General features: G+C 27.2%; 111 protein-coding genes, 2 pseudogenes and 3 riboswitches (1 of these 116 running past the window's edge). Of the genes and pseudogenes, 84 read left to right on the top strand and 29 right to left on the bottom strand.

What is annotated here, in order from left to right:
- A protein-coding gene (locus tag QOZ84_RS11950) for a GNAT family N-acetyltransferase (protein WP_284133193.1) crosses the window boundary here: on the bottom strand, positions 1-154 show its 5' end (the start). The gene continues 290 nt to the left of window position 1, outside the view; the window shows 154 of its 444 coding nt (coding positions 1-154); the start codon lies at positions 152-154; the stop codon falls past the left edge of the window.
- Between the two features lie 511 nt (positions 155-665).
- On the opposite strand from QOZ84_RS11950, the gene QOZ84_RS11945 reads away from it, so the two are divergent.
- The 4 genes from QOZ84_RS11945 to QOZ84_RS11930 all read left to right on the top strand — a co-directional run bounded on the left by QOZ84_RS11945 (position 666) and on the right by QOZ84_RS11930 (position 2,616).
- Positions 666-1,226, top strand: coding sequence for a helix-turn-helix domain-containing protein (locus tag QOZ84_RS11945; RefSeq protein WP_284133192.1), 561 nt, complete (start codon positions 666-668; stop codon positions 1,224-1,226).
- 307 nt (positions 1,227-1,533) lie between these two features.
- Positions 1,534-1,932: a hypothetical protein gene (locus QOZ84_RS11940; RefSeq protein WP_284133191.1), complete on the top strand. Its 399-nt coding sequence runs from the start codon at positions 1,534-1,536 to the stop codon at positions 1,930-1,932.
- Positions 1,933-2,010: 78 nt separating this feature from the next.
- A complete protein-coding gene (locus QOZ84_RS11935; RefSeq protein ID WP_284133190.1) occupies positions 2,011-2,199 on the top strand; it encodes a hypothetical protein in 189 nt (62 codons plus the stop codon).
- A gap of 69 nt (positions 2,200-2,268) precedes the next feature.
- Positions 2,269-2,616 (top strand): hypothetical protein, encoded by a 348-nt coding sequence (locus QOZ84_RS11930; RefSeq protein WP_284133189.1) that lies wholly within the window; start codon positions 2,269-2,271, stop codon positions 2,614-2,616.
- 137 nt (positions 2,617-2,753) lie between these two features.
- Here QOZ84_RS11930 and QOZ84_RS11925 read toward each other — a convergent pair whose 3' ends face one another.
- The 5 genes from QOZ84_RS11925 to QOZ84_RS11905 are packed head-to-tail and all read right to left on the bottom strand — an operon-like array spanning position 2,754 to position 7,051.
- Positions 2,754-4,103 (bottom strand): sensor histidine kinase, encoded by a 1,350-nt coding sequence (locus QOZ84_RS11925; RefSeq protein ID WP_284133188.1) that lies wholly within the window; start codon positions 4,101-4,103, stop codon positions 2,754-2,756.
- Positions 4,094-4,762 (bottom strand): response regulator transcription factor, encoded by a 669-nt coding sequence (locus QOZ84_RS11920; RefSeq protein WP_284133187.1) that lies wholly within the window; start codon positions 4,760-4,762, stop codon positions 4,094-4,096. The genes QOZ84_RS11925 and QOZ84_RS11920 overlap by 10 nt, the downstream gene beginning before the upstream one ends.
- Before the next feature lie 21 nt (positions 4,763-4,783).
- Positions 4,784-5,569 (bottom strand): lantibiotic immunity ABC transporter MutG family permease subunit, encoded by a 786-nt coding sequence (locus QOZ84_RS11915; RefSeq protein WP_284133186.1) that lies wholly within the window; start codon positions 5,567-5,569, stop codon positions 4,784-4,786.
- Position 5,570: 1 nt separating this feature from the next.
- Positions 5,571-6,329, bottom strand: coding sequence for a lantibiotic immunity ABC transporter MutE/EpiE family permease subunit (locus QOZ84_RS11910; RefSeq protein ID WP_284133185.1), 759 nt, complete (start codon positions 6,327-6,329; stop codon positions 5,571-5,573).
- Between the two features lie 17 nt (positions 6,330-6,346).
- Positions 6,347-7,051, bottom strand: coding sequence for a lantibiotic protection ABC transporter ATP-binding protein (locus QOZ84_RS11905; protein ID WP_284133184.1), 705 nt, complete (start codon positions 7,049-7,051; stop codon positions 6,347-6,349).
- 310 nt (positions 7,052-7,361) lie between these two features.
- A riboswitch (guanidine-I (ykkC/yxkD leader) is annotated at positions 7,362-7,457 on the top strand.
- Positions 7,458-7,510: 53 nt separating this feature from the next.
- Between QOZ84_RS11905 and QOZ84_RS11900 the strand changes: the two genes are divergently transcribed.
- The gene (locus tag QOZ84_RS11900) at positions 7,511-8,218 is read left to right on the top strand and encodes a B3/B4 domain-containing protein (RefSeq protein WP_284133183.1); all 708 of its coding nucleotides are present in this window, start codon (positions 7,511-7,513) and stop codon (positions 8,216-8,218) included.
- An 18-nt stretch (positions 8,219-8,236) separates the two neighbouring features.
- Positions 8,237-8,926, top strand: a complete 690-nt coding sequence (locus QOZ84_RS11895) for a radical SAM protein (protein WP_284133182.1) — start codon at positions 8,237-8,239, stop codon at positions 8,924-8,926.
- A gap of 109 nt (positions 8,927-9,035) precedes the next feature.
- Here QOZ84_RS11895 and QOZ84_RS11890 read toward each other — a convergent pair whose 3' ends face one another.
- Positions 9,036-9,437 (bottom strand): hypothetical protein, encoded by a 402-nt coding sequence (locus QOZ84_RS11890; protein ID WP_284133181.1) that lies wholly within the window; start codon positions 9,435-9,437, stop codon positions 9,036-9,038.
- A gap of 338 nt (positions 9,438-9,775) precedes the next feature.
- Between QOZ84_RS11890 and QOZ84_RS11885 the strand changes: the two genes are divergently transcribed.
- From QOZ84_RS11885 to QOZ84_RS11870, 4 genes are all read left to right on the top strand, one after another.
- Positions 9,776-10,099, top strand: coding sequence for a PadR family transcriptional regulator (locus tag QOZ84_RS11885; RefSeq protein WP_284133180.1), 324 nt, complete (start codon positions 9,776-9,778; stop codon positions 10,097-10,099).
- A gap of 3 nt (positions 10,100-10,102) precedes the next feature.
- Entirely contained in the window at positions 10,103-10,660 is a 558-nt protein-coding gene (locus QOZ84_RS11880) for a DUF2812 domain-containing protein (protein WP_284133179.1), read from the top strand.
- An 850-nt stretch (positions 10,661-11,510) separates the two neighbouring features.
- Entirely contained in the window at positions 11,511-11,804 is a 294-nt protein-coding gene (locus tag QOZ84_RS11875; RefSeq protein WP_284133178.1) for a YciI family protein, read from the top strand.
- A 141-nt stretch (positions 11,805-11,945) separates the two neighbouring features.
- On the top strand, positions 11,946-12,209 hold the full coding sequence (locus QOZ84_RS11870) for a Mor transcription activator family protein (RefSeq protein WP_284133177.1): 264 nt from the start codon (positions 11,946-11,948) through the stop codon (positions 12,207-12,209).
- Between the two features lie 170 nt (positions 12,210-12,379).
- On the opposite strand, the gene QOZ84_RS11865 is transcribed toward QOZ84_RS11870, so the two are convergent.
- The 7 genes from QOZ84_RS11865 to QOZ84_RS11835 all read right to left on the bottom strand — a co-directional run bounded on the left by QOZ84_RS11865 (position 12,380) and on the right by QOZ84_RS11835 (position 18,073).
- Entirely contained in the window at positions 12,380-12,535 is a 156-nt protein-coding gene (locus QOZ84_RS11865; RefSeq protein ID WP_069203140.1) for a YvrJ family protein, read from the bottom strand.
- Positions 12,536-12,618: 83 nt separating this feature from the next.
- Positions 12,619-12,852 (bottom strand): DUF2922 domain-containing protein, encoded by a 234-nt coding sequence (locus QOZ84_RS11860; protein ID WP_284133176.1) that lies wholly within the window; start codon positions 12,850-12,852, stop codon positions 12,619-12,621.
- A 1,038-nt stretch (positions 12,853-13,890) separates the two neighbouring features.
- Entirely contained in the window at positions 13,891-14,625 is a 735-nt protein-coding gene (locus tag QOZ84_RS11855; RefSeq protein WP_284133175.1) for an ABC transporter permease, read from the bottom strand.
- A gap of 3 nt (positions 14,626-14,628) precedes the next feature.
- Positions 14,629-15,378, bottom strand: a complete 750-nt coding sequence (locus tag QOZ84_RS11850; protein ID WP_334305503.1) for an ABC transporter permease — start codon at positions 15,376-15,378, stop codon at positions 14,629-14,631.
- On the bottom strand, positions 15,362-16,285 hold the full coding sequence (locus tag QOZ84_RS11845; protein ID WP_284133173.1) for an ABC transporter ATP-binding protein: 924 nt from the start codon (positions 16,283-16,285) through the stop codon (positions 15,362-15,364). Before QOZ84_RS11845 ends, QOZ84_RS11850 begins: the two co-directional genes overlap by 17 nt.
- Positions 16,286-16,441: 156 nt before the next feature.
- Positions 16,442-17,359: a sensor histidine kinase gene (locus QOZ84_RS11840; RefSeq protein ID WP_284133172.1), complete on the bottom strand. Its 918-nt coding sequence runs from the start codon at positions 17,357-17,359 to the stop codon at positions 16,442-16,444.
- Between the two features lie 6 nt (positions 17,360-17,365).
- Positions 17,366-18,073, bottom strand: coding sequence for a response regulator transcription factor (locus QOZ84_RS11835; RefSeq protein WP_284133171.1), 708 nt, complete (start codon positions 18,071-18,073; stop codon positions 17,366-17,368).
- 447 nt (positions 18,074-18,520) lie between these two features.
- Here QOZ84_RS11835 and QOZ84_RS11830 point away from each other — a divergent pair, with 447 nt between their 5' ends.
- From QOZ84_RS11830 to QOZ84_RS11815, 4 genes are all read left to right on the top strand, one after another.
- Entirely contained in the window at positions 18,521-19,207 is a 687-nt protein-coding gene (locus QOZ84_RS11830) for a response regulator transcription factor (protein WP_284133170.1), read from the top strand.
- A gap of 8 nt (positions 19,208-19,215) precedes the next feature.
- Complete coding sequence (locus QOZ84_RS11825) at positions 19,216-20,253, top strand: sensor histidine kinase (protein ID WP_284133169.1); 1,038 nt, start codon at positions 19,216-19,218, stop codon at positions 20,251-20,253.
- A 72-nt stretch (positions 20,254-20,325) separates the two neighbouring features.
- Complete coding sequence (locus QOZ84_RS11820) at positions 20,326-21,003, top strand: ABC transporter ATP-binding protein (RefSeq protein WP_284133168.1); 678 nt, start codon at positions 20,326-20,328, stop codon at positions 21,001-21,003.
- Positions 21,004-21,005: 2 nt separating this feature from the next.
- Complete coding sequence (locus tag QOZ84_RS11815; RefSeq protein ID WP_284133167.1) at positions 21,006-22,811, top strand: ABC transporter permease; 1,806 nt, start codon at positions 21,006-21,008, stop codon at positions 22,809-22,811.
- Positions 22,812-23,006: 195 nt separating this feature from the next.
- Here QOZ84_RS11815 and QOZ84_RS11810 read toward each other — a convergent pair.
- The 3 genes from QOZ84_RS11810 to QOZ84_RS16680 form a co-directional block, all read right to left on the bottom strand.
- Positions 23,007-24,130 (bottom strand): IS3 family transposase gene (locus tag QOZ84_RS11810; protein ID WP_284133166.1). Its coding sequence is split into 2 segments (ribosomal slippage): positions 23,007-23,896 and positions 23,896-24,130, totalling 1,125 coding nucleotides; the frame shifts between segments, so codons are not numbered across the junction.
- Between the two features lie 56 nt (positions 24,131-24,186).
- A complete protein-coding gene (locus QOZ84_RS11805; RefSeq protein WP_284133165.1) occupies positions 24,187-24,690 on the bottom strand; it encodes an IS3 family transposase in 504 nt (167 codons plus the stop codon).
- Positions 24,687-24,806, bottom strand: a complete 120-nt coding sequence (locus tag QOZ84_RS16680) for a hypothetical protein (RefSeq protein WP_416390352.1) — start codon at positions 24,804-24,806, stop codon at positions 24,687-24,689. The genes QOZ84_RS11805 and QOZ84_RS16680 overlap by 4 nt, the downstream gene beginning before the upstream one ends.
- Before the next feature lie 130 nt (positions 24,807-24,936).
- Between QOZ84_RS16680 and QOZ84_RS11800 the strand changes: the two genes are divergently transcribed.
- The 14 genes and pseudogenes from QOZ84_RS11800 to QOZ84_RS11735 all read left to right on the top strand — a co-directional run bounded on the left by QOZ84_RS11800 (position 24,937) and on the right by QOZ84_RS11735 (position 41,671).
- Entirely contained in the window at positions 24,937-26,379 is a 1,443-nt protein-coding gene (locus tag QOZ84_RS11800) for a S8 family peptidase (RefSeq protein WP_284133164.1), read from the top strand.
- Positions 26,380-26,596: 217 nt separating this feature from the next.
- The gene (locus QOZ84_RS11795; RefSeq protein WP_284133163.1) at positions 26,597-26,746 is read left to right on the top strand and encodes a gallidermin/nisin family lantibiotic; all 150 of its coding nucleotides are present in this window, start codon (positions 26,597-26,599) and stop codon (positions 26,744-26,746) included.
- A 197-nt stretch (positions 26,747-26,943) separates the two neighbouring features.
- Entirely contained in the window at positions 26,944-30,102 is a 3,159-nt protein-coding gene (locus QOZ84_RS11790; RefSeq protein WP_284133162.1) for a lantibiotic dehydratase, read from the top strand.
- A gap of 10 nt (positions 30,103-30,112) precedes the next feature.
- A complete protein-coding gene (locus QOZ84_RS11785) occupies positions 30,113-31,921 on the top strand; it encodes an ABC transporter ATP-binding protein (RefSeq protein WP_284133161.1) in 1,809 nt (602 codons plus the stop codon).
- A gap of 11 nt (positions 31,922-31,932) precedes the next feature.
- Positions 31,933-33,273: a lanthionine synthetase C family protein gene (locus QOZ84_RS11780; protein WP_284133160.1), complete on the top strand. Its 1,341-nt coding sequence runs from the start codon at positions 31,933-31,935 to the stop codon at positions 33,271-33,273.
- Between the two features lie 75 nt (positions 33,274-33,348).
- Positions 33,349-34,104, top strand: a complete 756-nt coding sequence (locus tag QOZ84_RS11775) for a response regulator transcription factor (protein ID WP_331496575.1) — start codon at positions 33,349-33,351, stop codon at positions 34,102-34,104.
- A complete protein-coding gene (locus tag QOZ84_RS11770) occupies positions 34,094-35,515 on the top strand; it encodes a HAMP domain-containing sensor histidine kinase (protein WP_284133159.1) in 1,422 nt (473 codons plus the stop codon). Before QOZ84_RS11775 ends, QOZ84_RS11770 begins: the two co-directional genes overlap by 11 nt.
- A gap of 127 nt (positions 35,516-35,642) precedes the next feature.
- Positions 35,643-36,332 carry a lantibiotic protection ABC transporter ATP-binding protein gene (locus tag QOZ84_RS11765; RefSeq protein WP_284133158.1) on the top strand — a complete coding sequence of 230 codons (690 nt, stop codon included), beginning with the start codon at positions 35,643-35,645 and terminating at the stop codon, positions 36,330-36,332.
- 19 nt (positions 36,333-36,351) lie between these two features.
- Positions 36,352-37,077, top strand: a complete 726-nt coding sequence (locus QOZ84_RS11760; protein WP_284133157.1) for a lantibiotic immunity ABC transporter MutE/EpiE family permease subunit — start codon at positions 36,352-36,354, stop codon at positions 37,075-37,077.
- A 5-nt stretch (positions 37,078-37,082) separates the two neighbouring features.
- Positions 37,083-37,874 (top strand): lantibiotic immunity ABC transporter MutG family permease subunit, encoded by a 792-nt coding sequence (locus tag QOZ84_RS11755; RefSeq protein ID WP_284133156.1) that lies wholly within the window; start codon positions 37,083-37,085, stop codon positions 37,872-37,874.
- Between the two features lie 486 nt (positions 37,875-38,360).
- A complete protein-coding gene (locus QOZ84_RS11750) occupies positions 38,361-38,471 on the top strand; it encodes a gallidermin/nisin family lantibiotic (protein WP_284133155.1) in 111 nt (36 codons plus the stop codon).
- A 194-nt stretch (positions 38,472-38,665) separates the two neighbouring features.
- Positions 38,666-38,914, top strand: a pseudogene (locus QOZ84_RS11745) (transposase); the annotation flags it as partial.
- Positions 38,915-39,375: 461 nt separating this feature from the next.
- Positions 39,376-40,668 carry a helix-turn-helix domain-containing protein gene (locus QOZ84_RS11740; RefSeq protein WP_284133154.1) on the top strand — a complete coding sequence of 431 codons (1,293 nt, stop codon included), beginning with the start codon at positions 39,376-39,378 and terminating at the stop codon, positions 40,666-40,668.
- A 319-nt stretch (positions 40,669-40,987) separates the two neighbouring features.
- Complete coding sequence (locus QOZ84_RS11735) at positions 40,988-41,671, top strand: hypothetical protein (RefSeq protein ID WP_284133153.1); 684 nt, start codon at positions 40,988-40,990, stop codon at positions 41,669-41,671.
- A 281-nt stretch (positions 41,672-41,952) separates the two neighbouring features.
- Here the strand turns inward: QOZ84_RS11735 and QOZ84_RS11730 are convergent, their stop codons facing one another.
- The 3 genes from QOZ84_RS11730 to QOZ84_RS11720 all read right to left on the bottom strand — a co-directional run bounded on the left by QOZ84_RS11730 (position 41,953) and on the right by QOZ84_RS11720 (position 43,841).
- Entirely contained in the window at positions 41,953-42,108 is a 156-nt protein-coding gene (locus QOZ84_RS11730; protein WP_069203140.1) for a YvrJ family protein, read from the bottom strand.
- Positions 42,109-42,192: 84 nt separating this feature from the next.
- Positions 42,193-42,399 (bottom strand): DUF2922 domain-containing protein, encoded by a 207-nt coding sequence (locus QOZ84_RS11725; RefSeq protein ID WP_284133152.1) that lies wholly within the window; start codon positions 42,397-42,399, stop codon positions 42,193-42,195.
- 116 nt (positions 42,400-42,515) lie between these two features.
- Positions 42,516-43,841 carry a S41 family peptidase gene (locus tag QOZ84_RS11720; protein ID WP_284133151.1) on the bottom strand — a complete coding sequence of 442 codons (1,326 nt, stop codon included), beginning with the start codon at positions 43,839-43,841 and terminating at the stop codon, positions 42,516-42,518.
- A gap of 511 nt (positions 43,842-44,352) precedes the next feature.
- Between QOZ84_RS11720 and QOZ84_RS11715 the strand changes: the two genes are divergently transcribed.
- Complete coding sequence (locus QOZ84_RS11715; RefSeq protein WP_284133150.1) at positions 44,353-44,538, top strand: hypothetical protein; 186 nt, start codon at positions 44,353-44,355, stop codon at positions 44,536-44,538.
- A 117-nt stretch (positions 44,539-44,655) separates the two neighbouring features.
- Here the strand turns inward: QOZ84_RS11715 and QOZ84_RS11710 are convergent, their stop codons facing one another.
- Together QOZ84_RS11710 and QOZ84_RS11705 are read right to left on the bottom strand one after the other, a co-directional pair.
- Entirely contained in the window at positions 44,656-44,865 is a 210-nt protein-coding gene (locus QOZ84_RS11710; RefSeq protein WP_284133149.1) for a DUF2442 domain-containing protein, read from the bottom strand.
- Between the two features lie 229 nt (positions 44,866-45,094).
- The gene (locus QOZ84_RS11705) at positions 45,095-45,802 is read right to left on the bottom strand and encodes a Fic family protein (RefSeq protein WP_284133148.1); all 708 of its coding nucleotides are present in this window, start codon (positions 45,800-45,802) and stop codon (positions 45,095-45,097) included.
- Positions 45,803-46,305: 503 nt separating this feature from the next.
- Between QOZ84_RS11705 and QOZ84_RS11700 the strand changes: the two genes are divergently transcribed.
- The 34 genes from QOZ84_RS11700 to QOZ84_RS11535 all read left to right on the top strand — a co-directional run bounded on the left by QOZ84_RS11700 (position 46,306) and on the right by QOZ84_RS11535 (position 86,406).
- Positions 46,306-47,574, top strand: a complete 1,269-nt coding sequence (locus QOZ84_RS11700) for a RidA family protein (RefSeq protein WP_284133147.1) — start codon at positions 46,306-46,308, stop codon at positions 47,572-47,574.
- Positions 47,575-47,798: 224 nt separating this feature from the next.
- A complete protein-coding gene (locus QOZ84_RS11695) occupies positions 47,799-48,605 on the top strand; it encodes a ParA family protein (protein WP_284133146.1) in 807 nt (268 codons plus the stop codon).
- Positions 48,606-48,983 carry a hypothetical protein gene (locus tag QOZ84_RS11690; protein ID WP_284133145.1) on the top strand — a complete coding sequence of 126 codons (378 nt, stop codon included), beginning with the start codon at positions 48,606-48,608 and terminating at the stop codon, positions 48,981-48,983. It begins immediately after the preceding gene.
- Between the two features lie 310 nt (positions 48,984-49,293).
- Positions 49,294-49,470, top strand: a riboswitch (Lysine riboswitch).
- Between the two features lie 130 nt (positions 49,471-49,600).
- On the top strand, positions 49,601-50,896 hold the full coding sequence (gene lysA, locus QOZ84_RS11685; RefSeq protein WP_284133144.1) for a diaminopimelate decarboxylase: 1,296 nt from the start codon (positions 49,601-49,603) through the stop codon (positions 50,894-50,896).
- Between the two features lie 22 nt (positions 50,897-50,918).
- Positions 50,919-51,095: riboswitch (Lysine riboswitch) on the top strand.
- 106 nt (positions 51,096-51,201) lie between these two features.
- Positions 51,202-52,407: an aspartate kinase gene (locus tag QOZ84_RS11680; protein WP_284133143.1), complete on the top strand. Its 1,206-nt coding sequence runs from the start codon at positions 51,202-51,204 to the stop codon at positions 52,405-52,407.
- 24 nt (positions 52,408-52,431) lie between these two features.
- On the top strand, positions 52,432-53,424 hold the full coding sequence (gene asd, locus QOZ84_RS11675) for an aspartate-semialdehyde dehydrogenase (RefSeq protein ID WP_284133142.1): 993 nt from the start codon (positions 52,432-52,434) through the stop codon (positions 53,422-53,424).
- Positions 53,425-53,441: 17 nt separating this feature from the next.
- Positions 53,442-54,332, top strand: a complete 891-nt coding sequence (gene dapA, locus QOZ84_RS11670) for a 4-hydroxy-tetrahydrodipicolinate synthase (RefSeq protein ID WP_284133141.1) — start codon at positions 53,442-53,444, stop codon at positions 54,330-54,332.
- A 1-nt stretch (position 54,333) separates the two neighbouring features.
- Entirely contained in the window at positions 54,334-55,095 is a 762-nt protein-coding gene (dapB, locus tag QOZ84_RS11665) for a 4-hydroxy-tetrahydrodipicolinate reductase (protein WP_284133140.1), read from the top strand.
- Between the two features lie 14 nt (positions 55,096-55,109).
- A complete protein-coding gene (gene dapD / locus QOZ84_RS11660) occupies positions 55,110-55,841 on the top strand; it encodes a 2,3,4,5-tetrahydropyridine-2,6-dicarboxylate N-acetyltransferase (RefSeq protein WP_284133139.1) in 732 nt (243 codons plus the stop codon).
- Positions 55,842-55,903: 62 nt separating this feature from the next.
- Complete coding sequence (locus QOZ84_RS11655; protein ID WP_284133138.1) at positions 55,904-57,088, top strand: aspartate aminotransferase family protein; 1,185 nt, start codon at positions 55,904-55,906, stop codon at positions 57,086-57,088.
- The gene (gene dapF, locus QOZ84_RS11650; protein WP_284133137.1) at positions 57,089-57,928 is read left to right on the top strand and encodes a diaminopimelate epimerase; all 840 of its coding nucleotides are present in this window, start codon (positions 57,089-57,091) and stop codon (positions 57,926-57,928) included.
- A 388-nt stretch (positions 57,929-58,316) separates the two neighbouring features.
- Positions 58,317-59,351 (top strand): L-threonylcarbamoyladenylate synthase, encoded by a 1,035-nt coding sequence (locus tag QOZ84_RS11645; protein ID WP_284133136.1) that lies wholly within the window; start codon positions 58,317-58,319, stop codon positions 59,349-59,351.
- A 346-nt stretch (positions 59,352-59,697) separates the two neighbouring features.
- The gene (locus QOZ84_RS11640; protein ID WP_284133135.1) at positions 59,698-62,262 is read left to right on the top strand and encodes an ABC transporter permease; all 2,565 of its coding nucleotides are present in this window, start codon (positions 59,698-59,700) and stop codon (positions 62,260-62,262) included.
- A gap of 179 nt (positions 62,263-62,441) precedes the next feature.
- Positions 62,442-65,000, top strand: a complete 2,559-nt coding sequence (locus QOZ84_RS11635) for an ABC transporter permease (RefSeq protein WP_284133134.1) — start codon at positions 62,442-62,444, stop codon at positions 64,998-65,000.
- 24 nt (positions 65,001-65,024) lie between these two features.
- Positions 65,025-65,729 carry an ABC transporter ATP-binding protein gene (locus QOZ84_RS11630; RefSeq protein WP_284133133.1) on the top strand — a complete coding sequence of 235 codons (705 nt, stop codon included), beginning with the start codon at positions 65,025-65,027 and terminating at the stop codon, positions 65,727-65,729.
- Positions 65,730-66,264: 535 nt separating this feature from the next.
- On the top strand, positions 66,265-66,483 hold the full coding sequence (locus QOZ84_RS11625; RefSeq protein WP_284133132.1) for a hypothetical protein: 219 nt from the start codon (positions 66,265-66,267) through the stop codon (positions 66,481-66,483).
- A 133-nt stretch (positions 66,484-66,616) separates the two neighbouring features.
- Positions 66,617-67,372 carry an ABC transporter ATP-binding protein gene (locus tag QOZ84_RS11620; RefSeq protein ID WP_284133131.1) on the top strand — a complete coding sequence of 252 codons (756 nt, stop codon included), beginning with the start codon at positions 66,617-66,619 and terminating at the stop codon, positions 67,370-67,372.
- Positions 67,373-67,991: 619 nt separating this feature from the next.
- The gene (locus QOZ84_RS11615) at positions 67,992-68,792 is read left to right on the top strand and encodes a hypothetical protein (protein WP_284133130.1); all 801 of its coding nucleotides are present in this window, start codon (positions 67,992-67,994) and stop codon (positions 68,790-68,792) included.
- A 44-nt stretch (positions 68,793-68,836) separates the two neighbouring features.
- Complete coding sequence (locus QOZ84_RS11610) at positions 68,837-69,733, top strand: PqqD family protein (protein ID WP_284133129.1); 897 nt, start codon at positions 68,837-68,839, stop codon at positions 69,731-69,733.
- A complete protein-coding gene (locus QOZ84_RS11605; RefSeq protein WP_284133128.1) occupies positions 69,730-70,014 on the top strand; it encodes a hypothetical protein in 285 nt (94 codons plus the stop codon). The genes QOZ84_RS11610 and QOZ84_RS11605 overlap by 4 nt, the downstream gene beginning before the upstream one ends.
- A gap of 52 nt (positions 70,015-70,066) precedes the next feature.
- Complete coding sequence (locus QOZ84_RS11600) at positions 70,067-70,579, top strand: thioredoxin domain-containing protein (protein WP_284133127.1); 513 nt, start codon at positions 70,067-70,069, stop codon at positions 70,577-70,579.
- Positions 70,580-70,625: 46 nt separating this feature from the next.
- Positions 70,626-71,240 (top strand): DUF3267 domain-containing protein, encoded by a 615-nt coding sequence (locus tag QOZ84_RS11595; RefSeq protein WP_284133126.1) that lies wholly within the window; start codon positions 70,626-70,628, stop codon positions 71,238-71,240.
- Positions 71,241-71,404: 164 nt separating this feature from the next.
- On the top strand, positions 71,405-71,818 hold the full coding sequence (locus QOZ84_RS11590; RefSeq protein WP_284133125.1) for a GNAT family N-acetyltransferase: 414 nt from the start codon (positions 71,405-71,407) through the stop codon (positions 71,816-71,818).
- Positions 71,819-71,943: 125 nt separating this feature from the next.
- The gene (locus QOZ84_RS11585; RefSeq protein ID WP_284133124.1) at positions 71,944-72,255 is read left to right on the top strand and encodes a hypothetical protein; all 312 of its coding nucleotides are present in this window, start codon (positions 71,944-71,946) and stop codon (positions 72,253-72,255) included.
- Positions 72,256-73,020: 765 nt separating this feature from the next.
- Positions 73,021-74,190: a replication initiation protein gene (locus QOZ84_RS11580; RefSeq protein ID WP_284133123.1), complete on the top strand. Its 1,170-nt coding sequence runs from the start codon at positions 73,021-73,023 to the stop codon at positions 74,188-74,190.
- A gap of 352 nt (positions 74,191-74,542) precedes the next feature.
- Positions 74,543-75,238 carry a response regulator transcription factor gene (locus QOZ84_RS11575; protein ID WP_284133122.1) on the top strand — a complete coding sequence of 232 codons (696 nt, stop codon included), beginning with the start codon at positions 74,543-74,545 and terminating at the stop codon, positions 75,236-75,238.
- 18 nt (positions 75,239-75,256) lie between these two features.
- A complete protein-coding gene (locus tag QOZ84_RS11570) occupies positions 75,257-77,281 on the top strand; it encodes a HAMP domain-containing sensor histidine kinase (RefSeq protein ID WP_284133121.1) in 2,025 nt (674 codons plus the stop codon).
- Between the two features lie 260 nt (positions 77,282-77,541).
- Positions 77,542-78,102, top strand: a complete 561-nt coding sequence (locus QOZ84_RS11565; protein ID WP_284133120.1) for a TetR-like C-terminal domain-containing protein — start codon at positions 77,542-77,544, stop codon at positions 78,100-78,102.
- 212 nt (positions 78,103-78,314) lie between these two features.
- Positions 78,315-80,084: an oleate hydratase gene (locus tag QOZ84_RS11560; protein WP_284133119.1), complete on the top strand. Its 1,770-nt coding sequence runs from the start codon at positions 78,315-78,317 to the stop codon at positions 80,082-80,084.
- Between the two features lie 600 nt (positions 80,085-80,684).
- Positions 80,685-82,217 carry a M4 family metallopeptidase gene (locus QOZ84_RS11555; RefSeq protein ID WP_284133118.1) on the top strand — a complete coding sequence of 511 codons (1,533 nt, stop codon included), beginning with the start codon at positions 80,685-80,687 and terminating at the stop codon, positions 82,215-82,217.
- A gap of 744 nt (positions 82,218-82,961) precedes the next feature.
- A complete protein-coding gene (locus tag QOZ84_RS11550) occupies positions 82,962-83,411 on the top strand; it encodes a LytTR family DNA-binding domain-containing protein (protein WP_284133117.1) in 450 nt (149 codons plus the stop codon).
- 1 nt (position 83,412) lies between these two features.
- Complete coding sequence (locus QOZ84_RS11545; protein WP_284133116.1) at positions 83,413-83,841, top strand: DUF3021 domain-containing protein; 429 nt, start codon at positions 83,413-83,415, stop codon at positions 83,839-83,841.
- Between the two features lie 189 nt (positions 83,842-84,030).
- The gene (murJ, locus tag QOZ84_RS11540; RefSeq protein WP_284133115.1) at positions 84,031-85,557 is read left to right on the top strand and encodes a murein biosynthesis integral membrane protein MurJ; all 1,527 of its coding nucleotides are present in this window, start codon (positions 84,031-84,033) and stop codon (positions 85,555-85,557) included.
- Positions 85,558-85,767: 210 nt separating this feature from the next.
- The gene (locus QOZ84_RS11535; RefSeq protein WP_284133114.1) at positions 85,768-86,406 is read left to right on the top strand and encodes a nitroreductase family protein; all 639 of its coding nucleotides are present in this window, start codon (positions 85,768-85,770) and stop codon (positions 86,404-86,406) included.
- Positions 86,407-86,459: 53 nt separating this feature from the next.
- Here the strand turns inward: QOZ84_RS11535 and QOZ84_RS11530 are convergent, their stop codons facing one another.
- On the bottom strand, positions 86,460-86,900 hold the full coding sequence (locus QOZ84_RS11530) for a MarR family winged helix-turn-helix transcriptional regulator (RefSeq protein ID WP_284133113.1): 441 nt from the start codon (positions 86,898-86,900) through the stop codon (positions 86,460-86,462).
- 283 nt (positions 86,901-87,183) lie between these two features.
- Here QOZ84_RS11530 and QOZ84_RS11525 point away from each other — a divergent pair, with 283 nt between their 5' ends.
- From QOZ84_RS11525 to QOZ84_RS11500, 6 genes are all read left to right on the top strand, one after another.
- Positions 87,184-87,462: a response regulator gene (locus tag QOZ84_RS11525; protein ID WP_284133112.1), complete on the top strand. Its 279-nt coding sequence runs from the start codon at positions 87,184-87,186 to the stop codon at positions 87,460-87,462.
- A 9-nt stretch (positions 87,463-87,471) separates the two neighbouring features.
- A complete protein-coding gene (locus QOZ84_RS11520; protein WP_284133111.1) occupies positions 87,472-87,897 on the top strand; it encodes a LytR/AlgR family response regulator transcription factor in 426 nt (141 codons plus the stop codon).
- A gap of 557 nt (positions 87,898-88,454) precedes the next feature.
- Positions 88,455-89,312 (top strand): ATP-binding protein, encoded by an 858-nt coding sequence (locus QOZ84_RS11515; protein ID WP_284133110.1) that lies wholly within the window; start codon positions 88,455-88,457, stop codon positions 89,310-89,312.
- 171 nt (positions 89,313-89,483) lie between these two features.
- Entirely contained in the window at positions 89,484-90,140 is a 657-nt protein-coding gene (locus QOZ84_RS11510; protein ID WP_284133109.1) for a hypothetical protein, read from the top strand.
- A gap of 83 nt (positions 90,141-90,223) precedes the next feature.
- Entirely contained in the window at positions 90,224-90,604 is a 381-nt protein-coding gene (locus tag QOZ84_RS11505; RefSeq protein ID WP_284133108.1) for a DUF3139 domain-containing protein, read from the top strand.
- A 25-nt stretch (positions 90,605-90,629) separates the two neighbouring features.
- The gene (locus QOZ84_RS11500; protein ID WP_284133107.1) at positions 90,630-93,182 is read left to right on the top strand and encodes an ABC transporter permease; all 2,553 of its coding nucleotides are present in this window, start codon (positions 90,630-90,632) and stop codon (positions 93,180-93,182) included.
- 170 nt (positions 93,183-93,352) lie between these two features.
- Here QOZ84_RS11500 and QOZ84_RS11495 read toward each other — a convergent pair whose 3' ends face one another.
- Positions 93,353-94,741, bottom strand: coding sequence for a bifunctional metallophosphatase/5'-nucleotidase (locus QOZ84_RS11495; protein WP_284133106.1), 1,389 nt, complete (start codon positions 94,739-94,741; stop codon positions 93,353-93,355).
- A gap of 967 nt (positions 94,742-95,708) precedes the next feature.
- Between QOZ84_RS11495 and QOZ84_RS11490 the strand changes: the two genes are divergently transcribed.
- From QOZ84_RS11490 to QOZ84_RS11465, 6 genes are all read left to right on the top strand, one after another.
- Positions 95,709-96,545, top strand: a complete 837-nt coding sequence (locus QOZ84_RS11490) for a pentapeptide repeat-containing protein (protein ID WP_284133105.1) — start codon at positions 95,709-95,711, stop codon at positions 96,543-96,545.
- A 57-nt stretch (positions 96,546-96,602) separates the two neighbouring features.
- Entirely contained in the window at positions 96,603-96,803 is a 201-nt protein-coding gene (locus QOZ84_RS11485) for a hypothetical protein (protein WP_284133104.1), read from the top strand.
- A gap of 537 nt (positions 96,804-97,340) precedes the next feature.
- Positions 97,341-98,006 carry a response regulator transcription factor gene (locus QOZ84_RS11480; protein ID WP_284133103.1) on the top strand — a complete coding sequence of 222 codons (666 nt, stop codon included), beginning with the start codon at positions 97,341-97,343 and terminating at the stop codon, positions 98,004-98,006.
- Positions 98,007-98,013: 7 nt separating this feature from the next.
- Positions 98,014-99,216, top strand: coding sequence for a sensor histidine kinase (locus tag QOZ84_RS11475; protein ID WP_284133102.1), 1,203 nt, complete (start codon positions 98,014-98,016; stop codon positions 99,214-99,216).
- A 117-nt stretch (positions 99,217-99,333) separates the two neighbouring features.
- Entirely contained in the window at positions 99,334-100,014 is a 681-nt protein-coding gene (locus tag QOZ84_RS11470) for an ABC transporter ATP-binding protein (RefSeq protein WP_284133101.1), read from the top strand.
- Entirely contained in the window at positions 100,014-102,650 is a 2,637-nt protein-coding gene (locus QOZ84_RS11465; RefSeq protein WP_284133100.1) for an ABC transporter permease, read from the top strand. Before QOZ84_RS11470 ends, QOZ84_RS11465 begins: the two co-directional genes overlap by 1 nt.
- Positions 102,651-102,719: 69 nt before the next feature.
- Here the strand turns inward: QOZ84_RS11465 and helD are convergent, their stop codons facing one another.
- From helD to QOZ84_RS11450, 3 genes are all read right to left on the bottom strand, one after another.
- Positions 102,720-104,972, bottom strand: coding sequence for an RNA polymerase recycling motor HelD (gene helD, locus QOZ84_RS11460; protein ID WP_284133099.1), 2,253 nt, complete (start codon positions 104,970-104,972; stop codon positions 102,720-102,722).
- Positions 104,973-105,213: 241 nt separating this feature from the next.
- Positions 105,214-106,074: an alpha/beta fold hydrolase gene (locus QOZ84_RS11455; protein WP_284133098.1), complete on the bottom strand. Its 861-nt coding sequence runs from the start codon at positions 106,072-106,074 to the stop codon at positions 105,214-105,216.
- A gap of 758 nt (positions 106,075-106,832) precedes the next feature.
- Complete coding sequence (locus QOZ84_RS11450) at positions 106,833-106,997, bottom strand: hypothetical protein (RefSeq protein ID WP_284133097.1); 165 nt, start codon at positions 106,995-106,997, stop codon at positions 106,833-106,835.
- Positions 106,998-107,249: 252 nt separating this feature from the next.
- Here QOZ84_RS11450 and QOZ84_RS11445 point away from each other — a divergent pair, with 252 nt between their 5' ends.
- From QOZ84_RS11445 to QOZ84_RS11430, 4 genes are all read left to right on the top strand, one after another.
- A complete protein-coding gene (locus tag QOZ84_RS11445; RefSeq protein WP_284133096.1) occupies positions 107,250-107,807 on the top strand; it encodes a recombinase family protein in 558 nt (185 codons plus the stop codon).
- 724 nt (positions 107,808-108,531) lie between these two features.
- Entirely contained in the window at positions 108,532-109,824 is a 1,293-nt protein-coding gene (locus QOZ84_RS11440) for a response regulator transcription factor (protein WP_284133095.1), read from the top strand.
- Positions 109,825-109,835: 11 nt separating this feature from the next.
- Complete coding sequence (locus QOZ84_RS11435) at positions 109,836-109,973, top strand: hypothetical protein (protein WP_284133094.1); 138 nt, start codon at positions 109,836-109,838, stop codon at positions 109,971-109,973.
- Positions 109,974-110,281: 308 nt separating this feature from the next.
- Positions 110,282-110,476 carry a hypothetical protein gene (locus QOZ84_RS11430; protein WP_284133093.1) on the top strand — a complete coding sequence of 65 codons (195 nt, stop codon included), beginning with the start codon at positions 110,282-110,284 and terminating at the stop codon, positions 110,474-110,476.
- A 496-nt stretch (positions 110,477-110,972) separates the two neighbouring features.
- On the opposite strand, the gene bla is transcribed toward QOZ84_RS11430, so the two are convergent.
- On the bottom strand, positions 110,973-111,905 hold the full coding sequence (gene bla, locus QOZ84_RS11425) for a class A beta-lactamase (RefSeq protein WP_284133092.1): 933 nt from the start codon (positions 111,903-111,905) through the stop codon (positions 110,973-110,975).
- 666 nt (positions 111,906-112,571) lie between these two features.
- Between bla and QOZ84_RS11420 the strand changes: the two genes are divergently transcribed.
- The 3 genes from QOZ84_RS11420 to QOZ84_RS11405 all read left to right on the top strand — a co-directional run bounded on the left by QOZ84_RS11420 (position 112,572) and on the right by QOZ84_RS11405 (position 113,754).
- Positions 112,572-112,892 carry a cupin domain-containing protein gene (locus QOZ84_RS11420; RefSeq protein ID WP_284133091.1) on the top strand — a complete coding sequence of 107 codons (321 nt, stop codon included), beginning with the start codon at positions 112,572-112,574 and terminating at the stop codon, positions 112,890-112,892.
- Positions 112,893-112,922: 30 nt separating this feature from the next.
- Positions 112,923-113,111 carry a ferredoxin gene (locus QOZ84_RS11415; protein ID WP_284133090.1) on the top strand — a complete coding sequence of 63 codons (189 nt, stop codon included), beginning with the start codon at positions 112,923-112,925 and terminating at the stop codon, positions 113,109-113,111.
- Positions 113,112-113,460: 349 nt separating this feature from the next.
- Positions 113,461-113,754 (top strand): nitrous oxide-stimulated promoter family protein, encoded by a 294-nt coding sequence (locus QOZ84_RS11405; protein ID WP_284133089.1) that lies wholly within the window; start codon positions 113,461-113,463, stop codon positions 113,752-113,754.
- Positions 113,755-113,795: 41 nt separating this feature from the next.
- On the opposite strand, the gene QOZ84_RS11400 is transcribed toward QOZ84_RS11405, so the two are convergent.
- Positions 113,796-114,191, bottom strand: a complete 396-nt coding sequence (locus QOZ84_RS11400; RefSeq protein WP_284133088.1) for an RrF2 family transcriptional regulator — start codon at positions 114,189-114,191, stop codon at positions 113,796-113,798.
- A 233-nt stretch (positions 114,192-114,424) separates the two neighbouring features.
- Here QOZ84_RS11400 and QOZ84_RS11395 point away from each other — a divergent pair, with 233 nt between their 5' ends.
- Positions 114,425-115,063, top strand: coding sequence for a hypothetical protein (locus QOZ84_RS11395; RefSeq protein ID WP_284133087.1), 639 nt, complete (start codon positions 114,425-114,427; stop codon positions 115,061-115,063).
- A gap of 106 nt (positions 115,064-115,169) precedes the next feature.
- Positions 115,170-115,343, top strand: a pseudogene (locus QOZ84_RS16630) (hydroxylamine reductase); the annotation flags it as partial.

The raw sequence follows: 115,343 nt of genomic DNA, 5'->3' as shown, positions 1-115,343 counted from the left end.
TTTCAGTAAATAAATGATATGAATTTTTATCTTTACTATCACAGTCTAGATATGCACACTCTTGCTCTACAATAAATACCTCATTTCTTAATTCTAATATTTTATATACTTCTTCACCATTTAATTCTTTAAATTTTTTAATGCTCCAATTCATTTGATTACCTCCTTTTTAGTTTTAAGAATAAATTTAAATAATACTAATTCCCCGTAATAAACATAAAAGCACTGAATCTCATCCCTCCTTTAAAAAAGGCCCTAGTGGAATAAGATTCAGTGCTTCTTAATATTCTTACCCGGGGATAAGAATAAGCATCGTATTATTTAGTTATTGAAAATAATATCATGAAAGTAATGTTTATGCAATATTAAAAATAAGTTTCTAAATTTTACCTTATAGGCTTTTTATGCATTTTAAAGTTTTTTTACTAAAGATATTTAAATATATTTTTAAAGAACAGTATCTTTTATTAAATGTCCTCAAAATCAGCTCTATCACTACGCTTGTAAAATATATTTACTAAAGTTTTTTAGATTAATTCTAATAATTCTCTTATAATTAAACTATGTAAAGAAATTTATTCATATAAAATAGCTTAATGTAAAAGAGTTTGAATAGAACTATCATCTCAAACTGAATATGATTGATTTATAGAAAGGGGAATTTTATGAATATTAGTAAGCAACTTAAAAATTATCGGAAAAAATTTAATTTATCTCAAGAAGATCTTGCAGATATAATTCATGTATCCAGACCAACAATATCTAATTGGGAAAATGGTAAAAGTTACCCAGACTTACAAAATTTATTGTTGCTTAGTGATTATTTTAAAATTTCATTAGATGAATTAGTCAAAGGAGATGTAGTGAATATGAAAAATGAATTAGTAAACAAGGAAATGGATAAAGCAACCTGTAAAATGTTAGGATTTCTATTTTTAACACTTCTAACGACTCCACTTGCAAAATATATTGGCTGGTATTTTTTTATCCCGTTTGGTATCTTCTGGGCTATATCAATGTGGTATGGATCTAAAGTTGAAAAATTAAAAAAATCTAATAATTTAAAGACTTTCCAAGAAATTTTAGCATACATGGAAAACAAAGAAATACCTCATATGGATGAAGATAAAAGAAGAAAGAAAGAATCTTCAGAAAAAATTATTTGTGTTTTTGTATCATCGATCGTTGCTTTAATTTTGTGCTTGCTCCTATTGATAATATTTTAAGACTTATATTGAACTAAACGTGTTGATACACGTAGGTCTGTGTTGCTTTATATGTACTAAAAAGTAATTTTATGTTACAATTTACCTATAATAATCGGATAATAAAAAAGCTAGGACCACGTCGGCAAACAGAAATCCTAGCTTTTAACAAGAACCCTAAAAAGATAAGAGAATCTTAATAGAGAGTTTTTATATAGTTTTGTTTTATATAGCTATTTTATCACATGGCTAAAGAACTGACAATATATATAAATAACTTCTCTTATCTTTTTTGGGTGTATTATCGGAAATAGGGGGAGTTTTTTTAATGCAAGCATTTAAATTAAAGGAAAATGATGAAATTAACATAGATGAATCAAGGAAACATTTAACAAATTTACATAAAGACAGTGAAGGATATATAACTATTGCAAGTAAAAATCCTAATTATAGCCAATGGCACTATAAAAAAGATGATTTACTACAAAGAAGTGATGAAATTATAAGCAATATAAATACTTATGTATCTCAAAATACATTTTATAGACCACAAAGAAGAATTGAAAATGGATTAACTAAAAGAGAGCAAGATAGATTAGATAAGATTAATGCAGTAAAAGAGCTATCTGAAAAAGGATATAAGCAAGTACAAATAGTTAAAGAATTAGGATTAACAAAGGGAAGAGTATCTCAAATTATAAAAGAAATTAAAGCTAAAAAAGTTTAATGAAACGTCCTCTTAGTATTGGGGGACTTTAGTCCTGTTTCGCTTTTAGATTTTAGATACTGTACTTAGGAGGTTTTTATGGATGGAGTTCATACTTATTTGGACAAGCAGAGTTTACAAAGAGTTGTTGTAGATGCTACAATGATGGACAAAGCTAAAATTGCATTTATAGAAAGATTAGAAAAGAGAAGAGCTAATGAAAAACCTGTCAAAGAAGAACATAAGATATTAGCTCCTATCATTGATTTTTCGAAGTATATGAAATAAAGATGCAATTAAATAGGATTTATTAGATTGTGATAAATAAAAGATTAAACTATATTAGGAGGATTCATCATGGGAAAATTAAAAGGACAGACATTATCAGATAGTTTAGATTCATTAAAATCATTTCATGAAATTCATGATTTTGAATGTAGCGAATTTGATGTAGGTATAAAAGTTATCTCAAAATTAAATAATAAAATTATACTTGATAAACATGTTCCAGTACGTGTCGTATTTGATAAAGATAGACAATACATAACTATAATATGGGAAGATGCGGGAGTAAAGAATTATAGAAGTAAGCAACTTTTTGAAAGATATAATCCTAACTTCAATGAAATGATTCTTGATGAAAATAGTGATTCTTTAGAAATTAATTCTGACGATTCAGATAAAATACTAATTATCAATTACTAGAAACTAAAGAGAATAAAAAAATAATATTTGTAGAATATCTAATTATTTCTTTTATGTGCTTGAGCACACAAAAGAAATAATTTTAAAGTTTTATGAAATAGCATATTTCCTATGATTATATTTGTAATCAATCCATTCTACTTGGGAATTTTTATAACAACTTTACCATGATGTGCTTCGGTATTATATAAATTAATTTCACCATTATGTAGCCGAATCACTTTTTCAGCAAAAGTTAATCCTAAACCATAATGTGTTTTATAAGCGCTTGATCTACTATGATTTTCTGTATAAAATAGCTTAAATCCATTTTTTAAAGATTCTTCATTAAAACCATTTCCTTGATCAGTAATAATGAATTCATAATTTTCTTTTCCTTGATTTAACTGAATGATTACTTGCCCACCACTTGGAGTACGTTCTAATCCATTAAATAAAATATTAGTTAAAGCTCTAATAACTAATCTGATATCGATAACAATAATATCTTTATTATTAATATTATTATTAATAATTACTTGCTTAGCATTAGTACTTTTGACAATATTCTCATTTAGTTTAATTAAAAAATCTTGAATTGTTAATGGTTCTTTAATTAAAATCATTTCTTTTTTATTTAAGTTTATATTAATTACTTCTGAAACATAGTATTCAATCTGTTTAATTGCAGTCGTTACATCCTGAAAGCATTCTAATTCAATAGTTGTTTTCTCTAATTGCATTAGTTCAATATTTCCTTTAATCACTGTCAATGGAATTTTAATGTCATGAACTAAATAACTAATTTGTTCTTCTTTAGATTGATTACTTTCAATTTCATTTTTGATAGATTGGTTTAAAGCAGATGCCAAACTTTCCATTGCCTCCATTACAACGGCATACTCTAAAAAGTCAACACTTGGGGTAACCAAGTTTAGATCCTTTGATTTAATTTGATTCGCAACTTCAATCAGTTTTTGATTTTCTCTAACAATAACTTTATTAAATCTTCTGATATTAAATATAATAAAAAAGATATATATTAATAACATTAAAATAGTTATCCATATTCCTGGATTATATATTATTTTTCTTAAATCTATATCAGCAAAATGAACCTTTAAATTAAAGTAAATGAGTAATATTTCTTCTTTACTTTGATACTTTAAAAATGAATTTGAATTTGCTTTTCTTGTAATTTCGTTATTTGCTTTTGACAAAAGAGTTTTCTTTAAATTAGATTCTACTAATTTATGAGTATTCTTATTATATATTGCATAATCCAAACTTTTAGGAATTTGTTTAGAATTAATTGTTGTTGATTTTTCAACTAGTGCTGAAACTTCATCTGACCTCTGTATAGGCTCATTTGCTGGTACTAAAAAACCATTTTTTAATCCTAATATTGTAATATTAATATAAATAATAGCAATGATTACTCCAACTACAGCTATTTGTAACATCAATTTAAAAAATAAAAATGATAAAGTTTTCCTCTTCATTCCCATATATATCCCACACCCCAAATTGTATTAATAGGAGATAAATTAAACTTTGAAAATTTTTTTCTAATAGCGCTAATATGTTCAGTAACTGTAGAAATTTGTGAATCACTATCCATGGAATATACTTTGTCATATATATAATCCTTTGAAAAAACTTTTCCTTTATTTAAAAGCAATAACTCACAGATACTATATTGTTTTTTAGTAAGTATCAGATTAGTACCACGAGCAGTTATTTTTTTTGCCTCTAGATCAATAAAAATATCTCCATCTATGATGATCTTTGTACTATTTCTTTTAGGACGGCTCTCCCTTCTTAGGTGTGCCTCAACACGGGCATTTAATTCATGAATACTAAAAGGCTTTAAAATATAGTCATCACCTCCAACTGACAGTCCATGGACAATGGAGTTTTCGTCACTTTTGGCAGTCATAAAAATAATTGGACTATCAACTAAATGTCTAATTCTTTTACATATTTCAAAGCCATTTTCATCAGGCATCATTACATCTAAAATAATCAAATTAAAGGAGTTCATTTCTTCTATATTTATAGACGAAACTGAGGGAAGAGCTATAACTTCATGATTATTTAATTCCAAAGCTTTTTTTATAAGCCTTAAAATCGCCAATTCATCATCTACTACTAGAATTTTAGCCACTATAATCACCCCCGTTTTAATTTACTCATTTGTACTTTTTCCATACCAGTTTTGGAACCAAATTAAATCAATTATTACTATACTAATCGATGAAATAATTAAAACACAGAAACCAGTTATCGCAGTATTATATTCTGAATAAGCAAAATAGCCATTGGACTGTATCCCTACTTTATTCCAAAAAAAATACATAGGTATTCGAATTGGCCAAGACCATGGTAAAAATGGCCATACTTTATCAACTAACATGGTTGGAGATAGGGCAGCTATAATTAACCCTGCAAGACCTATTACACTATTTAGTCCCATCCCAAAACGATAGGAAATTAACATACTTAATCCATATTGAAAGCTACAACTAATTGTAAAGACTACTCCCATAGTTAGGTAAAATCCAAGATCAACGATATTAATACCTATTAAGTATTTCAATGCTACTACATATATTATTATACTAAAAAAAGTTGAGAATAAAAAACAAAATATCAACATAGTTAACTGACTTAAAAAAGTTATTACCTTAGTCTCAGTTCTAACTAACATATTTTGAAAATTTCCTGCTTCTTTTTCTGATTCAGCTGATAATCCACATATAATAACTATAATAAGTGGCGCACCAATCGATAGTAATTCAAAAAAAGTAACAAAAATACTTCGATCATTTATTAGTTGAGTATCCTTTCTCAAAAATACATAACTACTTAAAACAACTGAAAATAAAATGGGAATTAATACATGTAATAGTAAAAATAGACTACGTTTTCTCTTTTTAAATTCTGCAAAAACACTCCTTAAATAATTATTCAATTTACTTCACCTCGAGTTTCGAAAATGAATAAGCATCAAAAAAACTTAGAAGCAAAAATAAAAGGATACTCAAAATAAATAAAATAAAAAATACTGGACTAGAATTTATTAAGACACTGTTATTAGATAGTGGAAGTCCATTTGGGTGAAGATGTGTGAAAGGAGTTTGAACCCTTAAAGTCCATGCCCAAGGGACATAGTACATCTGAGATGTAGGTGCAAAAATTGACCCAATATTCAATGCCAACATGCTATTAACTAAAAAAGCTGCATAAACATTAGTCTTCCTTGAAAGCCATAAGCAAAATGGAATTTGCCAAATTGATGTAAGTAAAGTTAAAAAGATAGCAATTATAATGTCTACGGATGAAATATTCTGTGGAACAAGAAATGTAAATTTAGCAAACAGCACCAATACTATAAGCACCAAAGATGCAATAAAACTCAAATAAAGAACTAGGGCGATACGGCTGTATTCCTTTAGTTTTAGATTAATCGGCAATCCTAAAATTGTTATATACTTAGTGGATTTTTTTTCGAGTTTATCTAGCAAACCAGCTGACAATGAAATAAAAACTGCTAACCATATTAAACCCCAATGGTTTACAGTTGTTGAGATAGCATATTGAAAAGTTTCTTTACCTCCAAGACAATTAAACGTGACTGCTAAAAAAATACTTATTAGTGGAATAAATACAGTTAACTTTCTTATACTTATTCTCTTAGTTTTTATTACTTCAGATTTAATATAATTAAACATTTGATCCTCCTAATTACTTAATTTAATTTGTTTTCTTTAACCACTTCTGTGAATAACTTTTCTAGATCATCAACGTTGTTATACGCTCCTTCATATACTAAAGTACCATTACTAATTATGCCTATATAATCTGCTAAATGCTCTACTTCTGAAAGCATATGGCTAGAAAGCAATACCGTAACCCCATTTTTAGGAAAGTTAAGTATCAGCTCTCTTAATTCCTGAATTGCCAGTGGATCAAGTCCATTTGTAGGTTCATCTAAAATAAGTAAATCCGGATTGTTTAATATCGCTTGAGCTATACCCAGTCGTTGTTTCATTCCCATTGAAAAATTTTTTACTTGTTTTGAACCAGTATCCTGTAACCCGACGATTTCTAAAACCTCGTCTATTCTAGTTTTAGGAATCCCTAACATTGTCGTTAATACATCTAGATTCTCTTTTGATGTTAGATTTCCATATAAAGGAGCATTTTCAATTAAAGAACCAGTATAATTTAAATCTTTTCTAGTCCATGGATGTCCATTAAACTCAATAAATCCACTGCTTGGTCTTAATAAACCGGTAATTATTTTTAGTGTAGTTGATTTTCCAGCACCATTTGGACCAAGCAGACAATAGATTGTATTTTTGCGTATATGTAAATCAATATTGTCTATAGCTGTAGCTTTCTTAAATTTTTTACTTATTCCTTTTAGCTGTAAGATATGTTTATAATTCATTTTAATCATCTCCTTTTCTCATAAATTAAGCATAACAATCAAATATCAAGATTTTCTCAATTTTGATGATATTACTAAGTAAACTTTATTGGTATAAATATACTGATTATGTCATTAATTTTATTATTAAATATAATATTTAAAATCAGATGATCAAAAATTTCGAGAAAAACACAGTTAGGCCAATAGTAAAAACTAGAATAGAAAAAGGTATTAGAGAAATAGGATATATATAACATTCTGTTTGATTTAATTTTAATGCTATGATAAAATTAGTTATTATTAAAACTTGTAAATTATAATTTAATTATGATAAGTTTTCTAGGGTTCCGTAGTTTGTAACTAGCTGGTCCGAGAGAAAACGCGCAGTTTACTGTGAACACGGAAGGATAAAAGCCTGGGAGATATGTATAATATTTCTAGGCTTTTTTTATTTATATTTTTAGGAGGTATGTTTTAATGAAAAAATTTATTATTGAAGATGATTTTTGGGAAATATTCCCAAATTCGAAAATTGGTATTGTTACTTGTTACGATATAGACAACTCTATAAAAAATAAAGACAGATATGAAAATATGATTTCTAATTCAGAAAAGGAAGTTTCAAAACACTTACAAAATGAGGAATTTAGCAGTAATGAAGTTATAAAAGTATGGAGAGATGCATTTAAAAAATTTAAAACAAAAAAAGGTGCAAGATCATCAATTGAAGCATTATTAAAGCGAGTTTCTAGCGGAAAAAATTTAGGAACAATTAATCCTTTAGTTGATATTTATAATTCTATATCATTAAGATATGCACTACCATGTGGTGGTGAAGATATTGATACATTTGTTGGAGACATAAAATTGACTAAAGCAGTTGGGGATGAAAGTTTTATTACTTTAGGAACTGATAAAAGTGAGCCACCATATGAGGGTGAAATAGTATATAAAGATGATGATGGAGCTATTTGTAGATGTTGGAATTGGCGTGAATCAGTAAGAACAATGTTAACTGAAGATACAAAAAATGCTTTTTTATGTATTGAATTAGTTGATGAAAAAAGAGTAGAAGCGTTTGAGAATGCTTTGAAAGATTTATCTAATTTAGTACAAGAAAATCTAGGTGGAACATGCAGCATATCAATACTTGATATTAACAATAAAGAGTTATTAATAAAATAATTTTAAGGAGTATGATTTATGAGTAATTTTAGTTATAAAGACATTTATATTGAAGATGGAAAAACGGTGCTAGAAATTAATATACTACCAGAGAAATATTGTAATTTTGATTGTATATTTTGTCCTATAGGAAGGTCAAAATATAAGATAGATACTCAAAAATCATTTGATGAAGTAGAGAGCTCATTAATTGAACTAGAAAAAAAGATAGAAGATACAAAACCAGAGTTAATATTTATTAATTCAAAAGGAGAGGCTCTAGTACATGATAAAATCGAAGAGATCATAGATTTTATAAAGTCTAAAGGACTATCTGTAAGACTACTTTCTAATGGGTACTTATTATCTAAAAATGAATATATAAAAATTGCTAATAAATGCGATGAAGTTATTGGAGAAATAAAAGTAATTACAGAGGAACATTTCCAAAAAGTTCAACGACCAATTGAAGGTTATACTCTGGAAGAATATATTTCAAACATGGCTTACTTTAACAAACAATATAAAGGTAAATTTATATTTGAAATCACTATTGTTAAAGGATATAACGATGATAATAAATCAGTTAAAAAGATAAAAGATGTTATTAAAGAAATATCTCCTGATAAGGTAATTGTTGTAAGAATGGATGATGAAATCTTTAAGAAAAAACTTGGAGTAAGTGATGAAAGATTTGAAAAAATTTCAAAGGAATTACTAAATCTATAAATAACTAGTTGTTAAATTGCAGTTTAGGAACTAGTTATTTATTTACAATAAAGTTTATGCCCTTAGAATCCAAATAAATGGATTCTAAGGGCATTTTTACTAGAGGTATTTACTTATTTAAATTTCGTTTTTTATTTATAATTTCAATAACTGCATATCCTATCATTACTAAAGGTGTAGCATACATAATAGTATTATGTATTAAAGGATATATTTCAAAGATTTTGTTTTCAGGAATTCGGTATATAAAATAAATAGTTTGATTCTTATTATTTTTATCAGTTGAGTATATACCACCAATATACTCTTTACCTTCTCTCCACTTTCCATATTCAAAAACTTTATCTGATGATTTATTAGAAAAATTATTAGCCTTTTCTTCATTTGAATAAAGTCTTAAAAATAAAATATCTTTTGATTCAATTAATTTATCTATATCTGTTTTATAGCTATCTATATCATTTATATCCTTATCTTTTATTATGAGACTTAACTCTTTACTAATTTCCACCCCTTCATGAGACCAATAGTACCATCTTTTGTAACCGATGTTTTCGTTTGAATTAGTTAAGGTTGCTACTAAAAATAAAACAACAAATAATACACATATAATTCTAGATATTTTTATAAGTTTACTTAATACTTTAGAATCATTTTAATTTTTTTAGAACAATTAGTAAATATTTAATTCTTTAATAAGTACAGAATTTACTATTAACTTTTAGTTTTATGAAAATTTATACTTTTATAACGTTGACAGATATATCGCCTTCCGATATACTATTTATATCGCCTTCCGATATACTATTTATATCGGAAGGCGATATAAAAAACAAAGGAGGGTTTTTATTGAGTAAAGAACAAATTGCACTTACAGAAGCAGTATATTATATACTTCTTTCTCTATACGAACCTCTACATGGCTATGGTATTATGCAAAATGTAGAAGAGTTATCTGATAAAAGAGTAAAACTTGCTCCAGGAACATTGTATGGAGCACTAAATACACTGTTAGAAAAGAATTGGATAGATAGCTTACCTGGGGAGAAAAACAAAAGAAAAAAAGAATATCTTATAACTACTTTAGGTAAAACAATAGTTGATAACGAGATAATACGATTAAAAGAATTGGTAAAAAACGGTACAAAAATAACTAAAATAAAAAGGGGATAACAAGTGAAAAAGATAGTTTATAAATGGTTTTGGTCTTGGCATTTAGAGAAAGAAGAACAATGGTTAAATGATATGTCAAAACAAGGTTGGCAATTAGAAAATGTTTCATTATTTAAATATACTTTTAAAAAAGATTCTCAAAATGAATATCTATATAGGATTGAAATGTTAGATACAGCTTTAAAAGATAACGATAGACAAGAATATATAGAACTTGTTGAAGAAACTGGAGCACAAAAGATTGCAAACTTAGGTAGTTGGATTTATTTTAGAAAAAAAGCTGAATTAGGAGATTTTAATTTGTTTTCAGATATTGATTCTGTAATTAAACACTTAGATCGTATTTCAATATTAATGGCAATATTTATACCATGTACAGTTTTATCTTTTGTAAATCTATTAGTGATAAATAAAAATACTATCAAAGTATTGAATATAGAAATCGCAATTAATATTTTCATAATAGTACAATTAATTATCGGGGGACTATTAATTTTTGGATTATATCAAATTTTTAACAAGAAAAAAAAGCTAGAAAAAGAAAGACAATTGCATGAATAGTTATAACTATCCTAAAATCATTACAATTAGCTGATAAAATTAGATTAAATTTGTAACTCTAACTATTTACTAAATTTCACTTTAGGGACTCGTTATGTATTATGAGTAGTAAAATATAAGTATTAGTAAGTTAACAATACAAGAAAGGGTGATCTAGGATGAGTATTAGAATTAAAAGATACTTTTTTTCAGTTATATTAATTTGTGTTTGGGTAATTGCACAGGCTTATTACTTAATGTAATTTTATATTTTGGAAAGTTTCAAAAATATAAAATTTACTACTTAACTCAAACTCATTTTAGTCCGATTTTAAAGCTTTTTTAATTTACATGTTAAAATAGATTTGAGTTTATTAAATATATAAGGGGTGAAAATGATGAAAAATCATAATGTTTATATTTCTCTAGGACTATTACTTAACTCAAGTTATTTTTTTCTAAATAACTTTAGCTCAGTGCCTGATTTTTTAATGGGGTTACTTTTCGGGTCCGGTATTGGCTTAATGATAATAGGAGTCTATTCTAAGAATCACGATTTATCAAAATTCAAAAACTTTAAGCATAACTTATTCAATAAGGTGTTTGGGCAATAGAAATTATATAATATGTAACTATCACTTAAATTGATATTTAGGGGTTAGTTATAAAAAAACTAGTGTTTTCAATGCTTGTAATATATACATAAAGATAGGGTAGACTTAGTTTTGTTAAGTTCGCCCTTTTTTAATTTTATTAATGTATAAAGCTATATTTTAAATTTTTGAGGTAGGCCGAGATATATAGTTGACATTAATATCAAAAAGAACTAGATTGATTGTATTAAAAGTATCTTATTAAAGGGGATGTAGATATGGTAATAGTAAACATAACTTATACAGTTGAATTAAAGGAAATTGAACAAAAATTAAATGAGCATATAGAATTTTTAAATAAATATTATGCTAATAGTAAATTTATATGTTCAGGAAGAAAGAATCCTAGAGATGGTGGAATAATTTTATGTAATGCTAAGAAAGAAGAAGTTAGTGAAATCATAAAAGAAGACCCATTTTATATTAATAAATTAGGTAATTATGAAATCATTGAATTTGGAGCATCAAAAATTAATCATGAATTAATAATTAATGAATTAGAAAAGTTGTAGATAGTTTCTTTTATAGTAATAATTTTTGAGATAGTACATAAAAGTAATGTTTTTAGTAGGGATTTACGTTGTTTTGTAGAATACCAAATATAAAGTGATTTGACCATTAGGTGGTTCAAATGAGTATAGGAGGTGTTTTATATGAAATTAAAACTAAGTGACTTACCTCCACAATTTGAAAATATAGCTGAGAAGATAGGTCTTGATAGAGCTAAGATGCTATTTGAAGAATTTGGAGGGACATCTGTGTATTTTCCTACAGAAAAGATGATATATAAAGGGGTTCGTGACAGAGAAATTATGGCTGAGTACAATGGTTTTAACCATAAAGAATTAGCTACTAAATACAATATGTCTGAAAGTTATATAAGATCTATTATAAATAAACAAAAGAAAAGTGCTTAAATTTTGAGCAACGGATGCATCTGAAGCGATAGCAAAGATATATCGTTGGCGACATGAGCGAAGCGAATTTTTGATTGACAAAGGTTGACTTAAAAAGGTATTATGGTTTTTCAGTGAGTTCTAGTTTTTTAAATAAAAAGCCGCTTATCCAATTATGGGTAGGCGGCTTTTTACTTTTTATTATTTAATTCATTAATATTTGAGCTTAAAGAGTTGATACTTGAACTTAGGCCGTCTAGTTTCCCTTCGATACGTACCAATAGATACATTGTAACTATTGCGGGAAAGCCTAAATTTGCCACCAGTTGCATTAAATCTAGTTCCATTGACTTATTCTCCTATTAATCTATAAATATGCTAAGAAAGCCCCTCCGGCGCTTAGAGGGACATTTCTTAAGTGTTCCATGTGTTATGCAACTGCAAGGTCATATTCTGTAGTTTCTGTTTGAACTAGTTTTGCTTCTATTGGAGTTTTTAAATCTTCTCCGCCTGGTGCAAATATATTCTTTTGAACTATTATATCCATTGCAGCTTTTATTTCTGCTTCTGTTAAATCTTGTCTTGGATCTGTTACAAATAAGCTGACCTTTTTTACAAAGTCTGTTGAGAATGTCATTAAAAGTTTAGTTTCTAAGTTTTCCATTTTTTATTCCTCCTTTATTTTTTTATAAAGCTAATTCTGTGTTATCTTGTTTCATTACTGATATTTTGTCGTGTTTTTGAAGTGATATTAAAGTTTCGGCTACGTTGAATACATCAAGTGGTGTGTGTTAAGTCCTAAAAGATAGTTGAGTATTATTTTTGTAGAATATTTTTTAGAAAAAATTAAGGATGTTAATATGTTTAGAGTTTTAAAAGATAGAAAGGTTGATAGTTGACGAAGTAGCAAAGAGCGCTCCTACCTCAACTATCTTTATTTATGTGCTGGGGTCAAAAGCTTTGGGGTCTAGTCTGACCTCACAGATAATAGCTGGGAAGCGCTATAAACTGTGAGGCCAGACTAAAGACCTGGTGCATTGGTTATTTATAAGTTTTTTGATTAGATTTAGAGTTTGGATGTGATATACTTTTGTATTTAATAATAATTTTCTTATATAATTTAATTCGTTGATGCTATAGCTATTATAGTTGCTATACCTAACATTGATACTTTGAGAGTTTGGCTTCGCCAACGAGCTTTTCGTTACAATCTCTAACTCAAAACCATTTTGTATATAAATTTTTATGTTAAATTATAATCTATATTTTCTATTTAGTCTTATTGGTTATCTAAAAGATTGGCCTTTGGCCAGGCCCCTCTGACTAATCCTCAACTCACTCACACTACTCACTACTAAAATACTTCGCAAACATCATATTTTATATCAAGTCTACTTCGTATATTATCCGCTCGCACGTGTTCGTAGCTTTTAAGAAAGTATTTCATCAGAAGAATTTGATTTATTTAAAACATCTAAATGTCACGTAAACGTGACATTATTGTTTTTGATTAAGCTTTAATTTATCACGCTTGCGGGAAAATAAAAATGGATTTATTTTGTTTTGTAGAATATATAAAGCATAGAAGGTTTAAGGGGTAAATGTTATGGCAAGTGGGAGTTTCAAAGGGTTGTATACAATTTTTTTTTCATAAATATTTACCTTTATGTCATTGTTTTTTGCCATACGTCTAAGCGTATGGCTAATTTTTTTCACTATATTTGAAACCTTTGAGTATAAAAACAGAAAGGCAACCACATAGTAACAAGATTATAATACTTCCTATCCGATTTTGGGCAGTAGCTTCATAGTAACCGGAAACCCCAAATACTGCCGTAATCGGATAGAATGTTTTTAGAGTATTTGACATACTCATGAATATTCCCGCAAAAGAGTACATTTCAGTTAATACTAATGCAATCCAATAGCCTTTTTTCATATATGATACCAAGGCAATAATGGGCGAGATAACAAGGAATATTCCAACACCTTTAAGAAAATATATTCTCAGAAAATCTAAAACCATTCCTGCTGATAAATCGGAAAGATGTAATATTGCCTCAGTCAAAAATGCTATTGCAAAGAGCAGCAAATAAATGAAAATACTGAATAAAAAAGTAATAATCATTTTTACAAAGATTAGTTTTGCTTCATTTACGGGAATAAGTAGCAAAGATTTTATAGTATCCTCATCTTCTTCACGACAAATCATATAACTTCCCAAAAGAGAAATGACTGCGGGAAGAACAAAAATTGTTGCCAAAGGCTGAGCCATAGTCATATACCATCCTGCACTGTCTATATCCCGTGAACCATTATACGTAAACCATCCCTGCATAAAAACACTAACAGCTACCATAACTGTTGCAAAAACTGCAATCCAAACAATATTTGAACGGCGAATCTTTTGGAGTTCAGCCCAAAGTAAATTTCGCATTCTTCACACCTCACTTCTTTTCAATGCGATATTTGCAAGGAATACTGCAATAATATCCCAAACGCAAATAGAAAGAAACGCTAACGGAACGTTAATTCCTTGTGGCCAAACAATGCCCGGAATATCGTTGTTTCGATTGATTATAACTAACATACTGGATAAGGGGTGTATATACATATCTATTCCTCCTATTATAAAAAATAAAAATGCATAAACCAATGTAATACAAATCGGGAGAATGTATCCCTTTTGCGATGCGGCTATTGCCAAAATCGGCAACATTACAAAAGCAGTAATAACACCACTCTCTAAACATTTTTTCAGCAAATAAAATACGCTTCCCCATTCAAATACAACATATCCCGAAAGCACACTAAACATAACGGAAGCTACGAATGTAATTAGCATGAAACAAATGGAGTAAACCAAAACCACAAAAAATTTACTAAAAAAGTATCCTATTTTACTGATAGGAACAATCCAAAGTTGTTTTAACATATCATACTGATTTTCTTCGTGCATAAGCATTGTACAAAATATTCCCAAAATAACAGGTAAGATAATGAAAATAGTAAAACTGAGTGCAGACATTTTATAAAACTCTCTCGGGTCAACACCTTTATCCCCAAAATAATTAAAATATAATAGTGCGAAAAACGGCATAATGAGAGCGGTTAACAACATGAGCCAAATAAGCTTATTGCGGCGTAGTTTAAGAAATTCTGTTTGAATAAGGTTAAGCAATGCCTTCACCTCCTGTAATTTTTTTGAAGTAGTCCTCTAAGGTATCATGACAAAGCACCGAACTAATAACAGTTATATTCTGCATTACAAGGGATTTATTGATTTTACCTATATCCACAGTAGTGTCATAAAGTCGTAGGGTTTGATCATTTTGAACAGAATAATCTTTCAAGTTGAATTCTCGTTCTAAAATCAGTGAAGCTTTTGGAACATCTGAAACTTTAAGCATGATATAGCTGCGGTTTTTCTTTTCCAGTTCGTCCATGCTACTTTCGTCTAAAAGAACACCGTGGTCAATAACTCCAATATCATCAGCCAATAATGAGATTTCCGAAAGAATATGACTGGAAATAAGAATTGTCTTTCCTCGTTCAACACTCAAATGTTTGATAAAATCTCTTATTTCTGCAATGCCAATAGGGTCAAGACCGTTTGTAGGTTCGTCTAAAATCAGTAGTTCGGGGTCGTGCATAATAGCGTTAGCAATCCCAAGACGTTGCTTCATTCCGAGCGAATACTTACCGAACAACTTTTTGTCTTTATAAGGTAATCCCACTACTTTCAATGCATTTTCAACTGCATTGGGAGCAGATGTGCCACGCAGTTTCGCAAAAATCTCTAAGTTTTCCGTTCCTGTTAAGTTTGGATAAAAACCCGGTGTTTCAATCATAGCACCGATACGGGGATATACTCGTTTTTCTCGACCTTTGATATTCTGTCCGAATACATCCACTTCGCCAGAAGTGATTGGAGTCAACCCTAAAATCATTTTCATAAGAGTGGTTTTTCCTGCTCCGTTGCGTCCTAACAATCCATAAATCCCACCTTTTTTTACATGTAGGTTGACTGAATTAACTGCTGTCTGCTCTCCATAATTCTTTGTCAGTTGTTTCGTTTCAATTATAAAATCATTCATATAAAATCTCCTCACTTTTAATACCTTTGCTTTGGCAATGTGATAACCGATATGGCGGTAGAAATAATCACAATTAAATTATAATACATTAACCTTGCCATAACCTTGTTGAAATCTTGTTTTTATCTTGTTTTACAGTAAGAAAGCCCTGTGCTGTCACAGGGCTTTCGGAAATAAAATCGTAAATGTTGTTCCGAAACCGAGAGTGCTATCGGTAGTTATAGTTCCCTTGTGAACGCTTACAAGTTCCTTGGCAATAGCCAAACCTAAGCCACTTCCTTTTGCACCTCGTGAATTGTCACATTTGTACAGTCTTTCAAAAATGTGTGGAAGATTATCAGGGGATATTCCTTTCCCATTGTCTGATATTGCAATTTTGACTTGCTGTCCATTTTCAAAAATACGCAGTGCCATATTATTGCCCTCACTGTGGGTAATGATATTTTGTAGTAGATTATTGAGAATACGGGTATATGCGTTTGCATCTATGCGTATTGGATACTCTGTTGTAGGAATATCAAACTCATATTCAAAATGATTTTTCTCTAAAATAGGAACCCAATCAGCTACAATATTACGAGATAACTCGTTTAAATCCAAAAGCTCGAAACGAAAAGCCTGTTCCCCCGAGTTTAATTTTACCCAGTCAAACAGATTTTCTACGAAATATTTTAAGTGTTGGGCTTTATCAAATGCGACCTTGATATATTCGTCCTTTTCTTCACCTACAACAATTTTACTTTGGATTGCTTCTAAATAACCAACCAAAGAAGCAAGCGGAGTTTTTACATCGTGGGAAAGACTTGTCATTAACCTTTTGTATGCTTGATCTGATTGTTTTTGCTGAATAAATCGTGCTTGGTTGTTAATTGCAATTTCATTTATATCATAACAAATTTTCCTTGTCATATCGCTTTCTCTTGCTAAAACACGTCGATTAAGATTTCCGTTTTTTATATCTTCTAAAGCATCTTTTATAAGGGTAAGTTGCGTTTGGACACGCCATAAGACAGAAACAAGGTATACTATGATAAGCAGGGTAATAACTAATGCAAAAATCAGATAAACATTCATATTTTATCAAGCCTCCTTATTAAAACGATAGCCGACACCTCTAACTGTCAAAATATAAGATGGATGGTCGGAATCCGGCTCAATCTTTTTTCTAAGTTTACTGATAAAAGACATAATATTGCTATCGTCAAAAGCATATTCATCTTCCCACACTTGCGTGTAAATATGTTTTTTGGTAAACACCCGTCCTTTATTTGAAGCCAAAAATGAAAGTAAATCAAATTCTTTACCTGTGAGTTCAACTAAAATATCATTGACAGAAACAATGCGGTTTGCTTTATCAATCACCATACCTTGTAATTCTATGCAATCTGTTTCCGTTGCAAAAGTAGGGTTTAAAGTAGTATAACGGCGAATCAGAGAATTTACACGAGCCATAAGCTCGCTAATACTGAACGGCTTTGTTAGATAATCGTCAGCACCTAAGCGTAGTCCGGAAACTTTATCGTCCTCGTCGCTTTTAGCAGTAAGCATAAGCACAGGGATATTGCTTGTTTCTCTAATTATTTTAAGAACTTGAAAACCATTTATATCCGGCATCATTATATCCAAAATTACGAGAGAAAGAGAGCCACTACTTTTATTTTCATCAACCAAACGAATCCCCTCCATACCACCATGTGCAATAATAGCAGATAAATTCTCTTTCTCTACACATTTTTTCATAAGAGTACAAAGCTCTTTATCATCGTCTATAATCAAAACACTATTCATTTCGAAACTCCTTTCTTCGCCCGTCAACAGGCTTTTTCGCGTCTTTGAGAAATATTTCAAATTTTGGAGGCTTGTTTTGTTGTCATATAGTCCATTTTATTTCCTCCAACAGCATTCTATATTTATATTATATTCTTTTATGGAAATAAATCCAAAGACATTTATATAAAGTAAAACACTACATTATCATAGTGGTTTGCTTTATAAAAATACCATGATTTTAGAGGTTGATATATCATAGTACTCACAGTTTGCTTATTGTACTTACTGGGTTGACTGTATATAATAATATCGTATAGATTTTTGAAAGACGGGTATAAAATCTATGACACAAAATCGTATACCGGATGTGGTGAAGTTTAGCCGTATGCAACCGATATCAAAGGTCGCGGAGAAGCCTGTTGAAATTATGGTATACTGGCAAAAAATAAAGGACGGTGAAAGCAAATGAAACGTATTTTCTTTGTTGAAGATGATTTAAATTTAATCAATGGTTTATCTTTTGCTATCAAAAAGCAAGGATATGAGATAGATATTGCCCGTACAAGTATTGAAGCGGAAACATTATGGATAAATGGAAAATATGATTTAGTAATTTTAGATGTATCACTTCCCGACGGCTCAGGATACGATTTATGTAAAAAAATTCGTAAAATATCAAAGGTACCGATTATGTTTCTTACTGCTGCTGATGAGGAAACTGATATTATAATGGGACTTGATATCGGAGGCGATGATTATATTACAAAGCCTTTCAAGTTGGCAGTGTTTCTATCAAGAATAAATGCGTTGCTTCGTAGAACCGATAATTTTAATCAATTAGATACTGAATTAAACTCTAATGATATAAAAGTACAATTACTAAAAAGAGAAGTCTATAAAAAAGGAGAACAACTTGATTTAACAGCAAGCGAGTATAAATTATTATGCCTTTTTATGGAAAATCTAAATAATGTTCTTTCGCCAGAACAAATTTTAGGAAAGCTATGGGATTGCAACGAAAATTATATAGATAGCAATACCCTTACTGTATATATACGTAGACTGCGTACAAAAATTGAAGATAAGCCAGGTGAACCACGAAACATAGTGACGGTCCGAGGTATGGGATATAAATGGAAGACTATAAATTGAGGTACAATATGAAAATATTAGTAAACAGAAAAACTAAATTACTTTTTTACTTAGTACTGCTATTCATAATAGTGTTTACCCTTATTTCAGTTGCTTTCATAGGCTTTAAATTAGAAAACGCAGCATTATATATACTTTTATCTTCTTTGTGTATGGATATCTTTATATTGGCAATTGGGTATTGGTACTTTAAGGAACAAAATAAAATTATGGAGAATGCCACAACACAAATTAGGGAATATATTTCTGGAAATCAAAATTCACGTATTGAATGTAATGATGAGGGCGAGCTGTATAGACTATTTCATGAAGTAAATTCCTTAGTTTCTATTTTGAGCGCCAACGCTAAAAACAAAGAGAAATCAAAAAAATTCTTAAAAGATACCATATCTGATATTTCGCACCAATTGAAAACCCCACTTACGAATCTTAACATATATAACGGTATTATGCAGGAAGAAGTAAATGATTTACCGGTAATAAAGGAATTTACTTATCTTTCAGAGCAGGAACTTGATAGAATAGAAATACTTGTACAAAACCTCTTAAAAATTACAAAATTTGATGCAGGAACAATCGTAATAGAAAAATCTATAGAAAGTGTATCTGAAATGATAGGCTATATTGAAAGACACTTTACCTATCGTAACGAGCAGGAGGGAAAGAAACTATATTTTTCTGGAGATGATACTATTACTTTATTATGTGACCGTAATTGGCTAATTGAAGCAATTAGCAACATTGTTAAAAACGCTTTTGACCATACTAAAGAAGGTAATACTATATGTATAGAATGGAAACAATTCGCTTCTATTATTCAAATTATTATAAAAGATAACGGAAGTGGTATTCATATAGAGGATTTACATCATATTTTTAAAAGATTTTATCGCAGCCGTTTTTCTAAAGATACACAAGGTATTGGACTTGGCTTGCCCCTTGCAAAGCTTATTATAGAAGCACATAGCGCAACAATAGAAGTTGACAGCGAATTAGGTATTGGTACAACATTTACAATCAATTTTTTAATTCCTACACAATTGTAGGATTAGTGTAATTTTACAGTAAGATTGACATGATAAACTTTTTATATCAATACAGAAAGAGGTGTTTAGACTATGAATTTATTAGAAGTTAAATCAATTTCTAAAACATATGGCAGTGGTGAGGCTGCCGTACATGCATTAAAAGACGCCAAAATTTCCGTCCCAAAAGGCGAGTTTGTGGCAGTCATCGGAGAGTCAGGATCTGGTAAAAGTACACTTTTGAATATGGTAGGTGGACTTGATACTCCTACTTCTGGAAAGGTATTTATTGATGGAAATGATATTTTCGAAATGAAAGATAGTAGCTTAACAATATTTCGTCGTAGGAATATTGGATTTATTTTTCAGAGTTTTAATTTAATTCCAGAACTAACAGTTGAACAAAATATTATATTTCCTGTATTACTTGATTACCAGAAACCAGACAAAAAATATCTGGAAGAATTACTTGCAGTACTTAATTTGAAAGAACGTCGCAACCATTTACCAAGTCAATTATCTGGTGGGCAACAGCAGCGTGTAGCAATAGGGCGTGCTCTGATTACACGACCATCGATTATACTTGCCGACGAGCCAACTGGTAATTTGGATACGCAAAACAGTAGCGAAGTAATTGCATTACTAAAAGAGGCTGCAAAAAAGTATGAACAGACCATTATTCTGATTACACATAGCCGAAGTATTGCTCAGACAGCGGACAGAATACTGCAAGTTTCAGACGGGGTACTGACTGATTTTGGGAGGTGCTAAGAATGAAAAGCTATCTTAGCCTAATTCCGATTTCTGCAAAAGTACACAGACGTCACAATCGTATGACGCTTCTATGTATCATCTTTGCTGTATTTTTGGTAACAGCTGTGTTTAGTATGGCAGACATGGGCGTTAGAATGGAGAAAATAAAATTACTGAATAAGCATGGTAGTATGGCACTTCAAGGATTAAGCAGCAGTCAAACGGCACGTACACTATATTCTACTGCTATAGTATTGTTTGTTCTGATACTTATTTCAGGAGTACTGATGATTTCAAGCAGTATAAACAGTATTGTTGATCAAAGGACAAAGTTCTTCGGAATGATGAGATGTATTGGAATGAGTAGACAACAAATTATCCGTTTTGTAAGACTGGAATCTCTTAACTGGTGTAAAACTGCAGTTCCTATAGGTGTTATACTTGGAATTATAATCACATGGGGGTTATGTGCTACATTACGCTTTGTCGTCGTAGAAGAATACTCTGATATGCCCGTTTTTGGAATCAGCTTAATTGGTATTATTAGTGGAATTGTTGTTGGTGCTGTTACGGTTGTCATTGCTGCGAGCGTTCCGGCTAAACGAGCTGCTAAAGTATCTTCTATAACAGCAGTATCAGGTAATTCACAAAATACAAAAAATATGACTTATGGTGTGAATACACGTTTTTCAAAAATTGAAATTGCACTTGGTATTCATCATGCAGTATCGGCAAAGAAAAATTTAATACTTATGACAAGCTCGTTTGCACTTAGTATTATACTTTTTTTGAGTTTTTCTGTTTTAATAGAATTCGTTGGTTGTCTTATGCCTCAGCTATCCAATGTTTCTGAAATCAACATTCTAAGTAATTCAAATTCCATAAACAGTGAACTACTTTATAAGATTAGTAACATGGAAGGTGTAGAACATGTTTTTGGTCGTAGGAACTATCTTGATGTTCCAGCAGAATTAAACAAAGCTAATACGTCGTCAAATACGATTGATATTATATCCTATGATGAATTTGATTTAGATTGCATTACGAAGGATAAGCAGCTTAAAAAAGGTAGCGATATTTCAAAGGTATATGGTGACAGCAAATATGTACTTGCAACAGGGGATAAAGAAAGTACATTAGAAATTGGTGATAAACTAAGAGTAGGCAGTAAGGAACTTGAAATTGCAGGTTTATTAAAATTTGACCCATTCAGCAGTGATGGCAATACAAATGGAAAAATAACTATCATTACTTCTGGAGAAACCTTTAGGAATCTGACTGGTGTAAATGATTATTCACTTGTTATGATACAAACTACAAAAAATGTGACGGATAAGAATGTAGAAGCAATTCATAATGTAGTTGGTGGAGAGTATAAATTTAGTGACCAACGTGACCAGCAGACTACTAGCACATATACGGCATTTTTATTCTTTGTATACGGATTTTTAGCAATTATTGCTTTAGTTACGGTATTAAATATTATGAATAGTATTTCTATGAGTGTGTCTGCAAGAATAAATCAGTATGGAGCAATGCGTGCTATCGGTATGGACGAACATCAAATAACAAAGATGATAGCTTCTGAAGCATTTACCTATGCTTTATCTGGCTGTGCTGTTGGTTGTATAGTTGGTCTATTGATTAGTAAATTGTTATATGACAATCTTATTACATCTCATTTTAACTACGCTACTTGGAGTCTGCCTATTATACCTTTATTAATTATAATTCTATTTGTTTTTATTGCAGCTATTGCAGCAGTTTATGCTCCATCAAAACGAATTCGAAACATATCTGTAACAGAAATGATAAATGAATTGTAATTATATTATTTATGAAGTTGGTAAAGAAGATTAAATCTAGCTCTATTTAATATTGCAGCGGCTTTGAATAATCAAGGCTGCTGCTTTTTTATATGTGCCCGGCATGTGCAACAACTTGACGGTGGAATCTGAAGGAATCCTACGGCAAATGGATCTGGATCTATGTCAATATTTTAGACACAAATAATTGAATTTTTAACTTGCTCTAGCTATTTTTTCGCATTCATCCGGCGATATAAAACCAATACTCCCATGAATTCTTTTTCTATTGTACCAACCTTCTATATATTCAAATAACCTTAGTTTTGCATACTCAAAATCAAAATACTTAACCCTATAAACTTCTTCTTTCTTTAAAATGGCATGGAAAGACTCTATACAGGCATTATCATAAGGACATCCTTTTTTACTAAAGGACTGAATCATTTTATTTTTTGATGTATAGTTACTGAAATCAAAACTGGTATATTGCGATCCTAAATCAGAATGAAATATAAGGCCCTCATCGCGATTTTGAACTATAACTGCATTATCTAAAGCTCTTATTATCAAATCAGTTGTCATATTCTTATCAAAGGCATAGCCTACTATCTTCTTTGTATGTAAATCCATGACTGACGCTAAATAGCACCAGCCATCCTTTATTGTGTGTATGTAGGTAATATCTCCAACCCATTTTTCATTTATTGTATCTGTTGTAAAATCTTGATTTAAAACATTATCCTTATCTTCTATTTTTACTTTGGTAGTATGGTGTTTAAACTTTTTTATTATCACTGATTTTAATCCTAATTCACTCATAATTCTCTGTACTCTTTTTATACTTACATCAAATTTTTTAGATAATATTTTATGAATTTTTGGTGCACCATAAATACCGTTACTAGCATCATAAATAGATTGGATTTCTTGTTTTAAAATTTCTCTTTCAATGGCTGTTTTACTAGGTTTTTTGTACCTAAAAGAATAGTACGTACTTCTTGGAATACCTAACACTTTACACAATAATGCAACTTTATGTTCTTCTTTTAATTCATCAATCAGGTTAACAATAGATTCTACTTCTTTGCAAGTATGGCCATAGCCTTTTTTAATATTTCATTCTCTTCTTTGATTTGAGATAATTCTCTTTTAAGAGATCTCAATTCTTTCAATGTCATCTCATCATCTGAGTTTGAAGATACTGGAGAGTTATCTTTTATCCATGTAGATATTGTTGATTTTGGTATGCCATACTCGCTGTGTAATACTGCTAATGATTTTCCTGATTTATATAATTCTATAATTGTATTTTTAAATTCTTCTGTATATCTTGCCATCTTTAGACACGCCCTTTCTAATCTACCTATATTATAATTGGTTCGATTAATTGTGTCTATGCAATTATACTAACATCACTTTTTTCATTATAAAATTTTATATAATTATCTATTGCTAATTTTAATTCCTCAAATGTATGAAACTTATTCAAATAATACATCTCTGATTTAATAATTCCCCAAAAACCTTCCATAGGACCATTATCTATACACCTTGGCACCCTGGACATACTTTGAACAGGTTCTTGCTTATCTAACTTAGCTTTAAAAGCTTTATGTGTATATTGAAATCCTCTATCACTATGAAATAATGGTTTTACAGTAGGATTATTAGATATTGCTAAATCTTTTTTCTTTTTCTTACGGATTACCGCATGTAGATTTGATGTTTTCATTAATCTGTAGACTCTCTTAAGATTGATCGTTTTATTTAACCATTTATAATATGAACTCGTTGCAATACCTGCAAATTTACATAGTGTAAATATCGGATATCCTTCTTGATTTAATTCCTTTATTGCAATATATATAGTTTCTTTTTTTATGCTATGAAGTATCATCTCCTCTCCATTTTTTTTAACTTTTTCACCCATGTATAAATTTGATTATATGATACATTATATTTATCTGAAGTTAGCTCATAATTAAAATTATTTGCTATACAAAATCCCACAATTTCAATTCTTTCGTCTAGTGTTGTTTTTCTTGCTTTTATTTTAAAAATGACATTAATGCAAGCAAGTATACAATATATTACAAAAATGTTATATTATATTTAAAAATTGCTTTATAAAGGGGAGATTTATATGAACAAAGGGTTAGGATTTAAAAAAATTTATTTAGTATTATTTTCAATTTTTATATTTACTGTTGCATTTAATGACAGTAAAGTACAAGCTCTAGAATTAGATAAAAGTAATAATACTAAAATGATTGTATTATTCAATGAAAACAATATTGATACTAATGTTAAGGACTTAATAGAAAATGATGGAGGAAAAGTAATAAGTACATTACCTGAAATTGGGGGTATAGAGGTTGAATGCAATACTAATATTATACCTAAAATCAAATCTTATAATTCTGTAAAATCAATATCGCCAAATCATAATATTCTAATTCCAAAAGAAAAAACAATAAAATTTAGAGAAAATTTAATTAGAAAATCAAGATCACAAGTAACTGGTGAAGATGGAGACTTATATGATTTATATCAATGGGATATTAAAAGAGTTACAAATGATGGAAATAGTTTTCAATTAGAAACTGGAAATCATGATGTAGTAATAGGGATTTTAGATTCGGGAATAGATGAAAAACATCCAGATTTAAAGAATAATCTTTTAGGTGGAGAAAATTTTATTCCAAAAAATTTTAACGGCGATGAAACGGAGAATGGAGAACCAAAAGATATAAATGATAGATTAGGACATGGAACGTATGTTTCAGGAAGCATTGCGGGAAATGGAAGAATTAAAGGTGTAGCTCCTAATATAGGTTTTAAGAGTTATCGTGTATTTGACTCAAAAGGTAACACTAATGCTACTATAATGTCTTCTGCAATAATAAAAGCGACTGACGATGGAGCAAATGTTATAAATTTAAGTATGTCAGGATATGATTTAAAAGGTAAATGTTATTGGGTTGATCCTAATACTGGAATTAAACAGGACTTAGGTGATGATATGGCTGAATATGCATTATATAAAAGAGCAATTGAATATGCATTAAATAAAAATGTTACAGTAGTTACTTCCGCAGGTAATGATGGAATTGATTGCTCTGATGGTCAAAATATAACAAAATTTCTTAATAATAGAGATAAAGAAGAGGGATTCATTTATGAAGGGGTCGCTTATCAGATACCTGGAAGTATTGAGGGAGTTATAAATGTTTCGGGGACAGGAAGAGAAGACACTATAGCATCTTATTCAAATTATGGTAAATATTTTGTTCACATAGCAGCTCCTGGAGGAGATTATTCTAAAACAGAATCTATGAATGTTAATGATTTTTGCTTAAGCACATCAATTGGTGGACAGTATATGTTTGAAGTAGGAACATCAATAGCAGCTCCAAAGGTATCAGCAATAGCAGGACTTCTTTTATGTCAAAATAAAAACCTTACTCCAAAAGAAGTTGCACAAAAAATTTATGAAACATCTGATAAATTAGACAATGATAAATCAAAACAATATTATGGAGAAGGAATGGCTAATGCATATAATGCATTAGAGGAAAATAAATAAATTTTTACAAAAAAGTAAAAAAATTAAAGTAATAAATCATTAAAAGGAAAAATATATAAAAAAATTATAAAAACATTATAAAAACATTAGAATTGAGTTGTAAGATAATAATTGTAGCAGAGAGCTATAAAATTATTTAGCAAATAATAATTTTGTTAAGGCGTCCAACTAAATGTATTGGTTGCTAAAAATTAAAATTTAACAGGGGGAAAATACAATGGGAAAAACAAATGATTTCGATTTAGACTTAAAAGTTAAAGAAGGTACTAAAAACGGTGTAAAACCTGCAATAACAAGTATATCTTTATGTACAGCTGGATGTATTACTGGTGTAATTATGACTTGCATGAGTAATGGTTGCAAATAATTAGTAAATATATAATATAAAAAAAATATATTTTATAAATAAAAGATAGTAAGGAATTAGAAGTGATTCTTTACTATTTTTTATCTTAAAATACAAAAATTAAATATAATTAATGCTAATAAAACTTTATATATAATTGATAAGTTTTATTAGCATTATTAAAATATTAAACAAATAATAGAGAGCGAGTTTAAATAATGAAAAATAATTTATACAAAAATATAGATACATTTATGATTAGAACGCCAACTTTTTCAGTAGATAAATTTTTTGAATTTTTTAATGAAGAGTGTGATAATAAAAAGAATATAGACTATATAAGATCTTTATGTAAAAATCGTGTATTTAGAGAATGTATTTTAATAAGTAGTAAAAGTCTTTATAGTACGTTAATAGATTTTTCTGAAGGAAAAGATATAAAAAAGTTAGATTATTTTTTACAGTCTATTTATAAATATCTAACTAGAATAAGTACAAGACCAACACCTTTTGGATTATTTTCGGGAGTTGATTTTGGAAATTATACTAATGATAAAACAACATTAAAATACTCAGATAATAAATATAAAAAATATGTTCGCCCAGATATAGAGTGGTTAATTAAATTAGTTAAACACATAGAAGATATAGAATATATGAATTTAAATTATAGAAAAAATGATAGTATTTTAATAAAAGGAGAAAGAGTATTCTTATTATATTCAACTGAAAAAAATGAAGAGATTAATGAAAATGCCAACGACTCCAATATAGAAGAAATTAGTATAAAATTAACAGGTTCATTAGAACTTATATTACAATTAACACAAAATACAATATCATATAAAGATTTACTTCAAAAACTAATAGACAATTATGGAAGTGAGTATGAACAAACAATAGAAGCGTATTTAAAAAATTTAATAAAAAATGAATATTTAATATCTAATTTGATGCCACCATTAACAGTAGATGATCAATTAGATTATATTATTAATGAAATTGATAGATTAAATATTATTAATGGTTTAAAAAATCAATTAATAGAAATTAAAAATTTAATAAAAGAATATATGGAAACTGATTTAGGTCAAGGTGAAGAAATATATATAAATTTATGTTCTAAAATGAAAAATATTGTTTCATGCAAAAGTATACTACAAGTAGATATGAAATTAAATTTAGAAGAAAAAACAATGAATAGTAAAGTTATAGATGAAATAAATGATTTAGTTAATATGATTTTAACTATATCAACACCATTTAAAGATAGAGATTCATATTTTAAAAGATACAAACAACAGTTTATAGAAAGATATGGAGAAGATAGAGAAGTATCTTTATTAGAAATGTTAGATAATGATAGAGGTATAGGAGCTCCAATTGGTTATAAATATCCACCAACTAATAGGGTTGAACAAGTAATATTAAACAATCAAATAAATAGAAATTTAAAAACATATTTTGAATATAAATATATAGATGCAATTAAAAATAAAAAAAGCATTGTTATCAATGATAAAGAAATAAAAAATTTACAATTACCAGAATATAGTTATGATGAAGCACCTAATTCATTAGAATTAAACTTAATGATAAAATCTAATTCAAAAGAAAACGAACAGAATAACTTAAAGTACTATATAGGTCCTAACTTAGGATCAAATTATGCTGGAAAATCATTTGGAAGATTTTCTTATATGATGCAGGATGAAAAAAACTGTTTCAGTACGGTAGCTAAAAGTGAACTTGATATATTTGGTCAAAATAATTATATAACATGTGAATTAGTTTATTTACCTAATAAAGTAAGAGTATCAAATGTATCTAGAAATATACATGGTAGTGATTATGAAATAGCACTGTGTACTAATAGTTCAAAAGATGATAAACATAGAATATCATTAGATGATATTTTTATAGGAATAGAAAATAATAAATTTTATGCCAAGAGCAAATCTTTAAATAAAAGATTGATTATAACAATAAATAATATGCTAAATATAGATTTTGCTCCGAATGCAATAAAATTTTTAAGTGATATAAATCAAGATGGTAAAAGATTTTGGTATGAATTTCCATGGAATAATATATTTAATAATAGTATATATATTCCTAAAATTGAGTATAAAAACTTTACTATATCTCCTTCAATTTGGAAATTTGATAAAGAAATTTTAGGCGTAAATAAAAAGACAAGCTTTGATAAATTCAAAGATATAATAGGAAAATATTTTGATAAGTATGATGTACCTAAATATGTTTATCTAACTTCAGGAGATAACAGAACTTTATTAAATGCTAAAGATTTAAGAAGTTTAGAAATATTGCAACATGAAATTAACAATAAAGATGAAGTAATATTAAACTCTTACGAAGATGAGGAATTTAATATAGTTAAAGATAAAGAACAAAAAGAATATTTTTGTGAGTTGGTTGTACCATTATTAAAAGTAAAAAAAGAGCAACCTAAAATACAATCTACAGAGATCATAAGAGAGGATATACCTAGTTTAAGTGAAGAACGTTTAAAATTACCATTTGATCAATGGCTTTATTTAAAATTATATGGAGTAGCAAGTAATATTGAAGATTTAATATCTTTTGATGTTTCACGATACTGTGAAGAGAAAGTAAGCAAAGGAGATATAGATAAGTATTTCTTTATGCGCTATGCAGATCCAGTTCCTCATCTAAGATTAAGACTAAATGCTCCAAGAGAAAAGCTTTTAGAATTATATCCAGAAATACAAGATTGGCTAAAAAGTTTAATGGAAAAAGGTTTAATGAATAGATATGTAATAGATTCATATGATAGAGAAGTTGAACGATATGGTGGCTCAAAGCTTATGGATGTAGCTGAAAATCTTTTTTATTTTGATAGTATAGTAGTAGAAGCGATTTTAAGAGAACAAAGATTAAACAATTTAAACTTCACTAAAGAGTTTATAGGAATGGTATCTATAATACACTACATAGAAAATTATGGAGTGGAATATGATAAACAAGTTGAATTTTTAAGGTCTCAAATTAAATCTTCTGACTATAGAGAGGACTTTAATAAAAATAGAAAAGAATATATGGAGTTATGCAACAGCAACAATAATTGGGAAAATTTAAGGGCTACTGAGGAAGGAACTTTACTTTTAAATATTTTAAATAAAAGATGGGATATAGTAAAAAATTACTCAGAAAAAATAAATAAATCATTAAAAGATATAGAGAAGTACTCTATTTTAGATAGTATAATTCATTTACATTGCAATAGATTATTTGGAATAGATAGAGAATTCGAAATAAAAGTTAGAGCATTAGCCTCTCATGCATTATATTCATTAAAATATTTCAAAAAAAATAATGTACAAATAGAAAAATAGGAGAAATAGTATGGATTTAAAACAATACGAGACTCATGTTTCAATAAAGCAAATATTAAATATGCTCAAAACTATTCCTAAAATACTTAACTTAATAAAGAAAGTAGATAAAACTAATTTTTATCTGATTATTTTATTAAGCTTATTTAGTGGACTGTGTCCTATAATTACGTTATTAACTTCTCAAAAATTATTGAATTTAATAGAAACAAAAAATATGAAAATTATATTAGGTGCGTTAATTGCTTATATACTAGCTAATTTATTAAGTAATTGTATAGGTAGTTTACTTGAATACTTAGATGGTCGTTTTCAAAGACTTACTAATTTCAAGCTTAATTATTTAATTATGGACAAATGTACTAGATTATCATTAAGACATTTTGAAGATTCGGATATCTATGATAAGTTGCAACGTGTACAAAATGAAACTTCATATAAACCATATAGTATATTTTTATCAATTATAGTTATAATGACATCATTAATAACCTTAGTATCGTCAGTTATTATTATAGTTAATTGGAAGCCATGGGTATTAGCTATATTAGTTTTAATTCCATTATTATCATCATTATCTTTCTTTAAAATAGCTCAAAGAGAATTTAATGTTTTATGGTCTAGAGCCTCTAATAATAGAAAAAGCTGGTACTTAACTTATTTATTAACAAGAGATAATGCTTTTAAAGAAATAAAGTTATATAATTTAGGGAATTATTTACTTAAGAAATATAAAGATATGAATAAAGTTTTTGTTAAAGAAGACGTTTGTTTATTGAAAAAAAGAACTACTTTTACATTTTTCTTTGAAATAGTAGAGCAAATTTGTATAGATATAATATTAATAATTGTTATATACTCAGCAACAATAGGAGAGATATTAATAGGAAATGTAGTAGGATTAATAAATGCTCTTAATTTAGTTGCAAATAATAGTAAAAAGATATTAAATACAATATATTCTCTATATCAAGACAATTTATATATAGAACAATTATTTGATTTTTTATCTATAAAAGAAGATTTAGATGAAAGTGAACAGAATTTAACTAAAAAGAATTCTATAAGTGAAATAGAAAAAATTCAAGTTAAAAATTTAAACTTTAGTTATCCTTCTAGCAATGTAGAAGTGTTAAAAAATATAAATTTTGAAATAAATAAAGGTGAGACAGTTGCAATTGTTGGAAAAAATGGTTCTGGTAAAAGTACATTGGCAAAATTATTGTTAAGTTTATATAATGTAGACGATAATACTATTTTATTTAATGATGATTGTGTTAACACTTATAATATTTTAAATTTAAGAAAGAATATAGCAGCACTTTTCCAAGATTTTGCTAAATATGAACTTACTTTTAGAGAAAATGTAGCATTTGGAGATATTGATAGCATTAATGACGATAAAAAAATAAAAAAAGTAATTAAAGATATGGATATTAATTATATTAATGATGTAGATGCACAATTAGGTGTTTGGTTTAATAATGGTATGGAATTATCTGGAGGTCAGTGGCAAAAAATTGCAATAGCGAGGACTTTGTTTAGAGATGCCTCTTTATATATTTTAGATGAACCAAGTTCTGCATTAGATCCTATAGCAGAGAAAAAACTTATTGATACATTCATAAAAATGGTAGAAAATAAAATAGGAATTTTTATTTCTCATAGGTTATCAACAGCAAAATTAGCAGATAAGATAATAGTTATGGATAAAGGCAGTATTGTAGGGATAGGTACTCATGATGAGCTATTTGAAAATAATAAAGTATATAAAGAAATGTATGAAATTGAAACACTTAGATGTGAAATTGTTAATTAGGGGAAATTAAAATGGAAGAAAAATTAATAAATAAAAATATAGATATTGAAAAAATGGTGTATGATACAGCTATTAAACTGTTAGATTATGATAAAATAGTTCAATCTTCAAAAGAGGACAAATATTATTTAGAAGTAGAGGGAGAAAAGTTTAATATTTATGATGAATTAACTCTTAGTGATGGACTACCATCATTATGTATTTTATATGGAGAGTTAAATGAACAATATCCAGAAGAAGAATGGGATATAAAAGGACATGAATATATAAAAAAAATAGTTCCACTATTAGAAAACAGGTCTGATATGAACTTGTCAATGTTTTCTGGTTTATCAGGCATAGGGCTTTCTACAGTATGTTTATCTAAAAGTGGGAAAAGATATAAAAATTTTATTAGTAGTGTAAATAGCCTTATAAAAAATAATTTGGAAAATACTTTAAAGCACTTAGAAGATAAATCAGGATTAAGCGACAATGATTATGATGCAATTTCAGGTATTTCAGGAGTATTAAATTATTGTATGCTGTTTAAAGATGATATGAAAAAAGAAATAAATAAGATGTTAAAATATATAGTAAATCTTTCTAAATATAAAAAAAATATGGAGATAGAGGTTCCAGGATGGTATATAGAATCAAACAATTTACATACTAAAAAAGAAAAAGAAATATGGGCAAATGGATTTTTTAATATAGGACTCTCTCATGGAATACCATCTTTATTAATTAATTTGTGTAATGCAAAGCAATTAGGCATAGAAGTAGATGGTCAACAAGAAGCAATTGAAAAATTTTCTAGTTTTTTATTTAATTATAGATTAGATGAAAAAAATGGGTATGGTTGGAATTATACTGTATCATTTGAAGATTATAAAAATAACACTAGGCCTCAAGAATATTGCAGAGATGCTTGGTGTTATGGAACTCCGGGAGTGGCGTATTCATTATTAATAGCTGGAAAGACTTTAAATAATAATGAATATATTAATTATGCAATTGAATCTATGAAAATAGCTGCAAAAAGGAGTAAAGACGCCATATCACCAACATTTTGTCATGGGTATTCTGGAATTGCATATATAAGCAATAGATTTTATGAGTTAACAAATATTAATGAATTTAAATCTATATCATTAGAATTATGTGATAAAGTTATTTCTTTTTATAATGAAAAAAATAGATTTAATTTTATAGATGTAGAAAAAAAAGAAGATAAAATATGTTACTATAATTCAGTAGGCATAATTGAAGGGGTAGTAGGAATAATTTTAACATTATTATCTATAAAAAATGGAAGGAAAACTCCATGGGACACTGCTTTTAGTCTAAATGATTATAAAAACAGAATTTAATAAAAGTTAATTATGCTAGTTATACTTAGTTGTTGAATGTATTCAACAACTATTTTAGCTTTATAAAAATGATATATCATTTTTATAAAATTAAACAAAAAATTAAATTCTATTAAAAAGGGGGAGAGGGTTATAGAAATCGAAAAGAAAATTCTAGTTATTGATGATAATAAAGATATTTGTACAACAATAAAAGGATATTTGAAAAATTATAATTATATTGTAGATACTGTTCAAGAGTATAAAGAAGCATTAAATATGTTAAACAAAGAGTTTGATTTAATCATGTTGGATATAATGATGCCTGGTATGGATGGCATAGAGCTTTGTAAGATTATAAGAGATAAAGTAAATTGTCCTATAATTTTTATAAGTGCTAAAATTTTAGAAGAAGATAAAATTGAAGCGCTATCTGTAGGTGGAGATGATTACATAACTAAACCTTTTAGCTTTAAAGAGTTAAAAGCTAGAATAGAAAGTCATTTAAGAAGAGAAGAAAGATTAAAAAATAAAAAATTCTATATGCTAAGTTCTGGTAATGTAGTTATAGATGTTTTGTCTAATGAAATATTTTGTAATGGAGAAAAGCTTAAATTAACTAAAAAAGAGTATAGGCTTATAAAATTTTTAGCAATGAACAAAAAAATAGTATTTTCAAAAGAGAAAATTTTTAATAATGTATGGGGCGTAAACTCGGAAAGTTACTTAGAAACTGTTACAGAATGTATAAAAAATATTAGAAAAAAATTAAAAATCTTAGACGAAGCAAATTCGTATATAACTACAGTATATGGAAGAGGATATAAGTGGGAAGTTAAAAATGAAAAATAAAACTATAAAAAAAGATTTTTATACTTTAGTTTTAAAGATAGTAATATATACAATTATTTCAACTGCACTAACATATATATTCGTTTTAACTACTATGTATTTTACAAATGCTAGAACAACAGATTATTATATGAAATATATCCATGAAATAGAAGAAGAAGTAAAGGAAAAAGGAGACAGGATTTTAGATGGAAATATTATAGATGTAAAAAAATATAATGAAGATATCCAAGGTGAAGTTGTAGACTTAGAAGGTAATCATCTATACGGTGAAATCGGAGTAAAAAACAATAATTTTAATGTATTGGACTCTATAAATCAAGATAAATATAGTAATAATTACATTTATAGATATGTAGGGATAATGAAAGATAATAATATAAAGGCTATTTATATTATTAAAGCACCTTTTTCATTTATAAAAAATAATTTTCAATCAAATAAAGGTACAATTATTATATATTTAGTAGCTTTACTTTCTCCTATAATATTTTTTATAATATATTTATTTTTATTTACTTCTAAGTTATATAAATCTATATATAAAAATATGGATATTCTTTTAAAGGGCTGTGAAAAAATATCTAAAGGTGATTTTGATTTTTATGTAAATGGAGTACAAGGTTTAGAATTCAATGAAATTCAAAAATCTTTTAATACTATGGTAAAAGTACTTAATGTAAATATAGAAGAATTATCTAAGTTAGATGAAGAAAGAAAAATAATGATTTCTTCTGTTGCTCATGATATACGAACTCCAATAACTGTCATTAAAGGTCAAATTGAAATAATAGAAGACTTAAAAGATATTCCTGGTTATGATATAAATGAAAATATGGAGATAATAAATAAAAATTGTGATAAAATGACTAATTTAACTGATAATTTAGCCTTATTTTATAAGGTAGACGGAGAATGTTTTTTGTTAAGAAATGAAGAGATAGACTTAATGAAATTTTTAATCGATAAAGAACTAGAAATAAAAAACATATCTAAAAATGAAGAGATAGATATAATATTTAAAATAGACTTAAGCAAACAAAAATATATATTAGATAGCACTATGTTAACTAGAGTATTAGATAATATAATTTTCAATAGTTTAAGGTTTACAAACCAAGGTAATATAACTCTAAAAGTATATGATGAACCTTCAACTAAAAAGGTTAAATTTGAATGTAGTGACACAGGTACTGGGTTCAAAGAAAAAGACCCTTCAAAATTATTTAACGCTTTTTATCAAAATGAAAATTACAAAAATCATTTTGGACTAGGCCTTTATATATCAAAGAAAATTGTTAATAACTACAATGGAACAATAAAAGCATATAATAATAATTTAGGTGGAGCTACTATAGAATTTCACATATTAGAATTAAAAGAACATAATAATCCATTAAAAGCTAAATGATCATTTATGATTGTTTAGCTTTTTTATGTCCTATAAATAAGTTATCTAAAAAGTTTTCTATTTCCTTATAAAAAAATTATATTTGATTGTTAAGATAGTTGTATAAACATATAAGGAGGATAATTAAATGAATGAATATTTTTTAGAAACAAAAAAGTTGACAAAAAAATTTAAGGGAGAAATAGCTGTAGATTCTGTAAATTTAAAGATAAGAAAGGCTAGTATTTATGGATTTTTAGGACCTAATGGGTCAGGTAAATCTACTACATTAAAGATGATTACAGGTCTTTTATATCCAACTAACGGAGAAATAATTATAGATGGGCATAAGTGGAGCAGAAAGGACCTTAATGATATAGGAGCTCTTATAGAATCACCAGCGCTTTACGGAAACTTAACAGCAAGAGAAAATTTAAAAGTTCATACAACGCTTTTAAATATTAAAGATAGTAAAATAGAAGATGTTTTAAATATTGTAGGTTTAAGAAATACAGGAAAAAAAAGAGCAGGACAATTTTCATTGGGAATGAAACAAAGACTTGGAATTGCTATAGCGCTTTTAAATGATCCTAAACTTCTTATATTAGATGAACCAATGAATGGATTAGATCCTGTAGGTATAGAAGATTTAAGAAGATTAATTAAATCATTAAAAAGTAAAGGAATAACTATTATTTTCTCAAGTCACATATTATCTGAAGTTGCGCAACTAGCAGAAGATATAGGTATTATATATAAAGGGAAGTTAACATATCAAAATAAAATTAATAAAGATGAAGATTTAGAAAAATTATTTATGGATACTATTACTATTTAAGAAAGAAGGGGATTTTATAATGATTGATATGCTCAAATCAGAAGATTTAAAGTATAAAAGAACTTTTGCTAAAAAGATTTTTTATATTGCACCAATATATATATTAATTCAAATTGTAGCTTTAAATAGATATGTTTTTTCTAATTCGATGAATTGGTGGAGTGTTTCCTTTATGCCCTTTACTATAGCTATTTTATGCACTCTTATATCTATTACAGAAAAAAAGGCAGGAAACTATAGAACATTAAAATCCAAGGACATAAATTTAAAAAAAATGTGGATTAGTAAAATTTTAGTTATATCTTATTATACATTTTTAGCATCACTTATGGTTATTTTATATCTTTTAACAATTAAATTAGTTCATCACAGTTCTTTAGTTCAAGTGGGTCCTCTATTTTTAGGAACTTTTGTAATTTGGATTACAACACTTATATTAATTCCAATATGTTTATTTTTATCAGAAGCTTTTGGACCTTTTTCATCAATATTTGTAACATGTATAGGGATTGCAGGGGGAATATTAACGGTAACAGGGCCTAATTGGTACTTATGTCCTTGGAGCTTAAATATGAGACTTATGTGTCCAATTTTAAAATTAAATCCTAATGGAGAACTTTTGGAAAGTACAAGTAATTTATTAAATGCTTCAGTAATACCTGTAGGGCTTATTGTAGGTATTGTAGGGTTTATAGGATTATCATTGTTAACAAGTTTATGGTTTTCTAAAAAGGAGGCTCGCTAAAAATTATGAATTTAATGAGAGCTATCAAATCAGAGTGGATGAAAACTAAAAGAACGGCATTTAGGTGTATAGTATTATTAGTTCCAATATTATTTTCAATATTATTTTTAGCTTATATATCCGTTTTTAAAATTGATTATACTTTTCAAATTAAAGTTTATGAAATTTATTTTGTAACTATAAGTACAGGATTAACTATGCTGGCAGGAATCTTAACAACTCTTAATATTATGGGCGAAGATTCTGCAGGAGAATTTAGGAGAATGCTGATAGTTCCTTTATCACGAAATACTATATATATTGGTAAATTATTTATGCTAATTTTGATTACTATAATTGATATGTTTGCGTCTACAGCAATTTTATTATTAGGAATCAAGTTCCTTTATCCAGGGGTAAATATTGAATATGGAATATTTTTACAAGGAACACTTTTTACAATAATAGCATCATTGTTTTTATATGGATTATATTTAATCCTAAGCATAAAATTTGGAATAGGTCTTACAATGTTAATAACTTCAGCAGGAACTCTTCTAGGTGCCTTAATGCAAACGGGCATGGGAGATAGAGTGTGGACGTTTATACCGTGGGCTTGGTCAGCTAGAATTGGTATTATACCTGTGTATAATCTCGACGGATTTTCAAAGTTTGGAAATGTAGATAACAGTTTGTTACAAAATGCATTTACAGAAGTAATAACTAAAGGAATACCTATTGCGGTTGTATCCTTCTTAATTATATGTATTGTTGGAGTAGTATGGTTTAAGAAATGGGAAGGCGTAAAAAATAATTAATAGTAGATATAAATAACTGCACTTAAATTTATAAGTTTGAAAATGTAATAAAAATATAATTTAGTATTAATTTAATATAAAAACTATAAAATAGCTTAGCTATTTTATAGTTTTTTTTGTTTTAAAATAAAAATAAGTTGAAGTCAGGATATATAAAAGAGCAATTGAATATGCATTAAGTAAAAATCTTACTAAAAAATAAATTGCACAAAAAATTTATGAAACATCTGATAAATTAGACAATGATAAATCAAAACAATATTATGGAGAAAAATAAATAAATGTTTACAAAAAGTAAAAAAATTAAAGTAATAAATCATTAAAAGGAAAAATATGTAAATAAATTATAAAAACATTAGAATTGAGTTGTAAGATAATAATTGTAGCAGATAGCTATAAAATTATTTAGTAAATACTAATTTTGTTAAGACGTCGAACTAAATGTATTTATTGCTAAAAATTAAAATTTAACAGGGGGAAAATACAATGGGAAAAACAAATGATTTCGATTTAGATTTAAAAGTTAAAGAAGGTACTAAAAAAGGTGTACAACCTGCAATAACAAGTGTGATTTTATGCTCACTGGGATGTAATTAAAGGCATACTTAGACTTGTGGGAGTGTAGGTTGTAAATAATTAGTAAATATATAATATTAAAAAAATATATTTTATAAATAAAAGATAGTAAGGAATTAGATGTAATTCTTTACTATTTTTTATCTTAAAATACAAAAATTAAATATAATTAATGCTGATTAAAAATGTTTAAGGCTATGCCTATAAAATTCATTAAAACTTTTACTTGTGATAATGGAAAAGAATTTACTAAACCTTATCATTCTTGGGAAAGAGGAACTAACGAAAATACAAATGGACTTATTAGACAATATTTCACTAAAGGATATAACTTTGAGAATATTACTAAAGAAGACCTTGCTTTAGCTGCACATAAAATTAATCATAGACCTAGAAAAGTTCTAGGTTTTAGAACTGCACACGAAGTTTTTTGGAGTGAGATTAAGGAAAGGTGTTGCAATTAATTTGACAAATCAACTTTTAAAATAAAAATAAGTTGAAGTCAGGATAAATATTTAGGAAATATTGTATTTAGATTATAAAAAGCAGAATCAAAGCAATTCAAGAAATGATTAAATAATATATACTAATATGGTTGAATATGTTAAAATTTAGATAAAGAAATCGAAAATTGAATAAGAAAAAAGCTAGGAGTTCATAAGTTTGGCGACTTACTCCTAGCTTTTATATCAACACTCTTGATAAGAGTGAACTCTCATAAGAGATTTTTTATATTTTTATTATGTATTAATGTTATCATACATATTCATATATAGTCAATAATTTTGATATATAAAATAATATAAAAATTAATTCACATAGATTTTAAAATATTAATTGATATTAGGTAATAATTTTTGTGAAATGATCTGAAAGAACTCCTTATCTTTAGTGTCAATTTACTGAAAATAGAGGGGTATTTTTTATGCAAATGACAGATTTTTGTGACCATTTATATAATGAAAGTACAGATGGTTACATACAAATATTAAAATTAAATGAAAAAAATAGTGCTGATGAACGTACAATTAAAATATATAATACAAGAAATGATGGGTTAAGAGAGATTGTAGAAGTACTTCATAATGAAAGTGATGTATTTTTAGCGCCAAATACAATGTATCTACCAAAGAGAAGAGTAGAAAATATAAGGCAATTTAGAGCCTTATTTCAAGATATAGATTGTAATAAATTAGGGTTTGAAAAAGCTGAAACTGTGTATATGATATGGATGCTATATCATGATGGAAAGGTTCCAAAGCCTACGATGGTTACAGATAGTGGACAAGGAGTTCATCTTTATTGGAGAATAGAAAATGCTCCATATGGAGCTTTAAATACATGGCAAGAACTGCAAGACTATATATATTATCAATTAAAGCATTTAGGGTCTGATAGGAAGTCAACAGATGGTGCAAGGGTACTTAGATTACCTGGAACTATAAATTCTAAGAATGAAGCTAATTGTGAGGTTTTATATATTGATAATGAATTAGAGTACTCTATGTATGATTTAAGAGAGCAATATTTAAATTACAAGCCTAAATCATATCAGTTACAGATTGTAGAAACTAAGAAAAATGATACTAGAGTTATTTCAAATAGATTTTTTAATTCATATAGTTTACATATGGAAAGAGCTAATGATTTACAAACTCTATGCAAGCTTAGAAAGTACGATATGACAGGTTTTAGGAACATGGCTATACATTGTTATGCATATTGGAAAGGCATTTATGTTAGAGATTCTTATGAGCTTGAAAATGTAGTTATGGAGTTAAATAGTGCATTTACTGAGCCACTTAAGGACACTGAGATAAGGGCTATTTTAAGAAGTGTTCCAAAGGCTATAGATAAGTTTATAGCTTATGAACAAGGAAGAAGAAGTGGAGAATGCAAGCGAGTTTCTAAAGGTATGAGAGATAAAGATGGCTATTGGTACAAAAATGATACTTTAATTGAGCGATTAGAAATAAGTAGAAGTGAACAAAAGCATATGAAAACTATCATTGGGATTGATGAAAAGTATGATAGGAACAATGTGAAAAGAAGAAATAGTAGAAGAGACGAAGAGGGATTAACTAATAGAGAAAAAGAAAAGTTAGATAATATAAATAAGATTAAAGATCTAGTGAATAAAGGATTAAAGAACAAAGAAATATCGGAAATGTTAAATATATCAATAAGGCAAGTTCAACGACTTAAAAAAGAAATGTAGGGGTGACATGAAATGGCTCTTTATAAATATGTGGTATTCTCTGTTTCTTAAAAAGTTTCCTAAATTGCTCTTTATGTAGAGTATGCATTACCTGATATGGATGTAGATTGTGCTCATACTTATTTGGATAAGTAGAGTTTAGAAAGAGTTGTTGTAGATGCTTTAATTATGGATAAAGCTAAAACTGCATTTATGGAAATAGAAGATCTAATGAAAAACCAGTTGTAGAAGAAAAGAAAGTATTAGCTTAAGTTATTGATTTTTCAAATTATAAGAAATAAAAAAGCTATTATAATAATTTGTATGGAGGAAAGACATTATGATTAATTCAAGAATAGTTATAACAGGAAGTTTAGATAGAGAACCTAAGATAAGAGAAGATGGAACTGTAGATTTAATTTTAACTAATACTATCGATGAATATGCTAGAAAAGATATACAGGATAAAGGTAATTCAATAATTTTAGTTAAATTAAGTAAAGTTCAGTGGAAATCAAAAAAGAAAAGCTTATTAAAGCCAAACAAAGAAATAAAAGTTATAGGTCATGTAAAAGCATTAGTAAATAAAAAAGGAACACCATTTATATATGTATCACCTCAAAGTATAGAAATATATGAAGCGCCAGAGGTAAAAGATATTAAAGAAAGAAATAAAAAGTTTAAGGGAATATCTAATCAAATAAATGTTGTAAATAAAACATATATACCTTGGAGAAAAGCTGTAGATAAAAGTGAATTTATAGAACTAGATCCAGCAAAAGTTATATTAGAAGATGAAGATCATGTTAATGCACAGTTTAATTGGTTAGATTTAAAAAATGGAAGATCTAGAAAAGATTTTACTGTTGCAGTTAGAAAAATAGATGAAGATAAGTATGTACTTGTATCTGGAATAGCTAGATATATTATAGCTAAAGTATTTAATGAAAATCTATCAGCTTATGTAACTGATTTAAGTAGAGAAGATTTTGCACGTGAATTTGAAATAAAGGAAAATAGATAAGAAATATATTTAGAATTAGTTTAATGAAATAAAATAATAATATTAAACATTGGAAGTGATTTATAACACTAAATAGTGTTTGTTTTTATGGATGATAAAAAACTTTGGTTAAAGATAGTTTTATAAAAGTAATGTTTTTAATAGGAATTTACGTTGTTTTGTAGAATACCAAATATAAAGTGACTAGCCTATTAGGTGGTTCAAAAAGGTATTATGGTTTTTCAGTGAGTTCTAGTTTTTTAAATGAAAAGCCGCTTATCCAATTATGGGTAGGCGGCTTTTTACTTTTTATTATTTAATTCATTAATATTTGAGCTTAAAGAGTTGATACTTGAACTTAGGCCATCGAGTTTCCCTTCGATACGTACCAATAGATACATTGTAACTATTGCGGGGAAGCCTAAATTTGCTACCAGTTGCATTAAATCTAGTTCCATTGACTTATTCCTCCTATTAATCTATAAATATGCTAAGAAAGCCCCTCCGGCGCTTAGAGGGACATTTCTTAAGTGTTCCATGTGTTACGCAACTACAAGGTCATATTCTGTAGTTTCTGTTTGAACTAGTTTTGCTTCTACTGGAGTTTTTAAATCTTCTCCACCTGGTGCAAATATATTCTTTTGAACTATTATATCCATTGCAGCTTTTATTTCTGATTCTGTTAAATCTTCTCTTGGATCTGTTACAAACAAGCTGACCTTTTTTCCAAAGTCTGTTGAGAATATCATTAAGAGTTTAGTTTCTAAGTTTTCCCTTACTTTATACTCTCCCTTTTTATAATATCCGTTATTTTTATTATATCATAGTTCACAATTTTGATATGTTACCATATATATATGAGCTATCAATCCACTTTTAATGTTCTTATATATTCATAACAATCATCTGTTCCATATAAATAATTTTGATATGTTTGTTTTATCACTACATCAGGCTTAAGTCCTCCAATATAGCCGTTTTTACGATTTTTAAAATAATATGAACTTGCAATATCTAGTTTAGAATTAGGCAATGTGATAACTTCATTAAGTGTATTAAAAAGGTTTATACTACCGCCTGTTTCCTCTCCTACTACAGTAGCACCTAAATGATCTTGAAATTTATCTGCAAATTCAACTGCTGCTGAACCTGTTCTCTTTCCTGTTATGACGAATAAATTTTTATCCTCTATATTAACTCTATATTTTAGAGTTTCTATCATAGCATCTACAACTTTAGGGCTTCCCCCTGGATTTTCTCTTACGTCTATAACTAATTTATTAAAATCACCATTATCTATCTCATTCATAAGCCTATCTAGAAAATCATATATATTTGGATATGTTTCTTTTTGAGTATCACTAATGCCAGAAACTGTATTTGAGGAGCATCTATTAAATTTTAAAAATAGTGTATCATCTTCAGGAAAAAACTTATACCAATAAAAATCACTTTCGTTTTGTGGCTTTTCATTGGTTTTGAATTCTTTAGTATCTAAACTTACATAATTTATATCTTTATTTTTTAAAGGGTTTAATTTTAACTCTATCTTTTCATTATTATCATTTTCAAGTACATATTCAGCTCCATTTTCATCTATGATATCTAAAAATCTTAAAATTTCATATACATTCATATACTTCTTTGATTGCTCTTTAGCAAATTGTTCGTTACCATAATCATGGCTCATAAGAGTTGATATTTTTCTTATAATCTCATTGGTATCTACCTCATTTATAGATATTAATTTATATCCTAATATCTCCTTATATTTGCTATCACACTCTACAACTCTTAAACCATCTTTAAAATATTCAACTTTAATTGGAAATTCTACTATATCTTCATTGTCTATATTTTCTTCTCCTATAGGTACAAGTAAGTTTAATATATCTGTAAATGTGTGTACATCACCTATTGAAGTTATAATTTGTGCTATTCTTAAAGAAGTATCTTTATCTGATAGATTATTTACATCTGATTTGAGTGTATCTATACTTTTATCCCATTTTTCTTGTGATATATACTTAAATAGATCTGGGTGATTTGATTTTAGCGTGTTGTCTAAATAATTTATATCTTCTATCCACTCTTCATTAGATAATTTCTTTTCCTCATTAGTAGCTATACTACATCCTGGTAATATAATTATTACTAATATAAAAATAATGATACATTTTAATCTTTTCATAAATAGCCTCCATATTATATTTAGACCTTCGTTTTAATATATTTATATTATAAATCATTCTATTTCTATACTAAAGCTACTTTACTATTGCATTTGATAGAACATATCAATTTCTGTTTTTATAGAGAGTCACGCAAACAGGACATTGAAAAACTAATAAATACGTAAATTATGTCCCGTAAACGTGACATATTTGTTTATGATTAACCCTTAATTTGTCACGCTTGCGGGAAAATAAAAATGGATTTATTTTGTTTGGATAAAACCATTACTCCGATATCAAATGCTAGTGATTTAGTGGCTTTTAAATAAGAGTTTATCCAGTTAACCTCTGACTACAACAAGTTTAATAGTTTTAAATTACTATTTCATTATGAAATTATTAAAATAAATGGTGGAAAATATTTATTTGCTACAATTGATGAATAATTTTTTATCTTGTAATTTTAGCCAGGAATAATAATGTTTATATAAAGGAATAATAATAAAAAATACATATGGAGGTGATAGTATGGAAATGAACACACAAGATTATCTAAAAAAAGCTTTATTAGATACTCAAGAGCAAGTAAGAGATTTTATGAACTATGCTGAACAAGTAGATGATAAAGAGTTAAGTAAATGTTTTAAAGAATTTGCTGAGACTGAAGGCTTACAAGCTCAAAAATTACAAAAACATATTGATAGACTTAAGTAAATAATAAATGAAACTTGTTAAAACTTTAATATTATTCACATAATAAATAGCCTCTATTTTTAACATGTCTAAAATAGAGGCTATTTTTAAATTATATACAAGTTCTAAGCTACTTACTTACAACTTATATATATCTTCTTCATTAGGCCATTCAATACTATAAAAGCTTACTTTAACTGATTTAAATAAGCTTTTATTTTTCAATTCTTTAAATATACTGATATTTAGATATGGAGTCATATCAAATAATTTAACTTCATCATTTCCAAAAGTTAATATTAATTTATGATTATATATTGGCTTAATTTCTTTAACAGCTAAATACATATAATCACCTATTATTTTAATGCGACCGTAGAATAATTAGGTCTATCTGTGTTTTTAGCTGACAAACCTTCGTCAATATAGGTTTTAACTATATCTATGTTATGAAGTTTACAGTATAATTCAATTTTTTATTTTTGTACTTCTTATTTTTGTACTTCTATAGAGGTGTTGTCAATTTGTGATGAACTAGATATTCTAAGGTAACTTACTACTTTTTTCATTTTATATATTAATTAAAATCCAAAAGTTGTTTATATTCTTCTCTAAAGTCTTCTAGGCTTTCTAGGTACTTTGTTAAAGGATCATAGTAGTCTACATCACATAAGTTTAGACTTTCTCTATATAAATCTTCACTGTCCCAAGATACTATTTTTATAGGTAGATTGTTTTCAAGCATTTGCTTTAACATAAGGAATCTTCCTATACGACCGTTTCCATCTTGGAAGGGATGTATTAGTTCAAATCTATGATGAAAAGCTGCTATATCTTCTAATTCTATGTTATCTAAGTTGTAGTACCACTCTAGTAATTCATCTAGTTTTGGTTGTACTTCAAAAGGTTGTGCAATTTTTGCTTTAGTTCCTATTATCATATTAGGAATTGTTTTATAGACTCCTGAATATCCTCTTTCATGCATTGTAGTGTTAAACATAAGTCTTGAGTGTAGGTCCTTTAAAAATTGGTCATTAATTTTAGTTCCTAAGGTTTCAACAATCCTATCAAATACATAACTTGAGTTTACTGTTTCTTGAACATCATCTAATGTATGTTTTCCTGTAACTACATTTTTATCTAATAAAAGGGCTAAGGCTTCTGTTGTAAATGTACTTCCCTCTATTTTGTTTGAGTGGTATAAAAAGCTATGTTTTAAAATGCTGTATAAGGAGTTTTTAAAGTCCTTTGTTTCTAGTAATGCTTCTATAAAGTTTTTACTCATTTTAATTAATACCTCCTTATTTATTTTTTATAAATTTATATTGTTAGTATACCTTAAAAGTCAGATAAATTGAATCGATCTTCTCCATTTGAATTAGATATATATTTTTCTATTAATATATTCGGAAAAATTATTCTTGAACTTGAGTTTATGTAGTTAATCCAATCTTTATCTGTTGATTTAACCTGAATTAACCTATCTTTGATCAAAAATTTCCAAAAAAACACAAGTAGGCCTTAGCTAATATAATTATAAAAATATTAATATACATAAAAACACAGGTTGGCTATGTACTTTATATTGGACCTTGTGCCTTTGGATTTAACCATTAGTAAATTATATATAAAATATAGCATTTGCAATAGTTTCGATTTTATTTTTTACATATAAGGGACATGACAATAATAATATGTATTGACATTAAAGCTAGTCCAGGGTTTAATATTTAATTAGATGGGTTTTAATAATTCTATCAATAAATATGACAAAAGGGGAATATTATCATGAAAAACGATAACACAGTATTATCAAGAAATTCGGAAAACGTTAACAAAGACTCTCTATCTTCACAAACTGTAGCTTTCTCTCATTACAATAATCTTTCAGCTCAATTACCTATTGATCAAGAAACTGGTAAATTAGTAGCTGGCGGTGTAAAAGAGCAGGCTAAACAGTGCTTTAAAAACATCAAGTCAATTGTAGAAAGCATCGACCATGTTATGAATGATGTTGTTAGAATCACTGTATTTGTTAAGAATATCAAAGATATGGATGTTGTAGATGAAGTTTATAAAACGTTCTTCACAAGCTATGTTCCTACACGTACAGTAGTTGCAGTTGCAGCTTTACCTATGGATTCTTTAGTACAAGTTGAAGCACTTGTTTCAAACGGAGAAGGTACAATTCCAAACGCACCACAAGCAGGCGACCTGATAAAGCTTACAAATAACACAGCAAATGCACCAATAAGTGCTCTATCTACACAAGCTGTAGCTTTTTCTCATTACAATAATCTTTCAGCTCAATTACCTATCGATCCAAAATCTGGTAGAGTTGTAGCTGGTGGTGTAAAAGAGCAGGCTGGACAGTGCTTAAAGAATATCAAGGCAATTTTAGAAAGTATCGACGTTCCTTTTGACGATATTGTTAAAATCAATATATTCCTTAAAAATATTTCGGATATTGAAGCAGTAAACGAAGTTTATACAACATTTTTCCCAGACTCAGCTATCGCAAGGGCAGTAGCATATGTACCTGCACGTACAATAGTTGAAGCGTCAGCTTTACCTATGGATGCTTTAGTACAAATCGAAGCAGTAGTGTCACACGGAGATGGAACACCTCCACAAGCTGTTGAAGACAGACATGGACTAATAATAGAAGCAAACAATACGGAGAATGCACCAAAAAGTTCTCTACATACACAAACTGTAGCTTTTTCTCATTACAATCACCTTTCAGCTCAATTACCTTTAGACGCAAAAACTGGTGAAATGGTAGCTGGTGGTGTAAAAGAGCAGGCTGGACAATGCTTAAAAAATATCAAGGCAATTGTAGAAAGTATCGACCACGTTATAGACGATGTAGTTAAGGTAAACGTATTCCTTAAAAATATTGAAGATATGGACGCTGTAAACGAAGTTTACGCAACATTCTTCCCAAGCGGAGTTCCTGCACGAAGAATAGTTGGGGTATCAGCTTTACCGAAAGATGCTTTAGTACAAATAGATGTAGTTGTATCAAACGCTGAAGGGACACCTCCACAAGCATAACAAGCATTTGAAAGTTAAGGTTTTATAGAACAGATAAAAACTTTAGAATAATCTTAAATATATAATAAAAATGAGACAGTTACACATCTGATTATACAGTTGCGTAACTGTCTTATTTTTAAAAACAATTGTTATTAAATTAATTAATAAATTTTACAATGATTTATCAATTAATTTGTGTTATGATTTATAATATAAATTAATTAATAAAGGATGTGATTATATTGAAAATAGTAAGTTTTTTTAATGTTAAAGGTGGCGTTGGTAAAACAACACTTACAATATTAACAGCTATAAAGCTAAGCAAACAAGGTAAAAAAGTACTAATAATAGACGCAGATACACAAGCTAACTTAACTCAATTCATGTATAAAATAGTACATAACAACAAAACTATGTTTGAGGCCCTTACAGACAACTCAAGCGCAGATGAAGTAATAATAAACGCACCAATGGATGAATATCCAAACATGGATTTAATACCAAGTGACTTAAGTTTATCAGTACTATCAGAATTTTTAACAACTAAAACTAATCGTGAAAAAGCTGTATGGAGATGGTTCAAAGGAAACATAGATGCACTTAAAAACTACGATTACATATTTATAGACTTATCACCTTCTTATGATCTTATTGCTAGAAACTTTATGTTAATATCAGACTCAATTATAACTCCACTACAATATCAAGATATAGCAAGTATAAGAGGATGCGAGTTATTTTATCAAAAGTTTAATCAAGACTTAGAAGAGATGGAAATGGTAAATGAATCAAAAAGAGCTGTTGTTATAAACTCTCATACAACTAGAAAATTATCTTCAGGAGATATATTTAATGATTATTTAGATACTTTTAAAGACATTAAAAATGATTTATTAGATACTAAAATTAGCGACACTACAATAGTAAAAAATGCTATTTTAAATAAAATGGATATAGATGATTATTTAAAGAAAACAAAAAAGGCTCATAAAATTAGAGATGAGTTTAATGAATTTATAAATGAATTAATTGAAAAGGAAGTGTTATAAATGGGATTAGGAAAATTTATGGACGATTCTAATGAAGTAAAAATAACTAATAAAAGTTATAAAGATAAAGTTAATAATGAATTAAAAACTAAGTTTGAAAAAGAAATTTTAGTTTCAGGCGGTATAAATTTATTAGATATGGAAGAAGAAAAATCTGTAAAGAAAACTGCTATATCTGTTTATTTCAAAGAAGAGGATTTAAAGCTTTTAAAAGCTATTTCACAAATAAAAAACACTACTGTTAACAAAACTATAATGAATATTTTAGAAACTACTCTTGAAACAACTAAAGAAAATTTACCAAAAGATTTCGATATAAACAAAAATGTTAAAGAGTATGATAAAAGGAATAAAAACAAGGGAAATAGAAGAAAGTAATGTATATGAATCACAATATAAATGTTAAATAATTTATATTGTGATTTATTTTTTAATTCATACTAAAATTCATAAAATATTTCATAAAATAATTTATTTTAAAATTTAAAAACAAATTATAAATCAAATTATATGTTTTTATAAAAATATATATAAAAACATTAACAATAAAAAAAATTCAATATATAATTCGCTTTATATACACTATATAGTTTTAGAATATTTCTTAAATAAAATTAATTAAATAAAATGCTGTTGACAAAAATATATAACATATATAGAATAAGTAATTAAATACTAACAAAAAAATAATAACAGTAGAGGCCGCGATACTTATAAGTACTAATAATGAGGTAAGCACGAAGATTTATTAGAAAAGGAATTATCGCCGAAGAACATAACTGATGCTTAAAGGTTATGTATCTGGGGATGTATATAATATATGCATAACTGTCACAAATTAAATTTGTGTTGAGCTACATTTAAGGAATAAATGGGATATTTATATTCATTTTTAAATTCCCCTTAAGTGTAACTTGAGGGGGATTTTTGTATATAAACGAAAATATAGAATGTGGTATTAACAACATAATATAAAACTACAGGAGAATATAAATATGAAACTACAAGGAACTATGTCAATAAGAGAAAATGAATTATATATAGGTGGTGTAAGTTGTAGGGAGCTTAAAGAAAAATATCAAACACCACTTTACGTATTTGATGAAGAATTAGTTAGAAATAACTGTAGAGAATATGTAAAACATTTCAAAGTAAATGAAAACAATAATAAAGTAGCATACGCAGGAAAAGCGTTTTTACCAATACATATGTGTAAGATTATAAATGAAGAAAATCTATATCTTGATGTAGTATCAGGAGGAGAATTATATACAGCACATAAATCAAACTTTCCAATGGAGAGAATATTATTTCATGGAAGCAATAAAACAATAGAAGAAATAGATTTGGGAATAGATTTAGGCGTTGGAAGATTTGTAGTAGATAATTACTATGAACTTGATCTACTACAAAGAATATGTGAGAGAAAAAACACAAAACAAGCAGTTTATTTTAGAATAACACCTGGAATAGAAGCACATACTCATGATTATATAAAGACAGGACAAATTGATTCTAAGTTTGGATTTGCATTATCAAATGGAGATTTACATGATGCAATTGAAAGTTTAAAAAACTATAACAATATAGAATTAGTAGGAATTCATGCTCATATAGGTTCTCAAATATTTGATGTAGAACCATATTTAGACGAAGTTAAAATAATGATGAACTTAGTAAAAGAAATAAAGGATTCATATAACATAAACATAACAGAAGTAGATTTAGGTGGAGGAGTTGGCGTTTATTATACACAAGATGACGAGCCAAGAACAATAAAAGAGTTTTGTGAACAGATAATAGAAAAATCTCAACAAGTTTGCCAAGAAATCGGCATTAAAGTCCCTACTTTAATAATAGAACCAGGAAGATCAATAGTTGCAAATGCTGGAAGTACAATATATACAGTAGGTTCAATAAAAGATATAAAAGATGTAAGAACTTATGTAAGTGTAGATGGTGGAATGACTGATAATATAAGACCATCTCTATATCAAGCAGGATATGAATGTGCAATCGCCAATAAAATTGGACAAGACAAAACAAATCAAGTAACAATAGCAGGAAAATGTTGTGAAAGTGGAGACATCTTAATAACTGATGTAGATATTATGGACATAGAAAGTGGAGACATACTTATAATTGCATCAACTGGTGCATATGGATACTCAATGGCATCTAACTATAATAAAATACCAAAGCCAGCAGTAGTATCAGTACAAAATGGAAAAAATAAACTAATATGTAAAAGACAAAGTTATGAAGATCTTCTACATTTAGAAATATTATAGTAATTAGAAATAAAAATAGAATATTAATTGTAGAGGTCGCGATAATTATCAGTACCAATGACGAGTTAAGCACGAAGACTTATTGGAAAAGGAATTGTCGCCGAAGGGTATAACTGATGCTTTAAGGTTATATGCCTGGGGATGTATAAAACATATGCATAACTATCACAAATATAATTTGTGTTGAGCTACATTTAAGGAATATATAGTGATATATATGTTTTTGAGTTCTCCTTAAGTGTAATGCTTTAAGGAGGATTTTTTTTATCCAAATTTAATAAATTCAATAAAAAGGAGCAGGTTAAATGGGAGTTATAGTTCAAAAATATGGCGGTACTTCAGTAGGAGATGTCAAAAAGATAAAATCTGTTGCTAAAAGAGTAATATGTGAAAAAGAAAAAGGTAATGATGTAGTGGTAGTTTTATCTGCAATGGGAAAAACTACAGACCATTTAGTTAATTTATGCAAAGAAATATCAACTAATCCAAGTAAAAGAGATTTAGATATGATTTTGGCAACTGGAGAACAAGTATCCATATCACTGTTGTCTATGGTGTTTCAAGAGTGTGGATATGACTCTATATCACTTACAGGATTTCAAGCGGGAATAAGAACCCAAGGACCTCATACTAAAAACAAGATTTTGGATATAGATATTAAAAAGATAAAATCACATTTACAAGAAGATAAGATAGTAGTTGTAGCAGGTTTTCAAGGAATTAATGAAAATGGAGATATAACTACATTAGGTAGAGGTGGCTCTGATACTACAGCGGTTGCATTAGCCGCAAAACTCAATTGTGAATGTAATATATATACAGATGTAGAAGGAATATATTCGGTAGACCCTAGATTATATAAAGATGCAAAAAAATTAGACTTTATAAGTTATGAAGAAATGATGGAGATGTCTAGCCTTGGCGCAGGAGTTATGGAGACTAGAGCAATTGAGATAGCCTGTAAATACAATATACCAATATATGTAGCATCAAGTAGCAAAGATGTAAAAGGAACTTATATAAAGGAGTATGATAAAAAAATGGAAGAAAAAGTTATAACAGGATTAAGTATTAGTGATGATGTAATTATGATTACAATAAACAATATATTATTTAGATTAGACAATATAGCTACAATATTTGAAAAGTTAGCAAGAGAAAATGTAAATATAGATATGATAAGTCAAACAGCTCCTTTAAATGGAAAGGTTAATTTATCATTTACAGCATCAAAAGAAGATTTATTTGTAATAAATAAAGCTATGGATGAGATAAAAAGTGAAAATAGTGAGGTAGAAGTAGTTGTAGAACAAAATATAGCTAAGATATCTGTTGTAGGAATAGGAATGACAAATCAAAGTGGAGTAACTGGAAAATTATTCAGATTATTAGCAGACAATGGATTGGAATTTAGACAAGTAACAACTTCAGAAATAAGTATATCGTACACAATAGATAAAAAAGATAAAGAAAAAACAGTATCTTTATTAGCTAGAGAATTAGATTTATAAAAAACAAATGGAGGGGTAAATAAAATGAAAAAAGCAAACATAGCAATAGTTGGGGCAACTGGAATGGTTGGGAGAACTTTCTTAAAGGTTTTAGACCAAAGAAACTTTGAGATTGATAATTTATATTTATTTTCATCTAAAAAGTCTGCGGGGAGTGTAGTTAAGTTTAGAGATAAGGAATACATAGTAGAAGAGTTAAATGAAGATTCATTTAGTAGAGATATAGATATAGCCTTATTTTCAGCAGGGGGAGGTGTAAGTAAAAAATTCGCTCCTATAGCAAAGGAAAATGGTGTCATAGTAGTTGATAATTCTAGTGCATGGAGAATGGACAAAGATATACCACTAGTAGTACCCGAAGTAAATCCTAAAGATATAGATTGGAATAATGGTATAATCGCAAATCCAAACTGCTCTACAATTCAATCAGTGGTACCACTTAAGGTACTTCATGAAAACTTTAAAATAAAAAGGGTAATATATTCAACTTATCAAGCAGTTTCAGGCTCTGGTATTGGTGGAATAATGGATTTAGAAAATGGAATAAATGGAGAGGAAAATAAAAAATATCCTCATCAAATAGCATACAACTGTATACCTCATATAGATGATTTTATGGAAAATGGATATACAAAAGAAGAAATTAAAATGATAGAAGAAACTAAAAAAATATTAAATGACCAAGATATAAGAGTAACAGCTACTACAGTTAGAGTTCCTGTTAAATACGGTCATAGCGTATCTATAAATATAGAATTTGAAAAGGAATTTGAATTAGATAAAGTTTATGAATTATTAAAAAGTGTAGATGGAATAGTAGTTATTGATGATATAAAAAATAATACATATCCAATGTCTATAGACGTTGAAGGAAAAGATGAAGTTTATGTTGGAAGAATAAGAAGAGATTATAGCATAGATAACGGAATTAATATGTGGGTAGTTGCAGACAACATAAGAAAAGGTGCTGCTACTAATACAGTTCAAATAGCAGAACTTTTATTAAAAAATTTATAAATTAGAGGAGAATAGATATGAGTTTATTTGAAGGTTGTGGAGTGGCACTTGTTACTCCTTTTAAAAATAATGAAGTAGATTATGAAAAATTAAAAGAAATAATAAATTGGCACATAGATAATAAAACAGATGCAATAGTAATATGTGGAACAACTGGTGAATCTGCAACTATGACTGATAAAGAAAGAAAATCGGTTATAAAGTTTACTGTTGAAACTGTTAATAATAGGATACCAGTAATAGCAGGTAGTGGAAGTAATAATACTGCTTATTCAGTAGAGTTAAGCAAATACTGTGAAGAGGTTGGTGTTGATGGACTATTAGTAGTAACACCATACTACAACAAAGCTACTGAACTAGGGCTTATAAAGCATTATGAATGTATAGCAAATAGCGTTAATTTACCAATAATACTATACAATGTTCCAGGAAGAACAGGGGTTAATATATCTCCTAAAACTGTGAAAAAACTTTCTACTATAAAAAATATAATTGCAATAAAAGAGGCAAGTGGAGATATCTCTCAAGTAGCTGAAATAGCTAGATTGTGTAAAGATGATATAGACATATATAGTGGTAATGATGATATGGTAGTACCTATATTATCATTAGGTGGAAAAGGTGTTATATCAGTTGTGGCAAATATATTACCTAGAGATACTCATAATATGGTTGAGACCTATTTAAATGGTGATTTATTGAATTCTAGAAAATTGCAATTAGATATGAATGGACTTATAAACTCTCTATTTATAGAAGTAAATCCTATACCTGTAAAAACGGCTATGAACTTAATGGGTATGGATGTAGGTGAATTGAGATTACCTCTTACTAATATGACTGATGATAATTTAAAAATATTAATAGAAGAAATGAATATGTATGGAATAAAAACAGAGGAGAAATAGTATGCTAAGAATAGGAATAAGTGGATGCAATGGAGCAATGGGAAGAATGTTAAATGAAACAATGTCAGATATGAATGACTTATCTATAGTTTTAGGTATAGATAGAAACATAAACTTATATAACAATACTTATCCTGTATATGAAAATCCATCAAGTATAGATATAGACTGTGATGTGATAATAGATTTTTCTAATCCAAACAATTTAAATGATTTATTAAACTTTTGTGTAGACAAAAAAGTAGGCATTGTAATAGCTACTACAGGACTTAGCCAAGAACAAGAAGAAAGAATAAAAGAATGTTCTAAATACATTCCTATATTTAAATCTTCAAATACATCAATAGGAATAAATGTACTTATAGATTTAGTTAAAAAGGCAAGTAAGGTTTTAAGTGATAATTTTGATATAGAAATTATAGAAAAGCATCATAATAAAAAAGTAGATGCACCAAGTGGAACAGCTTATATGTTAGCCAATGCCATCAATGAAGAATTAGACAATTCTATGGAATATAACTATGGAAGAGAAGGTACTGATGCAAAGAGAAACAAAAAAGAAATAGGAATCCATGCAGTTCGTGGAGGTACTATCCCAGGAGAGCATACTGTAATGTTTGCTGGAATGGATGAAATAATAGAAATTAAACATACAGCACTTTCAAAGAAGGTATTTGCACAAGGAGCTGTTAGGGCTGCTAAATACATTGCAAACAAAGAACCTAGATTATACTGTATGGATGACTTAATAAACAACAACTAAAAGGAGATAACAAAATGAATACTAGCGAAAACAACTTAAACAAAACTGATTTTACAGACCCATATGCAATTGCAAAATTTATAAAAGAAACTAAAAAAAGTACACCAGTAAAAGTGTATATAAAAGGACAATTAGAAAATATAGATTTTCCAAACTGTAATGTTTTTGGTGAAAATGGATTTAAAATAGTATTTGGACAATATAGCGATATAGAACATATATTAAATGATAATAAAGATAAAATAGATTGTTTTGAAATAGAAAATGACAGAAGAAACTCAGCTATTCCAATGTTAGATATGAAAAATATAGAGGCTAGAATAGAACCTGGTGCAATAATAAGAGATAGAGTAAGTATAGGTAAAAATGCAGTTATAATGATGGGTGCAGTTATAAATATAGGTGCAAACATTGGTGAAAATACAATGATAGATATGAATGCGGTGGTAGGAGCTAGAGGAACTATAGGAAAAAATGTTCATGTAGGAGCAGGTTCTGTAATAGCAGGCGTATTAGAACCACCAAGTAAAACACCAGTAATAATAGAAGATGATGTTATGATAGGTGCCAATGCAGTAATACTTGAGGGTGTTAAGGTTGCAAAAGGAGCAGTAGTTGCAGCAGGATCAGTTGTAACTAGTGATGTTGAAGAAAATACAGTAGTTGCAGGAACTCCAGCTAGAGTTATAAAAGTAAAAGATTCAAAAACTGCAGACAAAGTAAAAATATTAGAAGATTTAAGATAGTAAAGATAGGTATGTCAAATCTAATATAAGATTTGATATACCTTTAATTATAGGAGGATATTATGAAGAGTTTATATGAACAAGATAAAAAATACATACTAAATACATACAATAGACTTGATTTAATAATAGAAAAAGGAGAAGGCTCATACGTATTTGATATTGACGGGAATAAATATTTAGATATGTATAGTGGTATATCTGTAAACAACTTAGGTCACGACAAAGGTATTGTAGAAGCAATAATAAAACAAGCATCAAAATATATGCATTTATCTAATTATTTTGTAAGTGAGCCTGTTGTAAACTTAGCAAAATTATTTGTTGAAAACACTTTTGCATCTAAGGTATTTTTCACTAACTCAGGAACTGAGTCAAATGAGGCGGCTATAAAACTTTGTAGAAAATACGGAAAGCAATCTAATGAAAACAAATATGAATTATTGTCTGCATATAACTCTTTTCATGGAAGAACAACAGGTGCTTTAGCACTTACAGGACAAGAAAAATATCAAAAGAATTTTATGCCCTTAATACCAGGGGTTAGCCATTTTAAATACAATGATATTGAAGATTTAAGAGCAAAAGTAAATGAAAATACTTGTGGATTATTCTTAGAGATAATACAAGGAGAAGGCGGAATAGTAGAAATATCTAAAGAATTTATAGATGAAGTAGTTAAATTATCTAAAAAATACGATTTCTTAATAGTAATAGATGAAATACAAGCAGGTATGGGAAGAACTGGAGATTTATTTGCTTATGAACAATATGACTTTACTCCTCATATAGTGACTATATCTAAGTCAGTAGGAGGGGGAATACCTCTAGGTGCTATGCTAGTTAGTGAATATGTCGAAAATATTTTACAACCTGGTGATCACGGAAGCACATTTGCTGCTAATCCAGTATCTTGTGCAGGTGGAGAATATGTAATGAATAAATTAGTTAATACTGATTTATGTAATGAAGTAAAATCAAAAGGTAATTACTTAATAAATAAATTAAATAATTTAAAAGAAAAGTATCCTCATATAATAAAAGAAGTAAGAGGTAGGGGCTTAATGATAGGTATTGATGTTGGTCAATATGTAAATGATATAAAGAAAATAGCTCAAGAAAATAGATTATTATTAAACTCTACAAATAATACTATCATTAGGTTATTACCATCATTATGTATAACTACTGATGAGATAAATGAGTTTTTAACTATATTTGAAAAAATACTAAAAGAGGTGAAATAGGTGATTAAATTTCAAAAATTTCAAGGAACAGGAAATGATTTTATAATATTTAAAGAAAGTGATTTAAAAGATATAGATTATAGTTCATTGGCAAAAAAGGTCTGTAACAGAAATTTTGGAATTGGTGCCGATGGAATGATTGTAGTTGCAGCATCCAATAATTCAGATGTGAAAATGTGTTTTTATAATGCTGATGGAAGTATAGCTACTATGTGTGGTAATGGAATAAGATGTTTTTCAAAATTCGTATATGAAAACAGTATTGTAAATAATACTGAATTTAGTGTTGAAACTTTAGCTGGAATTATGAAAATAAAAGTTAGCTTAGAAAATGATAAAGTAGCTTTTGTTGATGTTAATTTAGGAAGACCACTATTTGTAGCACCTGAGATACCAATCGATAAAGAAAATAAATTATATATAAATAAAGAAATTAGTGTAGGAAATGAAACTTTTAAAGTTAATTCATTAGTTATAGGAACTATTCATACTGTGATTTTTGTAGATGATTTTGAGAACATAGATTTTGAAAGAATAGGGTCTAAAATAGAAAATAGTGAAATATATCCTATGAAAACTAATGTGAACTTCTGTAAGATAATTGATAAAGAAAACATTGATGTTGTAACTTGGGAAAAAGGCGTGGGTATTACAAAGGCATGTGGTACAGGAGCGGCAGCATCAGCAATTATAAGCTCTATTGTTCATGATTGTAGTAAGAAAGTAAAGGTAAAAGTAAAAGGTGGAGAGCTTTTCATAGAACAAAGAGATGGAGAAGCATTTTTGATAGGGCCTACAGAATATATATGTAGCGGTGAGTATAATTACTATACAAATTAATAATACGCCTACAGAAATATGTAACGCTAAAAGCTCCTTTAAATAGGGGCTTTTTGTTGTTTTTGTTTAAATTCATTATTCTAAATTTTAAAGGAGTATCTTAGTTATAATTTTTGTTTCACACTGATAAGTATCAATAGATACAAAAATTTAATAGTGTGTAATTTTTCAAAATAAAATATTAAAAATGTCCTGAAAACGTGAAATTTAATAACTAGTAAATATTGTCACGCAAACAGGACATTGCTATTTAAATATATATGTTTATGTCACGCTTGAGGGACAGGCTTAAATACTTAATTTAAAGTTTAGTCATTACCAAAATTTATCACTGAATATATGTATGATATAATAATAATAAATTTCACAAGTAGGGGGCAGATTATATATGGTAACAGAAATATTAAACGTTAAAGATTTAAATAATAGTTACGAAAATATTGTAAAAGGGGCACAGTATTTAAAAAATGGTGAAGTTGTTGCAATCCCAACAGAAACTGTTTATAGATTAGCGGCAGATGCTTTTAATGAAGATGCTATAAAAAAAGTATTTAAAGTCAAAGGCAGACCACAGGACAATCCATTATTAGTACATATACATAAATTAGAACAAGTACATGATATATGTAAGGATATCCCAAAAGAAGCAGAGAAAGTATTTGATGCCTTTTGGCCTGGATCAGTAACTTTGATTTTTAATAAGAAAGATTGCATTTCAGATACAGTTACTGCAGGAATGAAAACTGTAGCTGTTAGATTTCCAAAGAGTGAAATAGCAAGAGCTATAATTAAAGAAAGCAAAACTTTATTAGTAGCTCCATCTGCAAATTTATCAGGGAAGCCATCAACTACTAGTGCTAAGCATTGTTATAATGATTTAAATGAAAAAATCCCGTGTATTTTAGATGGAGGTTCATCTTCAATTGGCTTAGAATCAACAATTATAGATATGTCTACTAAAGATCCAGTACTTCTAAGGGAAGGAGCTGTAAGCGTAGATGAAATATGTAAGGTGATTCCAAATCTTATATATAAAAAGAATTTATTAAGCGTTAAAGATAATGAAATTCCAAAGGCTCCAGGAATGAAATATAGACATTATGCACCAGACGCACCATTAACATTAGTTGAAGGAGATTATATAAAAACTTCTAAATGGATTAAAGAAAGTGCAAACGAGGATGATGTTGTAATTTGTTTTGAAGAGTTTTTAAACGATTTTAATGACTATCAACATACATATAGTTTAGGAAGTTTTGAGACATTAAATGTAGCAGCTAAAAAGATATTTGATTTACTTAGAGAATGTGACAAATTGAATATAAACCATATTTATATACAAGCTCCAAATAACAGTGGTTTAGGAAATTCTATAATAAATCGATTAGAAAAAGCAAGTGCAGGAAATATTGTTCATATCTAAATCGTATAAGGGGGGTGCCTGAAATTTTGGCATTACCCCCTTCTTTGTTATTTCTTTAAAAGTTCGTTTAATTCATTAGAACTTTTTTATTATCCCACTTTGAGTAAAAGCGTTTAGATACTAAAGTAATTAAAATATAAAAAGCTTACAGACATTTATTTAAATTAATATAATTTAACCAGTTGGGGCGTTTAAATGACCAGTTGGGTCAAATATATTGTAAAAATTGGTATCTATTGCTATTTTAAAAAAGTAATAGTTGTTAAAATATAACAAAAAACTCATTACTGTAAGTTTACCCTATGATAATGGGTTTTTAAGACTTAAATAAATTAGGGGAGGAATCATGTTTGAATTTAAATTAGCTTTAATGTATTTACGAAAAAATAAAAAAGAGTCAATTACTATAATTGCATCTATAGTAATTGCAATTACCTTAATACTAGGGGTCGATATAATAGGGGATAGCATGTCTATCAACCAGATTAAGCAAGCTAAAGAAGTTGCAGGCAATTATGATGGAACATTTACAAGTAATAATAAACAAAGTATAGCAAAATTAAAAAAGGTTGATGAAGTTTATAATGTATCTACAGTTAAAAATTTAGGTGAAATTATTATACAAAATGGATTAAAAAGTCCATTGTACTCATTTAATGAAAATTATCTAAAAAGTTTAAACTATAACCTTGTTTCAGGAAGATATCCAAAGAATAAAAATGAAATTGTTATAGATTCAAAACTATTAGGTAAATATGACAAGGAAAATATTTTAAATGAAAGTATTTTTGGAGTAAATAAAATTGAATACAACTTAGATGATACTAATGAGATTTATAGTAAAAAAAATAATTATAAAGTAGTTGGAGTTATAAGTAAAGTTGATGGCTATTATAACCTTGAAGGTATAGAACTAGATAGTTTTATTGGAGATAGTGAAGATCTAATACCAAATAACATTATAACTTATAGTACAATTTATAATGTTAAAGGGATTAATGAACATAATATAGATCAAAAATTTAATGAAATAAGAAAAAAATATGATTCTTCATCTGACTATACAATGGATATTAGAAAAGATGGACAATCAGGTATATCTAGCAATCAATATTTGGATTCGGCACTTAGATTATATGAAACTTCACAACAGGAGAATCAAAGAGAACTAAAAATCTTTGTAGCAATCACTGCATCTCTTACAATTTTTAACTTTTTCAATATAATTCTTAGTAAAACGATTAATCAAATTGGAGATTTAAGAGTAGTGGGAATGTCTAATAAAAAGGTTATTAGATTTTATTTATTTCAAATGAGTATATTATTTATTATAGGTGGATTTATAGGGTTTATAACTTCTATAGTTTTTGCAAGATATGCAATGAGTGTATTTATAACTTTTAATTTACTTGATATAAGTGATTTTAGTAAAGTTAAATTAATTATTTCTCCTTTTATAGTAGGTAAAGCTTTATTAATAACTTTAGGTGCATTATTAATAGCAATACTTTTACCTATATTAAAATCATTAAAAAAATACCCAATGGATCTTATAAATAAAAGTGACAAGGTTAAGTATAAAACAAAAAAGAATAAGAAAATTCTAAAAACACTTTTAAAAAACAATTTATTAAGAAGTAAATCTAAGACAATAATTTCAATTGCAGTAATTGCATTTAGTGGATTTGTGTTTATATCATGTACATCTACGAATATGAAAGACTATATTAATCAGACACAGAAATATTCAGTAGGACGTGAAGAAGAATATAGTTACATGATAAAGCCTTATGAAAATGTTGATGAGAGCATAGATAAGATAAGTATGGAAGAGACGTCAAATATAAAGAAGATTAAAGGAGTAAAAGATTTTAATTTATTAAGTCATACATGTGGATATGTAGCAATATCAAAAGATAGTTTAAATGAATCTTATATTAAAATGGAGGGGATAAAAGACAATAAAAAAGAAAATTTAGAAGTAACGGCTTTGGTAAGTGGAGTTGATGATTATAATAAATTAAATAAATATGTAAAAGAAGGAAGTATACAAAAAATTAATGAACAAAATAATGAATTTATAGATGTTGCAATATGCAATAAATTTCAAAACATATATAAGGATAAAATGGAAGATGCTATTAAAAATTTAAAAATAGGAGATATATTTGAGTTTAAAGTAGTAAACAAAAAAGATAATAAAGAATTTGGTTACAAAACATATAAATGTAGAGTTAATGCTATACTAGATGAATCATTCAAATTTAATAACGGAATGCAAAATTATGCTCCAGTTATGGGTATATACATGAATTTAGAATCATTCAAGAATATAACGAATGATAATTATATACAGGAAGTAAACTTTAATGTAGATGGTGATGGTAATAAACAAGTAGATAAATCAGTAGATAACATAAATAAAAAGTATAATTCCTTGAATATTATTACTCCAACTAACAAATATAAAAGTTCAACTGTTTCAAATAGTTATTTGAATTCTAGGTTAATTCTAGGGTCTATACTATTGATAGCTGCATTATTTAATATATATACGACAGTTAGTATAAATATTAATAATAATATAAGAGAGTTTTCTATATTAAGGGCTATAGGGCTTAAAAAGAAATATTTAAAAAAATTAGTTATATATGAAGCTTTAGTTTATAGCCTGATAGGTAGTGTAGTAGCGGGGATTATGGTTTCAATAAAGGAAATTATATTTTTTACCAATGCTAAACAAATGTATGCAGAATCTGGAACAAATTTGAACATGAGTGATATATACATACCTCCAAAAGAGGTTCTTATATTTATGTCAGTAACAATTTTATTTGCTTTTTTAATAGGGTATTTCAAGTCAAAGTTAATAGACAAGATAGAAATAATTGAGGGTATAAAGGAAAATTAATATATAATTTAACCAGTTGGGGCGTTTAAATGACCAGTTGGGTCAAATGTATTGTGAAAATTTGTATCTACTGATATTTTTAAAAAGAGATAATTACTAAGATATAATATAAAACTCATTATTGTAAGTTTATCTTATGATAATGAGTTTTGTCATTTAAAACAGCTAAAGGAGGCATAATGTTTGAGTTTAAATTGGCTTTAATGTATTTACGAAAAAATAAAAAAGAATCAATTTCTATAATTGCATCTATAATAATTGCTATGACTTTAGTCTTAGGCGTAGACATAATAGGAGATAGTATGTCTATCAATCAAATCAATCAGGCCAAAGTAATCGCAGGGAGTTATGATGCAACATTAACAAGTAATAATAAAGAAAGTGTAGAAACATTAAAAAATGTTGATGAAGTTTATAATCTATCTACAGTTGAAAATTTAGGGAAAATTGTTTTACAAGGTGGATTAAAAAGTACATTATACTCATTCAATGAAAATTATCTAAAAGGTTTAAACTACAACCTTATTTCAGGGAGATGTCCAAAGAATGAAAATGAAATTATTGTAGATTTAAAACTATTAGGTAAATATGACAAGGAAAATATTTTAAATAAAAATATTTCAGGTGTAAATAAAATTGAATACTATTTAGATGGTACTAATGAGATTTATAGCAAAAAAAATAGCTATAAAGTTGTGGGGGTTATAAGCAAAGTTGATGACTATTACAATCTTGAAGATATAGAAATATATAGCTTTATTGGAAATAATGAAAATATAGTTCCAAATAAATTTATAACTTACAGTTCAATCTATAATATTGAAGGTATTAATGAAAAAAACATAGACCAAAAACTTAGTGAAATAAGAAAAGAATATAACCCAAAATCTGACTATAAAATAGATATTAGACAAGATACAAAATCAGGAATATCAACTAATCAGTATCTAGACTCAGCTCTTAGATTGTATGGAGATTTTCAACAAGAAAATGAAAAAGATCTAAAAATCTTAGTAGCAATAACTGCATGTCTTACAATTTTTAATTTTTTCAATATAATGCTTAGTAAAATGATTAATCAAATTGGAAATTTAAGAGTAGTTGGTATGTCTAACAAAAAAATAGTTAAATTCTATTTAATGCAGATGTTAATTTTATTTACAGTAGGAACAATTATAGGATTTATAACTTCTATAGTTTTTGCAAGATATGCCATGAGTGTATTTGTAACTTTTAATTTACTTGATATAAGTGATTTTAGTAAAGTTAAATTAATAATTTCTCCTTTTATAGTAGGTAAAGCTTTGTTAATAATTATAGGTACATTATTAATAGGAATATTTTTACCTATAATAAAATCCTTGAAAAAATATCCAATGGATCTTATAAATAAAAGTGACAAGATTAAGTATAAAATAAAAAAGAATAAGAAAATTTTAAATACCCTTTTAAAAAATAATTTATTAAGAAGTAAATCAAAGACGATAATCTCAATTTCTATAATTGCATTTAGTGGATTTGTATTCATATCATGTACATCTAGTAATATGAGTGTTGTTCATAAACAGATTATGAACAATTTATTAGGCTGTAAAAAAGAATATGACTACATGATAAGACCTTATGAAAATGCTGAGAGAAATATAAATAAGATAAGTATGAAAGAAACTTCTAGTTTAAATAAATTTAAAGGAGTAAAAGATTTTAGTTTGCTAAGTTATTCAACTGGATTTGTAGATATACCAAAAAATGACTTAAATAAAGCATATTTTAAAATGTATCCTATGAAAGCCAATACCAAAGGAAATGTAGAAGTAAGAGCGCTATTAAGTGGACTTGATGATTATAATAAATTAAATAAATATGTAAAAGAAGGAAGTTTAGAAAAAGTTAAACAACCAAGTGACGAATTTATAAATGTTGCAGTATGTAATGAAGATTATGTATTAGATAGCCAAAAGATTGAAAAGACTATTAAAAATTTAAAAATAGGAGATAATTTTGAATTCAAAGTTTTAAGCAAAAAAGATAACGAAGAATTTAGTTATAAAACATATAAATTCAAAGTTAATGCTATATTAGATGGATCACTTACACTTAATAATGGAATGGAAAATTATGCTACACCTATAGGTATGTACATGAATTTAGAAACTTTAAAAAGTATAACAAATAATAATTATATACAAGAAGTAAACTTTAATATAGACGGTAGTGATAATAAACAACTGGATAAATCAATAGACAACATAAATAAAAAATATGACTTCTTGAATATTACTACTCCATATAACAACGATAAAAACTCAAATAATCATTTTGATTCTAGGTTGGTTCTAGGGTCTATCTTATTGGTAGCTGCGTTATTTAATATATACACGACAGTTAGTATAAATATCAATAATAATATAAGCGAGTTTTCTATATTAAGAGCTATAGGACTTAAAAAGAAATGTTTAAAAAAATTAGTTATGTATGAATCTTTATTTTACAGTTTTGCAGGTAGCATAGTCGGAGGAACTCTAGCTTGTACAAAAGAGTTTAAATCTATAAATCAAACTAAAAAGCTATATGCCGAAAGCTTAAAAGTAAATTTAAAAACGAGTGATGTGTATATACCTCCAAAAGAGTTTATCATATTTATGGCAGTAGTAATATTAGCGTCAATTTTAATAGGATATTTAAAATCAAGGTCAATAGATAAGATAGAAATAATTGAGGGTATAAATGAAAATTAATATATAAAGTGAGGGGTTTAGGATATGAAAAAAAGTATAAAAGTTAAAAACTTAAAAAAGATATATGGAAAAGGTGAAAGTAGCGTAAATGCTATTGATGACATTACTTTAGAAATAGAAAATGGAAAGTTTACTGCTATAGTTGGGCAAAGTGGAAGTGGTAAAAGTACATTACTTCATTGTATGGCAGGGCTTGATAAGCCAACTTGTGGAAATGTGTATTTAGGTGATGAGGATATATATACATTAAATGATGACAAGCTATCTAAAATTAGAGTAGAAGAGTTTGGATTTATTTTTCAAAGCTTTAATTTAATACCAGTTATTAATGTTTATGAAAATATAGTTCTACCTATATCAATTGATTCAAAAACAGTAGATAAAGTATATATTGATAGTATTATTAATAGCTTAGGATTAAAAGATCAAATAAAGAAATTCCCAAATGAACTATCTGGTGGCCAACAACAGAGAGTTGCAATAGCAAGGTCTTTGGCAAATAAACCATCTATAATATTTGCAGATGAACCTACAGGAAATTTAGATAGTAAAACTAGCAAAGAGGTTATGGACATGCTTTGTATGTGCGTTAAAGATTTTAATCAAACTTTAGTTATGATAACACATGATGAGAAAATATCAACAATGGCTGATACAGTGGTAACTATCTGTGATGGAAAAGTAAATAGTATAGGTACTAAAAAGGACATCCAGCAAGTGGAAATTTAGAATACAATATCCTTAATCTAAGTAATACTTTTTACATATTATAGAAGTTATTTCAGATAAATCTAAAATATAGATAACTATAATTAGGAGTTATTATTATTCCTAATTATAGTTTTTTTAGAGGCTGCTTACCCTATTAATGGGTAGGCAGTTTTTTTGTTTTTCTAAGTACTTTGACAAAAAAATATAAAAGCAGACAAAATTATACAGAAACCATCATTATATAACTTTTATTATAATCAACGATCTGAAAACAAGGTAAACATCATATTGAAGTCAAAATTATAATTGAGTTATACCAATATATACATGGGTGTAGTTTGAAGTCATAAAATAAATTATTTATGTACTATAAAATACTTGTTTCGACTTATAATTTACTAAATAATGGTAATATTTTGTATTTTTAGAATAAATTGTTGCAAACAATATGGAAATATGTAACAATCTAGAGAAAGATATTGTTACATACTTATCAACAGTATCTTAAGAATTTAGAGGTCTTATCAAAAAAAATTAGAGGGGGAAATAAAAAATGGAATTAATGAAATACAATGCACCTGTAGTAGAGTGTGATAATTTTGAAATATGTGAAGAGGAAGCGTGGTTTTTAGTATTTGTAGCAGTACTTTTAGCATTAGGAGCTACAGTTGTTTTAGGAGCTGCAATTTGGTGTCTAGTTCAAGGTAAGGGAAGTTTCACTGGTGGAGTTAAGTGGGATAGTGGACTTAACATTAACATAGAGTGTAAATAATTCTAATATAAAGTGTAATTAGAGAAACTGGATTTTATTTAAGGTTAAAAATTAAACAAATTTGATGAAAATTTAAAAGGTAAGACCTCTGACTTCTTAAAAAATAATATTAATACTGGGGGATATTTAAACTATGCTTTATGTAGATAACCTTACAAAAACTTACAATAATAAAATTGTTGCCATAAAAAATCTTAACTTTTCTTTAGGTAAAAATAAAATATTAGGTCTTGTAGGACCTAATGGATCTGGAAAAACTACAACAATAAATTTAATTTTAGGAACTATAAAAGGTAATAGTGGAAGTATATTATATGAAAACTATAAAAATGATAGCCTTGAATTTAAAAAAAAGGTAGGTTATATTCCAGATGATTTAATATTACCGGAATCATTGACTGGCAGAGAATACATAAAGTTTATATTATCAATTTATTCTATTAAAAAAAGTGATAAATTAGATAAATTAATAAAATTATATAATATGCAAGATTTTCTAGATATATTGATAAAAGAATACTCTCATGGTATGAAAAAAAAGATTCAAATAATAATTGCTTTCTCACTAGAAAGTGAACTACTAATTATTGATGAGCCATTTAGAGGGTTAGATATAGAATCAATGATAATAACAAAACAACTTTTTAAGAGTTTTACAGAATATGGAAGTATATTACTATGTTCACATGATCTACATTTAGTAGAAGAATTATCTGATGAAGTTATAATGCTTTATCAAGGAAATGCTGTAGCAAAAGGTACAAGCGATTTCTTAAAAAATAAATTTAAATGTGATGATTTAGAGCAAGTTTTTATGAATGTTTCTATAGGGGAGGAAAGAAAACATGAGATTGGAGAAATCATTTCTAATTTTAGCCACAATGCTTAAAGGCGTTAAAAATAGTTTATATAACAAGATAAAAAAATATTTTATTATTATATCTTTGATAGTGCCGTTTTTTATTCTTTTAGGAACAATGCTCTCTTATAAAATATTTTCCCCTATGATTAGTGCTATCATTACCGGAAATAAAAGTATGTTCTTTTCTTTTATTTCATCAAGTATGTTGAATGTAACTTTGATTACATTTGTTGTATATATAATACTGATAAATTCAAATAATGATAGTAGTAATTATAGTAAAATAATAAAATGGTTACCTCTTACCAAACAAGAGAAAATATGCGCTCAAACACTTCAAGAGCTATTTTTTATAGTTATTACTAACCTATGTTATGTTATGTTTTTTCACTTACCATCATTTATAGGTTGTAAAGTTAGTATAAAGTTTATGACTATATACTTATTATCCGTAATCATACAATCTTTATTAACATATTTTTTATTAAATATTATCTATTTATCAATAATTAGATTGTTATATTTTATATCACATAAGCAATTTATTAGAGAATTAGCATCAATTATTTTAGGAGTTAATTCTTTTATATATTTAGTTAGTAAAATTAACTTGGAAAGCCTGTTAGTTAAAAGCAAAACGTATAGTTTGTCTATAGTAAATATTTTATTGCCTATTACAGATATGTTTATGGGTTATGAATATTTCAACTATGCAGATGTAAGAAATTGCTTAGTAATCAGTGGAATAATTTTATTTTTAGGAATTTTTATAACAATTATACTTGGTGGGATTGAACTTGATAATAGAAATTTAATGTTATTTAAATACATACCTAAAAGTAATAATAAGTTTTTATGGATTGTTATAAAAGAAATTAAGCATATAGCACGAAGTGAAACTAATATCTCAAACTTCTTTGTATTGATTTGTGTAATTATATCTGTAGGATTTCTAGATGCAAGTACTATAAATACTACAGTAGTAAATTTACTTTTATCAAGTTTCTGTTCAATTTTTTCACTAAATTCCTTTGGTGAAGATAGGAATTTCAGTATTTATTCTAACATAGTTCCAATTTCTAGTAAGCTGATTTCTTATGGAAAATTAATAGGTAACCTTATTGTTGGGATATTAATATATGCAATATTGTATTTTATTGTATTTACATACTTAGGAATGGACTTAGATATATTTAAAGATGGAATATTATACACTTCACTAGGGGTAGTTGTAATTTATACATATGGAATAGTCGTACCAGTTAGAGAAAAAGAGCCTTTTTCAAATATAATTGTATTCTTATCATTTGCTGCAATATGTATTTTGATATCTGTAATATCAATGACTTTTAGCGGGTCATATCTATATGAATTTATTGTAGGATCGGTTGTAGTTATCATATTTATGATACCAAGGCTTTATAAATTAAATTCTCTTTTAGATTAAAAGAATTTTTTATTATTAAGTTAAATTTTTAAAGGAGGAGAGATATGAACTTATTTACTGTTTTTATTATCGAAAAATTAAAATCTCTATTAAAATTAAAATCGGTCTTTTTTGTTCCTAACAATGTATGTGTAGGTGAAAATTCTGTTATAGATACTGATTTAAATAAAAGTGTTAAATTAAATGATGTAGCCTATAATATTTTAAGTTTATTAGATGGGAAAAATACTATAGAGGATATCGTTTCTATCCTACTTAAGAAATATAATGTAAGCAAACAAATATTAGAAAGAGATATAAACAGTATAGTAAGTAATTTACAAGATAAAAATTTAGTTGAATGCAAAATCGTAGGGAATAAAATATTAGTTTTCTTTTTTAATCTAGCAATTGGACAATATCTACATAAAAAAAGATATTCTATTCCAAAATCGAAAATAGCTACGTTTTTACTTTTATTTTATATAGTAGTTAAGAAATTATTCATAATGTGGCTTATCACTATTATACCTGTTTACTTTTTTATAAGTAATTTCACATTAGATTTTAATAATATGGTCAATTATGCTATTGGATGTTATTTTGTTTTTATATTTGCAATGATACTTGGATTCGTCTTACACGAATGGATTCATATAGTTGTTAGCAAAATTCAAAATCAAGAAATTCATGGATATATATTAGCAAAGAGATTTACCGTAAGTATAGTTAAGGTAAATACAGAATCTAGTTTATTATCTATTTTATTAGGACCTATTGTACCTAGTATACTAGGGATTGTTTTTATATTGATATCATTAAAAACACAAAGTATGATGACTTTCTTATTAGGAATTGGATTTGTTATTAACATAATAAATTTACTTCCTTTTACAAAAGATGGGAAAGGAATACTTGAAAAAATTCTAATGAAGAAATTGATGAAAGGAGCTATAAAATGAAGAAAGCCTTAGGTGTTTTATCAGTTATTTACTTGATATTTATTCCATTTAGTACGGTTTTTTATTTGTTATATTCACTATTTAGCAACAAAAGTGTAAACCTGCTTAATGGTGGAATAGTTTTAGGCGTAACGGAAAATAGTTGTACACTAAGCATGGGTTCACATGTAATTCTAATATACATAGTAGTATATTTATTGCTTGTTGGTTTACTATTTATAAGTTCAAAAACAAAACTAGGCAAAAAATTCTATGAAAAGGAAAATAAATTAAATGGATAAAAAAAGATTTTTTAAATTACTCTTCTTTATTGCTTTTGCTGTGATAGCTGTATTGATATATTCAATTTATTCAAATACTAAGGAAAAAATCGATACAGAATATGGTATAGGATATGGAAATCCTAATGCTAAAATAAAAATGATAGAATATATGAGTTTTCAATGTATAGACTGCTTTGAATTACATGAAAATATTGGGGATACATTAACAAAAAAAATCAAAAATGGTGAAGTGTATTACATGATAAAGCACGTTGATTTTGAAAAATTTAAGTATGATGATGTTATCTTTAATCGCATTGATAATCTTGATAAAATAGAAACGATAGATTACGTAATGGATAATTACAATACATGGACTAAAATGAAAAACGTAGAAGATGTTAAAAAATTCTTTGATTTAAAGGATGTAAAGAAAGACAGAGTTGAAATGCAAAAATATATTTCAAAGGAAAAAGACAAGTATAAGATAGATTTCATTCCTACGTTCTATTTAAATGGAGAGAAACATGTTGGTGCATTTACAGACAAAGAATTTAAACAAATGATCAATGATATAAAGTAAAAGTAAGGCCATTATATGTGTACTTTGGCAGGAAAGGATATTTTTTATGAAGTATATAAGTAAAATACCAAAAGCAGATATTAATTTGAGTGATAAAATGATCAATAATGGTTGGAAAATACTAAAAGAACCTAAAAATTTAATAACAGCAACCCTTATATCATTACCAATATCAATTATAAATATTTATTTATGTATATTTTTTATGAAATGGATAAATAAAGACCTATTAACAATTACTAATTCTATCGTTTATGATGGTAAGATAGCTTTTACAATCGAGTATATATATATAGTATATATATATTTATATACATTACTTCATGAGGTTATTCATTTGATTCTTATTCCTAATTTTACTAAATCAAAGTCAACATTTATTTCAGTGAGATTATGGGGAGGATTTGTTTATACAGAAGAAGTAATAAAGAAAAGAAGGTATTTAATTATAACAATACTACCTTTTATAATGCTATCTTTTGTAGTACCTTTATTAATGACTTTAGTGGGAATAAATCCTATGATTATTTTAACTTTATCAATTATTAACTCGGCTGGAGCATCAGTTGATGTATTATCATTTATATTATTATTGTTCCAAGTTCCTAAAAATAGTAGTATAAAAAACAATGGAATGAAAACATTCTATATTAGTAATTAATATATTTAAAATAAAATATACATTCTAACTAACAAGGTGATTCCTGTATCGTTCAGGGGCACCTTGTTTTTTAGTATATCTACTTTCAAACATTGTTAGACAAAGTTTGCTGAATAAATTAAAATAAAGACGATATTATTAAATAATAAATAAGGAGGAACAAAATGGACATAAAATACGAAGTACCTTCAGCAAAGGAGTATATCGATTTAAGAATAAAAACTAATATGGGAGAAAAGAAATTATTAAATACTAAGATAGCCTTAGAAAATTCAATTTTTATAGTTTCTATATGGGAATATGATAAACTAATTGGATTTGGAAGAATCATAGGAGATAGAGGAATTACTTATGTAATTTCTGATATTATGGTAGATCCAGATTATCAAGGTAAGGGCATAGGAAAAATTATTATGAAAGAAATTGATGATTATTTAGAAGGAAATACAGATGAAGATGCGTATATTATTTTACTTGCTAAAAAACCAGCAGATAAGTTGTACTCTAAATTTAATTTTAGATATTCAGAGCCTGACTCTTGTGGTATGAGAAGGAAACAAAGCAATAATGATTTATAAAATGCTGAAGGAACTAGATCTACTGCATATTAAAAGAGAATAATGTTATTATTTTCTTAATATTAGGTGATTTTAGTCGTATTTCATTTTTAGATTGTAGAATTTATATTTTAGGAGGTTTTTTTATGGATAATAAAAAGCTTTGGTTAAAGATTAGTGGTAGTATTAACTACTATCTTCAGTATTATAGTAAGAGGTTAAGTAATGAAGAATTATGGATAGATTATATAGAATATGTTCTACCAGAAGAAGATGGAGTACATACTTATTTAGACAAACAAACCCTTCAAAGAGTTGTTGTAGATAATGAAATAATAGAAAAGGCTAAATCTGCGTTTAAAGAACGATTAGAAAAAAAACGTGCTAAAGAAGAGCTAATTGTAAAAGAAGAGAAAGTTTTAGCTAAAGTTATTGATTTTTCAAAATATAGAAAATAAAACTAAGAGATTAGAAAAACTGCTTATCCAACTAATGGTTAGGCAGTTTTTTATTAACATATGAATCTATAGATTCGATTATAAAGCTTACTTTACAACTAAATACCCTATTTATCCTTAATTGTATTATTTTGTTTCTAAATTGATTTTACGAGGTATTTTAGCATGATTTATAGGTATATTTAAATTATAATTTATATTTTAAACTTCAAAGTTGTATATCTATTAAAAAAAAGTGTAAATTATAATTTAAAGATCTCTTTAATAAATGTATTAATTGAGAATCTTTTTTAGACTCTATATTAAACATATATCTATATTAAACATATAAAGGTAACAATTTGATACCTTTATACGTTTAATATAGGTAACTAATTAGTACTTTAATGTAAATAAATTATTTGTTATTTAGAATGAAGTAGATACGTTTTTTGTAAAAACTTATCTTTCTTAGTATATAAATAGTATTTAATAGTATTTAATAGTATTTAGGAGGTCGTGTATGCGTTGGTATTACTGGAGTTGAGAGCACGAAAGGTAACAATTTAGTACTCAAAGGTAACAATTTGATACGAAAAGGTAACAATTTAGTACTCAAAGGTAACAATTTGATACTCTAAAGGTAACAATTTGATACCTTTAATGCAACAAATATTAAAAAGTGTTGCTTTTAAGATTTTACTTAATTATAATTAAGATGTAAATTAAGTATTAAATATTTAAAGGTAACAATTTGATACCTCTAAATATATTATGGGGGACATTATGATTGAAAGTAGAACAAATGAAAATAGCATTGATTTGTTAATGCAATCTAAACAATTGGTGCATACTTCGTATGAAGTGTCAGCTATACAAAATAGAATATTCTATTATTGTTTGTTAACAACACAAAAGGAAAAAAACGGGGAGCTGTGTTGTCATGTTAAGCTAAATGATTTAAAAAGACTAATACCTAATAAAAATCAAAGAACACTAGCTAACATAAAAAAAACTATACAAATATTGAAACAGACATCTCTTGAGTTTGAAAAAAATGAAAATGGGGATAGGATAGAATGTGATTATAATTTAATAACAGGTAGTGAATACAATGTAAATAAAGAGACCTTTAAGATAAAACTTGCGGATCGATTATATAAACATTTGATAGATTATACTGTATATGCTCCTTTAAGTCTTGATATATTGACAAGATTTAAGAGCTTTTATTCTCAACGTCTATATGAATTATTAAGGTTATGGAGTAGAACAGAAAAAGTAATAGTTAAGAGCTTTAAGATAGAACAATTAAGATTTATATTAGGTGTTGAGAATAAATATCCTGAATATAAAAACTTTAAACAAAGAGTTCTAAATCAAGCTATAAAAGAAATCAATCAATTTGGAAATATGAATGTTAGTATAGAAGAAATAAAAAATGGAAGAAAAGTAGATGAAATTAAATTTACTATTTTAGATAATGAGAAAAAAGTATATTTTAAAAACAATATATACAATCCTAAAACAGATAGTGAAGATAAAATAAACGATGTAGATGAACCAACTAATACAGAAAAATGTATAAGTATTGAAGAAAATAAAGTATCTAAAAAAGAGTTTTATGTACCAAATAAAAAATTATTTACTAAAGCTACATTGGAGCGATTTAAAAATGATTTTATGAACTATGATTTTAAAGATGATACATATAAAAAATTATTGCAAGAATCAATTTTGATAGCATTAGAAAGAGACGATGAAGAAAATATTAAAGTTAAATCATATAATTTTTTCAAAAAAACTTTAGAAAATAAGATTAAGTCTTTAAGTAAAAAGAAAACTGTTCCTGCTATAAAGACAAGATTTCATAATATAAACCAGACGTTTAATCAATATAGTCCTGATGAACTTGAAAAAATTCTTTTAGAAAGCCAAAAGGATAAGTTTAGATAAAAATATAAATTATCTAGTGATTAATTGATTAGTACATAAGTGTAAGTAATATGGTTTCAATTTGATATGTAACAATAGAAATACTATAAATTCGTTTATTAGTTTATATAGGCCGTTTAATAATAAAGCTGTGAGAGATTCTTGCTGTTTTATTATTAAACGGCCTTATTTTGTTATTTAAGGCTTTATAAGTCTATTCATTATTATATATAAAAACTGTTAAGAAAATCTTAAGAATTATGATAACTTTTCCGTAAGAATTTGATTTTAATATCTATATATAACAAAATTTAACACAAGAAAGGAATGGTGTATAATAAACAAAGATGAATAAAAGAATTGAGGGAATTATATGAAAAATGTACTTGTAGTAGACGATGATAAAGAGATTGTAGACTCTATTGAACTTTATCTAAGAAATGAAGGAATCAATATACTTAAAGCTTACGATGGTATGCAGGCTTTAGATATATTAGTAAATAATGATATACACTTAATACTTATGGATATTATGATGCCTAAATTAGATGGTATAAAAGCTACTATAAAAATAAGGGAAGAAAAGAGCATACCAATAATATTAGTATCAGCTAAAAGTGAAGATAGTGACAAAATAATAGGGCTTAATATAGGAGCTGATGACTACATAACTAAGCCTTTTAACCCGCTAGAGCTTATAGCTAGGGTAAAATCGCAACTAAGAAGATATCTTAACTGGAGTAATAACAAAGATGTAAATAACAGTGAGGTATTAAAAAGTGGGGAACTAACATTAAATGTAAATACAAAAGAAGTTTTTGTAGAAGGGGAAAGTGCCAAATTAACTCCAATAGAGTTTAAAATATTAAACTTATTGCTTGCTAATAAAGGGCAGGTATTTTCAATAGAGCATATTTATGAAAGAGTTTGGAAAGAAGACAATCTAAATGCGGACAATACGGTAAGCGTTCATATTAGAAGGATAAGAGAAAAGATAGAGATAAATCCTAGGGAGCCGAGATATTTAAAGGTTGTATGGGGAGTTGGTTATAAGGTGGAAAAATTATAAAGTTAAAAGGGTGATTATGTGAGAAATATAAATAATAAAAAATTAAAATACGTATTTTTGATAATAGCAACAATAGCATGGTCTTTATTTTATATAAATACACAGGAGATTTTTTCTGGGACAGCATATCAAGCAGTAAAACCAGGAAACTTGCTTAATAAAGATAAAAAGATAATTTCAGATAATTTATATGAAACTGAAAAATTTGAGAATGAATTTCTTTCGAATATAGTTGGTTCAATTAGTGCAATGATATCAGAAGAAAAAGATTATGAGAATAAGAGATATTATGAGATTGATACAAATAAAGCGAAAGAATCATTAAAAAATATAACTAAAACAAAATTATTTATTGAAAATGGATCTAATAATAGGATTTATACTAATACAAAATATAAAAATATAAATGAATTTAACTCAAAAGAAAATGATTATTGTAATATAGAAATTGATGCTCTAAATAATGGTGGTACTTTATATAGTAAAACTATAGATAATGAAAAAAAAATTGTTGAGTTAGATGAGGTATTATTCCTTGGAGCATATATTCCGTCTGATAAAATAAATATCTTACTTCCTAAAAAACCTATTGAAAATATTAAAGATAAATCTTTTTATGATGATGAATTAGTAAATGATTACAATGATTTCGTTTACTACAAAGATAAAATAAATAAATTAATTTTAGTTTCAGTAACTACATTTTTAGTTGGGGCTATATCTTCAATATTATGCTTAACAAACAAAGCAAGATTATTCAAATCAGAAAAATCATTATATAATAAAATACCTTTAGAACTAAATTTATTAATTATATTTATAATGGGCTATTATTCAAATCTTAAATTTAGTTATATACCATCATTTATAATAAAAACTGTATTTGTACTAATGAGTTTAGCTTTGGTGGAGAATTTTATAGGACTTACAAATAAAAAAGATATACTTGAAAATAGTTTAATAAAAAAGACTTTTAAATCATTAAACAAATTTTTTATTAATATTAAAAAATATAGAAAAAAAATACCTTTAATAACTAGAATTATACTAATAGGAGTAGCATCTATTATAATAATATGTTTAAGCATAGTTCTTATATATACAACTTGGTACTGGGGTAATCAATTACTAGTAATTATAGTATATGTTTCAGTGCCCAGTATTTTAATAGTAATGATAGTTTTTTACACTATAAAAAAACTAATATACTTAAACAAAATAATGGAAGGTGCACAAGAAATTAAAAATGGAAAAATTGACTACAAAATTGAAATACAAGGAAATGATAGTTTTACTATTTTAGCTGAAAATATAAACAATATAAGTGAAGGATTAGACAATGCAATAGATGAAAAGCTAAAAAGTGAAAGAATGAAAAGTGAGCTTATAACAAACGTAAGCCATGATTTAAAGACTCCTTTAACAGCTATAATAAATTATGTTGGCTTAATAAAAAAAGAAGAAGACATACAGCCACCATATTTAAATGATTATGTAAATATACTAGATAACAAATCAAAGCGGTTAAAGGTACTAATAGAAGATTTATTTGAGGCTAGTAAGGCTAGTAGTGGGACAATAAATCTTAATATTGAAAAACTAAATTTAAGTCAATTATTAAAACAAAGTATAGGTGAAAATGAAGAAAAACTAGCAAAGAGTAATTTAGAATTAATAATAGACTTGCCAAAAGATCCGGTTTACATAAATTGTGATGGAAAAAGAATGTATAGAGTATTTGAAAATCTATTAACTAATATTGCTAAGTACTCTTTAGAAAATACTAGAGTTTATATACAGATTAAAGAAAACGGTGAAAATGTATATGTTGATATGAAAAATATATCATCTTATCAATTAAATTTTGAACCTGATGAAATAACAGAACGATTTAAAAGAGGGGATTTATCAAGAAACACTGAAGGCAGTGGATTAGGGCTTGCGATAGCTAAGGATTTAGTAGAACTTCAAAAGGGTAAGTTTGACATACAAATAGATGCAGACCTTTTCAAAGTAGAGTTAGTATTTATTAAAGCTCAGTAAAAATACACAGGTTAGTCTATATAGTATTCTAAGTATATTGGAATTATATTAGATATGTCCTGCAAACGTGACATTATTGTTTAGCTTAAGTTATTAAAATGTCACGTTTGCAGGAAACTTTAAATTGATTTTCTTTAGAGATTAGCGTGTAAAGTAGTATTAGAAAATATGATATAATACTATTATTGTAAGAGTTATCTAGATATGGAAAAAATTAATTAGGATGAATTTTACAGGTTTAAAATAATGGGGGGATACTTATGTCTCAAATGACTAAAAAATCATTGGCTGTGTCGCTGAAAAAAATGTTAGCTCAAAAACCTTTGGAAAAAATAAAAGTCATAGATATTACAGAGGATTGTGAAGTAAATAGACAGACATTCTATTATCATTTTAAGGATATTTATGATTTATTAGAGTGGGTTTATACAAACGAAGCAACAAGAGCTTTGGACGGTAAAAAGACATATGATACTTGGCAACAAGGATTCACACAGATATTAGACTATATGTTAGAGAATAAATCTTTTGTATTAAATACATTCAATTCTGTAAGTAGAGAATACCTAGAACGTTATTTATATAATGAAATACAATTACTTCTGATGGGAGTAGTACAAGAAAAGGCAAAAGGTATGTCGGTTAGGGAAAAGGACAAGGAATTTATTGCAGATTTTTATAAATATGCATTTGTAGGACTTTTGCTTGATTGGATCAAAAAAGGAATGAAAGAAAATCCTGTAGATATTATTAGTAGGTTGAACACATTGATTTGTGGAAATATTGAAGGAGCTTTAGAACAATATAGGACAGATATATAGGGTTATTACAAAATAAATAGGAAATAAAAATTAGACAAATATTATTATTTGTCTAATTTTTTTACAAATTTATAGTTATGTTTAAAATTTTTACATAGTTTCGATATTGTCTATACAATAAAACTTTAAATCAGAATATGATATTAATAAATAAATTACTAAAATTTTCTATCAAATGTTACAACTACATTACACAAGGGGGATAATTTTATATGTATTATAGCAATGGAAATTATGAAGCATTTGCACGTCCACAAAAACCAGAAGGTGTAGATAGAAAATCAGCATATTTAGTTGGAGCTGGTTTAGCATCTTTAGCTGCTGCATGTTTTTTAGTTCGTGATGGTCAGATGAAAGGCGAACATATTCATATCTTAGAAGAAATGGATATAGCAGGTGGTGCTTGTGATGGAATTAATGATGCTCAAAAGGGATTTATTATTCGTGGTGGGCGTGAAATGGAAAACCATTTCGAATGTTTATGGGATTTATTTAGATCAATACCTTCAATAGAGACTGAAGGAGTTTCTGTATTAGATGAATATTATTGGTTAAATAAAAAAGATCCAAATTATTCTTTAATGAGGGCTACAGTTAATTGTGGAGAAGATGCTCACACAGATGGTAAGTTTACATTAACAGATAAAGCATCTATGGAAATAATAAAATTATTTATGACAAGAGAGAAAGATTTGTATGATAAAAAAATTGAAGATGTATTTACAGAAGAATTCTTTGAATCAAACTTCTGGCTATATTGGAGAACTATGTTTGCCTTTGAAGAGTGGCATAGTGCGCTTGAAGTGAAGCGTTATATTCAAAGATTTATTCATCATATTGGTGGTCTTCCTGATTTTTCAACTTTAAAATTCACAAAATACAATCAATATGAATCATTGATTTTACCAATGATTAAATATCTAGAGTCTAATGGAGTTCACTTCCAGTACAATACAACTGTTACTAATGTAAGATTTGAAATAACAGAAGATAAAAAAATAGCAAAACAAATTGTTTGTATTAAAGATGGAAAAGAAGAAACTATTGATTTAGTAGAAGATGACTTAGTATTTATTACAAATGGTAGCTGTACAGAAAATTCAACTTTGGGTGATGATAATCATGCTCCAACTTTAAATACTGATGAAGGTGGTTGTTGGAAACTTTGGAGAAATATTTCTACACAAGATCCTTCTTTTGGTAGACCTGATAAATTCTGTACTAATACAAATGCAACTAATTGGGAATCTGCTACTATAACTACTTTAGATAATAGAATTCCACCATATATAGAAAAAGTATGTAAGCGTAATCCATTTAGTGGAAAAGTTGTTACAGGTGGTATTGTTACAGTTAAAGACTCATCTTGGCTAATGAGCTACACTTTGAATAGACAACCACATTTTAAATCTCAACCAGATAATCAACTTGTTGTATGGGTTTACGGATTATTTACTAATGTTGATGGAGATTTTATAAAAAAACCAATGAGAGAGTGCACAGGTTATGAAATTACTCAAGAATGGCTATATCATTTAGGAGTTCCAGTAGATCAAATTCCTGATATGGCAAAGAATTCTACTCATTGTGTTCCTTGTATGATGCCATATGTTACTGCATTTTTTATGCCAAGAACATCTGGAGATAGACCAAAAGTAGTACCAGAAAAAAGTGTTAATTTTGCATTTATTGGTCAATTTGCGGATACTGTTCGTGATACTGTATTTACAACAGAGTATTCTGTAAGAACTGCTATGGAGTCTGTATATACATTGCTTGATATTGACCGTGGAGTTCCTGAAGTATTTGGTTCTTGTTATGATGTTAGGGTATTGCTTGATTCAACTGCTAAGATGATGGATGGAAAAAAACTGACAGATATCAAATTGCCATTAGAAATTAGAGCTAAATTAGAACCAGTTATGAAAGAAATTTCAGGAACTATAGTTGAGGAACTATTACAAAGATATAATTTAATATAAGCTAACTTTGATTATTAAAATTATATTGTATTATAAAAAATCTGTATCTCAAATAAGGGATACAGATTTTTTGAAATTGTATATATTAAATAGTGTTCAACACCAATTAAACTATATGATACATTATGAATTGAGATATATGCTGACTATGGAATATAAGACTAATATGACTAAATAAATTTTGTATAAAAAAAGTGTTGACAATCTTAAAAGTGAGTCCTATTATCTATAATAGAAGAATTAACATAATTATATTCGAAATATTCAAAACAAATCCTTAGTCTTGAGACTAATTATCAATATTAAACTTTCATTACTGTCACAAAGCAAATCTACAAGTGTAAGAAATATCAATTAGACGTTTATACAATTAATATAAACGATACTTGTGTTAGTTTAGTTATAATTAACTACATTCTAGGATCTTTTTATCTAATCATATAAAATTTTACAATATAAAGTAACCTTAAAATAAAGACATTAAACTAAATTAATATTTGTTAAATATGGGGGTGAAAATGTTTAGCGAATATTATTAAAGTACAAATTTGGCATCATGGACATAACAAAAATAAAATTTTTATAAGGGGATGAGTTTAAATGTTTAAAAGAAAATTAGGGATTTTAACAATAGTAAGTTTGTTTTTAGTACCTTCATTAAGTTATGCAGATACTCAAACTAATGAGGATTTACAAAAGACATATAAGATTAACTCACAAAAAGATTTAAATGAGGTATTAAAAGGGGTTTCAGATGAACATAGTATAAAAAATAACTCAGATCAATATGAATTAGTTAAAACAGAGAAAGATGAGCTAGGATATACTCATTATACTTTAAAGCCTAAAGCTGATGGATACTTTGCTGAAAACTCTGAAGTTAAAATACACACAGATGAGTCTGGAAAAGTTGTATTTGTAAATGGGGATTTAGAACAAGGTAAGCTTGAAGTTAAAAATGATACTAAAATAAGTAAGGATAAAGCTATTGATTTAGCGTTTAAAGGTATAGAAAAATTACCTGCAGATGTTAAAAATTTATCAGGGAAAGATGTTGTTCAAGATGCTAAAATTGTTGTTGATGAAAAAAGCAACAGAGCTGTTTATAGTTTAGATATAATATATACTTTACCAGAACCAGCTCACTGGACAATTAAAGTAGATGCAGAAAATGGTAATATAGTAGATAAACAAAATGTTTTAGAAGATGCTATGCAAACAACAGGAACTGGAATAGGTTCAAATGGAGAAGTTAAGTCTCCTTTAAACTTGACAGAGGATGCTGGGAACTTTTATTTATTAGATACTACTCATAAAGGTAAAATAAATACTATGGGCTTTAAAGCTTTTGAAGGTGATGGGATATTAGGTGACATTTTTTCTAATCCACTAAATTCTTTCAATGATGCAAAATTTAAAGCAGGTGTAGACGCTCATTACTTTACAAATCAAGTCTATAACTATTATAAAGATGTTCATAATAGAGACAGTTATGATGGAAAAGGAGCAGATATAAACTCTTATGTAAATGTACCTGATCCAGAAACAGGTGAAGCTACTTGGAGTAATGCTGCATGGACTGGAGCAGAAATGATTTATGGTGATGGGGATCAAGTAACAGAAAATTCTTTCACAGCAGCAAATGATGTTGTAGCACATGAAATTACACATGGGGTTACATCATCATCCGCTGACCTAGTGTATAGATTCCAACCAGGAGCATTAAATGAATCTTTTTCAGATGTATTTGGTTACTTTGTAGATAGTGAAGACTGGTTGATGGGCGAGGATTTATATAAAGCACCTGATACAGCTATAAGAAGTTTAAAAGATCCTAAACTATATGGTCAACCAGACAATATGAAAAATTATAAAAATTACAGTATAAATTATGATAGAGGAGGAGTTCATATTAATAGTGGTATTCCTAATAAAGCTGCATATAATACTATTAATAAATTAGGAAAAGAAAAATCAGAACAAATCTATTATAGAGCTCTTACAAAATATTTAACAAGCACATCAAATTTCTTAGAAACTAGTAAAGCTTTATCTCAATCAGCAAAAGATCTTTATGGAACAACTGAATCACTAGCAGTTACACAAGCATGGAGAGCAGTTGGGGTAGAATAATTAGTAAGGTAGTAAAACTATATACGAAAAGTTAGAAAAAAGGCAGAGAAATCTGTCTTTTTTTATGCAAATATTAATAATTGGATATTGGATTTTTTGCTATGAGCTAACTTCATTATGTATGGAAGGACTAATAATAATATTTATATTTTATTGTTATGTATAGTGATTTTTATATTTATAATTACGTTTACTACAATTAAAATTATAAAAAAGAGAGAATATGAATTTAAAAAAGCAAATAATAGAAATGCCTGGAAATAAATTTCTATTATAATTATTGTTATAATAACATCATTTTATGGAGGCAAGCTTGCATGGTTTATAGAAAGATTAAAAAATGAAAGATCAGTTGAATTTGAACACAACAATTAGAACCTTTAATTAAAACGGTTAAGGCTATTCCAGTTAAGAAAACAGTTAGTAAGTGGAATGAAAGTGAGTATGGATTATCTTATTATGGAAAAATAAGTTGGGGATACAATACAGATGGAATTATTAATATTAATAACGATGGTAGTGAGCATCATTCATGTTTAAATTCTCATTTCTATATATTTTAGAAGATTATCAATAGAAATGGACTGAAACTACTTAAAAGTGGAGTGAAATATTATAATAAAAAATTATATGTATTTTAGTGTTTAAAAAAAGCATCTTAATTGTTAAAATAATCCTGTTAATTAAAAATGAAACTATGATATATAAAATTCAAATATACTAGTGACAAAGGAGGCAATATTAATGAAAATAAATATAGAAATTGATGAAAAGTATAGTCAAGTAGAAATTTTAATAATGGCACCTAAAATGAACGAGGAAGTACAACAAATTATCAATAAAATAAATGATGAAAAAAAGAAACATGTAATAGGTGTTAAGGATGATAGGATGTATATTCTTAATCCAAAAGATATTTTTTGTTTTTATACAGAAAACAAAAAAATTATGGCGAGAACAGAAAAAGATAAATATGAAATAAAAGACAAATTATATATTATAGAAGAGTATTTAAAAAACACACCTTTTATAAAAATCTCAAAATCAGTAATTGCAAACGTGGATAAAGTTAAAAATCTAGAAGTTTCTTTTAATGGAACTTTGTGTATTACATTTTTTGATCAAAGTCAGGAGTATGTTTCAAGAAAATATGTAACAGATATAAAGAGTTACTTACAAATAGGAGGAAGATAAAATGTTAAATTTAAAATCTTTAATTAAAAGATGCGTTTATGGGCTAATATGTGGGATATTACTTGCAGTAGCAGTATTTTTTATAAAGGCAATTTGCAATGATATGGAAGGTATAATTAAAGAAAGTTTATTTGTTACTCAAATTTTGATTTGTGGAATCATGGGAATGGGGTTTGTTGGAATATCGCAGATATTTAGTATTGAGAGTCTAAGTATACTATCTAAGGTAATAATTCATGCTATAGTTCAAGCTGTTTTTTATTTTACGTTAGCGTATTTTGCAGGCTGGATTCCTAGTAATAAATCAGATATTATAATTATGCTTTCAATATATGTAATTACATACGTTGGATTTTGTATAAGTTATAAACATTATTGGAAGAAAAAAATAGAAGAAATCAACTCAAGTTTATCTAACAGAAGGATATAATGTTTACTTAAATATATATAGTAAAAATGCCCTTAAAATCTATTTATTTAGGTTTTAAGGGCATAAATTTTAGTGTAAGATATTAGCCTTTAAACTGTAGATTTAATGCTAGTTATTACCATTAAATTCCTTTAATTATATAATTAAGGTATAATGAATATATATAAAACAATGAAAAGGGGAAAAATTATGTCTAATGTAGTAAAGTCTGCCTTTATTTTATTTGTTGCGACTATGATATCAAAGGTACTTGGTTTTTTTAGAGATCTTGTTATTGGATATGTATATGGAGCGGGGATTGTATCTGATTCTTATTTTGCAGCTTTAAATATTATGACAATTGCATTTGTTTCTTTATTATGTGTTGCAATACAAAGTACGTATATGCCTATATACACTAGTGTAGAGAGTAAAGAAGGTAAAAATAAAGCTTTAAAATTTACTGGGAATGTAATTAATATAATTATTATTGTGTCAATTTTTATTAGTATTGTAGGCTGGTTTTATACAGAGCTTATAGTTAAATTTTTTGCGGCAGGATTTAAGGGAGAAAGGTTGGCAATAACAGTACAACTTACTAAGATTATATTGTTTTCAGTAGGTATTGTTTGTATTACATATGTATTAAAATCTTATCTAGAGATTCATGACTATTTTCTAATAACAGGGTTAATGCCCATACCGTATAATTTATCTATAATAATCGCAGTTTTACTTAGTGGAAAATATGGGATTAATATGTTAGCATATGGTACGGTATTTGCATTTTTTGTTCAAATGATTTTTTTAATTCCATTTTGTTATAAGAAAAAATTCAAATATAAGTTTAATTTTAGTATAAAAGATAAATACATAAAACAAATGGGTCTAGCTATATTACCAATTTTAGTGGGTGCTTCGGCAAATCAAATAAATAGTTTGGTAGATAAAAATCTAGCATCAACACTACCAATAGGTGCTTTATCTTCTTTGGGTTATGGATATAAATTAAATATATTTGTAACTGGTTTATTTATAGCCACAATAACATCTGTTATATACCCATTGTTTTCAAAATTAGGTAATAGCAACAATATAAAAAAATTAAAAATGACTTTGTGCTCATCAATTAATTTTGTTACATTAATAACTATGCCAATATCAATAGGAGCATTTATACTAGCTGAACCTATAGTTAGAATATTATTTGAAAAAGGTAAGTTTGATGCTAGTGCAACTATAGCTACATCTCATGTCCTAGCATACTATGCCATTGGTATGGTTGCAACAGGATTTAGAGAAGTACTAGTTAGAGTGTTTTATTCATTAAAAGACACTAAAACACCTATGAAAAATAGTATTTTATGTGTTGCTTTTAACATTATATTTAACCTAATATTAATTAAATATTTAAAAGCACCAGGATTGGCACTTGGATCTAGTATATCCGCCATTTTAGCTGCAATATTTTTAATGTTTAACCTAAGAAAGAAAATAGGAAAACTTAATGGAATGAGTATATTGCTGACTATAATAAAAACATTTATAGCAGGTATAGTAATGGCAATAGCTGTGTTATTTATATTTAATAGGTTAAATGTTATAAATGAATTACTAGCTTTTGTAGTTTCTGTTTCTATTGGAGCCATAGTATACGGTGTATTGGTATTAGTATTAAGAGTGGATTCAACTGATTATATTATAGATATGCTAAAATCGAAGTTAGCAAATAGATAATAAATTTAATATAACAGAAATAGTTTGACATGAAACTATTTCTATTATATTATTAGTTTGACCTAAAACTAATTTAAGTATTTAAATCAAATTTATTGTGTATTAGTAATTTGGATTTATATTTAAAACTTTAGTACATAATATTATGAGTAGTGTTAAAATACTTGATAAAAATCAAAATGGATACATAACAAAAGGAGAAATAACATAATGGCAAACTTAGATTTTATATACAAACGTAAAAGTGTAAGACAATTTAAAGATACAGTAGTTCCAAAAGAGGACATACTTGAATTATTAAAGGCTGCAACTTATGCACCATCTCCAAAACATCAACAAAACTGGCATTTTGTTGTACTTCAAAATAAAGATGTAATAAATGAAATGGCAGAAATAGTAAGAAAAAGCCATGAAAATATAGGACAACTTGCAAAAGACGAAAAAGATTTTAAAAGACATATGAGCGTAATAAACTATTATACATGTTTCAAAGATGCACCAGTAGTAGTTTTAGTATATTCATGTGAATATAAAATGATAGAATATAAGATATTAAAGCAAAACAATGCACCTCAAGAAGTGCTAGATGTTCTAGTATCACCTCAATCAGCAGCACAAGGTATAGGTGCTTCAGTAGAAAACTTCTTATTAGCTGCATCTGAAATGGGTTATGCAACTTGTTATATGACAGGACCAACTCATGCTAAGAGTGAAATAGAAAAGCTAATAGGATTTGAAAAAAAAGGATATGAATTAATGTCTATGATTTCATTAGGTGTTGCAAAGGAAAATACTCCTGCTCAACCACCTCGTAAACCATTAGAGGACGTTGTAACATTTATAGATTAATACCAATAAAAGGGCTACTCATATTAGAGTGGCCCTTTTGTAATATATAATTTTTAATTATTTGCATCTTTAAAGTTAGAGCTAAGCTTTCTTAGAAGTCTAAGAAATTCTTTTTTTTCATCTTCTGTAAAATTACTATATGCAGTTTCTTTAACCTGAGAAGATATAAAGTTAAAACTATCTTCTATGTCTCTTGATTTTTGAGTTAAACCTATATAAGTAACACGCTTATCCTTTGTACACTTTTCTTTTTCAATATATCCTAGAGTTATAAGTCTATTTACTAAAGATGTAACTGTAGACTTATCCTTACCTATTTTTTGTGAAATCTCTTTCATAGTAAGATTTTTATCACTTTCATAAAGCGCTGTTAGGATATTACCGTGTGTTGGTATTAAATCATCTAATTTATTTTCTTTTAATTTGTTTTCTATAAATTTTATCATGTTGGCTTTAGCCCTACTAATAAAATAAACAATATATTTGTCGTTCATTTAAGCCCTCCAATCTAGGTGAAGTAAAATAATATTTATTTATATATGATAACATACTTGTAATGTGTACAGTGTATAAAAATACCCTTAAAATTTATTTAAAATGTCACGCAAGCAGGACGTTGAAAAGTTAATCTGTTACGTTGGCTTAGATATCTACCGTATTTAGACTTGAGTATTGATAAAAATGATTGAAAAATGTTATCCTAAAGTATAGGATATATAAAATTATATTTGAATATACAAACTAAAAAAGTTTTAAGAGTGCATAATGGGGGAACTTATGATTAGGGTAGCAATTTGCGAAGATGAAAAAGAAACACAATGCTTAATAGAAGATTATGTTGATAATATATTAAACAATATAAATACAGAATATAAAATACAAAAATATAGTTCTGGAGAAGAGTTACTTGAAGGTAATTTAAAAGATATAGATATATTACTCCTTGATATACAAATGGGGCAAATAAATGGAATGGATACTGCAAGAAAGATTAGAGAAGTAGATAACAAAATGGAGATAATATTTATAACTTCTTTAATAGATTATGTACAATAAGGATATGAAGTGAGAGCTTATAGATATTTATTAAAACCTATAGAATCAGAGGAATTAAAAAAGCATGTATTAGCTTGTATTAAAGAGATTGAAATGAATAAAAATAATTATATAGTAATAAAGAATAATCCTAATACATATAAGATTTATTCAAATGAAATAAAGTACATTGAAGTTCAAAAAAAGCAGATGTCAATATATACAATAAATAAGAGTTTTGATGTTAGGTATAGTCTAGGGAAAATAGAAAAAGACTTAACCTTAGATAAGTATGTAAGATGCCATAAAAGCTTTTTAGTTAATTTAAGCTATGTAGAAAATATAAAGCCAAATATTGCAGTATTAGAAAGTGGAGAAGAAGTACCTATTAGTAGATATAGATACAAAGATGTTAAGGAACAATTTTTAAAATTCCTTGGTGAGACAATATGCTAGAACTTATGTCACAGTTATTATTAATTTTATCAATATTTATACCTTTTATCATATTAAAAGAGATACTAACTTATAAAAAAGAAGGTAGGAAAAATGAGGAAATTGTATTTTATACTTTATTATCATTAATTTATATTACAACTACTTTGTTTAATATAGAAGAATATTGTTTTAATGATACAACTAATTTATTATATGGCACAGTGTTTATTATATGGGGAATATACTATAAGTTTTTTTATAAGATAGGATATGTTAAATATATAATTTCCTTTTATTTATTTAATATATATTATGACTTGCTCAACGAGGTTATAAATAGAATTTTATTTATTGTAGTTACCGGTTATTCTAATTCGTCAGAAGGGGCTCTTTTAGTATCTAATATTGAGAATCAAAAAATAAGGCTATATAGCTATATATTAATGATATTGGGTTATTCGATAATTGTATTTATTAACAATCGTTTACAGATATTTAATAGTGAAAAAAGAAATTATATATACTTGAGCCTTGCTTTACTAGTTAATACTGTTAATATAATTGGAAGATATACAATGGGACTTTATACTATAGGTAATAATTACACTCTAAATATTATGTTATTCAAATGGAGGAGGTCAGTACCAGCGTTACAACGTGAATGGGGTTATTTTGATCAAATTGTAGTTCCAAAACTAGTAGTAGCTAGTAGTATAATTCTTATATTATTGTTTATAAGAATTATAAAAGAGAATAAAAGGAAAGCTCAGAATGAGCTAATACAAAATAAATTAGATATGCAATATGCTCATTACTTAAGTATTCAAGAATCTCATATGAAGGTTAGAAAGCTTTATCATGATATAAATAATCATATTTGCTGTATAGATAATCTTAAAAATAATAATAAAGAAATTAATGAGTATGTAAAGAATTTAAAAGATGAAATTAAAGAATTTAAATCTATTTATAATACAGGAAACATGATATTAGACACTATAATCAATGAGAAGAATACATTATGTACAAAAAAAGGAATTAAATTTATTTGTGATATAAACTTTTCAAAAGTTAATTTCATAAAACCGATAGATGTATCGAGTATATTTGATAATATTTTAGATAATGCAATAGAAGCATGTGATAAAATACATGATGAAAATATTAATAAATATATTAGAATTAAAGGGACTATAACGAAATCATTTTTTGTAATTAAATGTGAGAATAGTAAAGTGAACAGTATTATAGTCAATAAAAATAGATTATTAACAGATAAAATGGATAAATTTATACATGGAATAGGAATTCAAAGTATTAAATCATCTTTAGAAAAATATGATGGAGAATTATTATTTGAAGATGATAAAGATAAATTTATATTAAACATATGCATACCATTGAACCAAAATACTGACAGTTGGGTCGATTAAGCTACTAGTTGGGCCATATATATTGATACTAAGAAATAAGGGTGTTATCTTTTAATAGCAAAAGATAACACCCTTATTTTTTATATTATCATAAGGATTAGTTACAAACTACGGTGTTAGGAGAAATAATTAATAAATATGTGATAAGTAGAAATACAATGGAGGAAGTATATGAAAGTAAAAAAATCTATATTAGCTATGATATTAGTTGCAAGTATAAGTTTAATGGTAGGATGTATAAATTCTAATAATTCATCAAAAAATTCAATCCAAACTCAAGCAACTGAAGAAGATGAAATTACTAAGTTATTTGAAGATTACTCAAAAAAAACTAACACTCTAGATGGTGTCCATGAGGTTAAACAAGATTTATCTAAAAAGTTTTCAAAAGCTATAACAGATAGTGGTCTTAAAGTTGCCAATTCAACTCCAGATGGTAGTTTTGTAGTGTCTATAGGGGGCTTTGAAAACCCTCCTACACAATCTATCCAAAGTCTAAATTACTCTATATCCGAAAACTATAAAAAAGGTAAGGCGATGCTAGATATTCTGTGCGCTAAAGAATATGCTGAAAATATGGGATTATCTGAAAATGATAAATATGTCAAAGCTATATACAACATATTTAAGTCATTAACTAATACTAAATTAACAGAGAAAGAGTTCTTTGATGATGTTGAAAAAACATTTAATGAAGGAGAAGGTTTTGTAGAACTTCCTTATAAGAAGGCTATACATATTCAAGTCGTTCAAGTTAATAAATCTGGAAAATATATTAAAACTTTACAATTAAGATGTAGCTATGACTTTAACATTCCAAAGTCTTAGTATATCAGAAAATTTATAACACAGTTAAAGTTCATTATAATAAGTTTAAATATGGAAACTTTTATGTAAATAAGGAGGTTTATATGAAAAATTATAAAGTTATTTTATTAGTATTAATTATAGGATTTGCAGGATTTTTTGTGTATGATAACTACTTTAAACCTTGGAATAATGCGGAAGAATGTATTAATAAATATATGGTAAAGCAGGATGTTTCAAAAGATGATATAAGTAAAATTAAAAAAGAAAAATCAAAAAAAGCAACTTATAACGGTATTCTTTACACGGTATCTTATAAAGATGACCCTCAATATGAATATCAATATTTTTATAGCGATGATTATTATGCTTTATACATAAATCATGTTTTATTACAAATCTATGATCTAAGTGATGGTCATGAATTGACGGATATTAAGGAGCTTAACAATTTAAAACATCCGCCAATTTACTTAGAGAAATAAATTATAAAAGAGGGGGAGCAGTTTTATGGGAACATATTTTAAAATGTCGCTAGCGTACTTAAGAAAAAATAAACTCAGAACTTCGCTTTTGATATTAGGTGTTGTATTGGGTATAGTATTGATATTTGGAACGAGCGTTATAAAAGATTCTCAAAATAAGAATGATTTAGAGGCAATACATAAACTTTATGGGGGGTATCATGTAGAATTTAATGATTTAAATTCTGATGGAGTTGAAAAATTAAAAAATGATGAAAATGTATCAAAAACTACTACCGTGCAAAATTTAGGTAGTGTTATAGACAAAAAAGGAAGTTCTGTACTACTAAGATCAACAGATAAAAATTATATAAGTGGTAAGGAAAATAAATTGATAGGTAGACTTCCTAAAAATAACAATGAAATAGTAATAGAAAAAAAGGCTTTAGATGAAATGGGTGTACCTTATGAATTAAATTCTATTTTAGACCTTACAGTAAAAAAGAAATATAAAGACTCAGAAGGCAATAATCAGATTTATATTGTAGATAAAAAATTTAAACTTGTAGGCATTGTAGAAAAACCACTAAAATATTATGATGTTGTTTGGGAATATGAAGCATTTACTTATGTAAATGATGGGAAAAATAATATAATACCACCAGAAACAGTTACTTATAATAGTATATTAAATTTAAAGAGTGGTGTGAATAATCTTAGTGAGCAAATTGAAAACATTATGCAAAAAAATAAATTAGGAAAATTTAGTTATGTACCAAATGTACAACTTGTACAAAAATCAGTCGATATAGAAATAGAAAATGATAATCCGGATGCTTATAAAAGAGAAGTTTTAATCATAATTGCAGCAGCAATTTTTATATTCAATATGTTTAACATCACATTAAACCAAACAATAAAAGAAATGGGACTTTTGAGATTAATAGGTTCGAGTAAGAAAAATGTTAGATGTATGATAATATACCAAGCATTAATTGTAATGATTGTAGGAACAATACTTGGGTTGATATTAGGTGTGATATATTCATATGTAGGAATTAATACATATAATATTTCACTATATAAAGAGGCTAGTATTGATCCAAAATTATATGTAAGCAATACAAATATTATAAAAGCTACAATAATAGGTGTATTTTCTGTTTTTATTTCTTGTATTATACCAATATTTAAGATTGGCAATATATCACCTATTGAAGCGACAAAGAAAGCAGAGAAGGTCAAAAGTAATAATAAAAGTTATAGATTAAATAAACTTTTAAGTAAAATATTTGGATTCTATGGATTTATGGGTCTTAAAAACATTGGAAGGAATAAAAGTAGAGCGCTTATATCTATGATATCAATTGCACTAGGAGGATATTTATTTATAACTACATTTTCAAGTATGCGAGGCGAGGTAAGTAATAAGATTGAGGATATGCAAAATAGATATGATATAACAATGCAATTTGGAGCAGCTTCGGATGTAGATAATTTAAAATATACAGATAGTGATGTAAATAAAATAACAAGTATAGATGGTGTAAAAAGTGTAAATGCGATACAAATAGTAAATGGTTTCTTTGATTTTAAAAAGAATGAAGTAAATAAAGAATTTATAAAGTACAACGGAATACAAGAAAAAGATCAAATGGAACATACAATGGATTTAAAATTATATGGAGATAATTATATAAATGAAACATTGAAAAACTTTGTAGAAGATGGAAATTTAGATGATATAGGAAAAGTAACAGATGGTTATCCAAATGTAGCAGTATACAATTATTTTTATGATAGTGTAGAAGATAGTACATATAAAAATGTTTTTGAAAATTTAAAGGTAGGGGATATAAAAACAATAAAAGTTCCAATTACAGAGGATAATAAAACTGTCTATAAAGAAAGTAAAGTAAGGGTATGTGCAACCTTAAAACCTGAATGGATGTCTAAGGGTGATGGTGGTTTTGGCCATAATTTTGAGATTATCAAATCCAACAATCATTCTAAAGAGCTTACTGGTGAACAAAAATATACTAAATTAGGTATAAACTTAGAAGACCCATATGATAAAACTGTAAATAAAAAAGTAGAAAAAGTTTCTAATAGTATCCATTTATCTAAATTTGATAGTAGGTTGAGTTTTAATGAGATGGCAAAGGCTTCTAGTGATAATTATATTAAGTCACAGATATCAATAATAATGTTGGTTTTAATAATAGCATCAATTAATATTTTCTGTACTATAAGAACTAATTTACTTATAAGGAAAAATGAAATATCGACCCTTAGAGCAATAGGGTTAAGTGTAAGAAATATGAAGAAAATGGTTATTTATGAAGCATTAGCATATGCAATATTAAGTTTTATAATTGCTTTAATAGCATCTACAATATACTTAATTTGGTTTGTAAATATACATAATAATGCTTATATAAACTTTGGAATAGAGCATTTTATGTCTTTTACATTCCCAGTTAAAGAATCAATAATATTTTTTATTATATCAGCGACTGTATGTTTAATCGCAGTAGCTACAAGTAGTAGCGATTTGAAAAAAGTGAGTATTATTGAGGGAATAAAAGATAAATATTAATTATTTACATAGAAAAAAGCAAATGTAATGGATGTAAGGCTTGTGAAAGAGTAAAATTAAAAAATTGATTAGAAAAAATAAAATTAATATAATTACTTTATAAAACATGATTTTTTAATAACAAATAGCATATCAGAACATGATATGCTATTTTGTTAAAAATCAATATTTTATATGTGTTTAAAATGAAGACTAATAAGTGGTTTACCAATATTAAATTTAAATCTATCATTTTTTTTAGGATAAATAGTTATAGTGTTATCTTTATATTCTGATTTATCAAATTCAAAATAAGAATTCAAATAGTATTCATATCCATATAAGTTACAAACAACCTTATTGTTTTTCATAAATATCATTTGTACCATATCTTCACTTTCAGTCTTTTTAATATCTTGCCACTTATAGCCTATAGTTTTGTATATTTTTTCGGGTGAAGTATATGCATCAAATGCATATGCTTTGTCCCAATCAAAAGGGGTAAAGTCACTTAAATTAATTTCTTTAGGAGTTTTATTTGAGTTGTAACAAAAATTAAAAAATTTATCAGCTAATTTTTCGGAATTTTTATCCTCTTCACTTTTTTCAAATTTAGCTATTTTAATAGATTTGTCTATTACATTAAATTTATTATTGTTTTTTTCGAATTTAAAATTAATCTTAGAAATACATTCTCCATACTTTCCGGGTTGAGTAACTATAACTTTTTCACCAGATTTATTTTTATAATTATGTTGCTCAAATTCCTTATGTGTATGACCTGCCACAATGGCATCTATACCATCAACTTCTTGTGCTAGTTCTTGTATATTATTTCCAGGATATTTAGTTTCTTTGCTATTTTCTCCAGAATGAACAACAGCAACTATAATATCTGGTTTATCTTTTTTCATAACCTTTACCCATTTTTTTGCATTTTCAACTAAATTACCCATATACAACGTACCATCGTACCCCTCGAAGTCTCTTAATCCTTCAGATTTTGGTTTTATATCTCCGTTTTTTAAAGTATCATACTTTTGACCTACTTCTTGTATAGTAAGCCCTAATATTCCTAACTTAACATCTCCTTCAGGTGTTGAAATATTTTTAATTACATAAGGTTTTATATAATTTTCTCCATTTTTTTTATATGTATTTGCTGATAGTACATCTATATCTTGTTTTTCAAAATCAGACACCATGTTATCTAGTTGAAATTTATTACTTTTTATAAATTCATGATTACCAAGTACAACAGCATCATATCCAACTTCTTTCATATCTTTTGCAATTGGAACTTCTAGATAACTTGACTTGTAATTATCATAGCTGCATTTCAAATCAAGACATTTATTCAAAGCTGATCCACTTTTACCCCAGTCATAAAAATCTCCTGCATCTACTAAAATAGTATTTTTAGATTTTTCCTCTTTTATATAAGAAGTTAACTCATATGGTAAAAGCCCATGTAAATCAGTAGTAGCTAATATATTTACATCTACACTTTTTGTTGAACTACATGCTGTTATTAATAGCATGCATACCGCTAATAACCCCATTATTACTCTTTTTTTCATAAAATCCCCACTCTCTTTTGTCATTTGTTAAATTTTAACTATTGTGAACTACTTTTAAATTATAAACTTAGTAGTAATGAAAGTAAATCCGATACTATGGTTTTATTTTCCAAAATGGACTGAAATGTAAAAATCTACTTATCTAGTTTAATATCGATACTTATCAATATATACACAAAAATTATTGTTTGAAATCTAAGTTACGTACCAGTTGGGTCGATTATATGACCAGTTGGTCCAAAATGTTGAAAATATAGACACTGTAGTGATATATTGAAAATATAAAATATTAATTTCACTCCCTAAAACCAACATTTCAGTACAAATCTATTGAAAATTAAATATCATATGGTAAGATGTTAAAGCGCTTTATAAGTGAATTATAAAGGCATACAACAATCATTAAAGTTATGAGGAGTTAATATGAATAAGGATTTGTTAAAGACTATAACTATTTCAGCTATTATAATTTTAGGGGTTAAGGCTTTTATTGAAAGAATCTTAATAAAAGGGGTTTTATCAAATATATTAATCTTTTTTATTTCATTGATAATATTTATTATTATTAATGATGTTACTTATAAAATACAAAATAAATAATAAATTAATGTCTATGCTAATAGAGCATAAAAAAGCTATAATATACATTGGAAGTAGATAGTTACTTTTAGGAATTATAATAATATAATAGTATTTTTAGTTAGGGGACTACATGAAATCGATAGTTTTATGGATTGCTATATGTTTGATAATCAATTTAATTATATTAAAGGTGGTTACATACATTATTTCCAAGTTTATGAAAATGAGGAACAAAAATTTATAGGGTGAATTATAGTGAGGGTGTTTTATTAAAAACATAGAAAAGAGTTGGACTAGAAATGGTAAACGATTTCGATTCAACTCTTTTTTATGAATAATGTCACGCTAACGTGAAAATATTTATAGGAAAAAAGAGGTAAACTAGATGACATATTCAGATACAGAATTATATAAAAACTTAAGAGTCGATTGTGAAAAATGTTTTGGACTTTGCTGTGTTGCACTATATTTTTCAAAATCAGAAGGATTTCCAACTGATAAAGTGGCTGGAAAACCATGCACAAATTTACAATCAAACTTTAGATGTTCTATACATACAAATCTTAGGAACCAAGGTCTTAAAGGTTGCACTGCTTATGATTGCTTTGGAGCAGGTCAAAAGGTAGCTCAAATTACATACAATGGATGCGATTGGAGTAAAGAAAAAGAATCTTCCAACCAGATGTTTGATGTTTTCTTAGTTATGAGACAACTTCATGAAATGCTATGGTATTTGAATCAAGCTATTTCACTTAAAGAGAATATTTCTATTCATGATAAAATTAGATTTATGATAGAGGAGACAGATAAACTTACTTATTTAAATCCTGATTCTCTTATAGAATTAGACATACCATCTCACCAAGATAAGGTTAATGCTTTACTTTTTGAAACTAGCGAAATAGTTAGAAATAAAGTATGTTTTGTGAAAAGTAAAACCAAAAATATACCAAGAGGATTAGATTGTATAGGTTCAGATCTTAGAAAGATAGACTTAAAAGGCGCGAATTTAAGAGGCGCTTTTCTTATTGCCACAAATCTTAGAGGTGTTGATTTAAGTAAAGCTGACTTGATTGGGGCTGATTTGAGAGATGCTGATTTAAGAGGTGCTAATTTATCTGAGTGTATTTTTATTACTCAATCTCAAATTAACACTGCCAAAGGAGACTCTAATACAAAATTACCTAAATCACTAAATAGACCACCTTATTGGTTAGAATAAAAATATATACTTATAAGTTAATTTAAGTATTAAAGCACAAAAGCAAAAGGGGAAATTATGGATGGAAAAAAAGTTGCTTGTTATTTATATGGTGATGAAGAACAAATTGGATTTAGTATGGACTTTGATGAATCAGAATATAAAGACAATATGGTAACTATTATTCCTAAAGAAAATGATAAATTTAAAGTTACAATAGGCAAGGAAAATCCTATAAATCATTTGAAAATGATTAAATTAAATCATATATCTAAATAGAAAATTTAAATATTAAAAACCCTCGAGATAGTATTGTTTATAATGATATTACTTCGATGGTTTTTATTTGATTTAAGTATATATATGCTTGTATACGTTTAAATTACTTATATTGATTTATATTTTATTATGAAAAAAATATTATAAATTACATTATGCATTTAGAATAAATTATATTATAAATTAAAAATAAATTATATAGAATTTATAATATGAATTGTTGTATAATTCATATTATATGTAAAGACTGATTACCTAATTTTTATAAATTGATAATTAGCCTTATTCAACTAAATATGATATATATTAAAGTATTTCATTTTAAAAGATGATTTAAATAAATATATTTTTAGCATCTATATTAATAACTTTATTTGGAATAATATGGTGTTTTTATTTTGGGTTTTATATATTAATATATCTATTTATGTTAAAATTTAATTAAAAATTCAAAAGTGAATGATTTGAAAATACTAGAAAAAATAAGATTTAGATTTATTGATTTTTCAAGATATAAAAAATTAAGGAGATAAATAGATGTTTACGATTTTGATAATTGAAGATGACGATACAATTGCTTTTGGAATTAAATCATTTTTATCTAAAAATAATTATAAGGTTGTTCATGGGGAAAATTTAAAAAAAGGAAAAGAACTTTTTAAAAATGATATAGATTTAATATTACTAGATTTGAATCTACCAGATGGATCAGGATTTGATTTTTGCCGTTATGTAAAAGAGATTAAGGATGTCCCTATTATTTTTCTTACTATCAAAGATGAAGAAAGTACTATGATAAAAGGACTAGATATGGGGGGAGATGACTATATTACAAAACCTTTCAAATTAAGCGTTTTACAATCTCGTATTACTGCTGTTTTACGAAGAACACTTAAACAGCAAATTCAAGAAGACGTTTTATGGTGTAACAATATTAAAGTAATAAAGTCAGAATCAAGAGTGTATAAAAATAATCATGAAGTAGAATTGACAGTGAGTGAGTACAATTTATTATTACAATTATTAGAAAATAAAAATCGGACTGTGACAAGAACTATCTTATTGGAAAAGATATGGGATGTTAATGGAGAATTTGTAAATGATAATACGTTATCAGTAACTATAAAACGTCTTAGGAACAAGCTAGAAGATGATTCTTTTATTAAAACGGTAAGAGGAATAGGTTATAGACTGGAGGATTAAAGTTTATATGAATAAAAAAAGTATTAAAATATGGTTATTTAGTGGTTTTATATATATAACATTTTTTTGTGTTATATTTGGTAGTTTTATTTACAAACAATCAGAGAATATGTTTTATGAAAAAACTGCTCAACTTATAGCAGCTGGTGCTAATGCTAATTCTGATATTGAACAAGACTTGGTATCGTCACTAAAAAAGAAAAATGAAATAGATATAAATAAAGGTAAAGAAATATTAGAGAAATATGGTTATATTGAAGATTCTAAAGTTATTTTTAATATTAATCAGGGATTTAGCAAAGCACTTATAGGGTGTGTGATACTAATTGCAGTACTCTTTTTTTATTTTGGAGGAACGCTATTAGTTTCAAATATTATAAAACGTAAACGTATAGACGATTTAGCTAAATATCTTTACGACATAAATGAAGGAATTTATAGAATGAAGGCTCAGAATAAAGAAGATGATTTTTCAATTTTAGAAGATGAATTATATAAAATTGTTATGATGCTTAGAGAACGTAGCGAAAAGGAAAGAGAAGAAAAAGAAAATCTATGCAATAATCTTGCGGATATATCCCACCAACTTAAAACTCCACTTACATCCATGTCATTGATGGTTGAATTATTAGAAGATAGCAATATTGACGGAGATGAGGCCTTGTATATTGGAAGTATTTCATTACAGATAGAGAGACTAAATTATTTAGTTTCATCATTGTTAGTACTTTCAAAAATCGATGCAGATGCAATGACATTGGAACATAAACCTATTAATATTTATGAATTGATATGTGTCTCTGTTGAGCCTCTACATTTAATGATAGATAGAAAACAACAACAACTTCTTATTAAAGACAATAGTGATCTATTTTTTAATGGAGATTTTCATTGGACTAGTGAAGCCATTTTAAATATAGTCAAAAATTGCTCTGAGCACACACCAAATGGAGGAAAAATCTCTATAGATTATAAACAAAATCCTATATGTACGCAAATAATAATTGAAGATAATGGTAAAGGATTTGATAAGAAGGATATTCCTAAACTCTTTACTAGATTTTATAAGGGTGCAAATTCATCCAAAGATAGCGTGGGAATTGGACTTGCTCTTTCAATGTCTATAATTAAAAAACAAAATGGTGAAATTATTGCTTTAAACAAAGAAACAGGAGGAGCAAAATTTATAATAAAGTTTTATAGAAATTAATTAGCTCTGTCACTAAGATGTAAGATAGAAAAAGTAAAATAAAGTTAATCAAAGAAATACACAGTCAAATCATAAACTCTTTGAAAATATGGACTAATAAATAAAGGGGAGAATACTTTGGAAATACTAAGAACTGAAAATCTTACAAAAACCTATGGAGTGGGGGACACAAAGGTTACTGCACTTAATAATTTAAACTTAAAAATAAACAAAGGCGAATTTGTTTCAATAATTGGAGCAAGTGGGTCAGGAAAATCTACACTCCTACATATGTTAGGGGGAGTTGATAAACCTACAGAAGGAAAAATATATATCGATGATACTGATATTTCATCAATGGATGAAACTAAATTGGCTTTATTTCGCAGACGAAAAGTAGGGCTAATATATCAATTTTTCAATCTTATACCTACTTTAACTGTTGAAAAAAACATACTACTACCTATGCTACTAGATGGTAGAAAGCCTAAAAGAGAAGAATTTGATAAGATTGTAAAAATGCTTGGTTTGAATGAAAGACTTAATCACCTCCCAAACCAGCTTTCAGGGGGTCAGCAGCAAAGGGTTGCTATAGCTCGTTCATTAATTTATAGACCTTCCATTGTTCTAGCAGATGAACCAACTGGAAACCTTGACAGACAAAATTCTGAAAGTATTCTTGAGATGTTAAAGGTTTCAAATAAAGAGTACAATCAAACTATTTTAATAATTACTCATGACGAAAAAATTGCATTATCAGCAGATAGAATGATTAGAATAGATGATGGTAAAATTGTTTCAGATGAGGTGATTAAGTAATGAATATCATGAGTGAATATACATATCACCATTTAAAAAAGAACAAGCGACATACAATTTCTATAATGGTTGCTATTACAATTGCTTGTGCACTTTTATGTTCACTATGCATATTTGTACACACTTTATGGGAAGCAAAAGTAACTTCTACAATTGAAAATGGAGGGTATTGGCATGGTGAATTATATGAGTCGATACGTGGTGATAAATTAAAATATGTAACAGAAAACCCAGAGGTTGAAACCACTATGGTTAAAGGGCAGTGGATTACTGCTAAATGTTCTGATACAAAACGTCCGTATTTATTAATGAGAGATGCAGATGAAAAGTTTTGGTCTGATATGAGTCTTAAAGATAAACTTACGAAAGGGAGACTGCCTCAAAAATCTGGAGAAATTGTTGTATCAAAATTATTTTTCTTGGATAACCCTTTGTATAAAATTGGTGACAAGTTGACTCTTCCAATAGGCAATCGTATGTTAGATAATGAAATAATTCAAACCCAACATAACAAACAATCAGGGGAGACTTTTAATACAACAGAAACTAAAACGTACAATATAGTTGGAGAATTAGATATTTATGGGAGTTCTGTATATCCCGGATATATGGCTATGGGATACTTGAATCACTCACAAATAAAACCTAAAGATGAACTTACGGTTTATATGAGATTTGAGAAACCTCGTAAAATCTATGAGATATTACCTAAAATAGCTAAGTCTACGGGGTTAAAACAGGATGAATATGGTAAATATAATATTCTTTATAATACACCGTTATTAAATTTATATGGAATTAGCGATAAAAATAATACAAATGTTGAAGCCATAGTAGTACTAGCAACCGTAATAATAATGACTTTGCTAGTTATGGGGGCATTTATTCTTATTATCTATAATGCATTTTCACTATCTGCAAACAGCAGGATTAAGCAATTAGGAATACTAAAAAGTTTAGGGGCAACCCCAAGGCAAATTAAGCATTCTGTCCTGTATGAAGGGGTTGTGCTGTGGATTGTTCAACTACCAATTGGTATTATGATAGGATATCTATTTAGTCATATAGTTGTTTTTAAAGTCAATGAAATTCTTAGTGCTACAGAAGATTTTAGGAAGATAGATATTTCCTTCTCATGGGTCGTTGTTATTTTTGCTATTATTATGTCATTGATTACAGTCTTAATATCAGCGTATATCCCAGCGAGGAAAGTAGCCAAAGTATCAGCTATCGTTGGAATACGTCAAAATAGCAATAGTATGAAACTTAAAAAGCAAAAATCTTACCCAATAATTAATAAAATATTTGGTATAGAAGGTGAACTAGCAAAAGTACAATTTTTAGCTAACAAAAGAAGTTTACGCACTGCTGTTTTATCCATTTCAATGTGTTTTACCTTAACCGTTGGATATATTAGTATTGTATCTATATATAATTTAGCTGAGTCTAAAAATGATCAAATGACCAAATATGATATGACTGTTGATCTAAATATTATTGAAGAACCAAGTGATGAGATGATAAATAAAATTCTTTCAATACCTGAGGTTAAGGATGGTGTAGTTAGAAGACAAGTACGTACCTCAACTTATGTAACAAAACAACACGAATCAGATATTTTTGCTAAATCTGGAGGATTTGATGAAGTAAATACAATGAAATATCCTGTATTGAATGAAAATGGAAAGCATAGAATTATATCAAATCTAGTTGGATTAAGTGATGAATCATTTAAAAAATACTGTAAAGATATTGGTATTGATTCTAAGAAATTTTATAAAGATGATGTAGTTACAGGAATATTATTAGACAGTACATATCATACACCAAAGAATTCAAAAGTCACACAAAAAATACCACTATTAAATATAAAAGAGGGTGATGAGCTAGTTTTAAATGAAAAAGTAGAGAAGGATATGAATACAAATTATAAATTTAAGGCTAAAGTTGGAGCTGTTACAGATGTTTCTCCAAGTGATTTAAAAATGGGTGGATATAGCATAGCTTTTATAGTTCCTATGAAAACATACCAGCAAACAGTTAGTAAATTTATGCCAGAACGTATGCTTGAATACAGCGTTATGGGAATTGATTTATTGGTCGGTGATAAAGCTAGTCCAAATGTAAAAAAAGAACTAAGTAAGATTTGTAGTTCTTATCTTGGATCTGATGATTTTAGTATATGGACTTTGCTGGAAGAAAAGAATCATGATGCACTAGTTCAAAAATCCATATCTATTAGTGTTTTTGCTGTGGCCTTAATGATTGGTTTAATTGGTATATTTAACGCCTTTTCTACCATTTCGAATAATCTTAGATTACGCAAAAGAGAATTTGCTATGCTTAGGTCAGTAGGATTAACACCAAAGGGATTAAATAAAATATTAATGCTAGAAGGTTTATTCTTCGGTGTAACACCTATTGCTGTCAGTACCCCGATAGTATTATTTATTTGCTGGTATATGTCAAGATTAACGTTAACCACATGGTCTGAGTTTATATCTGTTTTCCCAGTAGGAATAATTATAATGTATACTACACTTATAATTGTATCTATTTTCTTATCGTATTATTGTTCTTCATCATGTGTTAAAAAAAGCAATGTAGTAGAATCAATCAAGGACGAAATAGTATAATACAATACTAGGATTTAAATAAAATTTATGCCCCTAGAACCTAAATAAATGGATTCTAGGCGCACTTTATTAGATATCTTTATTGTGTTTTAATAAAGAAGTTATTTCACCGAAATAATATATATTTAAAACATGAAGAGCCCTTGTACAACAAGTGTAGAGGAGTAACCTTTCATCTTCACTGTTATAATTTTTATTACTTGCATCATATATAAAAACTACGTCAAATTCAAGACCTTTAGCTAGATATGAAGGTATTACTAATACACCATTTGTATAATCGTCATCATCTTTTTCTATAGACACTACATCGATATCATTTGCTCTTAACAAGTTATATACATCTCTAGTTTCGCGTGCTGTTTTTGTAATGATACCAATAGATTTATAATCCTTTTGCTTGTAAGATTTTATATCTTCAATAAGTTTTTTATTCATAGAATTTTCATCATAAAAACCAATAACACTAGGCTCATCACCATGTCTTTCAACATACTCGTCACTTATATTTTCGGTAAGAAGATTTCTTGAAAACTTAGTAATTTCCATTGTTGAACGATAACTCTTTGTTAGGTTTATTATGCAAGTATCATTTTTTGATATATTATAAATATTATTATAATTTCCAACATTCATAAATGGATTAATTGATTGATTTATATCTCCTAATATAGTCATATTGGCTGATTTAAAAAGTTGATAAAATATTTCATATTGTAGTGGAGTATAGTCTTGCGCCTCATCTATAATTACATATTTAATTTGTGATGTATTTGGAATATCTCCAAGTGCCCCTTTTAAGTATAAAAGTGCAACTTGATCTTCATAATAAAGTCTCCTTGCATTTAAATTATCTATTGTATAAGTCTTTATATGGTATATAAAATTATTATCATATTTAACATTAATTTTATTTGAAAGTTTATTTAAATTCTTAAATAGATTTCTATAAATCTTAACTAAATTAAATTCTGTCATTTGCGAAATTTTAAAATTGATATGTTTTAAATTTTCATTTACAATTAATGTACTCTTTTCTATCATTTCTTGCTTATCTATAAAATCTCCAGATTCATCAAGTTCTTGGTATATTTCATCAATCCAAGCTTTTTTATATGGTTCAATAAGAAAGAGAATTCTTGATTTTAATTTTTTTAATCTTCTCTTAACTGGTAGATTTGAATAGTCATTAAAAAATAATTTTTGTATATTTTTTGATGAAATTATTAACTTACCTCTTATAATAATATCTTCAAAACCTCTGTCCATTGTTTCTAAGTGATTTACATATTGTTTTAAAATGTTCATAAACTCTAATGATGTCTTAAACTTTATATTTTTAATTCTATGTTGATAGGCTAATTTTTCACTAGAATTAAGTATATATTCCATCATTTCTGAAGTGGTTTCTTTCTTAAATTCATTACTTAGCTCTTTATGCATATAGTCTTTAAATGTTGTTTGATACATATTGTCTTCACCCAGCTGAGGCAATACATTTGAGATATAATCATTAAAAATATTATTTGGAGAAAATATTATTATATTTTCTGGTTTTATTGTATATTTGTGTCTATATAGTAAATATGCAATTCTATGAAGTGCTACAGAAGTTTTTCCACTTCCGGCAGCTCCTTGAACAATTAAGTTTTTATAATTTTCATTACGAATTACCTGGTTTTGCTCTTTTTGAATAGTTGTAACTATACCTTTCATTTTATCATCAGAGTTTTTACTCAACAGTTCTTGTAATATTTCATCATCAATACTTAAATTACTGTCAAACATGTACTCAATTTTTCCATTGTTGATTTTGTACTGTCTTTTGCTAGTGATTTCTCCAGAGATTACCCCTTCTGGACATTCATAGCTTGCTTGTCCTGTTTCATAGTCATAAAACATACTTGAAATAGGTGCTCTCCAGTCATATACAAGAAAATCATAATCTTCATCAATAAGATTTGATAATCCAATATAACATTTTTCAGTAGAGGATTCGTTATCCTCAACAAAGTCAATTCGACCGAAATAAGGAGATACAATCATTTTCTCATACTTTGTTTCAAGTTTTTTGGTAAATTCATGGCTTCTTTTTTGATTTCTCATAATATCCATAAATGACACGAAATCTGAAAGTTGATCTAATCCATTTTCTATAGAAACAGACCCTAAGTCATTCCATAGTTCTCTTTGTGTTTCTATAGCATCTTTTTTTAACTTATCTTTAGCATCACGTTTTTCATCAAGTTGTCTTTTAGCCTCGTTAAGAACTTTTTGCAACCATTCATTTTCGAGATCCCATTCATAATTGTTTAGACTCATCGCATGCCCTCCTTTATTATATAAATTAACTTATTTAATCTGCCCTATCAATTATATAGAAATAGAGATATATTAACAGTCTAAAAAAAAATTATTATTTATGGTATAATTACAGTGGGAGAGAGATAAGACGCTCTCTGACCATGAAAATGTAGACTAAACTATTCTTAAAAATATATAACAAGTCCCTAAACCTCAATTTTAAGACTTGTTGTTTTAATGCTTAAAATTGAGGTTTAGATTATGGATTTAAAAATGTACATATAAACTTATCAATAATTGCAACATATTCTTCGGGTCTCTCCTTTTGTGACCAATGTTTACACCCTTTCATAATGTGAATATGGCTATTAGCAATTATTTTTGATGCTTCTATTACATTTTTAACGGAGACTAAAGGATCTTTTTCTCCATTTATAAACAATACAGGTGCAGAGATATTCGGTAATTTATCGATGAAATTTGGAATATTATTATGTTTTGTAATAGAACTACGTTGATAGTCTTCCATGGATTTTCCAATATCTAAATCTTGGCATATCTTATATAAAGTATTAACTAATTCTTTATATATTTTTGATTTGTCGCCTATTAGTGAATAACTAACACTCCACTTAATAAGCCATTTATATTTTGCAAAGTATTGAAAGAATTTTCTTGTAAGAGATGTATTGACATACCAATAATACAATCTATGAAAAGGCATTTTTCTTATTAATCCCCATGAATCAACTGGTATTAAAATTTTAATTTTGCTAGGATGTTTTAAAGTATATCCAATTGAAATTGCTCCGCCCATTGATAGTCCAGATAAAATAAATGTATCTAGTTTTAGTTGATCAATTATGTTTTCTAGACATTCAATATGATTCTTATAAAACATATCACATGACATATTTTCTGGTTTGTCACTTTTTCCGTGTCCAAGCAAATCAATAGCATATACTGTATAATTACTTGGAAGTAAATTCATTACTTCTTGCCATGAAAGCATTGCTGAATCAAGTCCTGCACCATGCAATAATACAATTGGAATTTCACCTGTACCATTTTCATAAACACAAATATTATGCTCCTTATATTTCAAATAATATTCCCTCATACTCTCCTCCATACTATATAAACAGATTTTAATTAGTAATATAAACCATTGTTCACTTAATTATAGCAGAGATTAAAGTTTCACACTAAAACAGATGTTTTCATAATATTCCTTTAACTATGCCATAAAGTGAAATACAAAAACCACTTGAACTAAACTATTTTTTATTAGACTTACAGATTTATTAAGTTTATAATAAATTCAATAGTAATGCTTTATAAGGAGGGATAGATTTAAGTTGATGAAAAATAAATTTACTTTTATAGTTGCAGGACTATTAATTTCTATTGGAATATGTTTTATAATTTTTGATGTTTTAAAATTTGATAAAATAAGTGGTTATATTATCTTGGGATTAGTGTATGGTTTAATTTCAAATATTTTATATAAAAAAATTAAATCTAAATAAATCGCCATATAAAAAACCTCTAGATAATGTAATTTTAAATAATATTATCTAGAGGTTTTTATATATTATTTGTATACAAATCAAATGAATACGTATATATTGAAATAACTTACATATTAAGACTATATAAAATTTTAAAAATCATAATATAAATTTTAAATAAATTATATTATAATTTATTTTATGATTATAATAATATTCATAATATAAACTAAAAATAATTTAAAATATAAACTAAAAATAATTTAAAATATAAATTTATATTGTATTCATAAAATAATTTTAAAATTAAATCTTTATATGAATTATATAAAGATTTATAAAACAATTATTTTATGAATTATTTATATTATTTTTTATTTTGTGATTTTTGTGATTTTAAAAATAATAAGAAACAAACTAAAGACATAGTACATAGTATTTTTTGATATGGTGATTTAGCAGTTATTAATACAAATAAATTTAAAGCTAAAAACATATAAACAACAGCAAGCTGAATTTTCTTTATCTTCATAATTTCGCCTCCTTGTTTATTTAGAAATTATAAAATTAGAACTTTTATTAATCTTTATGAGTAAGAGTAATTTAGTTAACACAAATATGTAAATATAAAGTACACTTTAATTTTACAATGCGAAATATAATATAAAATGTAAAATTAGAATTATATTTTATGTTATTTTACAAAATGTAAACTAAGTCTAGACTTTATTTTTAAGATTTTGTATTATTAACGTATAAGTTAAAGTACAGGAGGTAATTATTTGTGATAGTCGGATATGTAAGAGTGAGTACCGTTGAACAAAATGAAAGTAGACAGTTAGTAACAATGCAACGATATAATGTAGAAAAATTATTTCAAGAGAAAGTAAGTGCAAAAGATATAAATAGAGAAGAATTAAATAAGATGTTAGATTTTGTACGAGAAGGAGATAGTATAGTAATACATGATTTTAGTAGATTAGCAAGAAGTACAAAAGATTTATTACATATAATGGAGCTATTAGAATCAAAAGGTGTAAATTTAGTAAGCACAAAAGAAAATATAGATTCATCTACACCAACAGGCAAGTTAATGTTAACTATGATAGGTGCTATAAATGAATTTGAAAGAACTAATATGCTTGAAAGACAAAGAGAAGGTATAGCAATAGCTAAGGCAGCGGGAAAATATAAAGGTCGTAAAGAAATAAAGGTAGATAACTTTGAAGATTATTATAATAAATATTTAAGTAGAGCATTTAATAAAAGTCAATTAGCTAAGGAAATTGGTGTTAGTAGACCAACATTAAATAAGTTAATAAAAGAGTATCAAAGTAAATAAGTTAACTAATTTATTATATAAAATAATTTTTATATAAAGTTTATTTTATAATATAGACATAAATTTACATACACAGTATATTGTATACATAGACAACAATAAATGACATAAAATGATAAATCAATAGGAATTGACTCAGTATAGACGATTAAGTAATAGACATATAAAGAGGAGCTATGCTCAATGTTCCTCTTTACCCTTGAAATTAAGTTAATTAAAATAAATACTATCCCCCCATAAAATAGTATTTAAAAAATCCCAATACCCCTTTATAAAGACTGTAACGGAAACAGTCTTTTTTATTGTGTAAATGAAAATTAATTAATTAATTAAAAATAAATTAGGGAATTCTATACTTATATATCGAAAAATCAAAATATATATACTAATATAACAATTTATGTTAAAATTTAAATAAATAAATCGAAAATTAAATAACAAAAAAGCCAGGAGCGATTAAGTTTGGCGACTTACTCCTGACTTTTCCTATAGCACTCTTGATAAGAGTGAACTCTCATAAAGAGATTTTTTATATTATTCATATGTATTAATATTATCATAATAATTCAAACATATCAATAATTTTGATATAGAAAATAATATAAAAATTGATTTATACAAATTTTAACATCTTAATTCTTATTAAATGCTAAATTTTTTAAATAAATATGAGCAAACTCCTTATCTTTAGTGCTAAGTAACTAAAAGTAGAGGGGTATTTTTTATGCAAATGACAGAGTTTTGTGATCATCTGTACAATGATAGTACAGATGGATATATACAAATATTAAAATTAAATGATGAAAATAATAATGGTGACAAAACTATTAAAATATATAACACCAAAAATGAGGGGTTAAGAGAGATTGTAGAAGTGTTTAACGATGAAGATGATGTATTCCTATCACCAAATACAATGTATCTACCAAAGCGAAGAGTAGAAAACATTCGGCAATTCAGAGCATTATTTCAAGATATAGACTGTAATAAAGTCGGTTTTGAAAAAGCTGAAACTGCATATATAGTATGGCAACTTTACTATGATGGAAAGATTCCAAAGCCTACGATGGTTACAGATAGCGGTCGTGGAGTTCATCTTTATTGGAGAATACAAAACGCTCCTTATGGAGCTTTAAATACATGGCAAGAGTTACAAGACTATATATATTACCAATTAAAGCATTTAGGCGCTGACAGAAAATCAACAGACGGTGCAAGGGTACTTAGATTGCCAGGGACTATAAATTCTAAGAATGAAGAAGACTGCAAGGTTTTATATATTGATAATGAATTAGAGTACTCTATGTATGATTTAAGAGAGCAATATTTAAACTACAAGCCTAAATCACATCAGTTGGAGATTGTAGAAACTAAGAAAAATGATACTAAGGTTGTTTCAAATAAATTCTTTAATTCATATAGCTTACATATGGAAAGATCTAATGACTTACAAACTCTATGCAAACTTAGAAAATACGATATGACTGGGTTTAGAAATATGGTTATACATTGCTATGTGTACTGGAAGGGCATATATGTTAGAGATTCTTATGAACTTGAAAACATAGTTATGGAGTTAAATAATGCATTTACTGAGCCACTGAAGGAAATTGAGATAAGAGCTATTTTAAGAAGTGTTCCAAAGGCTATAGATAAGTTCATAGCTTATGAACAAGGCTTAAGATGTGGGGAACGTAAGCGAGTTTCTAAGGGTATGAGAGATAAGGAAGGTTATTGGTACAAAAACGATACGTTAATTGAGCGATTAGACATAAGTACAAGTGAGCAAAAGCACATGAAGACTATCATTGGGGTTGATGAAAAGTACGATAGGAACAATGAAAGAAGAAGAAAGAGCAGAAGAAATGAAGAGGGTTTAACTAAAAGAGAAAAAGAAAAATTAGATACTATAAATGAACTTAGAGAGCTAGTAAACAAAGGCTTAAAAAATAAAGATATAGCCGAAAAGTTAAGTATATCAGTAAGACAAGTTCAACGACTTAAGCAAGAGATATAGGGTGACATGAAATGGCTCTTTATAAATATGTGGTGTTCTGTGTTTCTGAAAGAGGGTTTGATCAGCAACTGTGGTTTGATTCTCTGGAGTACGCATTACCTGATATGGATGGAGATGGTGTTCATACTTATTTAGATAAACTTTTATAGAATACCAAATATAAAGTGATTTGCCAATGAGGTAGATTAAATGAGTATAGTTACTTGGTGTCGGCATAAAATTTATTGCTTGATATTTCGCATTTGATAAAACCATTGCTCCGCTATCCAACTCTGGTATATCTATAGCTTTTAAGAAAGTATTTCATCAAAAGAATTAGATTTATTTGAAATGTCACGCAAACATGACATTATTGTTTATGATTACCCTTAATTTGCCACGCTTGCGGGAAAATAAAAATGGATTTATTTTGTTTTGTAGAATATATAAAGCATAGAAGGTTTAAGGGGGAAACGTTATGGCAAGTGGGAATTTCAAAGGGTTGTATACGTTTTTATATATAGAAGCTATATATGGAGTAGATGCTTCTTGTTTGAGAAAAAAGGTAGCTCGTGGCAAGTTTGTTATTGATGAGGATATTAAAAAAATCGGAACAACTTGGATTATTACAGAGCAGGCTATGATTAAAAATTTAAAGAAAAATCTCAAATGAAAAAATTAATTCTAAAAAGTTTAAGAAAAATAAAAAATCAGATAACGTTAAGGAGAAGAAAAGCCTGTATAAGCTTATATATGGGCTTTTTTATGTTCTTAAAATTAATAGGTGAGAATATAAAATTAAAATTATTATTTTTGATTTTATATTTTGAAATTTGTTTATAGCTTTTTTAAAGATAAAGTTTCATGAAAATCCTATAATTTATTTATAGATATTTCAAATAAAGTATAAGGAGATTTTATACGTTAAGATATATATTACCAAAACACCGATATATTTAAAGAATTTTTTGAATATATCGGTGTTTTAATTACTCTAAAATATATTTTTAAGCATATTCCTTAAAAATAAAGAAGGTAGGATTTGAGTCACACTAAAGGAAATTTATGTATTAATGTGTACGATTTTTCTAGATAATGTTTTCTTTTGCGTTTCTGTAGTATGCATTTGCAATATCCATAGGCTAAGTTATTATATAAACAAACTTACTTTAATTGTTATTTTCAGTTGTGGTAAAAGAATCGAATACAATTTTAGAAGCTTGAGCAATTAGTTTGTCATCATGTTTAGCCTCTTTTGTATCGTGAGTTGACAATATTGCAATAATTATAGGTTTTTTGTTTGGGGGCATTACTATGGCAATATCATTTCTTGTTCCGTAAGAACCAGTTCCGCTTTTGTCAGCAACGACCCAGCCCTCTGGTGCTCCGGCACGAATTAGTGTATTACCTGTTGCATTACCTGTCATCCAATCAATAAGAATTTTTTTCTTATCGTCTGTTAATATATCTCCAGTTGTGTATGCTTGTAAATCAGTTGCCAATTGTCTTGGTGTGCTAGTGTCCCTAATATCTTCAGGTATGGCTTCGTTTAGATCTGGTTCTATACGTGTAGGTTGCGTAACGTTATCCCCTAATTGATTAAGTGCTGATTTAAAACCATTAGGTCCACCTATATGATCAAATAAAAGATTTGCAGCTGTATTATCACTAAAACGTAATGCTGCATTGCAAATTTCTTCAATGGTCATGCCTTTATCAACGTTATCTTTTGTAATTGGAGCATGAGAGAGAACATCTTCTTTGTTATATTTAACTACTTGTTTAAGCTGATCTAATGAATCTTGTTTTAAAACAGCACCAGCGGCTAAAGCTTTGAATGTAGAACAGTAAGCAAACCTATCATCAGCACGATATACGACTTCTTTATTAGCCTCTGTATCAAAAGCATATACACCAAGTTTAACACCATAATCACTTTCAAGTTGTGAAAATGCCGAATTATATTGTGTGTCAGACTTCGTGTTTACAGGTGGCTGAGTTGCTACCTTTCCACAGCTAGTAAGAGAAAAGACCACAAGCGGCATAAGTATAGCAATTTTAGACTTCTTTACCTTAAATTTTAAATTTACTAATTTTCCCATATAAAATCTCCCTTGTTATTTAATTAATCTGTTAAGTTATTTTTTCATAACTACTTAAGAAAATATATTTAATAATATAATAAAATATATTTTCTTAAAGTATTGCCAGCTATAAATGAGGTCGGATTGATCCACGTAATATCGACATTTCTTACATCTACGACTTATTTATTAGTATATCATTATAGTAAATATAATTCTGATTTTTATAAATTATTGCAATATCTCCCTCAAGGCCTCCTTATCATATTTCCGAAAAAAAGCACCAAAGTTTGTTCAATATAAGCAATTGCAATGAATATATCGATTTTAATCGTTAGATTCTTTTTTTGTGCCATAATTGAAATATTGACACTATATAAATCAATCTAGTTATTACAATTACTTGCGTAGTGTCATTAATTTGTGACAACAACAGTCTTAAATTTGCTTATCATTGAAATTTCATAAAAATACAGTTATTTCAATGTTTTAGATAATGTTTGGTGCTTTTTTTCAAAAATATGATATCTAGGCCTACAGAATAATACATAAGTACACCAGAAAAAGACTTAGCATCATGTTTAAAAGTTCCAACAAAGTAAATATATATATGTAACTCCTGTTACAGAAACTTAATGATGTAAAGTATATGATATCATTATCAATAAGTTGGAGGAAATTACTATGCTAAACATAAATAACACAAAATTAAACCTAATAAATATTAATAGTTTAAATACTAATAGAGAAATATTAGTTCAAAATGAAAAATTTAAAACAGTATATTTTAAATTTGAAGAAGGTAAAGGACTGCCTAATCATACTCATAATGGATATGCAGCAGTTTATGTATTAGAGGGTAGCATAGATATGGAGTTTGCAAATGGAGAAAAGTTCGTATTAAATCAAGGTGATTTTTTACCATTTGATGCTAGAATTGAACACAATGTTATAGCTAAAGAGTTGAGCAAAATTTTGGTTATTATATCTAAACCACTTTCTTAAAATAAATTAATTTTATAAGGAGATAAAAATATGAAAGCTTTCGTAGATAGAGACACATGTATAGGATGTGAGGCTTGTGCAGGAACATGTCCAGAAGTATTTAGTATGGATGAGGAAGGTAAGTCAGTGCCTATAAAAGAAGATATTGCGAACGATTTATTAGAGTCAGCTCAAGATGCTAAAGATGGTTGTCCAGTTTCAGCTATAAGTATAGATTAATTAAGAAGATTGTAAACAATGACTATATTTTTATATAGTCATTGCTGGATTTAATCCACGTAGTTCTGATATAGCTATAAAAGGTTTATCTGAAAAACAAGCATATATAGTAGTAAAGACAATACTAGAATATTATAATGAACATGGTCAAATGGGCGAAAAGCTAGGAGAATTTATAGACAGAATTAAGATAGATAAATTTAGAAAAGATGGAAAAGTTAGAACAAGCTTGTGAAATACATGGATTAAATTTAGAGGAAATTCTAGAAAAATTAAATGAAGACTAATTAAGTATTTAATATATAAATATTAAATAGATAACTTGAGATGTAATTATATGGAGAGAGATATGAGTAGAATAGAGAAAGAAAAAAAAACAATAGGGTTAATGATAAACATATACTGTAAAAAAAAGCATAACAGAAGGAATGAGTTGTGTAAAGAATGTAATGAACTTTTGGAATATGCTCATAAAAGACTAGATTTATGCAAATTTGGAAATGAAAAGGGTTTTTGTAGCAAATGTCCAATACACTGCTACAAAAAAGATATGAAAATTAAAATTAAAGAAGTAATGAAATTCTCGGGACCGAGGCTTATAATATATAGTCCAATTCAATTTATAAAGCATATATTTGAGTAATTTATGATTGTTCATACTTTAACAGTAAAAAATATTTACTGTTAAAGTATGTCATATAAAGTATATTCACTAAGTTTTAGTTTAAATGAATTTAAAGCATCGTATAGAATAGGTTTTAACTTACAATTACAAGTCAAATTGCACGAATTAGAACTATCAGAAAAGCATTCAACCATATTTAAATTATCTTCTGTTATTTCTAAAATATCACCTAAATTAATATCTCTTGGATCTTTGACTAATTTAATACCACCGTTTCTTCCTTTAGTTGAATCAATTAAATTATTTTTTGATAATTTATAGATTATTTTCTTTATGTGATGAGTAGATAATCCAAGGTAACTAGATAGTTCATCAACTGTAAATAATTCGTTAGGATGATTTCCTAAATAAATTAGGATTCTAAAGCCGTAGTCAGTAAATTTTGATAAGTTCATTAGATTCTCCTCTGTAAAAGTTTTTATTATAATATACCATTATATAAATCATATTTTAACAAATAAAAAAAATATTAATAAATTTTTTATAAAACTTAAAATTCGTAACGTATGTTACATCCATTTTAGAAATATTGCAATATAATATGAATATAGTAACTAATTAAAAATTAAAAGAATGCTTATAACTTAAAAGGGTATAAGAAATACACATTAAAACAAGGAGAAATAAAATGAGTTTATTTTTAGGAAAAATACACTACTGGTTATTTGATAAGATTTTATGGTTTGAAGGTTTAGAAGATGAGATTATTAAGTTAGCTCAAAAGGAAGGCTTAAATATAGATGAAATTAAAAATGAAATAGATTTAAAATATGGAGAAAATACTCAAAATAAAAATCTAGAAGAAATAATAGATACAAGTAACATACATGGTTGGTTACAAAGTAAGATAAATTCTTCTGAAGGAAGAGTGGCATCTTGGACTAAAGTTATGCTAGAAAATGATAAAAATAATTTAGTTAAATTAGCAAATGTATATATATATCAAGGTATTAAAGCTGCTAAAGAAGTAAAAAGCAGTCAGAATCTTTTAAATGCAAAAGATATATATAATAGCTTAAATGATTATATATTAGATGGTATGCCTTGTGATAGAGTTAATGAAGTTATTATTTCACAAGATGATATTGTTGAGTGGAAAAAAAGAATCTGTGTTCATAAAGATATATGGGAAAAAGAAGGAATGGATGTTGAAGTATTCTATGACTTAAGAAATTTATGGATAAAAGCATTTGTAAATGAAGTAAATGGCGATTTTGAATATATACAAAAAAATGAAACAGAGTACTGTATAAGTGAAAGAAAATAGTTAAATCTTTATTATTAGTATAAATTAATTATACAATAATAAATTGCAAAATAAATTTTAATTTAAAAAGAGTAAAAAAAATACACATTTAATGGGAGAGAACTATATGGAAAATTTAATGTTTTGTTATCAATGTCAAGAAACAGCAGGATGTAGTGGATGTACTAAATTTGGAGTATGTGGTAAATCACCAGATTTAGCAAGAATGCAAGATTTATTAATATACTCAACAAAAGGTTTATCAGAAGTAACTACTAGACTTAGAGCAGAAGGAAATTTA

Origin of the sequence: Romboutsia sedimentorum (assembly GCF_030131845.1) — a bacterium.
Classification (GTDB): domain Bacteria; phylum Bacillota; class Clostridia; order Peptostreptococcales; family Peptostreptococcaceae; genus Romboutsia_D; species Romboutsia_D sedimentorum.
This window is presented reverse-complemented; position numbering and strand designations above follow the sequence as displayed.

Excerpts from the sequence above, each read along its gene's own strand:
- QOZ84_RS11505 (WP_284133108.1), top strand. The coding sequence starts at position 90,224 with ATGAAAAATTATAAAGTTATTTTATTAGTATTAATTATAGGATTTGCA.
- QOZ84_RS11935 (WP_284133190.1), top strand. The coding sequence starts at position 2,011 with ATGGATGGAGTTCATACTTATTTGGACAAGCAGAGTTTACAAAGAGTT.
- QOZ84_RS11495 (WP_284133106.1), bottom strand. The coding sequence starts at position 94,741 with ATGAAAAAAAGAGTAATAATGGGGTTATTAGCGGTATGCATGCTATTA.
- QOZ84_RS11740 (WP_284133154.1), top strand. The coding sequence starts at position 39,376 with ATGCAAATGACAGATTTTTGTGACCATTTATATAATGAAAGTACAGAT.
- QOZ84_RS11645 (WP_284133136.1), top strand. The coding sequence starts at position 58,317 with ATGGTAACAGAAATATTAAACGTTAAAGATTTAAATAATAGTTACGAA.
- QOZ84_RS11590 (WP_284133125.1), top strand. The coding sequence starts at position 71,405 with ATGGACATAAAATACGAAGTACCTTCAGCAAAGGAGTATATCGATTTA.
- QOZ84_RS11855 (WP_284133175.1), bottom strand. The coding sequence starts at position 14,625 with ATGCGAAATTTACTTTGGGCTGAACTCCAAAAGATTCGCCGTTCAAAT.
- QOZ84_RS11465 (WP_284133100.1), top strand. The coding sequence starts at position 100,014 with ATGAATATCATGAGTGAATATACATATCACCATTTAAAAAAGAACAAG.
- murJ (WP_284133115.1), top strand. The coding sequence starts at position 84,031 with ATGTCTAATGTAGTAAAGTCTGCCTTTATTTTATTTGTTGCGACTATG.
- QOZ84_RS11905 (WP_284133184.1), bottom strand. The coding sequence starts at position 7,051 with ATGAATTATAAACATATCTTACAGCTAAAAGGAATAAGTAAAAAATTT.
- QOZ84_RS11700 (WP_284133147.1), top strand. The coding sequence starts at position 46,306 with ATGAAAAACGATAACACAGTATTATCAAGAAATTCGGAAAACGTTAAC.
- asd (WP_284133142.1), top strand. The coding sequence starts at position 52,432 with ATGAAAAAAGCAAACATAGCAATAGTTGGGGCAACTGGAATGGTTGGG.
- QOZ84_RS11750 (WP_284133155.1), top strand. The coding sequence starts at position 38,361 with ATGGGAAAAACAAATGATTTCGATTTAGATTTAAAAGTTAAAGAAGGT.
- QOZ84_RS11630 (WP_284133133.1), top strand. The coding sequence starts at position 65,025 with ATGAAAAAAAGTATAAAAGTTAAAAACTTAAAAAAGATATATGGAAAA.
- QOZ84_RS11510 (WP_284133109.1), top strand. The coding sequence starts at position 89,484 with ATGAAAGTAAAAAAATCTATATTAGCTATGATATTAGTTGCAAGTATA.
- QOZ84_RS11845 (WP_284133173.1), bottom strand. The coding sequence starts at position 16,285 with ATGAATGATTTTATAATTGAAACGAAACAACTGACAAAGAATTATGGA.
- QOZ84_RS11830 (WP_284133170.1), top strand. The coding sequence starts at position 18,521 with ATGAAACGTATTTTCTTTGTTGAAGATGATTTAAATTTAATCAATGGT.
- QOZ84_RS11415 (WP_284133090.1), top strand. The coding sequence starts at position 112,923 with ATGAAAGCTTTCGTAGATAGAGACACATGTATAGGATGTGAGGCTTGT.
- QOZ84_RS11545 (WP_284133116.1), top strand. The coding sequence starts at position 83,413 with ATGTTAAATTTAAAATCTTTAATTAAAAGATGCGTTTATGGGCTAATA.
- QOZ84_RS11795 (WP_284133163.1), top strand. The coding sequence starts at position 26,597 with ATGGGAAAAACAAATGATTTCGATTTAGACTTAAAAGTTAAAGAAGGT.
- dapA (WP_284133141.1), top strand. The coding sequence starts at position 53,442 with ATGAGTTTATTTGAAGGTTGTGGAGTGGCACTTGTTACTCCTTTTAAA.
- dapD (WP_284133139.1), top strand. The coding sequence starts at position 55,110 with ATGAATACTAGCGAAAACAACTTAAACAAAACTGATTTTACAGACCCA.
- QOZ84_RS11480 (WP_284133103.1), top strand. The coding sequence starts at position 97,341 with ATGTTTACGATTTTGATAATTGAAGATGACGATACAATTGCTTTTGGA.
- QOZ84_RS11565 (WP_284133120.1), top strand. The coding sequence starts at position 77,542 with ATGTCTCAAATGACTAAAAAATCATTGGCTGTGTCGCTGAAAAAAATG.
- QOZ84_RS11515 (WP_284133110.1), top strand. The coding sequence starts at position 88,455 with ATGGGACTTTATACTATAGGTAATAATTACACTCTAAATATTATGTTA.
- QOZ84_RS11500 (WP_284133107.1), top strand. The coding sequence starts at position 90,630 with ATGGGAACATATTTTAAAATGTCGCTAGCGTACTTAAGAAAAAATAAA.
- QOZ84_RS11870 (WP_284133177.1), top strand. The coding sequence starts at position 11,946 with ATGAAATTAAAACTAAGTGACTTACCTCCACAATTTGAAAATATAGCT.
- QOZ84_RS11710 (WP_284133149.1), bottom strand. The coding sequence starts at position 44,865 with ATGTATTTAGCTGTTAAAGAAATTAAGCCAATATATAATCATAAATTA.
- QOZ84_RS11790 (WP_284133162.1), top strand. The coding sequence starts at position 26,944 with ATGAAAAATAATTTATACAAAAATATAGATACATTTATGATTAGAACG.
- QOZ84_RS11820 (WP_284133168.1), top strand. The coding sequence starts at position 20,326 with ATGAATTTATTAGAAGTTAAATCAATTTCTAAAACATATGGCAGTGGT.
- QOZ84_RS11440 (WP_284133095.1), top strand. The coding sequence starts at position 108,532 with ATGCAAATGACAGAGTTTTGTGATCATCTGTACAATGATAGTACAGAT.
- QOZ84_RS11605 (WP_284133128.1), top strand. The coding sequence starts at position 69,730 with ATGAAGAAAGCCTTAGGTGTTTTATCAGTTATTTACTTGATATTTATT.
- QOZ84_RS11735 (WP_284133153.1), top strand. The coding sequence starts at position 40,988 with ATGATTAATTCAAGAATAGTTATAACAGGAAGTTTAGATAGAGAACCT.
- QOZ84_RS11610 (WP_284133129.1), top strand. The coding sequence starts at position 68,837 with ATGAACTTATTTACTGTTTTTATTATCGAAAAATTAAAATCTCTATTA.
- QOZ84_RS11930 (WP_284133189.1), top strand. The coding sequence starts at position 2,269 with ATGGGAAAATTAAAAGGACAGACATTATCAGATAGTTTAGATTCATTA.
- QOZ84_RS11420 (WP_284133091.1), top strand. The coding sequence starts at position 112,572 with ATGCTAAACATAAATAACACAAAATTAAACCTAATAAATATTAATAGT.
- QOZ84_RS11435 (WP_284133094.1), top strand. The coding sequence starts at position 109,836 with ATGGCTCTTTATAAATATGTGGTGTTCTGTGTTTCTGAAAGAGGGTTT.
- QOZ84_RS11875 (WP_284133178.1), top strand. The coding sequence starts at position 11,511 with ATGGTAATAGTAAACATAACTTATACAGTTGAATTAAAGGAAATTGAA.
- QOZ84_RS11550 (WP_284133117.1), top strand. The coding sequence starts at position 82,962 with ATGAAAATAAATATAGAAATTGATGAAAAGTATAGTCAAGTAGAAATT.
- QOZ84_RS11725 (WP_284133152.1), bottom strand. The coding sequence starts at position 42,399 with ATGATATTCTCAACAGACTTTGGAAAAAAGGTCAGCTTGTTTGTAACA.
- QOZ84_RS11580 (WP_284133123.1), top strand. The coding sequence starts at position 73,021 with ATGATTGAAAGTAGAACAAATGAAAATAGCATTGATTTGTTAATGCAA.
- QOZ84_RS11405 (WP_284133089.1), top strand. The coding sequence starts at position 113,461 with ATGAGTAGAATAGAGAAAGAAAAAAAAACAATAGGGTTAATGATAAAC.
- QOZ84_RS11400 (WP_284133088.1), bottom strand. The coding sequence starts at position 114,191 with ATGAACTTATCAAAATTTACTGACTACGGCTTTAGAATCCTAATTTAT.
- QOZ84_RS11835 (WP_284133171.1), bottom strand. The coding sequence starts at position 18,073 with ATGAATAGTGTTTTGATTATAGACGATGATAAAGAGCTTTGTACTCTT.
- QOZ84_RS11575 (WP_284133122.1), top strand. The coding sequence starts at position 74,543 with ATGAAAAATGTACTTGTAGTAGACGATGATAAAGAGATTGTAGACTCT.
- QOZ84_RS11485 (WP_284133104.1), top strand. The coding sequence starts at position 96,603 with ATGGATGGAAAAAAAGTTGCTTGTTATTTATATGGTGATGAAGAACAA.
- QOZ84_RS11395 (WP_284133087.1), top strand. The coding sequence starts at position 114,425 with ATGAGTTTATTTTTAGGAAAAATACACTACTGGTTATTTGATAAGATT.
- QOZ84_RS11585 (WP_284133124.1), top strand. The coding sequence starts at position 71,944 with ATGGATAATAAAAAGCTTTGGTTAAAGATTAGTGGTAGTATTAACTAC.
- QOZ84_RS11530 (WP_284133113.1), bottom strand. The coding sequence starts at position 86,900 with ATGAACGACAAATATATTGTTTATTTTATTAGTAGGGCTAAAGCCAAC.
- QOZ84_RS11450 (WP_284133097.1), bottom strand. The coding sequence starts at position 106,997 with ATGAAGATAAAGAAAATTCAGCTTGCTGTTGTTTATATGTTTTTAGCT.
- QOZ84_RS11910 (WP_284133185.1), bottom strand. The coding sequence starts at position 6,329 with ATGTTTAATTATATTAAATCTGAAGTAATAAAAACTAAGAGAATAAGT.
- QOZ84_RS11780 (WP_284133160.1), top strand. The coding sequence starts at position 31,933 with ATGGAAGAAAAATTAATAAATAAAAATATAGATATTGAAAAAATGGTG.
- QOZ84_RS11825 (WP_284133169.1), top strand. The coding sequence starts at position 19,216 with ATGAAAATATTAGTAAACAGAAAAACTAAATTACTTTTTTACTTAGTA.
- QOZ84_RS11655 (WP_284133138.1), top strand. The coding sequence starts at position 55,904 with ATGAAGAGTTTATATGAACAAGATAAAAAATACATACTAAATACATAC.
- QOZ84_RS11760 (WP_284133157.1), top strand. The coding sequence starts at position 36,352 with ATGATTGATATGCTCAAATCAGAAGATTTAAAGTATAAAAGAACTTTT.
- QOZ84_RS11895 (WP_284133182.1), top strand. The coding sequence starts at position 8,237 with ATGAGTAATTTTAGTTATAAAGACATTTATATTGAAGATGGAAAAACG.
- QOZ84_RS11525 (WP_284133112.1), top strand. The coding sequence starts at position 87,184 with ATGATTAGGGTAGCAATTTGCGAAGATGAAAAAGAAACACAATGCTTA.
- QOZ84_RS11620 (WP_284133131.1), top strand. The coding sequence starts at position 66,617 with ATGCTTTATGTAGATAACCTTACAAAAACTTACAATAATAAAATTGTT.
- QOZ84_RS11555 (WP_284133118.1), top strand. The coding sequence starts at position 80,685 with ATGTTTAAAAGAAAATTAGGGATTTTAACAATAGTAAGTTTGTTTTTA.
- QOZ84_RS11720 (WP_284133151.1), bottom strand. The coding sequence starts at position 43,841 with ATGAAAAGATTAAAATGTATCATTATTTTTATATTAGTAATAATTATA.
- QOZ84_RS11640 (WP_284133135.1), top strand. The coding sequence starts at position 59,698 with ATGTTTGAATTTAAATTAGCTTTAATGTATTTACGAAAAAATAAAAAA.
- dapB (WP_284133140.1), top strand. The coding sequence starts at position 54,334 with ATGCTAAGAATAGGAATAAGTGGATGCAATGGAGCAATGGGAAGAATG.
- QOZ84_RS11730 (WP_069203140.1), bottom strand. The coding sequence starts at position 42,108 with ATGGAACTAGATTTAATGCAACTGGTAGCAAATTTAGGCTTCCCCGCA.
- QOZ84_RS11430 (WP_284133093.1), top strand. The coding sequence starts at position 110,282 with ATGGCAAGTGGGAATTTCAAAGGGTTGTATACGTTTTTATATATAGAA.
- QOZ84_RS11805 (WP_284133165.1), bottom strand. The coding sequence starts at position 24,690 with ATGATACTTCATAGCATAAAAAAAGAAACTATATATATTGCAATAAAG.
- QOZ84_RS11755 (WP_284133156.1), top strand. The coding sequence starts at position 37,083 with ATGAATTTAATGAGAGCTATCAAATCAGAGTGGATGAAAACTAAAAGA.
- QOZ84_RS11715 (WP_284133150.1), top strand. The coding sequence starts at position 44,353 with ATGGAAATGAACACACAAGATTATCTAAAAAAAGCTTTATTAGATACT.
- QOZ84_RS11815 (WP_284133167.1), top strand. The coding sequence starts at position 21,006 with ATGAAAAGCTATCTTAGCCTAATTCCGATTTCTGCAAAAGTACACAGA.
- QOZ84_RS11785 (WP_284133161.1), top strand. The coding sequence starts at position 30,113 with ATGGATTTAAAACAATACGAGACTCATGTTTCAATAAAGCAAATATTA.
- QOZ84_RS11625 (WP_284133132.1), top strand. The coding sequence starts at position 66,265 with ATGGAATTAATGAAATACAATGCACCTGTAGTAGAGTGTGATAATTTT.
- QOZ84_RS11945 (WP_284133192.1), top strand. The coding sequence starts at position 666 with ATGAATATTAGTAAGCAACTTAAAAATTATCGGAAAAAATTTAATTTA.
- QOZ84_RS11940 (WP_284133191.1), top strand. The coding sequence starts at position 1,534 with ATGCAAGCATTTAAATTAAAGGAAAATGATGAAATTAACATAGATGAA.
- QOZ84_RS11765 (WP_284133158.1), top strand. The coding sequence starts at position 35,643 with ATGAATGAATATTTTTTAGAAACAAAAAAGTTGACAAAAAAATTTAAG.
- QOZ84_RS11800 (WP_284133164.1), top strand. The coding sequence starts at position 24,937 with ATGAACAAAGGGTTAGGATTTAAAAAAATTTATTTAGTATTATTTTCA.
- QOZ84_RS11770 (WP_284133159.1), top strand. The coding sequence starts at position 34,094 with ATGAAAAATAAAACTATAAAAAAAGATTTTTATACTTTAGTTTTAAAG.
- QOZ84_RS11560 (WP_284133119.1), top strand. The coding sequence starts at position 78,315 with ATGTATTATAGCAATGGAAATTATGAAGCATTTGCACGTCCACAAAAA.
- QOZ84_RS11840 (WP_284133172.1), bottom strand. The coding sequence starts at position 17,359 with ATGAATGTTTATCTGATTTTTGCATTAGTTATTACCCTGCTTATCATA.
- QOZ84_RS11455 (WP_284133098.1), bottom strand. The coding sequence starts at position 106,074 with ATGAGGGAATATTATTTGAAATATAAGGAGCATAATATTTGTGTTTAT.
- QOZ84_RS11595 (WP_284133126.1), top strand. The coding sequence starts at position 70,626 with ATGAAGTATATAAGTAAAATACCAAAAGCAGATATTAATTTGAGTGAT.
- QOZ84_RS11535 (WP_284133114.1), top strand. The coding sequence starts at position 85,768 with ATGGCAAACTTAGATTTTATATACAAACGTAAAAGTGTAAGACAATTT.
- QOZ84_RS11925 (WP_284133188.1), bottom strand. The coding sequence starts at position 4,103 with ATGGGAATGAAGAGGAAAACTTTATCATTTTTATTTTTTAAATTGATG.
- QOZ84_RS11490 (WP_284133105.1), top strand. The coding sequence starts at position 95,709 with ATGACATATTCAGATACAGAATTATATAAAAACTTAAGAGTCGATTGT.
- QOZ84_RS11865 (WP_069203140.1), bottom strand. The coding sequence starts at position 12,535 with ATGGAACTAGATTTAATGCAACTGGTGGCAAATTTAGGCTTTCCCGCA.
- QOZ84_RS11900 (WP_284133183.1), top strand. The coding sequence starts at position 7,511 with ATGAAAAAATTTATTATTGAAGATGATTTTTGGGAAATATTCCCAAAT.
- QOZ84_RS11860 (WP_284133176.1), bottom strand. The coding sequence starts at position 12,852 with ATGGAAAACTTAGAAACTAAACTTTTAATGACATTCTCAACAGACTTT.
- lysA (WP_284133144.1), top strand. The coding sequence starts at position 49,601 with ATGAAACTACAAGGAACTATGTCAATAAGAGAAAATGAATTATATATA.
- QOZ84_RS11690 (WP_284133145.1), top strand. The coding sequence starts at position 48,606 with ATGGGATTAGGAAAATTTATGGACGATTCTAATGAAGTAAAAATAACT.
- helD (WP_284133099.1), bottom strand. The coding sequence starts at position 104,972 with ATGAGTCTAAACAATTATGAATGGGATCTCGAAAATGAATGGTTGCAA.
- QOZ84_RS11635 (WP_284133134.1), top strand. The coding sequence starts at position 62,442 with ATGTTTGAGTTTAAATTGGCTTTAATGTATTTACGAAAAAATAAAAAA.
- bla (WP_284133092.1), bottom strand. The coding sequence starts at position 111,905 with ATGGGAAAATTAGTAAATTTAAAATTTAAGGTAAAGAAGTCTAAAATT.
- QOZ84_RS11705 (WP_284133148.1), bottom strand. The coding sequence starts at position 45,802 with ATGAGTAAAAACTTTATAGAAGCATTACTAGAAACAAAGGACTTTAAA.
- QOZ84_RS11475 (WP_284133102.1), top strand. The coding sequence starts at position 98,014 with ATGAATAAAAAAAGTATTAAAATATGGTTATTTAGTGGTTTTATATAT.
- QOZ84_RS11680 (WP_284133143.1), top strand. The coding sequence starts at position 51,202 with ATGGGAGTTATAGTTCAAAAATATGGCGGTACTTCAGTAGGAGATGTC.